Annotated in this window: 83 protein-coding genes, 6 tRNA genes and 1 other annotated feature; of the genes, 77 read left to right on the top strand and 12 right to left on the bottom strand. The window is 40.0% G+C overall.

Annotated elements, in window-relative coordinates:
* Nucleotides 1–81: 81 nt before the first annotated feature.
* The 8 genes from H7T98_RS07180 to H7T98_RS07145 all read left to right on the top strand — a co-directional run bounded on the left by H7T98_RS07180 (nt 82) and on the right by H7T98_RS07145 (nt 2,308).
* A tRNA-Val gene (locus H7T98_RS07180) sits at nt 82–154 on the top strand.
* A 2-nt stretch (nt 155–156) separates the two neighbouring features.
* Nucleotides 157–229: transfer RNA gene (locus H7T98_RS07175), tRNA-Asp, on the top strand.
* Nucleotides 230–248: 19 nt separating this feature from the next.
* A tRNA-Lys gene (locus H7T98_RS07170) sits at nt 249–321 on the top strand.
* A gap of 5 nt (nt 322–326) precedes the next feature.
* Nucleotides 327–408, top strand: a tRNA-Leu gene (locus H7T98_RS07165).
* Nucleotides 409–420: 12 nt separating this feature from the next.
* Nucleotides 421–493: transfer RNA gene (locus H7T98_RS07160), tRNA-Thr, on the top strand.
* 7 nt (nt 494–500) lie between these two features.
* Nucleotides 501–572, top strand: a tRNA-Glu gene (locus tag H7T98_RS07155).
* 89 nt (nt 573–661) lie between these two features.
* Nucleotides 662–1,594 (top strand): manganese-dependent inorganic pyrophosphatase, encoded by a 933-nt coding sequence (locus tag H7T98_RS07150; RefSeq protein ID WP_175057408.1) that lies wholly within the window; start codon nt 662–664, stop codon nt 1,592–1,594.
* Nucleotides 1,595–1,648: 54 nt separating this feature from the next.
* Entirely contained in the window at nt 1,649–2,308 is a 660-nt protein-coding gene (locus tag H7T98_RS07145) for a DUF1803 domain-containing protein (RefSeq protein ID WP_175057409.1), read from the top strand.
* A 29-nt stretch (nt 2,309–2,337) separates the two neighbouring features.
* Here H7T98_RS07145 and H7T98_RS07140 read toward each other — a convergent pair whose 3' ends face one another.
* Nucleotides 2,338–2,871 carry a DUF402 domain-containing protein gene (locus H7T98_RS07140; RefSeq protein WP_002886644.1) on the bottom strand — a complete coding sequence of 178 codons (534 nt, stop codon included), beginning with the start codon at nt 2,869–2,871 and terminating at the stop codon, nt 2,338–2,340.
* Nucleotides 2,872–2,941: 70 nt separating this feature from the next.
* Nucleotides 2,942–3,718 carry a recombination regulator RecX gene (recX, locus tag H7T98_RS07135; protein ID WP_084915013.1) on the bottom strand — a complete coding sequence of 259 codons (777 nt, stop codon included), beginning with the start codon at nt 3,716–3,718 and terminating at the stop codon, nt 2,942–2,944.
* Nucleotides 3,719–3,752: 34 nt separating this feature from the next.
* Here recX and rlmD point away from each other — a divergent pair, with 34 nt between their 5' ends.
* Together rlmD and asnA are read left to right on the top strand one after the other, a co-directional pair.
* Nucleotides 3,753–5,108: a 23S rRNA (uracil(1939)-C(5))-methyltransferase RlmD gene (gene rlmD / locus H7T98_RS07130; RefSeq protein WP_201061579.1), complete on the top strand. Its 1,356-nt coding sequence runs from the start codon at nt 3,753–3,755 to the stop codon at nt 5,106–5,108.
* A 109-nt stretch (nt 5,109–5,217) separates the two neighbouring features.
* Nucleotides 5,218–6,210, top strand: a complete 993-nt coding sequence (gene asnA / locus H7T98_RS07125; RefSeq protein ID WP_013990097.1) for an aspartate--ammonia ligase — start codon at nt 5,218–5,220, stop codon at nt 6,208–6,210.
* Between the two features lie 151 nt (nt 6,211–6,361).
* On the opposite strand, the gene H7T98_RS07120 is transcribed toward asnA, so the two are convergent.
* Nucleotides 6,362–7,720, bottom strand: coding sequence for an aspartate kinase (locus H7T98_RS07120; RefSeq protein WP_175061630.1), 1,359 nt, complete (start codon nt 7,718–7,720; stop codon nt 6,362–6,364).
* Between the two features lie 129 nt (nt 7,721–7,849).
* Here H7T98_RS07120 and H7T98_RS07115 point away from each other — a divergent pair, with 129 nt between their 5' ends.
* From H7T98_RS07115 to H7T98_RS07050, 14 genes are all read left to right on the top strand, one after another.
* Complete coding sequence (locus H7T98_RS07115; protein WP_201061577.1) at nt 7,850–8,488, top strand: HAD family hydrolase; 639 nt, start codon at nt 7,850–7,852, stop codon at nt 8,486–8,488.
* Between the two features lie 211 nt (nt 8,489–8,699).
* Complete coding sequence (locus tag H7T98_RS07110) at nt 8,700–9,491, top strand: enoyl-CoA hydratase (protein WP_037601410.1); 792 nt, start codon at nt 8,700–8,702, stop codon at nt 9,489–9,491.
* Nucleotides 9,492–9,595: 104 nt separating this feature from the next.
* Complete coding sequence (locus H7T98_RS07105; protein WP_002885562.1) at nt 9,596–10,030, top strand: MarR family winged helix-turn-helix transcriptional regulator; 435 nt, start codon at nt 9,596–9,598, stop codon at nt 10,028–10,030.
* Nucleotides 10,030–10,992, top strand: a complete 963-nt coding sequence (locus tag H7T98_RS07100; protein ID WP_064520576.1) for a beta-ketoacyl-ACP synthase III — start codon at nt 10,030–10,032, stop codon at nt 10,990–10,992. Before H7T98_RS07105 ends, H7T98_RS07100 begins: the two co-directional genes overlap by 1 nt.
* A 63-nt stretch (nt 10,993–11,055) precedes the next feature.
* Nucleotides 11,056–11,280: an acyl carrier protein gene (locus tag H7T98_RS07095; protein ID WP_002885495.1), complete on the top strand. Its 225-nt coding sequence runs from the start codon at nt 11,056–11,058 to the stop codon at nt 11,278–11,280.
* Between the two features lie 105 nt (nt 11,281–11,385).
* Nucleotides 11,386–12,351, top strand: coding sequence for an enoyl-[acyl-carrier-protein] reductase FabK (gene fabK, locus H7T98_RS07090; RefSeq protein ID WP_002890043.1), 966 nt, complete (start codon nt 11,386–11,388; stop codon nt 12,349–12,351).
* Nucleotides 12,352–12,373: 22 nt separating this feature from the next.
* Entirely contained in the window at nt 12,374–13,294 is a 921-nt protein-coding gene (gene fabD, locus H7T98_RS07085) for an ACP S-malonyltransferase (protein ID WP_002886655.1), read from the top strand.
* Between the two features lie 12 nt (nt 13,295–13,306).
* The gene (fabG, locus tag H7T98_RS07080) at nt 13,307–14,041 is read left to right on the top strand and encodes a 3-oxoacyl-[acyl-carrier-protein] reductase (RefSeq protein WP_201061575.1); all 735 of its coding nucleotides are present in this window, start codon (nt 13,307–13,309) and stop codon (nt 14,039–14,041) included.
* Nucleotides 14,042–14,101: 60 nt separating this feature from the next.
* Nucleotides 14,102–15,334 (top strand): beta-ketoacyl-ACP synthase II, encoded by a 1,233-nt coding sequence (gene fabF, locus H7T98_RS07075; protein WP_002885574.1) that lies wholly within the window; start codon nt 14,102–14,104, stop codon nt 15,332–15,334.
* Between the two features lie 3 nt (nt 15,335–15,337).
* Complete coding sequence (gene accB / locus H7T98_RS07070) at nt 15,338–15,832, top strand: acetyl-CoA carboxylase biotin carboxyl carrier protein (RefSeq protein WP_002885548.1); 495 nt, start codon at nt 15,338–15,340, stop codon at nt 15,830–15,832.
* A complete protein-coding gene (gene fabZ, locus H7T98_RS07065; protein ID WP_002885470.1) occupies nt 15,829–16,254 on the top strand; it encodes a 3-hydroxyacyl-ACP dehydratase FabZ in 426 nt (141 codons plus the stop codon). The genes accB and fabZ overlap by 4 nt, the downstream gene beginning before the upstream one ends.
* A 118-nt stretch (nt 16,255–16,372) precedes the next feature.
* The gene (locus H7T98_RS07060; RefSeq protein ID WP_201061573.1) at nt 16,373–17,743 is read left to right on the top strand and encodes an acetyl-CoA carboxylase biotin carboxylase subunit; all 1,371 of its coding nucleotides are present in this window, start codon (nt 16,373–16,375) and stop codon (nt 17,741–17,743) included.
* Nucleotides 17,744–17,748: 5 nt separating this feature from the next.
* Nucleotides 17,749–18,615, top strand: a complete 867-nt coding sequence (gene accD / locus H7T98_RS07055; RefSeq protein WP_014633562.1) for an acetyl-CoA carboxylase, carboxyltransferase subunit beta — start codon at nt 17,749–17,751, stop codon at nt 18,613–18,615.
* A complete protein-coding gene (locus tag H7T98_RS07050; RefSeq protein ID WP_002886662.1) occupies nt 18,612–19,382 on the top strand; it encodes an acetyl-CoA carboxylase carboxyl transferase subunit alpha in 771 nt (256 codons plus the stop codon). The genes accD and H7T98_RS07050 overlap by 4 nt, the downstream gene beginning before the upstream one ends.
* Nucleotides 19,383–19,411: 29 nt before the next feature.
* Here H7T98_RS07050 and H7T98_RS07045 read toward each other — a convergent pair whose 3' ends face one another.
* Entirely contained in the window at nt 19,412–19,894 is a 483-nt protein-coding gene (locus H7T98_RS07045) for an S-ribosylhomocysteine lyase (protein ID WP_002885585.1), read from the bottom strand.
* A 143-nt stretch (nt 19,895–20,037) separates the two neighbouring features.
* Here H7T98_RS07045 and H7T98_RS07040 point away from each other — a divergent pair, with 143 nt between their 5' ends.
* The 5 genes from H7T98_RS07040 (at nt 20,038) to gorA (ending at nt 27,016) form a co-directional block, all read left to right on the top strand.
* Nucleotides 20,038–21,645, top strand: coding sequence for a ribonuclease Y (locus tag H7T98_RS07040; RefSeq protein ID WP_045001922.1), 1,608 nt, complete (start codon nt 20,038–20,040; stop codon nt 21,643–21,645).
* Nucleotides 21,646–21,856: 211 nt separating this feature from the next.
* Entirely contained in the window at nt 21,857–22,603 is a 747-nt protein-coding gene (locus H7T98_RS07035; protein ID WP_107372576.1) for a DeoR/GlpR family DNA-binding transcription regulator, read from the top strand.
* Nucleotides 22,600–23,511, top strand: coding sequence for a 1-phosphofructokinase (gene pfkB / locus H7T98_RS07030; protein ID WP_002885581.1), 912 nt, complete (start codon nt 22,600–22,602; stop codon nt 23,509–23,511). The genes H7T98_RS07035 and pfkB overlap by 4 nt, the downstream gene beginning before the upstream one ends.
* Nucleotides 23,508–25,514 (top strand): fructose-specific PTS transporter subunit EIIC, encoded by a 2,007-nt coding sequence (locus H7T98_RS07025; RefSeq protein ID WP_201061571.1) that lies wholly within the window; start codon nt 23,508–23,510, stop codon nt 25,512–25,514. The genes pfkB and H7T98_RS07025 overlap by 4 nt, the downstream gene beginning before the upstream one ends.
* Nucleotides 25,515–25,663: 149 nt before the next feature.
* Nucleotides 25,664–27,016 carry a glutathione-disulfide reductase gene (gene gorA, locus H7T98_RS07020; protein ID WP_155124123.1) on the top strand — a complete coding sequence of 451 codons (1,353 nt, stop codon included), beginning with the start codon at nt 25,664–25,666 and terminating at the stop codon, nt 27,014–27,016.
* 265 nt (nt 27,017–27,281) lie between these two features.
* Here gorA and H7T98_RS07015 read toward each other — a convergent pair whose 3' ends face one another.
* Nucleotides 27,282–28,538, bottom strand: a complete 1,257-nt coding sequence (locus H7T98_RS07015) for a bifunctional folylpolyglutamate synthase/dihydrofolate synthase (RefSeq protein ID WP_175057412.1) — start codon at nt 28,536–28,538, stop codon at nt 27,282–27,284.
* Nucleotides 28,539–28,582: 44 nt separating this feature from the next.
* Complete coding sequence (locus H7T98_RS07010) at nt 28,583–29,044, bottom strand: DUF6556 family protein (protein WP_014633949.1); 462 nt, start codon at nt 29,042–29,044, stop codon at nt 28,583–28,585.
* A gap of 108 nt (nt 29,045–29,152) precedes the next feature.
* Here H7T98_RS07010 and H7T98_RS07005 point away from each other — a divergent pair, with 108 nt between their 5' ends.
* The 13 genes from H7T98_RS07005 (at nt 29,153) to H7T98_RS06945 (ending at nt 42,076) form a co-directional block, all read left to right on the top strand.
* Nucleotides 29,153–30,298 carry a cysteine desulfurase family protein gene (locus tag H7T98_RS07005; protein WP_155124121.1) on the top strand — a complete coding sequence of 382 codons (1,146 nt, stop codon included), beginning with the start codon at nt 29,153–29,155 and terminating at the stop codon, nt 30,296–30,298.
* A 54-nt stretch (nt 30,299–30,352) separates the two neighbouring features.
* Nucleotides 30,353–31,576, top strand: a complete 1,224-nt coding sequence (thiI, locus tag H7T98_RS07000) for a tRNA uracil 4-sulfurtransferase ThiI (RefSeq protein ID WP_155211752.1) — start codon at nt 30,353–30,355, stop codon at nt 31,574–31,576.
* A gap of 105 nt (nt 31,577–31,681) precedes the next feature.
* Nucleotides 31,682–33,193, top strand: coding sequence for an accessory Sec system glycosyltransferase GtfA (gene gtfA / locus H7T98_RS06995; RefSeq protein ID WP_002890077.1), 1,512 nt, complete (start codon nt 31,682–31,684; stop codon nt 33,191–33,193).
* Nucleotides 33,186–34,505 (top strand): accessory Sec system glycosylation chaperone GtfB, encoded by a 1,320-nt coding sequence (gene gtfB, locus H7T98_RS06990; RefSeq protein ID WP_175057413.1) that lies wholly within the window; start codon nt 33,186–33,188, stop codon nt 34,503–34,505. The genes gtfA and gtfB overlap by 8 nt, the downstream gene beginning before the upstream one ends.
* A 4-nt stretch (nt 34,506–34,509) precedes the next feature.
* A complete protein-coding gene (locus H7T98_RS06985) occupies nt 34,510–35,046 on the top strand; it encodes a GNAT family N-acetyltransferase (protein WP_175057414.1) in 537 nt (178 codons plus the stop codon).
* Between the two features lie 112 nt (nt 35,047–35,158).
* Nucleotides 35,159–35,233, top strand: a sequence feature (ribosomal protein L21 leader region).
* A 40-nt stretch (nt 35,234–35,273) separates the two neighbouring features.
* A complete protein-coding gene (rplU, locus tag H7T98_RS06980) occupies nt 35,274–35,588 on the top strand; it encodes a 50S ribosomal protein L21 (protein WP_002885597.1) in 315 nt (104 codons plus the stop codon).
* A 35-nt stretch (nt 35,589–35,623) separates the two neighbouring features.
* On the top strand, nt 35,624–35,914 hold the full coding sequence (gene rpmA / locus H7T98_RS06975) for a 50S ribosomal protein L27 (protein ID WP_002885483.1): 291 nt from the start codon (nt 35,624–35,626) through the stop codon (nt 35,912–35,914).
* Between the two features lie 57 nt (nt 35,915–35,971).
* On the top strand, nt 35,972–36,667 hold the full coding sequence (locus H7T98_RS06970) for a GNAT family N-acetyltransferase (protein WP_175057415.1): 696 nt from the start codon (nt 35,972–35,974) through the stop codon (nt 36,665–36,667).
* A gap of 199 nt (nt 36,668–36,866) precedes the next feature.
* The gene (locus H7T98_RS06965) at nt 36,867–37,241 is read left to right on the top strand and encodes a DUF1149 family protein (protein ID WP_002885550.1); all 375 of its coding nucleotides are present in this window, start codon (nt 36,867–36,869) and stop codon (nt 37,239–37,241) included.
* Nucleotide 37,242: 1 nt separating this feature from the next.
* Nucleotides 37,243–38,085, top strand: coding sequence for a DegV family protein (locus H7T98_RS06960; protein ID WP_014633954.1), 843 nt, complete (start codon nt 37,243–37,245; stop codon nt 38,083–38,085).
* A gap of 60 nt (nt 38,086–38,145) precedes the next feature.
* Nucleotides 38,146–38,913, top strand: a complete 768-nt coding sequence (gene dapB / locus H7T98_RS06955) for a 4-hydroxy-tetrahydrodipicolinate reductase (protein ID WP_048676350.1) — start codon at nt 38,146–38,148, stop codon at nt 38,911–38,913.
* Nucleotides 38,910–40,112 carry a CCA tRNA nucleotidyltransferase gene (locus H7T98_RS06950; protein ID WP_201061569.1) on the top strand — a complete coding sequence of 401 codons (1,203 nt, stop codon included), beginning with the start codon at nt 38,910–38,912 and terminating at the stop codon, nt 40,110–40,112. The genes dapB and H7T98_RS06950 overlap by 4 nt, the downstream gene beginning before the upstream one ends.
* Before the next feature lie 83 nt (nt 40,113–40,195).
* Nucleotides 40,196–42,076 carry an ABC-F family ATP-binding cassette domain-containing protein gene (locus H7T98_RS06945; protein ID WP_022496253.1) on the top strand — a complete coding sequence of 627 codons (1,881 nt, stop codon included), beginning with the start codon at nt 40,196–40,198 and terminating at the stop codon, nt 42,074–42,076.
* Nucleotides 42,077–42,154: 78 nt separating this feature from the next.
* On the opposite strand, the gene H7T98_RS06940 is transcribed toward H7T98_RS06945, so the two are convergent.
* The 3 genes from H7T98_RS06940 to H7T98_RS06930 all read right to left on the bottom strand — a co-directional run bounded on the left by H7T98_RS06940 (nt 42,155) and on the right by H7T98_RS06930 (nt 44,651).
* On the bottom strand, nt 42,155–42,658 hold the full coding sequence (locus tag H7T98_RS06940; protein WP_013990123.1) for an HdeD family acid-resistance protein: 504 nt from the start codon (nt 42,656–42,658) through the stop codon (nt 42,155–42,157).
* 68 nt (nt 42,659–42,726) lie between these two features.
* Nucleotides 42,727–43,488 carry an NUDIX domain-containing protein gene (locus H7T98_RS06935; RefSeq protein WP_064520584.1) on the bottom strand — a complete coding sequence of 254 codons (762 nt, stop codon included), beginning with the start codon at nt 43,486–43,488 and terminating at the stop codon, nt 42,727–42,729.
* A gap of 56 nt (nt 43,489–43,544) precedes the next feature.
* Nucleotides 43,545–44,651 (bottom strand): AAA family ATPase, encoded by a 1,107-nt coding sequence (locus H7T98_RS06930; protein ID WP_064520585.1) that lies wholly within the window; start codon nt 44,649–44,651, stop codon nt 43,545–43,547.
* 357 nt (nt 44,652–45,008) lie between these two features.
* Between H7T98_RS06930 and gdhA the strand changes: the two genes are divergently transcribed.
* The 20 genes from gdhA (at nt 45,009) to metG (ending at nt 66,949) form a co-directional block, all read left to right on the top strand.
* Nucleotides 45,009–46,361 (top strand): NADP-specific glutamate dehydrogenase, encoded by a 1,353-nt coding sequence (gdhA, locus tag H7T98_RS06925; protein ID WP_037597452.1) that lies wholly within the window; start codon nt 45,009–45,011, stop codon nt 46,359–46,361.
* 286 nt (nt 46,362–46,647) lie between these two features.
* Nucleotides 46,648–48,189: a YfhO family protein gene (locus H7T98_RS06920; RefSeq protein WP_229103960.1), complete on the top strand. Its 1,542-nt coding sequence runs from the start codon at nt 46,648–46,650 to the stop codon at nt 48,187–48,189.
* A gap of 156 nt (nt 48,190–48,345) precedes the next feature.
* The gene (locus tag H7T98_RS06915) at nt 48,346–48,756 is read left to right on the top strand and encodes a peptide deformylase (RefSeq protein ID WP_139724742.1); all 411 of its coding nucleotides are present in this window, start codon (nt 48,346–48,348) and stop codon (nt 48,754–48,756) included.
* A gap of 187 nt (nt 48,757–48,943) precedes the next feature.
* Nucleotides 48,944–49,387 carry a MarR family winged helix-turn-helix transcriptional regulator gene (locus tag H7T98_RS06910; RefSeq protein ID WP_070839705.1) on the top strand — a complete coding sequence of 148 codons (444 nt, stop codon included), beginning with the start codon at nt 48,944–48,946 and terminating at the stop codon, nt 49,385–49,387.
* A gap of 3 nt (nt 49,388–49,390) precedes the next feature.
* Nucleotides 49,391–51,205 (top strand): ABC transporter ATP-binding protein, encoded by a 1,815-nt coding sequence (locus H7T98_RS06905; RefSeq protein WP_201061567.1) that lies wholly within the window; start codon nt 49,391–49,393, stop codon nt 51,203–51,205.
* Nucleotides 51,195–52,973: an ABC transporter ATP-binding protein gene (locus H7T98_RS06900; RefSeq protein ID WP_110981069.1), complete on the top strand. Its 1,779-nt coding sequence runs from the start codon at nt 51,195–51,197 to the stop codon at nt 52,971–52,973. Before H7T98_RS06905 ends, H7T98_RS06900 begins: the two co-directional genes overlap by 11 nt.
* A gap of 107 nt (nt 52,974–53,080) precedes the next feature.
* Complete coding sequence (locus tag H7T98_RS06895; protein WP_110981068.1) at nt 53,081–53,704, top strand: GNAT family N-acetyltransferase; 624 nt, start codon at nt 53,081–53,083, stop codon at nt 53,702–53,704.
* A 148-nt stretch (nt 53,705–53,852) separates the two neighbouring features.
* The gene (locus H7T98_RS06890; RefSeq protein ID WP_110981067.1) at nt 53,853–54,476 is read left to right on the top strand and encodes a GTP pyrophosphokinase family protein; all 624 of its coding nucleotides are present in this window, start codon (nt 53,853–53,855) and stop codon (nt 54,474–54,476) included.
* 1 nt (nt 54,477) lies between these two features.
* A complete protein-coding gene (locus H7T98_RS06885; protein ID WP_110981066.1) occupies nt 54,478–55,155 on the top strand; it encodes a response regulator transcription factor in 678 nt (225 codons plus the stop codon).
* A 13-nt stretch (nt 55,156–55,168) separates the two neighbouring features.
* Nucleotides 55,169–56,392: a sensor histidine kinase gene (locus tag H7T98_RS06880; RefSeq protein ID WP_110981065.1), complete on the top strand. Its 1,224-nt coding sequence runs from the start codon at nt 55,169–55,171 to the stop codon at nt 56,390–56,392.
* A gap of 235 nt (nt 56,393–56,627) precedes the next feature.
* Nucleotides 56,628–57,365 (top strand): UMP kinase, encoded by a 738-nt coding sequence (pyrH, locus tag H7T98_RS06875; protein ID WP_002885551.1) that lies wholly within the window; start codon nt 56,628–56,630, stop codon nt 57,363–57,365.
* A 14-nt stretch (nt 57,366–57,379) separates the two neighbouring features.
* Nucleotides 57,380–57,937 carry a ribosome recycling factor gene (frr, locus tag H7T98_RS06870; protein ID WP_002885567.1) on the top strand — a complete coding sequence of 186 codons (558 nt, stop codon included), beginning with the start codon at nt 57,380–57,382 and terminating at the stop codon, nt 57,935–57,937.
* 89 nt (nt 57,938–58,026) lie between these two features.
* The gene (gene cvfB, locus H7T98_RS06865; RefSeq protein WP_021144622.1) at nt 58,027–58,884 is read left to right on the top strand and encodes an RNA-binding virulence regulatory protein CvfB; all 858 of its coding nucleotides are present in this window, start codon (nt 58,027–58,029) and stop codon (nt 58,882–58,884) included.
* A gap of 8 nt (nt 58,885–58,892) precedes the next feature.
* Nucleotides 58,893–59,108 (top strand): YozE family protein, encoded by a 216-nt coding sequence (locus H7T98_RS06860; RefSeq protein ID WP_002885591.1) that lies wholly within the window; start codon nt 58,893–58,895, stop codon nt 59,106–59,108.
* A 239-nt stretch (nt 59,109–59,347) separates the two neighbouring features.
* Nucleotides 59,348–60,616, top strand: a complete 1,269-nt coding sequence (locus H7T98_RS06855) for a LysM peptidoglycan-binding domain-containing protein (RefSeq protein WP_021144621.1) — start codon at nt 59,348–59,350, stop codon at nt 60,614–60,616.
* Between the two features lie 79 nt (nt 60,617–60,695).
* Nucleotides 60,696–61,760 carry a PhoH family protein gene (locus tag H7T98_RS06850; protein WP_021144620.1) on the top strand — a complete coding sequence of 355 codons (1,065 nt, stop codon included), beginning with the start codon at nt 60,696–60,698 and terminating at the stop codon, nt 61,758–61,760.
* 125 nt (nt 61,761–61,885) lie between these two features.
* On the top strand, nt 61,886–62,584 hold the full coding sequence (locus tag H7T98_RS06845) for a hypothetical protein (RefSeq protein WP_022496241.1): 699 nt from the start codon (nt 61,886–61,888) through the stop codon (nt 62,582–62,584).
* Nucleotides 62,585–62,736: 152 nt separating this feature from the next.
* A complete protein-coding gene (locus H7T98_RS06840; protein ID WP_195918136.1) occupies nt 62,737–63,828 on the top strand; it encodes a hypothetical protein in 1,092 nt (363 codons plus the stop codon).
* A 129-nt stretch (nt 63,829–63,957) separates the two neighbouring features.
* On the top strand, nt 63,958–64,836 hold the full coding sequence (locus tag H7T98_RS06835) for a hypothetical protein (protein ID WP_201061565.1): 879 nt from the start codon (nt 63,958–63,960) through the stop codon (nt 64,834–64,836).
* A gap of 109 nt (nt 64,837–64,945) precedes the next feature.
* Nucleotides 64,946–66,949 (top strand): methionine--tRNA ligase, encoded by a 2,004-nt coding sequence (gene metG / locus H7T98_RS06830; RefSeq protein WP_195918138.1) that lies wholly within the window; start codon nt 64,946–64,948, stop codon nt 66,947–66,949.
* A gap of 202 nt (nt 66,950–67,151) precedes the next feature.
* On the opposite strand, the gene H7T98_RS06825 is transcribed toward metG, so the two are convergent.
* The 3 genes from H7T98_RS06825 to H7T98_RS06815 all read right to left on the bottom strand — a co-directional run bounded on the left by H7T98_RS06825 (nt 67,152) and on the right by H7T98_RS06815 (nt 69,883).
* On the bottom strand, nt 67,152–67,997 hold the full coding sequence (locus H7T98_RS06825) for an aldo/keto reductase (RefSeq protein WP_201061562.1): 846 nt from the start codon (nt 67,995–67,997) through the stop codon (nt 67,152–67,154).
* 10 nt (nt 67,998–68,007) lie between these two features.
* Nucleotides 68,008–68,904, bottom strand: coding sequence for a LysR family transcriptional regulator (locus tag H7T98_RS06820; RefSeq protein WP_002885507.1), 897 nt, complete (start codon nt 68,902–68,904; stop codon nt 68,008–68,010).
* 238 nt (nt 68,905–69,142) lie between these two features.
* Complete coding sequence (locus H7T98_RS06815) at nt 69,143–69,883, bottom strand: CPBP family intramembrane glutamic endopeptidase (RefSeq protein WP_201061560.1); 741 nt, start codon at nt 69,881–69,883, stop codon at nt 69,143–69,145.
* A gap of 411 nt (nt 69,884–70,294) precedes the next feature.
* On the opposite strand from H7T98_RS06815, the gene H7T98_RS06810 reads away from it, so the two are divergent.
* The 15 genes from H7T98_RS06810 to H7T98_RS06740 all read left to right on the top strand — a co-directional run bounded on the left by H7T98_RS06810 (nt 70,295) and on the right by H7T98_RS06740 (nt 90,074).
* Entirely contained in the window at nt 70,295–72,232 is a 1,938-nt protein-coding gene (locus H7T98_RS06810) for a GbpC/Spa domain-containing protein (RefSeq protein ID WP_201061559.1), read from the top strand.
* A 1,301-nt stretch (nt 72,233–73,533) separates the two neighbouring features.
* Nucleotides 73,534–74,493 (top strand): competence protein CoiA, encoded by a 960-nt coding sequence (locus tag H7T98_RS06805; RefSeq protein WP_118188936.1) that lies wholly within the window; start codon nt 73,534–73,536, stop codon nt 74,491–74,493.
* 10 nt (nt 74,494–74,503) lie between these two features.
* Nucleotides 74,504–76,309: an oligoendopeptidase F gene (gene pepF / locus H7T98_RS06800; RefSeq protein WP_201061556.1), complete on the top strand. Its 1,806-nt coding sequence runs from the start codon at nt 74,504–74,506 to the stop codon at nt 76,307–76,309.
* Between the two features lie 211 nt (nt 76,310–76,520).
* The gene (locus H7T98_RS06795; RefSeq protein WP_201061554.1) at nt 76,521–77,741 is read left to right on the top strand and encodes an MFS transporter; all 1,221 of its coding nucleotides are present in this window, start codon (nt 76,521–76,523) and stop codon (nt 77,739–77,741) included.
* 71 nt (nt 77,742–77,812) lie between these two features.
* Nucleotides 77,813–78,520, top strand: a complete 708-nt coding sequence (locus tag H7T98_RS06790; protein WP_014633986.1) for an O-methyltransferase — start codon at nt 77,813–77,815, stop codon at nt 78,518–78,520.
* A gap of 61 nt (nt 78,521–78,581) precedes the next feature.
* Nucleotides 78,582–79,724 carry a peptidyl-prolyl cis-trans isomerase gene (locus H7T98_RS06785; RefSeq protein ID WP_014633987.1) on the top strand — a complete coding sequence of 381 codons (1,143 nt, stop codon included), beginning with the start codon at nt 78,582–78,584 and terminating at the stop codon, nt 79,722–79,724.
* Between the two features lie 68 nt (nt 79,725–79,792).
* Entirely contained in the window at nt 79,793–79,930 is a 138-nt protein-coding gene (locus H7T98_RS06780) for a hypothetical protein (protein ID WP_158084691.1), read from the top strand.
* A 132-nt stretch (nt 79,931–80,062) separates the two neighbouring features.
* On the top strand, nt 80,063–80,548 hold the full coding sequence (locus H7T98_RS06775) for an LURP-one-related/scramblase family protein (protein ID WP_064520603.1): 486 nt from the start codon (nt 80,063–80,065) through the stop codon (nt 80,546–80,548).
* A 24-nt stretch (nt 80,549–80,572) separates the two neighbouring features.
* On the top strand, nt 80,573–83,191 hold the full coding sequence (gene alaS / locus H7T98_RS06770; protein ID WP_201061552.1) for an alanine--tRNA ligase: 2,619 nt from the start codon (nt 80,573–80,575) through the stop codon (nt 83,189–83,191).
* A 177-nt stretch (nt 83,192–83,368) separates the two neighbouring features.
* Nucleotides 83,369–84,292 (top strand): helix-turn-helix domain-containing protein, encoded by a 924-nt coding sequence (locus H7T98_RS06765; protein ID WP_201061550.1) that lies wholly within the window; start codon nt 83,369–83,371, stop codon nt 84,290–84,292.
* 138 nt (nt 84,293–84,430) lie between these two features.
* Nucleotides 84,431–85,123 carry a DUF6287 domain-containing protein gene (locus H7T98_RS06760; RefSeq protein WP_048676274.1) on the top strand — a complete coding sequence of 231 codons (693 nt, stop codon included), beginning with the start codon at nt 84,431–84,433 and terminating at the stop codon, nt 85,121–85,123.
* Between the two features lie 64 nt (nt 85,124–85,187).
* Nucleotides 85,188–85,487 (top strand): hypothetical protein, encoded by a 300-nt coding sequence (locus H7T98_RS06755; protein ID WP_175057430.1) that lies wholly within the window; start codon nt 85,188–85,190, stop codon nt 85,485–85,487.
* A 276-nt stretch (nt 85,488–85,763) separates the two neighbouring features.
* Nucleotides 85,764–88,319 carry an SH3 domain-containing protein gene (locus H7T98_RS06750; RefSeq protein WP_201061548.1) on the top strand — a complete coding sequence of 852 codons (2,556 nt, stop codon included), beginning with the start codon at nt 85,764–85,766 and terminating at the stop codon, nt 88,317–88,319.
* Nucleotides 88,320–88,520: 201 nt separating this feature from the next.
* Nucleotides 88,521–89,273 (top strand): LytTR family transcriptional regulator DNA-binding domain-containing protein, encoded by a 753-nt coding sequence (locus H7T98_RS06745; RefSeq protein ID WP_201061547.1) that lies wholly within the window; start codon nt 88,521–88,523, stop codon nt 89,271–89,273.
* Nucleotides 89,274–89,408: 135 nt separating this feature from the next.
* The gene (locus tag H7T98_RS06740) at nt 89,409–90,074 is read left to right on the top strand and encodes a DUF6287 domain-containing protein (RefSeq protein WP_201061545.1); all 666 of its coding nucleotides are present in this window, start codon (nt 89,409–89,411) and stop codon (nt 90,072–90,074) included.
* Nucleotides 90,075–90,213 lie beyond the last annotated feature (139 nt).

Here is a 90,213-nt window from a genome sequence, read left to right as displayed (position 1 = left end):
CGAACACAGAAGTTAAGCCCTAGTACGCCTGATGTAGTTGGGGGTTGCCCCCTGTTAGATACGGTAGTCGCTTAGCGCAAAGGGAGTTTAGCTCAGCTGGGAGAGCATCTGCCTTACAAGCAGAGGGTCAGCGGTTCGATCCCGTTAACTCCCATAGGTCCCGTGGTGTAGCGGTTATCACGTCGCCCTGTCACGGCGAAGATCGCGGGTTCGATTCCCGTCGGGACCGTTCAAGTAGAAATATTTGAGACTCGTTAGCTCAGTTGGTAGAGCAATTGACTTTTAATCAATGGGTCACTGGTTCGAGCCCAGTACGGGTCATATATGCGGGTGTGGCGGAATTGGCAGACGCACCAGATTTAGGATCTGGCGCTTAACGGCGTGGGGGTTCAAGTCCCTTCACCCGCATTAGAAAAGTTAGCCGGCTTAGCTCAGTTGGTAGAGCATCTGATTTGTAATCAGAGGGTCGCGTGTTCAAGTCATGTAGCCGGCATAAAGATGGTCCGTTGGTCAAGGGGTTAAGACACCGCCTTTTCACGGCGGTAACACGGGTTCGAATCCCGTACGGACTATATTTCGAGTAACTTAGGTTACTCTTTTTATTTTGTTTCTTTTTTTTATATGTTATAATAACTTATAATACTATTTTTGAGGTGAATTTATGTCTAAAGTTTTTGTTTTTGGTCATCAAAACCCTGATTCTGATGCGATTGGGTCTTCTTATGGATACGCTTATTTGAAACGTCAACTTGGCGTTGATGCTGAAGCCGTTGCTTTAGGTACTCCTAACGAAGAAACTGCTTTCGTTCTTGATTATTTTGGTGTTGAGGCACCACGAGTTGTTGAATCAGCTTTGTCAGAGGGAGTTAAGCAAGTAATTCTTACAGACCATAATGAGTTTCAACAATCTATTTCAGATATTAAGGATGTTGAGGTCATTGAGGTAGTAGACCATCACCGTGTGGCTAACTTTGAAACCGCTAATCCATTAATGATGCGATTGGAGCCTGTTGGATCAGCTTCTTCAATTGTTTATCGTATGTTCAAAGAAAACAATGTTGAAGTTCCTAAGGAAGTGGCTGGTTTGCTTTTGTCAGGTTTGATTTCGGATACTCTTCTCCTTAAATCTCCAACTACACATGCTTCAGATCCTGCAGTTGCAGCTGAACTTGCAGAAATTGCTGGAGTTAATTTGGAAGAATATGGACTTGCTATGCTTAAAGCTGGTACTAATCTTTCTTCTAAATCTGCTGAAGAACTTATTGATATTGATGCCAAAACTTTTGAATTGAATGGCAATCAAGTTCGTGTTGCACAAGTTAATACAGTTGATATTTCCGATGTTCTTTCTCGTCAAGAGGAAATCGAAGAAGCTATTAATAACTCAATTAAAAGCAATGGATACTCTGACTTTGTCTTAATGATTACTGATATCCTTAATTCAAATTCAGAAATTCTTGCACTTGGTTCAAATACTGATAATGTTGAAAAAGCCTTTGATTTTGTTTTAGAAAATAATCATGCTTTCCTTGAAGGTGCCGTTTCTCGTAAGAAACAAGTAGTACCACAGTTGACTGAAAGCTTTAATGCATAAAATTAGGCCGTCAGGCCTTTTTTTAGTGGTCTGATTAATGGTATAATACTTCTTATGATAATACAATTTAACCCAAACAAACTATGTAAGCAAGCTTTTTTTATGGAAATAGTGAATTATCTATATCTTAATCAGCCTGTGACCCTGAGAGCAATAAAAAGGGAGTTTCCTTTTCAAAAGAATATAGATAAATTAATTGAGGAGTTTGTAAAAGCAGGCTATATTGAACGATTTGAGAAACGTTACCGTTTATTAATTAGTCTTGTGTCGGATTCTTCTAAAATTGACTTAGACCAGCATTTTTTTATTAATGATGATTCTTCTTGTTATTTAGAACTATTAAATCGTAGTTTTGTTACTGAGATATCTAATTCTACTAATGATGTTGTTATTATCGAACAAACGGGTATCACGAGAGACGAACTTACGATTTCAAATTATTTCTATAAATTAAGAGAAAATCTACCATTATCTGAAGAGCAGAATAGATTATATGACAAATTAGGGGATGTTAATCCTGAATACTTTTTGAAACATGTAACGACTTTTCTATTAAAATACATAAGGAAGGAGTATGTACTTCAAAAGAGGAGGAATATTTTTGTTGATGCTTTAGAATTATTAGGGTATCTTATTCAAGTAGAAGAAGGTCGTTATCTTTTGAATATGGACTTAGATTCCGAAGCATTAGTTTTTAGTGCAAAAAAAGACTAGTATTATTACTAGTCTTTTTTATGACAACTTTAACGATTCCTTAGTTCAAGATAACGTTTGTACCAGATGTTAACATAAGATTGTGAAAATGGCCCCTTACCATTGTTAATCCAATCTACCAAGATTTTAACATGTTCCTTTAAGATATAGTCAATATCAGGAGAGTAATGCATTTCTTTTTTATGTGTTTCATACTCATCTACATCTAGCAATTTTTTTTCACCATCAGCGAAGACCTTGACATCTAGGTCGTAGTCAATATATTTTAGTGCTTCTTGGTCCAAAATATATGGACTAGCTAAATTGCAGTAGTAGGAAATGCCGTTATCCCTAATCATGGCTATAATATTAAACCAGTATTTTTTGTGGAAATAAACAATAGCAGGTTCACGTGTTACCCATCGTCTTCCGTCTGCTTCAGTAACGAGGGTGTGGTCGTTAACGCCAATAACAGCATTCTCAGTTGTCTTTAGTACCATAGTATCGCGCCAAGTACGGTGCAAACTACCATCATGCTTATAACTTTGAATTGTGATAAAGTCGCCTTCTTTTGGTAATTTCATGGCGTCCTCTTTCTACAATAAGGGTTATCCCCTTTATTGTATCATAATTTTTTGAAAAGAGGGGGAATACCTATAAATATTCTCTTAGAGCGGATGCTATGGCATCAAAGTCATAACCTTTTCGGGCTAAAGATTGTGTCAAGCGTTGCTTAAGCTCATAACCGTCGTATTTTTTACTAAATTTTTGATATTGCTTATCAATTTCTTTATAAAGTAGAGCTTGCTCATTTTCTTCATCTGCTTCAAGTTCTAGATGATCGATTGCTAGTTTACTTTCTTGGAATGAAAAACCTTTATTGATAAGGCTTTGAGTTAATTTATCTTTTAGAGCTTTAGATGGTAGTTTTCCCTGATATTTTCGTAACAGTTTTGAGGCTACTTTAATGGCTATTTCTGAGAAATCAAATTGGCTTAAAACATCGTCAATGATTTGTTTGTTACAACCTTTTTGAAGCCATTTTTGCTTCAGCACATAGGCCCCTTTATCGCCTGAATTCAGATTTTGTTGAGCTAGACTTTCTAGGAGTTTGTAATCATCAATCCAATGATTCTTTTTTAGATTATCAATAATTTTGGGAATTATATGAGGGTTTATTTCATGTTTAAAAAGGTAATCTTTTACTTCTTTCTCAGTACGTTGTTTAAATGAAATAAAATAGAGAGCTAGGTTTTTACCATGCGAGAACTGAGCAAAGGATTTAATATCCTCTAGTTGATCTTTGTCCAGTATCATTTCTTTAGTCAACATGTATTTAACGATGGTATCTTCTGTAACGTAGAGACTCTCTTTTTTGTCTATCTCAAGGAGATAAAGTCTCTTTTTCTTCTCGATTTTTGTGATTTTCATAGTTATTATTATATCAAAATGTTAGAATGGTAGTATGAATTTACAAGTGAAACAGCGTATCCCGCTTAAGATAAAACGCATGGGAATCAATGGCGAAGGCATTGGTTTTTATAAGAAAACTCTAGTTTTTGTACCAGGGGCTTTGAAGGGTGAAGAGGTGTTCTGTCAGATTGTTTCTGTTAAGAGAAACTTTGTTCAGGCGAAATTATTAAAGATCAATAAACCTTCTAAGTTTCGTGTCGAACCTGCATGTAATATTTATGAAGACTGTGGTGGTTGCCAGTTAATGCATCTTCGTTATGATAAGCAATTAGAGTTTAAAACTGACTTGTTAGGACAAGCCTTGAAGAAGTTTAAACCGGCTAATTTTGAGTCATATGACATTCGTCCAACAATAGGGATGAAGCAACCACAACATTACCGAGCTAAACTACAATTTCAAACCCGTTCTTTTGGTGGCTCAGTTAAGGCTGGCTTATTTGCGGAAGGGAGTCATCGCCTCATTAATATTGATGATTGCCTAGTTCAGGATGAGCTAACTCAAGCCATTATGAATAAGGTGACAAATTTGTTAGATAAATACAAGTTACCAATTTATAATGAGCGCAAAATTGCTGGAATTCGTACTGTTATGATACGACGTGCTTTGGGTTCAAATCAGGTCCAGTTAATTTTTGTAACCTCTAAATCAGTTTCTTTCACAAAATTAGTTAAGGAATTGACGGAAAGTTTTCCAGAAATCGTAACAATCGCTGTCAATTATAACTATTCGAAATCTAGTGAAATTTATGGACAGGATACTGAGATTATTTGGGGACAAGACACGATTCAAGAAGAGGTACTGGACTATAACTTCGCTCTCTCTCCTCGTGCATTTTACCAGTTGAATCCTCAACAAACAGAGGTACTCTATGGTCAGGCTGTTGAAGCTTTGGATGTGGATAAGGCTGAACATCTTATTGATGCTTATTGTGGGGTTGGTACTATTGGACTTGCTTTTGCAAATAAGGTAAAGAGTATTCGAGGTATGGATATTATTCCTGAGGCTATTGAGGATGCTAGGAAGAATGCCAAATCACTTGGACTGGAAAATGCTCACTATGAGGTGGGTAAAGCAGAAGATATCATTCCACGTTGGTACAAGGAAGGGTATCGAGCAGATGCTCTTATTGTGGATCCCCCTAGAACTGGTTTAGATGATAAGCTACTTAAAACGATACTGGACTACACTCCTGAAAAAATGGTATATGTTTCATGTAATGTATCCACTTTGGCTAGAGACCTAGTTTCTTTGGCTAAAGTATATGATGTTAATTATATCCAGTCAGTAGATATGTTTCCTCATACGGCTCGAACAGAAGCAGTTGTGAAGCTAACTAAGAAAATGTGATAAAACCTAACATAAAAAACAAGAAATTTTCAAAATTGTTGGAAAATTTCTTTATTTTTCTGAAAAATAGGAGTATAATAGGCTTATCGATTTTTTAAAGGAGGAGCGTATGAAAAAGAGCTTCATTCATCAACAAGAGGAAATTTCTTTTGTGAAGAATACTTTTACACAGTATTTGATTGATAAACTTGACGTCGTTGAAGTGCAAGGGCCTATTTTGAGTAAGGTCGGGGATGGTATGCAGGATAATTTGAGCGGTATTGAGAATCCTGTAACTGTTAATGTGCTTCAGATTCCTGACGCAACATACGAAGTTGTTCACTCATTAGCAAAATGGAAACGCCATACTTTGGCTCGTTTTGGTTTCAATGAAGGTGAAGGGCTCGTGGTTAATATGAAGGCTCTTCGTCCAGATGAAGATTCATTGGATGCAACGCACTCTGTTTACGTTGACCAATGGGACTGGGAAAAAGTTATTCCTGACGGACATCGTAATATCGCTTATTTGAAAGAAACTGTTGAAACCATTTATAAGGTTATTCGTTTGACTGAGCTAGCAGTTGAAGCACGTTACGATATTGAAGCAATTTTACCTAAGAAAATTACCTTCATCCATTCAGAAGAGCTTGTTGAGAAGTACCCTGATTTGACACCAAAAGAGCGTGAAGATGCTATTACCAAGGAATATGGTGCTGTATTCTTGATTGGTATCGGTGGTGTTCTTCCTGATGGAAAACCACATGATGGCCGTGCACCTGACTATGATGACTGGACAACTGAGTCTGAGAATGGTTACCATGGTTTGAATGGAGATATCTTGGTTTGGAACGAACAATTAGGACATGCTTTTGAATTGTCATCAATGGGTATTCGTGTTGATGAAGATGCCCTTAAACGTCAGGTTGAAATTACTGGCGACCAAGATCGTTTGAAATTGGATTGGCACCAAGCCTTGTTACATGGCCTTTTCCCACTAACAATTGGTGGAGGTATTGGTCAATCACGTATGGCTATGTTCTTGCTTCGTAAGAAACATATTGGTGAGGTTCAAACTTCAGTTTGGCCAGATGCCGTTCGTGAAACTTACGAAAACATCTTGTAAAAAAAAGCACTAACGAAAGTTAGTGTTTTTTGGTTTGCAATAGCTATGCATAATTGATTAATGAATAGGCTATTGGAGTAGATATGATAAGAGCTGGCTTAGTTTTTCTCATAAAGAAAAACCTTTCCCCTGAAGGAGATAGGTTTTTAGATTAGTCGTCACTACGGAAAAAGGCATCATAAAGAGCTCTGACGGCTGCTTTTTCTTGCTCAGTTTCAATTACGAACATAACAGAAACCTCACTAGAACCTTGAGAAATCATTTCTAGGTTAATATGTTTTTCAGAGAGCGCTTTAGCTGCTGTCGCTGTAACACCGATGTGGTCTTTCATATTTTCACCAACAATCATGAGAATTGAAAGGCCATGTTCAATTTCAACTTCATCAACACCGAGTTCACGAGTCAAGTATGAAAGGATTTCTTGTTCTTTGATTGGGGTAAGTTCACGTTCTCGAATAATGATTGAAAGATCATCGATTCCAGAAGGCATGTGTTCCCAACGGATGTTTAAATCTTCCAAGATTTGAAGAACCTTACGTCCAAAACCGACCTCACGGTTCATAAGGTATTTGCTCATATTAATACTTACAAATTTGTCATCACTAGCAATACCAACGACAGGAACTGTTGCACCCTTGTGCTCAAGAATAATACGAGTACCAGGATGAGATGGGTTATTTGTGTTTTTAATAACGAGCGGAATCTTACCACGGTAGGCAGGGAGGAGGGCTTCATCATGAAGTACAGAGAAGCCAGCATAAGCCAATTCACGCATTTCTTTGTAAGTCAACTCTGGAATTGAATGTGGTTCATGGACAACCCCAGGATGGGCTGCGAAAATACCATCTACATCCGTAAAGTTTTCGTATAAATCAGCTTTCACACCCGCTGCAACGATAGATCCTGTGATATCAGAGCCACCACGTGAGAAAGTACAAATTTGATTATCAGGGGTAACACCAAAGAAACCAGGGATAACAAGAACCTCATCTGATTCACGAAGCTCTTCCAATTTGTCATAGGCTCCTGGAAGGATACGAGCATTTCCAGGTTCGCTTGAGACAAAAATGCCAGCTTGGCGAGGGTGAACGTAACGTGCTTCAATACCGTTATTACGGAAATACTCAGCAATCAGTTTTGCGTTATTGTCCTCACCAGCGGCTAGAAATGTATCGTAGAGGAATTCGTTATCCTCGATAGGGAGGGTTGCTAAATCATTGATAGATTTGGCTATTTTAGCCATTTCTGTTGATTTAAAACCTAGTTCATCAACCATAGCCTGGTAGCGGTTAATAATCCATTCTTGGTCAGCCTTGACATCAGCACCTTTTGTATAGTGTTTATAGTATTTAATCAAGGCATCCGTAACTTTGGTATCTTCATCGTTACGTTTACCTGGGGCAGAGACAACGACAAAGCGACGTTCAGGATCAGATTTTACAATGTTTAAGACTTTTTCTAATTGTGTGGCTGAAGCAAGTGAGCTCCCACCGAATTTGATGACTTTCATAGTTACTCCAAAAATTTTAAATTACTCTACAATTATAGCAAAATTCTGACAATTTGTCACATTGTTTTTAAAAGCAAGTAAGATTTAGTCTGATTATGGTACAATAAGGAAAGAAAAGGAGGATATCCCGTGGTAGAGGCAATTATTTTTGATATGGATGGTGTCCTTTTTGACACTGAAAAATATTATTATGATCGACGTGCAAATTTCTTAGCTCAAAAGGGAATTTCAATAGACCATTTACCCCCGTCTTTCTTTATAGGTGGAAATACCAAGCAAGTTTGGGAAAATATTCTCAGAGATGACTATGATAACTGGGATGTGCCAACTTTACAAGAAGAGTACAATGCCTATAAACAAGACAACCCCTTACCCTATAAAGAATTAATCTTTCCTGATGTTTTCAAGGTCTTGAATGAAGTGAATTCTCGAGGGTTGAAAATAGGTTTAGCTTCTAGCTCAGTAAAGGCAGATATCCTTAGAGCTTTGGAGGAAAATCATTTGAACGGTTTCTTTGATGTGGTTCTCTCAGGAGAGGAATTTAAAGAGAGTAAACCCAATCCAGAGATTTATCTGACAGCATTACAGCATTTGAACGTGGAAGCAAATCAGGCGCTGATTATCGAAGATAGCGAAAAGGGGATTGCTGCTGGAGTCGCTGCAGGTGTTGAGGTTTGGGCCATTAAAGATAATCGTTTTGGCATGGATCAAAGTGCAGCCAAAGGCTTGTTGGATAACCTTATAGATGTTTTAGATTTATTAAAATAGAAGAGACACCGAGTTGTAGAACTCGGTGTTTTGATGTATCAAATTAAAAAACTCTAAGTTTTTGTTGACCTTTAGATGGACTATGGTATACTAGAAATTAACGATGAATGATTTGATAATCAAATTATCTATTCATCAAATAAAATTGTGATAAAAATATAAAGAACATACGGTTTTCATATAGGAACTAGTTATCGGAGGAATGCAAAAAATGGCTTACGAAACAATTCTTTATAGTGTTGAAGATGGAGTAGCAACTTTAACGCTTAATCGTCCAGAAGTGCAAAATGGATTTAATATTCCAGTTTGTGATGAGATTATGGCTGCAATTGAGCAAGCTAAACAAGATGCGTCAGTAAAATTCTTGGTAATCAATGCTAATGGAAAAGTCTTTTCTGTTGGCGGTGACCTTGATCAAATGCAAAAAGCGGTTGCTGTAGATGATGTACAGTCTTTGGTTCGTATTGCTGAGCAGGTAAATGAAATTTCTTTTGCTCTTAAAAAATTGCCTAAGCCAGTCATCATGGTAGTTGATGGACCATGTGCAGGTGCTGCAGCTAACTTAGCTGTTGCAGCAGACTTTACGATTGCATCTGATAAAGCTAAATTCATCCAAGCTTTTGTAGGTGTTGGTTTGGCACCTGACGCTGGAGGTCTCTACCTTTTGACACGTTCAATCGGTATTAACCGTGCGACTCAAATTACCATGACAGGAGAGCCAGTATCAGCTGAAAAAGCCTTGGACTGGGGAATTGCCTACAAAGTTGTTGAGTCAGAAAAACTTGAAAAAACTGTGAGTCAATTGATTAAAAAATTGAACCGCTCTTCAGTGAATTCCTTTAAAGCCATTAAAGAAATGGTTTGGGAATCTGAATTTGCGGGATGGGAAAATTACGCTAAGTTGGAACTTGACTTGCAAAAATCTCTTGCTTTCACAGAAGACTTCAAAGAAGGGGTACGTGCTTATAGTGAGCGTCGTCGACCTAAATTCCAAGGGAAATAGCCACATTTTCTAAAAGAAAAACTAAAGTTTTTTAATCGGGCTTGCGAAATTAGTTTGAGTCTGATATAATTTGAAAGTCAAAGTTTTATTGAAAGGAGTCTGGTGTGAATTACGACAAAATTGATGGCTATCTTGTTGATATTTTTAATAACGTAGTTATTATCGAAGAAGCAAGTTTAAAGAATTCAAAGTTTAACGATGTTTCCCTCAAGGAAATGCATACCATTGATGTGATCGGTACACATCCAGATACGACACCAAGTGCAGTAGCTAAAGAACTCATGCTAACTCTTGGTACTGTAACAACATCTCTCAATAAACTTGAAAAGAAAGGTTATATTGTCCGTACGCGTTCATCAGTTGACCGTCGTGTGGTCCATCTTTCGCTCTCTAAAAAGGGTCGTTTGGTATATCGTCTTCACCGTCGTTTTCATAAATCAATGGTGATGAGGATTACAGAAGGCTTTAACGACGAGGAATTGAAGGTTATGAGCAAGGGATTGGAAAATCTCCACGCATTTCTTGAGGAGTTGAAATAATGGCATTTGCAAAAATTAGTCAGGTTGCCCATTATGCACCTGCTCAGGTCGTGACTAATGATGACCTATCAAAAATCATGGATACTAGCGATGAGTGGATTCGCTCACGTACCGGTATTCAGGAACGTCGCATCTCATTGAATGAGAATACGAGTGATTTAGCTACCAATGTTGCTTATCAGCTATTAGAAAAATCAGGATTAGCTCCTGAGGAACTAGACTTTGTTTTAGTTGCAACGATTTCTCCTGATAGTTCTATGCCGTCAGTAGCGGCTCGAGTTCAAGGAGCAATTGGTGCAGTCAACGCCTTTGCTTTTGATATTACTGCGGCATGTAGTGGGTTTATCTTTGCTTTAGCAACCGCAGAAAAATTGATAAAGTCAGGCGCATACAAAAAAGGTTTAGTCATTGGTTCTGAAGTTCTTTCAAAAACTTTAGACTGGTCTGACCGTACAACAGCTGTCCTCTTTGGAGATGGTGCTGGCGGAGTCCTCTTGGAAGAAACTGAAGAAGAACATTTCTTCGGAGAATCTTTAAATACCGATGGTAGCAAGGGTGGTCTTGAGTCAGGAGCTTCTGCAGTTATCTCGCCTTATTCAGATGAGTCTGATCAGCCTAATCCCTATATGCAAATGGATGGGAAAGCAATCTTTGATTTTGCCGTTAAGACGGTTTCAAAGAGTATTAAGGCCTTGGTTGAAGAAAAAGGTGAGCCTGATTACTTCCTTCTTCATCAAGCTAATATTCGTATTTTGGATATTATGGCTAAGAAAATCGATGTCAGTCGTGATAAATTCTTGGCAAACATGATGTCTTATGGTAATACCAGTGCGGCAAGTATCCCAATTCTGCTTTCTGAAAACGTGGCGAATGGGACCTTAAAATTAGACAGCGGTCAAACAATTCTCTTATCAGGTTTTGGTGGGGGTTTGACATGGGGCAGTCTTATTGTTAAAATCTAGTTATATAAATTATGCACCAGCATAGATTATAAGAAATATATTTATCTTAAAGGAGAAATTAAAATGGCAGTATTTGAAAAAGTACAAGAAATCATCGTTGAAGAACTTGGGAAAGATGCAGAAGAAGTAAAAGTAGAAACTACTTTTGACGAACTTGACGCTGACTCACTTGACGTGTTCCAAGTTATCTCAGAAATCGAAGATGAGTTCGATATCCAAATCGAAACTGAAGAAGGTCTTAACACTGTTGGTGACCTTGTTGCTTACGTAGAAGAAAAAACTAAATAAGCAGGGCATAGAGAATATTCTTATTTGGGATATTCTCCTTTGTTTATACAATTACTTTGATTATTAAACTATTTATTTGATTAGAAAATCGAAAAAAGGTGCAAAATGAAATCTCGTATTACAGAACTGTTAGGAATTAAATATCCAATCTTCCAAGGTGGTATGGCCTGGGTTGCTGATGGCGACTTGGCAGGAGCCGTTTCAAATGCTGGTGGACTCGGAATAATTGGTGGTGGTAATGCCCCTAAAGAAGTGGTAAAAGCTAATATTGATAGAGTAAAACAAATCACTGATAAACCATTCGGTGTTAATATCATGCTTTTGTCACCATTTGCAGATGACATCGTCGACCTCGTTATCGAAGAGGGCGTTAAGGTTGTTACAACAGGAGCCGGAAACCCAGGTAAATATATGGAACGTTTCCACGAAGCTGGAATTACAGTAATCCCAGTTATTCCATCGGTAGCACTTGCTAAACGTATGGAAAAACTTGGAGCAGATGCTGTTGTTGCAGAAGGTATGGAAGCTGGTGGTCACATCGGTAAATTGACAACTATGGCACTTGTTCGCCAAGTTGCTGATGCGGTATCTATCCCAGTTATTGGAGCTGGTGGTGTTGCTGATGGACGTGGTATGGCTGCTGTTCTTATGCTTGGAGCAGATGCTGTTCAGGTTGGTACGCGTTTCGCTGTTGCTAAAGAATCTAATGCACACCAAAATTTCAAAGATAAGATTTTGAAGGCTAAAGATATTGATACTGTTATTTCAGCCTCAGTTGTTGGACACCCTGTTCGTGCGATTAAGAATAAATTGGCTACTGAATATAACCAAGCTGAAAAAGATTTCTTGGCTGGTAAGAAGACTCAAGAGGAAATTGAAGAGCTTGGTGCAGGTGCCCTTCGTAACGCGGTTGTTGATGGAGATGTGGAATATGGTTCAGTTATGGCTGGACAAATTGCAGGTCTTGTTCGTAAAGAAGAAACATGTGCAGAAATCTTGGAAGACCTATACACAGGTGCTGCCAAGGTGATTAAAGAAGAAGCTGCTCGTTGGGCAGATGTAAACGTCTAAAAACGTAGAAAGGATTAGGATAGTGACAAAACGTGCGTTCTTATTTGCTGGTCAAGGGGCTCAGAAATTGGGCATGGCGAGCGATTTGTATGCGACTTATCCCGTTGTCAAAGAGACATTTGATACGGCAAGTCGTATTCTAGGTTATGATTTGCGTGAATTGATTGATTCTAACGAAGAAAAACTTAATCAGACACGCTATACTCAACCAGCTATTTTGACAACGTCAGTAGCCATTTATCGCCTTTTGGCAGAAAATGGTATCACTCCTGATATTGTTGCCGGTCTCTCTTTGGGTGAATATTCTGCCCTAGTTGCGGCTGGAGCACTCTCATTTGAGGATGCGGTAGCCTTGGTTGCTAAACGTGGAGAATTCATGGAAACAGCTGCTCCTGCTGGAAGTGGGAAAATGGTTGCTGTCATGAATACAGATCCAAGTTTGATTGAAGAAATCTGTCAAAAAGCATCTGAAAAGGGTGTAGTAACGCCTGCTAACTATAATACTCCAGCACAAATTGTTATTGGTGGTGAAGTTGAGGCTGTTGATTATGCTGTGGAATTGCTTAAAGAAGCTGGTGCTAAACGTCTGATTCCTCTTAATGTTTCAGGGCCGTTCCATACAGCTTTACTTGAATCAGCTAGTCAAAAATTGGCAGCAGAACTTGAGAAAGTGTCATTCAAGGACTTTACGCTTCCTTTAGTAGGTAATACTGAGGCTCAAATCATGAAGTCAGAAGACGTCAAAGCACTTTTGGCTCGTCAGGTGATGGAACCTGTACGTTTTTATGATTCGATTGCCACTATCCAAGAATTTGGTGTAGATGAAGTAATTGAGATTGGTCCAGGAAAAGTCTTGTCAGGCTTCTTGAAGAAAATTGATAAAACCTTACCAACTCATAATGTTGAAGATCAAGCTAGTCTTGATGCCCTTCTTAATGCTTAAAACGAGGTAAACATGGAACTTAAGAATAAAAATGTTTTTGTAACAGGTTCAACACGTGGAATTGGATTAGCTGTGGCACACAAATTTGCTAGTCTTGGTGCCAATGTTGTTTTAAATGGACGTTCTGAAATCTCTGAGGACTTGCTTGCACAGTTTGCAGATTATGGTGTAACTGTTGTAGGTATCTCAGGTGATATTTCTAACGGTGAAGATGCTAAACGTATGGTAGCTGAAGCTATTGAAAAGCTTGGTAGTGTTGATGTTCTAGTTAATAATGCTGGGATCACTAACGATAAGTTGATGTTGAAGATGAGTGAAGAAGATTTTGAACGTGTCTTGAAAATCAACTTGACTGGTGCTTTCAATATGACACAGGCTGTCTTAAAACCAATGTCTAAGGCTCGTCAAGGTGCCATCATCAATATGTCATCTGTTGTAGGTCTCATGGGGAATATTGGTCAAGCTAACTATGCGGCTTCAAAAGCTGGTTTGATTGGTTTTACAAAATCAGTGGCACGTGAAGTTGCGGCTCGTGGTGTCCGTGTCAACGCTATTGCTCCTGGTTTCATTGAATCAGATATGACTGACGCTATTCCAGAGAAAATGAAAGATGCTATGATTGCTCAAGTGCCAATGAAACGTATTGGTCAAGCAGAAGAAGTGGCTGAAGTTGCAGTATTCTTGGCTAGTCAAGAATATCTCACAGGTCAAACCATCGCTATTGATGGTGGTATGACCATGCAATAATTGAATGTCAATATAAAAAATCATTTACTAGAATATCCATCCGACAAAAGGAGAATATATATGTCTACAAATCGTGTTGTTGTTACAGGTTACGGCGTAACCTCACCAATCGGTAATACACCAGAAGAATTTTGGAACAGTCTTCATGACGGTAAAATTGGTATCAAACCAATTACGAAGTTCGATGCTTCTGAAATTCCAGTCTTTAACGCAGGTGAAATCCAAGATTTCCCGTTCGATAAGTACTTTGTGAAAAAAGATACTAACCGTATGGACACTTACTCACTTTATGCGATTTATGCTGCTATGGAAGCTCTTGAAAATTCAGGACTTAACATGGAAGAAGAAGATCGTGATCGTGTTGGTGTCATCGTGTCATCTGGTATCGGTGGTCTTCAAGAACTTGAAGATCAAATCATTCGTATGCACGAACGTGGGATGAAACGTATCAAACCAATGTTTATCCCTAAAGCACTTTCAAACATGGGTGCTGGTAATATTGCTCTTAAAATTGGTGCTCAAGGGGTATGTAAATCAGTGACGACTGCTTGTGCCTCTGCCAATGATGCAATCGGTGAAGCCTTCCGTGAAATTAAATTCGGTTTGCATGATGTTGTCTTGGCTGGTGGTGCTGAAGCTTCAATCACTAAGATTGGTATTGGTGGTTTCAATGCTCTTACAGCACTTTCAACAACAGAGGATCCAGAACGTTCATCAATTCCATTTGATAAAGACCGTAATGGTTTTGTTATGGGTGAAGGTGCAGGGGTTCTCGTTATCGAAAGCTTGGAACATGCCCAAAAACGTGGTGCTAACATCTTGGCTGAGATTGTTGGTTACGGATCAAACTGTGATGCCTACCACATGACAACACCAACTCCAGACGGTTCAGGTGCTGCTAAAGCAATTAAATTGGCTATCAATGAAGCTGGTATCAAACCTGAAGATGTTGATTATGTCAATGCTCACGGGACATCAACACCTGCTAATGAAAAGGGTGAAAGTGGTGCCATTGTTTCTGTACTTGGTAAAGATGTTCCAGTTTCATCTACTAAATCATTTACAGGTCACTTGCTAGGTGCTGCTGGTGCAGTTGAGGCTATTGCAACAATCGAAGCGATTCGTCATAGCTATGTACCGAAAACTGCTGGTACAAAAGAATTGTCTGACTACATCGAAGCTAATGTTGTTTATGGTGAAGGTCAAGAAGCTGATATTGAGTATGCAATTTCAAATACCTTCGGTTTTGGTGGACACAATGCTGTTCTTGCCTTTAAACGTTGGGAGGCTTAATTCATGAATATTTCTGAAATCAAAGATTTATTGGCTCAATTTGATGCTTCAACTTTACGTGAATTTTCATACAAAAATAATGGTGAAGAATTGAACTTGAGCAAAAATCAAACAAGTTCAGTAACAGCTGCCCCAGTAGCTCCTACAGTTGAAGTAGTTGCGCCAGCTCCTCAAGCTCCAGTTGCTCCAGTAGCAGCACCTGCCGCTGTTGAAACTCCAGCAACACCAGTTGAAGAAGCTTCTGCTCCTGCTCAAGCTGCTGAAGGTGAAGTGGTTGAAAGTCCACTTGTTGGTGTGGCTTACTTGTCTCCGTCACCTGAAAAACCAGCCTTTGTTTCTGTTGGTGATACTGTTAAGAAAGGTCAAACGCTTCTTATCGTTGAAGCAATGAAGGTGATGAATGAAGTGCCAGCACCTAAAGATGGTGTTATTACTGAAATCTTGGTAGCGAATGAAGAAGTTGTTGACTACGGAAAAGGATTGGTACGCATCAAATGACAATTGATATTAATGCTATTCGTGAAGCTTTACCACACCGTTATCCAATGCTTTTGGTTGACCGTGTGCTAGAAGTTTCAGAAGACGAAATCACAGCTATTAAAAATGTAACGATCAATGAACCTTTCTTTAATGGACATTTTCCTCAATACCCAGTTATGCCTGGTGTTCTTATCATGGAAGCTCTTGCGCAAACAGCTGGTGTTCTTGAATTGTCTAAACCTGAAAACAAGGGCAAATTAGTCTTTTATGCAGGTATGGATAAGGTTAAATTTAAAAAACAAGTGGTTCCTGGTGACCAACTTGTTATGACAGCTAAGTTTGTTAAACGTCGTGGAACAATTGCTGTTGTTGAAGCTAAGGCTGAAGTCGATGGTAAACTTGCTGCATCAGGTACTTTGACTTTTGCTATTGGAAGCTAATGTTTTGTGAAAATCCTTCTGGCGACAGTCGGAAAGGATTTTTCTTTAGACATTGGTCTATCACATAGAAAGGAAATCAACACAGACTATCAAAAAATGTCTGATGTTATCTTGTTTTATGTTTAAAAAATTATTGATTGCCAATCGTGGTGAAATTGCAGTGCGTATTATCCGTGCAGCGCGTGAATTGGGTATCCAAACGGTTGCTATTTATTCTGAAGCGGATAAGGATTCTCTACATACTATGCTCGCTGATGAAGCTATTTGTATCGGGCCTGCAAAATCAACTGATTCTTATTTGAATATGAATCGTGTCCTATCAGCTGCTATTGTGACTGAGGCTCAAGCTATTCATCCAGGGTTTGGTTTCTTGAGTGAAAACTCTAAATTTGCCACTCTCTGTGAAGAAATGAACATCAAGTTTATTGGTCCTTCAGGCGAAGTCATGGACAAGATGGGTGATAAAATCAATGCCCGTGCTGAAATGATTAAGGCTAATGTCCCTGTAATTCCTGGTTCAGATGGTGAAGTCTTTACAGCTGAGGAGGCTTTAGAGGTTGCCAACAGTCTTGGTTACCCAGTAATGCTTAAGGCTTCTGCTGGTGGTGGCGGTAAGGGGATTCGTAAGGTTAACACTGAAGAAGAGTTAGCTCCTGCCTTCGAATCTGCGTCACAAGAAGCTAAAGCAGCCTTTGGTAATGGGGCGATGTATATTGAAAAAGTTATTTACCCAGCTCGTCATATCGAGGTTCAAATTTTGGGAGATAGCTATGGTAATATTGTTCACCTAGGTGAGCGTGATTGCTCTCTTCAACGTAATAACCAAAAGGTTTTGGAAGAATCACCGTCAGTTGCTATTGGTAAGACACTTCGTCACGAAATTGGTTCAGCGGCTGTCCGTGCCGCTAAGGCTGTTAATTATGAAAATGCGGGTACTATCGAGTTCCTTCTTGATGAGAAAACAGGTCAGTTCTACTTTATGGAAATGAACACCCGTGTTCAAGTTGAGCACCCAGTTACAGAATTTGTAAGTGGTGTGGATATTGTTAAAGAACAAATCCGTATTGCCGCAGGTGAAAAACTCTCTGTGACCCAAGATGATATTGAAATCAAGGGACATGCTATTGAGTGTCGTATCAATGCAGAAAATCCTAAGTTCAACTTTGCACCTAGTCCAGGGAAAATTAGAAATCTCTACCTACCTAGTGGAGGTGTTGGTCTCCGTGTAGACAGTGCAGTCTATCCTGGCTATACTATTCCACCTTACTATGATTCAATGATTGCCAAAATCATTGTTCATGGAGAAAATCGATTTGAGGCACTCATGAAGATGCAACGTGCTCTTTACGAGCTCGAAATCGATGGTGTTGTGACTAATGCTGACTTCCAGTTGGATTTGATTTCAGATCGTAGCGTTATCGCTGGGGATTATGACACTTCCTTCTTGATGGAGACCTTCCTACCAGCTTATCAGAATCGTGAGGAATAGAGTTTATGGGATTATTTGATCGAAAAGAAAAGTATATCCGTATCAATCCTAACCGTTCTGTACGTAATGGGATTGATCACCAAGTGCCAGAAGTTCCAGATGAACTTTTTGCAAAATGTCCTGGTTGTAAACAAGCTATTTATCAAAAGGACTTGGGACAAGCTAAAATTTGTCCAAATTGTTCTTATACCTTCCGTATTTCCGCTAAAGAACGTCTCGATTTAACAGTTGATGAGGGATCTTTCCAAGAACTGTTTACAGGTATTAAAACTGAAAATCCATTGAATTTTCCAGGTTATATGGAGAAACTAGCAACGACTAAGGAAAAAACTGGTCTTGATGAAGCTGTCGTGACTGGTGTTGCAACTATCAAGGGGCAAAAAACAGCCTTGGCCATTATGGATTCTAACTTTATTATGGCTTCAATGGGAACTGTTGTTGGTGAGAAAATCACTAAACTCTTTGAACATGCGATTGAGGAAAAACTTCCAGTTGTTATTTTTACAGCATCTGGTGGGGCCCGTATGCAAGAAGGAATCATGAGTTTGATGCAAATGGCTAAGATTTCAGCTGCTGTAAAACGTCATTCGAATGCTGGCTTGTTGTATTTGACTGTATTGACAGATCCAACAACTGGTGGGGTTACAGCAAGTTTCGCCATGGAAGGTGATATCATCTTAGCTGAGCCACAAACCTTGATTGGTTTTGCAGGTCGTCGTGTCATTGAAAACACAGTTCGCGAAACTTTGCCAGATGATTTTCAAAAGGCTGAGTTCCTTCAAGAACATGGTTTTGTTGATGCCATTGTTAAACGTACAGAGTTGGCTGATACCATTGCCACACTCTTATCATTCCATGGAGGTGTTCAATGAGCGACGTAGCACGTATTTTAAAAGAAGCGCGTGACCAAGGCCGTTTAACTGCTTTGGACTTTGCCCAAGGAATCTTCGATGACTTTATTGAACTTCATGGCGACCGTAATTTCCGTGACGATGGTGCCATTATTGGTGGTATTGGTCGTTTAAATGGCCAAGCGGTTACTGTAGTGGGTATCCAAAAAGGTAGAAACCTACAAGATAACCTTAACCGTAACTTTGGGCAACCTCATCCAGAGGGCTATCGTAAGGCTCTTCGCCTCATGAAACAGGCTGAAAAGTTTGGTCGTCCAGTTGTTACCTTTATCAATACTGCAGGTGCTTATCCTGGTGTTGGGGCAGAGGAACGTGGACAAGGTGAGGCAATTGCGCGTAACCTTATGGAAATGAGTGATCTTAAGGTGCCAATTATTGCCATCATCATTGGTGAAGGTGGTTCGGGAGGAGCTCTTGCCTTGGCGGTAGCCGATAAGGTTTGGATGCTTGAAAATACCATCTACTCTATCTTGAGTCCGGAAGGGTTTGCGACTATTCTCTGGAAAGATGGCTCACGTTCAGAAGAGGCAGCAGAGTTGATGAAGATTACATCAGGTGAGTTGCTTAACATGGGAATCGTTGATAAGGTGATCCCAGAACGTGGTTACTTTACAAGTGAAATTATTGAAGCAATTAAGACAGCAATTGTAGATGAGTTGGCAGAATTAAGCCAATTATCAACAGAGGACTTGCTTGAAGCGCGTTATCAACGTTTTAGAAAATACTAAAAAAACATTGGGATATATCCCAATGTTTTTTAAACGGTATGGCGTTCGAAGGCTTGGTCTGAGATACCTTGTTCAAGGATAAGTTTAGCCCATTCCTTAGCTGAATGAAGACTGTGATCCTTGTAGTTACCACAAGATTCAATGGTAGTTCCTGGAACATCTTCCCATGTAATCTCGTTAGCAATAGCTTCAAGACTAGATTTGATAACTTTAGCAATTTCTGTAGGATCTTGTTTACCCCACATAATCATATGGAAGCCTGTACGGCAACCAAATGGTGAGCAATCAATAAGTCCATCGATACGTTGACGGATCAGTTTAGCGAGTAGGTGTTCGATAGTGTGAAGACCACCTGTGTCAATACTATTTTCATTAGGTTGAATCAAACGGATATCAAAGTTTGTAATGATATCTCCTTTAGGTCCAACTTCCTCAGAAATAAGACGGACATAAGGTGCTTTTACAATGGTGTGATCAAGTTCAAAACTTTCAACAGTAACGTCTTTTGGCATGGTAATACCTCCCTATTCTAATAGAGTTATGATACCATAAAATCAGTTTAAAGTTCTAGTATATATTTGAGAAATCGCTATAAATATGATACACTAGAAGACGGTTTTCTTTAGGGAAACCTTAGAAAAGTTGAGGTAAAGACATGATAAACATGATAATTTTAGTTGTCTTTGCACTCATTGGTTTAGTCGTTGGATATTTAGCAATTTCTATTAAACTTAGCAAAGCTAAGGAACAAGCAGAAACTACCTTGCTAAAGGCAGAACAAGACGCTGTGAACCTTCGTAGTCAGGCAGAGCATGATGCAGATCATCTGCGTGTGACTGCTGAACGTGAGAGTAAGGCTCAACGTAAAGAGTTCTTGTTAGAAGCAAAAGAGGAAGCTAGAAAATATCGAGAAGATATTGAAAAAGAATTCAAATCTGAACGTCAAGAGCTTAAACAGATGGAAAATCGTTTGACAGAACGTGCCACTAGCCTTGATCGTAAGGATGAAAATCTATCAAGTAAAGAACTTGCCCTCGAGAAGAAAGAGCAGAGTCTTGCTGACAAATCTAAACATCTTAATGAGCGTGAAGAGAATGTGACTCAGTTGGAGGCTGAGAAGCAGGCTGAACTTGAACGTGTTGGTCAAATGACCATTGCAGAAGCGCGTGAGGTAATCTTAACAGAAACTGAGAATAACTTGACTCATGAGATTGCAACACGTATCAAAGATGCAGAAGCACAGGTTAAAGATACTGTTGATAAGAAAGCCAAAAATTTGTTGGCGCAAGCTATGCAACGCTTGGCTGGAGATTATGTTACTGAACAAACAGTAACGACTGTCCACCTTCCAGATGACAATATGAAAGGTCGTATCATTGGGCGTGAGGGGCGTAACATCCGTACGCTTGAAAGTCTAACAGGTATTGACGTTATTATTGACGATACTCCAGAAGTAGTTGTCCTTTCTGGTTTCGATCCCGTTCGTCGTGAAATTGCACGTATGACTCTCGAAGCCTTGATTAAGGATGGACGCATCCATCCAGCTCGTATTGAAGAGTTGGTTGAGAAGAGCCGTCAGGAAATGGATAACCGTATCCGTGAATATGGTGAAGAGGCAGCCTACGAAATTGGCGCTATGAATCTTCACCCTGATTTGATCAAGATTATGGGACGCTTGCAGTTCCGTACGTCGTATGGTCAAAACGTACTTCGTCACTCAGTTGAAGTTGGTAAACTAGCAGGTATCATGGCTGGTGAATTGGGTGAGAATGTTGCCCTCGCTCGTCGTGCTGGTTTCCTTCACGATATGGGGAAAGCCATTGACAAAGAAGTCGAAGGTAGCCACGTAGAGATTGGTGCTGAGTTTGCACGTAAGTACAAAGAACATCCAGTTGTGGTTAACGCTATTGCCAGCCACCATGGCGATGTAGAACCTGAGAGCGTCATTGCAGTTATTGTAGCAGCAGCAGATGCTTTGAGTTCGGCTCGTCCAGGGGCTCGTAATGAATCTGTTGAGAATTATGTCAAACGCCTTCGTGATTTGGAAGAAATTGCATCAAGCTTTGACGGTGTTCAAACAAGCTTCGCCCTTCAAGCTGGTCGTGAAATTCGTATTATGGTTCATCCAAACAAAATCTCGGATGATGAAGTTACGATCTTGTCTCACAAGGTACGTGAACAAATTGAGAAGAATTTGGATTACCCAGGAAATATTAAGGTTACAGTCATTCGTGAATTCCGTGCGGTTGACTATGCCAAATAAGATAAGAGAGCCGAAAGGCTTTTTTATTTTGCCCTTCATACTGAAAGGAGTATTCTTTTTGAAAATGTAAGAACTTTCTTATCAAATTGCGTCATTTTGGTAGATAAGTATTTTACAATGAAATATTTTGATTTTTTTTGACTGTTTCTAGTTGACAGTTATTAAAAATTTAGTATAATAGATTTTGTAAACGATTACAGAAGGAGAGATTATGCTAAAGTCTGAACGTAAGCAGATTATCTTGTCTCAGTTGAAACAAGATGGTTTTGTCACTTTGGAAAACCTAACTGTTTTGTTAAGTGATACTTCCGAGTCGACGATTCGTCGCGACTTGGACGAGTTAGCGGCAGATGGCCAACTTAAACGTGTTCATGGCGGTGCTGAAAGCATTCATGGTCTAAAGGAAGAAATTGCCAATAGTCAAAAAGCTATTAGAAACGTTCAAGAAAAGGCTCAGTTAGCTGGTTATGCTGCCGATTTGATTAAGGAAGGTGATGTCGTCTTTCTTGAGGCTAGTACAACAAATGAACTTTTGATTCCACATTTGGCCAATCGTCAGGTAACGGTTGTGACTAATTCTATCCATCATGCGGTTAAGCTGGTAGATTTCGGTGTTAGCACTAGGATTGTTGGAGGAAAGGTTAAACATTCAACGGATGCGTCTATTGGAAGTACTGCTCAAGAGCAAATTAGACAACTGAATTTTGATTGTGCTTTCATTGGTGCTAATGGCGTTGATGCTAATTATTTCACCACACCAGACATGGAAGAGGCAGTTATTAAACGGACGGCTATAGCTAATGCGCAAAAAGCCTATGTTCTAGCGGATGCCTCTAAACTTGGTCAGATTACCTATGCTAAGGTAGCCGAGGTCGAGAAAGTAACCATAATTACAAATGCTTCGGAAGAAGAGCTCCTAAAAGAATTAAAAGAGAAAACGAGGGTTATTGAAGTATGATTTATACTGTAACGCTGAATCCATCAATCGACTTCATTGTTCGTATCGACAAAGTAGAGATTGGTGAAGTTAACCGCATGGAGAGTGATGATAAGTTCGCTGGCGGTAAGGGGATTAATGTTAGTCGTATTTTGCAACGTTTAGGTGTTGATAATACTGCAACGGGCTTCATCGGTGGTTTTACAGGACGTTTTGTGACAGATGGTTTGGATGCAGAAGGTATTAAAACCAAGTTTGTAGCTGTGGATCAAGACACACGTATTAATGTTAAAATCAAGGCTGACCAAGAAACTGAAATTAACGGTGCAGGACCTGTCATTAATGAGTATCAATTGGCTGAATTGGAAGCAGTTCTTTCAAGTGTAAGTGCTGATGATGTGGTTGTTTTTGCTGGATCAGCACCAAGCAATCTTGGAAACAAGGTCTATAACAAATTGATTCCACTAGTGCGTGAAACTGGTGCACAGGTTGTCTGTGACTTTGAAGGTCAAACCTTGCTTGATTCCTTGGCCTACCAACCACTCTTGGTAAAACCAAATAACCATGAGTTAGAAGCTATTTTCAATGTCAAACTTAATGGTTTGGCTGATGTTGAAAAATATGCGCGTGAAATCCTTGCTAAAGGGGCACAAAACGTTATCATCTCAATGGCAGGTGATGGAGCTCTACTTGTCACACCAGAGGCTGCTTACTTTGCCAAACCAATTAAGGGGACAGTTAAAAACTCTGTTGGTGCGGGTGACTCAATGGTTGCTGGTTTCACTGGTGAGTTTGTTAAATCAGGTGATCCAATTGAGGCTCTCAAGTGGGGAGTGGCGTGTGGAACATCTACAGCTTTCTCAGATGACTTAGCGACAATTGAATTTATTAAAGAAACATACAATAAAGTAGAGGTAGAAAAACTATGAAAATTCAGGACTTACTGAACAAAAAAGTCATGTTGCTTGACCTTCAAGCAACTACAAAAGAAGCTGCTATCGATGAAATGATTAACAGCCTGGTTGACAATGGTGTTGTGACTGACTTTGATGTTTTCAAAGCAGGTATTATGGCTCGTGAAGCACAAACATCAACTGGTTTGGGTGATGGAATCGCTATGCCACACAGTAAAAATGCTGCAGTAAAAGAAGCGACAGTACTTTTTGCTAAATCTAATAAAGGTGTAGATTACGAATCACTTGATGGTCAACCTACCGACCTCTTCTTTATGATTGCAGCTCCAGAGGGAGCAAACGACACTCACTTGGCAGCTCTTGCTGAATTGTCAAAATACCTCATGCAAGATGGTTTTGCAGATCGTTTGCGTAAGGTGACTTCTCCAGATGAAGTGATTGCTGCTTTTAATACTGGCGAAGAAGAAGCACAAGCTGAGGAAGCTAAGAAAGCACAAGCTGTTAAAGAAGCAGCTTCAAGCGATAAACCACTTATCGTAGCTGTAACAGCTTGTACAACTGGTATTGCTCACACTTACATGGCTGAAGAATCACTGATTAAAACAGGTGAAGAAATGGGAGTCAATGTTCGTGTTGAAACTAACGGTGCTTCAGGTGTCGGAACACCATTGACTGCTGAAGAAATCAGTAAGGCTGTAGGTGTTATCGTAGCGGCAGACAAGGCAGTTGAAACAGCACGTTTTGATGGTAAAAAATTGCTTTCTAAACCAGTCGCTGCAGGTATTCGCCAACCTCAAGAATTAATCCAAAATATCTTGGATGGTAAGGCTGAAGTCTTCCATGCCGAAAATGCTGGAGCTGCTCAAGAATCAAGTGAGAAATTGAGCCTCGGTGGTGCCTTCTATAAACACTTGATGAGTGGGGTATCACAAATGCTTCCATTCGTTATCGGTGGTGGTATCATGATTGCGCTTGCCTTCTTGCTTGACCAAATCATGGGTGTTCCTAAAGATCAATTGCCACATTTGGGTAGTTACAATGAACTTCCGGCTCTCTTTAAATCAATTGGTGATATTGCTTTCAGTTTCATGTTGCCTATTCTTGCAGGATATATTGCCTATTCAATTGCTGAGAAACCAGGTTTGATTGCCGGTTTTGCAGCTGGGGCTATTGCGAAAGCAGGTCTTGCTTATGGAAATATCGTAGTCTATGCAAAAGTTGCAGGTTTAGATGAGAATGCAGCAAAAGAAGCAGTTGATAAGATTTCTTCTCATCAAGTGTCATCAGGATTTCTTGGAGCATTGGTAGGTGGTTTCTTAGCTGGTGGAATTGTACTTTTGTTGAGAAAATACATTAAGGTTCCACGTGCACTCGAAGGTGCAAAATCAATCTTATTGATGCCTCTTCTTGGAGTGGGCCTCACAGGATTTGCCATGTTAGCAGTGAATATCCCAATGGCAGCAATCAATACTGGTCTTAATAACTTCTTGTCAAGCTTGTCAGGTAGCTCAGCAGTTCTCCTTGGTCTCCTTGTAGGTGGTATGATGGCAGTGGATATGGGTGGACCAGTCAATAAAGCAGCTTATGTTTTTGCTACAGGTACTCTTGCTGAAACTGTAACTTCAGGTGGTTCAGTTGTTATGGCAGCAGTTATGGCAGCTGGTATGGTTCCTCCTTTGGCAGTCTTTGTAGCAACCGTATTGTTCAAAGATAAATTCTCACAAGAAGAACGTGATTCTGGTTTGACAAACATTGTTATGGGACTTTCATTCATCACTGAAGGTGCGATCCCATTTGGTGCAGCTGACCCAGCACGCGCTATCCCTAGCTTTATCGTCGGTTCAGCTCTTACAGGTGCTCTCGTAGGTATGGCAGGAATCAAATTGATGGCACCACACGGAGGTATCTTCGTTATCGCCCTCACATCAAATGCCCTTCTCTACCTTCTCTTCATCTTGATTGGTGCTGTGGTATCAGGTATCCTTTTCGGATTCCTCCGCAAACCACTTGATAAATAAGATATGATTAAACAATCTCGTTGAGTTCGGGGTTGTTTTTTTGTGTCGTAGCAGATTTTTGTCAGGGTACCTATTTTATGATAAAGTATAGGCAGAAATGGCTCATCTAGTAGCTAATACGCTGTATAAAGAAACACAAGAGGTAAAATATGGTAAAAGAATACGATTATATTGTCATTGGTGGTGGTTCTGGTGGGATTGCCAGTGCTAATCGTGCTGCTATGCACGGCGTTAAGGTTATTCTCTTTGAAGGAAAAGAGGTCGGCGGTACCTGCGTCAATGTGGGCTGTGTACCTAAAAAGGTCATGTGGTATGGTGCTCAGGTTGCTGAAACCCTTCACCGTTATGCAGGCGAGTATGGTTTTGATGTGACAATTAATAAGTTTGATTTTGCAAGGCTTAAGGCGAATCGTCAGGCTTATATCGACCGTATCCATGGTTCTTATGAGCGTGGTTTTGATAGCAATGGCGTTGAACGTGTATACGAGTATGCAAGATTTGTTGACCCTCATACAGTTGAAGTAGCAGGGGAGCTTTATACAGCACCCCATATCCTTATTGCGACAGGTGGTCACGCCCTTTATCCAAACATTCCAGGTAGTGAATATGGGATTACCTCAGATGGTTTCTTTGAACTAGATGAGGTGCCAAAACGTACAGCTGTCATTGGTGCTGGCTACATCGCCGTTGAGGTTGCTGGTGTTCTCAATGCTCTTGGTAGTGACACGCATCTCTTTGTTCGTAAAGATCGTCCATTGCGTACCTTTGACAAGGATATTATTGATGTCTTAGTCGATGAGATGGCTAAATCAGGTCCGACCCTTCACACGCATGCTAATGCTACAGAAGTAGTGAAAAATGCTGACGATTCTTTGACCATTAGCTTTGACAATGGAGAAACGATCACTGTTGATTGCCTCATTTGGGCTATTGGTCGTGCTGCCAATACCTCTGGCTTTGGTCTTGAAAAGACGGGCGTTGAGTTGACTGAACGAGGTAACATTTATTCAGACGCCTTTGAAAATACATCAGTTCCTGGTATCTATGCCCTTGGTGATGTGACTGGTAAACTAGATTTGACGCCAGTTGCAATCAAGGCGGGACGTCAATTGTCAGAGCGACTCTTCAACAATAAAGCCGATGCTAAGCTTGATTACACTGATGTAGCCACTGTGGTCTTTAGCCACCCAGTCATTGGTTCTGTTGGTTTGACTGAGGAAAAAGCAATTGCTAAATATGGTGCGGAGAATATCAAGGTCTATAAATCTAGTTTCACTCCAATGTATACAGCTCTTGCAAACAATCGTCAGCCGTCAACTATGAAATTAGTAACACTTGGTGAGGATGAAAAAATCATCGGTCTTCATGGCATTGGCTACGGTGTTGACGAGATGATTCAAGGCTTCTCTGTGGCTATTAAGATGGGAGCAACTAAGGCTGATTTTGATAATACGGTTGCCATTCATCCAACCGGTTCAGAAGAATTTGTAACGATGAGATAAAAAGGTGAAGTCTGTCTACCTAAATGGATAGACTTTTCTTTGTGTCTGAATGGCCTCAATTGAAAGTGATCGCAAGGAAGTCCCTTGCGAATTTCCATAGCCTTTTTGGCTATGGAAACCATTCATCCAACCGGCTCAGAAGAATTTGTAACGATGAGATAAAAAGGTGAAGTCTGTCTAGCCAAATAGATAGACTTTTCTTTGTGTTCAAATAGCAGCCTACACTTTGTGTAAAACTATAGACTGTCTAAATAAAAAAAGGCCTTCAGGCCTTTCTTTCGTTAATTAAGTAGTTTCTTACTTCTGAGATAAAGTAAAGAGATCCAGTGACAACAAATAGGTCATCAGAATTTGATGATTCAGCTTGTGCTAGCCAGTCCCTATAGTCGGCTGTACGTTTGAAGTCTTTGGGATAGTCGTCCAAGGGCAGTGCCTCAAAAAAGTCAAAGCTGGTTACCGTTATATCATAATCTTTCAATTCCTCTAGTAAGTCTGCCAAAGGCTTTCGTCTAAGTCCTGCAAAGAGGATATGTACCCTACGATTAGCGAAGTTATCTTTTAGTACCTGCTTTAAGCTGGCAATTCCTTGAGGGTTATGGGCACCATCTAGATAAATGTTATTTCCTATCCACTCACTACGACCAGGCCAATGCGTCTCTTCGATTCCTTCTTGGATGCTCTTATCGGTAATCTTAGAAAATGTTTGAGCTAAGAGATGGGCAGCAGTGACAGCTAGCCCAGCATTGTTTTCTTGATGCTGCCCTAACATTGGAAGTTTAAGATTTGGACTTTCCCAATGGTCATAAGAAATTTGGATCGTTTGATTGTCCTTTGGAAGCAGCTGAATTTTCCTATCAATGATAGCTAAAGGTGCTTGTAGGTCATGTGATTTTTGGTTGAAGAAATGTTCAACTTCTGCAGAGACACGCCCAAGTAAGATAGGTGTGTTTTCTCGCATGACGCCTGCTTTATGATTGGCAATGTCCAAAAGGCTATTGCCCAAGGTCTCAGTGTGATCAAAGCCAATCGAAGTACAGATGGCAAGCTCTGGCGAAAGAACATTGGTAGAATCAAGTCGTCCCCCAATCCCAGCTTCAATGATAGCCATATCAACCTGTTTAAGGTCGAAGTAGAGGAACATGAGTAAGGTGACCAATTCAAATTCCGTTGGTCTGCCAAAATCAGTGTGCTCTTCTAAATCATTGAGAAGAACTTGAGCTTTCGCGACAAGGCTAATCAAGTCCTTATCAGGAATTTCTGTGCCGTTAATACTAATACGTTCGTTGAAGCGAGTGATATAAGGGGAGGTGAAAGTCCCGACCTGATAGCCCGACTTTGTTAGGATATTTTGTAGGTAGCTAGTTGTTGATCCCTTACCATTGGTCCCGACAATATGTACCGTTGGATAGTGAGACTGAGGCTCTCCAGCTTGTCTCAAGAGCCAACGCATACGTTCGAGTTGAGGGCGACGTCCATTGCCCTTGAAAGAATGGATAAAATTTAGAGTTTCTGTATAGTTCATAGGATTATAGAAAAAAGGCAGGGTTTCCTAGCCTTTTACATGTCTTAGTTAGAAGCGGCGTCACCAGTTGTTGCGCCACCAGTAGTCGCATTGCCAGATGTTGTGTCTGCAGTAGCTGCTGATGAAGAGGTAGTCGTATTGCCACCCGTTGTTGTATCTGCAGATGACGAATAGGTGTTAGTTCCTGCTTGGCTACTTGTTTCTGTTTCTGAATCAGTCGCATTGCCATAACTAGATGAGGTAGCACTTGATTCTTGAGTCTTATTATTGCCTTCTTTGATGACTACAGTTGATTGATTGGCTGATGAATCAGAAGTGTCCTTATTTTTAGAGGCTGTGAAATTCATGATGGTGATTGAAGCCACGATGATTGACAAAATTGTCCCGACGGCAGTGAGGACTTTTTGGAAGGCAGTGAAGCCTTTTGTAACGTGTTCAGTCACCTTTGGGGCAGATTTTTTTTCTTCTTTTGATGAATGATTACGGCGTGAGTAATTTTCAGACATGATGCTCTCCTTAAAAATATTTCGTACTTTCTATTATATGATTTTCTCGCAAAAATTGCTAAAAAAATTATGCTATAATAAATAGTAAATAAAAATCGAGGAAAAATCATGATTTATTTTGATAATTCGGCCACAACGGTGCCTTATCCAGAGGCACTTAGAACCTATCAAGAAGTGGCTACTAAAATTTTTGGGAACCCATCCAGCCTACACCAATTAGGAACATCTGCGACACGTATTTTGGAGGCTTCTCGTAAGCAAGTTGCGGAACTCATTGGAAAATCAGCCGATGAGATTTTCTTTACGTCTGGAGGAACCGAAGGTGATAACTGGGTCATCAAAGGTGTAGCTTTTGAAAAAGAGCCTTACGGCAAACATATCATTGTTTCTGATATTGAACACCCAGCGGTAAAAGAATCTGCCAAATGGCTTTCAGAGCATGGTTTCGAGGTGTCTTATGCACCAGTAAATGAGCAAGGATTTGTGGATGTTGAAGCTCTTGCTGAATTATTACGCCCTGACACAATCTTAGTTTCGGTTATGGCTGTTAATAATGAAATCGGATCAATCCAACCTATTCAAGCCATCTCAGATCTCTTGGCTAATGAGCCTACCATATCTTTCCATGTGGATGCTGTTCAGGCTATTGGAAAGATTCCAGTATCGTCCTATTTAACTGACCGTGTAGATTTTGCGACTTTTTCTGGTCACAAGTTTCATGCTGTTCGTGGTGTCGGTTTTGTCTACAAAAAGGCAGGGAAAAAGATTACGCCGCTCTTAACCGGTGGTGGTCAAGAAAAAGATTTTCGTTCAACGACTGAAAATGTTGCCGGCATTGCGAGTATGGCCAAGGCCTTGCGCTTGGTAACTGACAAAGAGGAATTTTCTCTTCCTAAAATTGCCAAGATGAAAAAGATTATCTTTGACGAATTGGCTAAGTACCAGGATATTACTATTTTCTCAGGTGAGGGTGAGGATTTTGCTCCCAATATTTTGACCTTTGGAATCAAGGGTGTTCGTGGTGAAGTTATTGTCCATGCTTTTGAAGAGCATCAAATCTATATTTCAACGACATCAGCATGTTCATCTAAGGCGGGGAAACCAGCGGGGACTCTCATTTCTATGGGTGTACCGACTAAGTTAGCCCAAACAGCTGTTCGTATCAGTCTTGATGATGACAATGATATGGGACAGGTGGAACAGTTCCTCACGATTTTCAAGCAGGTCTACGCCAAGACACAAAAAGTGAGATAGCAAGATTTAAGCGATTAAACAATAAAACTAAATTCACATTTAAAAGGAAAAGGAATGACACTAACATATTCAGAAATTATGGTTCGCTATGGTGAATTGTCTACCAAAGGCAAAAACCGTATGCGCTTTGTCAATAAACTTAGAAATAATATTAAAGATGTCCTATCCATCTATCCAGAAGTTAAAGTGACTTTTGATCGAGATCGTGGACATATCTACCTCAATGGTACAGACTACGAGCCAGTAGCAGAGTCTTTGAAGCAAATTTTTGGTATTCAAGCCTTTAGTCCTGTTTACAAGTTTGAAAAAGATGTCGATGTCTTGAAAAAAGCTGTTCAAGACATTATGACTGGACTCTATCGTGACGGTCTTACTTTTAAAGTAACTGCTAAACGTAGTGACCATGACTTTGTTCTCGACAGTCGTGAGCTCAATCTTACTTTAGGAAATGCAGTTTTTGATGTATTGCCTGACATCAAGGCTCAGATGAAGGGCCCAGATGTCAACCTTAAGGTAGAAATTCGTGCTGAGGCGGCTTATATTTCTCACGAGGAAATCAAAGGAGCAGGTGGACTACCTGTAGGGACTGCCGGTAAAGGAATGCTCATGCTTTCAGGTGGGATTGATTCGCCAGTGGCAGGTTATCTTGCACTTAAACGTGGTGTGGATATTGAAGCTGTCCACTTTGCAAGCCCTCCTTATACCAGTCCTGGTGCACTGAAAAAGGCTCAAGATTTGACCCGTAAGTTGACCAAGTTTGGTGGTAATATCCAGTTCATCGAAGTACCATTTACTGAAATCCAAGAGGAAATCAAAGAAAAAGCGCCTGAGGCTTATTTGATGACCTTGACGCGTCGTTTTATGATGCGTATTACTGACCGCATTCGAGAAGAACGTCGAGGTCTTGTGATTATCAATGGTGAGAGTCTTGGTCAGGTTGCCAGTCAGACTATGGAGTCTATGCAGGCGATTAATGCTGTTACATGTACGCCAGTGATTCGTCCAGTTGTCACTATGGACAAGTTGGAAATCATTGATTTGGCACAAAAAATTGATACCTTTGACATTTCCATCCAACCTTTTGAGGATTGCTGTACTATCTTTGCACCTGACCGTCCAAAGACTAATCCAAAAATCAAAAACGTTGAACAATATGAACGTCGTATGGATGTTGAAGCCTTGGTTGAACGTGCGGTTGCGGGAATCATGGTGACTGAAATCACACCTATTGAAGAAGCGCAAGACGAAGTGGATACACTTATTGAAGACTTGCTCTAGTCTAGGAGGATATAGTACTAACATAGCAGTATTTAGGTGCTACTAGAGTTAGGTATGTCCAAAAAGAAATGTCGATGTTGAGCTTTTACCCAGAAAGGAAAATACATGACTGTTTATAACATCAATTTAGGAATCGGTTGGGCATCAAGTGGTGTTGAGTACGCCCAGGCCTATCGTTCTACAATTTTCAAAAACACAGGTATTAAGGCCAAATTTGTCTTTATGGATATGTTCCTGCAGGACAATCTTTCTGATTTGACCCGTAACATGGGGTTTGAAGATGAAGACGTCATCTGGCTATACAGCTATTTTACAGACCTGAAAATTGCTCCAACGACCTATACTGTCAAGGATTTGGAAAAGGAAATCCCTTATGACATCACGCGTCGTGAGATTAATGGCAAGGTGGTTAAGCTCTTTTGTGCCAAGGAAGATATTTTTTATGCAGCCTACTTGCGTAAAGAGGGTGAAGATATCGTTCACCGTGTGGAAAAAGTATCGCGTGGTTGCTTAATTCGTAAAGACTTTTACTCTTACACTAAGATGTTCACGGAGTACTACACCCCTGTAGATAACAAGGCCCACCTCTATCAACGTCGTTTCTTCAATGAGGATGGTAGTGTTGCCTATGATGAAATTGTTGATGGTAAGGATAGTGTCTTCCGTTTCCCAGATAAGATTTTGTCTTCTAAGCATGAGTTTATTGCCTACTTTATGTCTCAACTTGGTCTAACTGACCAGGATATCGTTATCTTGGACCGTGCCACTGGCACAGGGCAGGCTGTTTTCCGTAATACCAAACCTGCTAAGCTTGGGGTTGTGGTCCATGCAGAGCACTTTAGTGAAAATGCTGTGACAGACAAGACTATTCTTTGGAATAACTTCTACGAGTATCAATTCAGTAATGCAGATAAGGTTGATTTCTTCATCACAGCGACAGAGCGTCAACGCAGCATTATGCTAGACCAGTTCAACAAATACACACCATTTACACCTAATATCGTAACGATTCCTGTGGGAAGTTTGGATAAACTGAGAGAGCCTGAGGGAGAGCGCAAACCATTCTCAATCATCACAGCTTCACGTTTGGCCAATGAAAAGCACGTAGACTGGTTGGCTAAGGCTGTTGTTAAGGCTAAAGAAAGTCTGCCACAAGTGAACTTTGATATCTTTGGTACAGGTGCTGAAGAAGCTAAGCTTAAGGCAATTATCGAGGAAAATCACGCTCAGGATTACATCCACCTCAAGGGTCACCAAGATTTAACAGAAGTCTACAAGGATTACGAACTTTACCTATCAGGTTCTAAGAGTGAAGGGTTCGGCTTGACACTTCTAGAAGCTGTTGGATCGGGCCTTGGTATGATTGGTTTTGATGTCCGTTATGGGAACCAAACTTTTATCAAGGATAATGAAAATGGTTACTTAATCCCTCGATTTGAAAAAGATGACGAGCTTGCTATTGTGGCTGCCTTGGCAGAGAAAATTGTAGCTTTCTTCAATCGTTCAGATTTAGATCATGTTCATCAAGTCTCTTATGATATCGCAAAAGGCTTTTTGACAGAGGAAATCGAGCAGAAGTGGCTTAACTTAGTAAAGGAGATGACTAATCATGATTAATTTATTTGAGAACTATAGTCAAGGTAGTTGGGATCTCCATTACTCGCTGATTGTTGCTGGCTATGTAAATACAACAGTTTGTCTTTCAGATGATGGCTTTCTGCCTAGTGATGTGACCTCACCTTACCTTTATTTCACTGGTTTTGACAAGGTTCAAGGTTCTGCACTTTACTTTAATCAGGTTCCTGTGCCTGACTACTGGGAAATTTTAGGAACAAATAGCAACGCGGAAATCTTCCGTTTTGATAAGAAACGTGGTCATATTCACTATGCGCATCCTGCTCATCAGCGTCTAGTTAAAGCTGTGGATTGGTATGATGAGTCAGGTCGCCTGCGTGTGACTGATCGCTACAATAATAAGGGGTACCGTTTCTCACAAACAACTTACAATGTTAAGCAAGAAGCGACCATTACTAGTTATTTCACTCCAGACAACAAGGAAGTTATCGTCATTAACCATTTGACCAAAGACGTTATCTTGAATTGGAAAGACAAGGTCTACATTTTCAAAAACAAATCGGAGTTTGTAGTCTTTTATCTTAAAGAAGCTGGTTATGATTTGCGACGTATCCTTTATAACTCCTTGTCAACACCTTTCTTGACAGCTATGAATCTTCCGAATTCTGGTCAAGATGTCCTCTTCTGGCAAGAGCCTATCACTGATTCAGTCCCTGGGAATATGCGCCTCCTTCTTGATAGCAATCACCGTCAAACTAAGATTGTAGTGCAAGAATACACAGCATATACGAATCTTCTAAAGTTGGTTAGTCCAGAGCAGGCTTCTCGCGTGGCCTTTCTCGGATTCATGTATCCATTTGCCCGCCAGAACAACTTCCAAAATCAAGCGCTTATCTTGACCAACTCAGATCAGATTGAACACTTGGAAAGCATTGTTAGTGAAGTGCCTACCATGCACTACCATATTGGGGCAATCACTGAAATGTCAAGTCGTTTGATGGATTTAGCTAAATATAGTAATGTTAGCCTTTATCCGAATATTACAACAGAACAGGTTAAGCGTCTCTATCAAGAGGCTGATTTCTATTTAGATATTAACCACCAAAATGAAATCCTGTCAGCGACACGTGCTGCCTTTGAAAATAACCTGCTTATCCTGGCTTTCACGAATACAAGCCATGGTCCAGATTATACTGCACCAAGCAATATTTTCTCACCAATGAATGCTGGGCAATTTAAGCAAACCCTTAAAGAAGCCTTGGGCAACCGTGACTTCCTTAGTCACTTGCTTGATCGTCAACGTGAGCACGCTCATGTAGCAACACCAGAAGATTATAAGAAGGTTATTGGTTAGGAAAATGACACTAGAGGTTCGTAACATTTATCCTCTGACATCAACATTCAAGATGGTCGCTTCGCTTTATGAAGCGGCTTTTCCTGTGGAGGAGAGACTCCCACTTTGGCAATTGTCTTGGAATAATTTGAAAAATGGACAATCTTTCTTGGCTTATTTTGATCAGGGAGTTTTTATTGGTTTTACCTATGCAATCTGTACTGATAACCTGGTCTACCTTCTCTTTCTTGCGGTTGAGGAAAGTAAACAGTCGCAGGGTTACGGTAGTCAAATTTTGGCACAAGTTAGGGAAGAAGCAGGAGAACGACCGTGTGTGCTTACGATTGAACCCATGGATGAGGAGCAAGTCTCTAATCGGGCTCAACGTCTAAAACGTTTAGCATTTTATGAACGAAATGGCTATCAGGCATTGAATCACTTCTATTTTGAAGGAAGTGAACGCTATCAAATTTTGACAACGGATAAGAGCCTTTCCTTAGTTGGTCTGGAGCGGGCTCTAGCTAAGACTTTCCTAGGAAGATATGGAATAAGAGTTGATTAGGGTAATCGTTACTTTGATAAATTTCAATGAGCAGAATAAGAATAATCAAAATAACTTTTTCTCTTGTCATTAGCATGAAAAAATGATAGAATTGTAACGTTGACTAAATGCACGTCCTGTGCAACCGCACGACTACTGTTTACAAGTGGGTTCGCCCCCGCAGTACTAGGCGAGTCTTCACAGAGGGAAACCTCAGACACATTAAAAATTTTAATAGGAGGTGCATCATGAGCACATACGCAATCATCAAAACTGGTGGAAAACAAGTTAAAGTTGAAGTAGGTCAAGCGATCTACGTTGAAAAAATCAACGCTGAAGCTGGATCAGAAGTAACTTTTAACGAAGTTGTTCTTGTCGGTGGTGATAAAACTGTAGTAGGTACTCCAGTTGTTGAGGGAGCTACTGTTGTCGGAACTATCGAAAAACAAGGTAAACAAAAGAAAGTTGTTACTTTCAAATACAAACCTAAAAAAGGTAGCCACCGTAAACAAGGTCACCGTCAACCTTATACAAAAGTTGTTATCAACGCTATCAACGCGTAAGTTAGCGACTAATCACTAAGAAAGGACACAATCTTATGTTGAAAACTCTTGAAAACTTGCAACTTTTCGCCCACAAAAAAGGTGGGGGTTCTACTTCCAATGGTCGTGATTCACAAGCTAAACGTCTTGGTGCTAAAGCAGCTGATGGACAAACTGTATCAGGTGGATCAATCCTTTACCGTCAACGCGGTACACACATCTACCCAGGTGTAAACGTAGGCCGTGGTGGTGACGATACACTCTTCGCTAAAGTTGAAGGTGTTGTACGTTTCGAACGTAAAGGTCGCGACAAAAAACAAGTATCTGTATACCCAGTTGCTAAATAATTAAGCTAAAGTCTGCACTTTTGTGTAGGCTTTTCTTTATGAAAAAAGGAGAATCCTATGCCTTTAAATCACTACCAACAAGAAGTAGGGCCAAGTCTAGCAGATGCTAGTCCGGGTAAAATGCCAGATGTTGCTCTATTAGAAGGTCGTTATTGTAGCGTTGAACATTTGACAGTGTCAGAGCATTATGAGGACATTTTAGACTTTTACTTTACTAATCAGATTCTTTCTGATTGGACCTATATGTATGCCGATCCATTTGAATCTGAAGAAGCTGTACGTCAGTGTTTGGAGGATTATGAGCAATCCGATAACCCTTATTTCTTTGCCATCAGGGATAAGGCTTCAGGTAAGGTTCTGGGAACCTTTTCACTTATGGCTATTACACCAAAAAATCGTAGTGTTGAGATGGGACGAGTGATTTTAGCACCTGCTTTACAAAAGACTCGAGCAGCCACAGAAGCTCAATACCTGCTTATGGAATATGTCTTTGAAGATCTTAACTATCGTCGTTATGAGTGGAAATGTGATAGTCTCAACCGCCCTTCTGCCAATGCAGCCATGCGTTTAGGGTTCACCTATGAGGGGCGTTTTCGTAACCATGCTATCTATAAGGGACGTAGCCGTGATACGGACTGGTTCTCGATTATTGACAGTGAGTGGCCAGTACTTAAGAAACGATTTGAGAATTGGTTGTCTCCTGAGAATTTTGATGAACAGGGACAGCAGAAATGTTCTTTGAGGGATTGTTAGCTGGCAATATAAGGGCTCTCTTCTGATGAAGGAGCCTTATTTTAGTAGTCCTAGTCCTAAATCAAAGCTCCTACTTTTCTAGTGATTATTGTTACTGTCAAAATCAGTCTAAATACTCATTTTTCTGTCAATAATATTCCCATAATAAAGCATATTTATGCTATAATAAAGAGTAATTGTATCAAGGAGAATATGACTAATGGATTTAATTCGCGAAAAAGTATTTGTTAACCGTTACCACTATGATGTTCGTAACCATGAGTGGGAAAAAGAGAATGGTGTTCCTAAAACAAATGTTGAAGTAACTTTCCAGTTGCACAATAAAGATGAAGAAGCTAACAATACGTCTGTTGTAGCTGTTTTGCAATTTATGATTGTCCGTGATGAGTTTGTTATCTCAGGGATTGTTTCTCAAATGGACCACATTCAAAACCGTATCGTCAATGAACCAAAAGACTTCTCACAAGAAGAAGCAGAAGCCTTGGCTGCACCGCTCTTGGATACGCTTCAACGTTTGACTTATGAAGTAACTGAAATTGCCTTGGATCGTCCAGGTATCAATTTGGAGTTCTAAGATGTCTCTTGCAGTTATTACGGACTCATCAGTTAATCTCCCTGCTGAAATTCAGGGCCATGCTGATGTTTATGTTTTAGATATTCCGGTCATCATTGAGGGGCAGCCTTTTGTTGAAGGAAAAAACTTGGATGTCAATCAGTTTTATGAGCAAATGGCAAACTCTGAGGAATTGCTCAAGACGTCGCAACCTAATCTAGCTGACTTGGATAACTTGCTTATGGAGTTTGAGGAGAAAGGTTATACCCATGTCGTTGGGCTTTTCCTTTCTTCAGGAATCTCTGGTTTTTGGGCCAATAGTCAGTTTTTGATTGAGGACCATGCCAAGTTGAAGATTGCTTTTCCTGATACAAAAATCACAGCAGCTCCTATGGGAACCATGGTGAGAAACGTTTTGCATTGGTCAGCTCAAGGGATGTCTTTTGAGAACATTTTGAAGAAGCTTGAGGAGCAAGTTGACCAAACGACGGCTTATATTCTTGTGGATGATCTTAATCATCTGGTTAAGGGTGGCCGTTTGTCGAATGGTTCGGCGATTTTAGGAAATCTTTTGTCTATCAAACCTATTTTGAATTTTAATGACGAAGGAAAAATCGTTGTTTTTGAAAAGGTGCGTACAGAGAAGAAAGCTGTGAAACGTTTGGTTGCCCTAGCTGAGGAAAATCGTGAAATGGAACTTAGTATCCTTCACACCAATGCTCCTGAAAAAGCTGAAGATTTTAAAAAGCAGCTAGAAGCACAGGGAATTAGCGTTTCAACAGTGGTATCCTTATGTGCTGTAATTGCGACACACTTGGGTGAAGGAGCACTAGTACTAGGTATAACACCTAAATTTACCAAATAAGTACTATCCATCTGGAATGGGGTTTGTCTATGATTAAAATCAATAGAGAGGAAAAATGACATGTCTATTAAAGTTATTGTTGCTGGATTTAAAGGAAGAATGGGTTCAACTGCGGTTGAAATGGTCAAGGGAGATGACGAATTGACTTTGGCTGCCTTGCTTGACCCATTTGCGACAGAAAAAGAAGTGGACGGTGTTCCTGTCTTCACAGATAAAGCGGATTTGGTTGGCTTTGACGCAGATGTCTGGGTGGATTTCACTATGCCAGCTGTTGCCTATGAAAATACTCGTTTTGCTTTGGAGAATGGTTTTGCACCAGTTGTGGGTACCACAGGATTTACTGAAGCACAAATTCAGGAATTGACAGACCTTTCTAAAGACAAGTCTATTGGTGGTTTGATTGCCCCTAACTTTGCTATTGGTGCTATCCTTCTTATGAAGTTTGCGGCAGAAGCTAGCAAATATTTCCCAGATCTTGAAATCATTGAGCTTCACCATGACAAGAAAAAAGATGCGCCTTCAGGTACAGCAGTGAAAACAGCTGAACTTATTCGTGAGGTTCGCGAGTCTAAACGTCAGGGAGCTGAGGATGAAGTGGAAACCCTCGCTGGAGCACGTGGTGCTGAGTTTGATGGTTTCCGCATTCACAGTGTGCGTTTGCCAGGGCTTGTAGCTCACCAAGAGGTTATCTTTGGTGCCCAAGGAGAGGGCTTGACCTTGCGTCATGATTCTTATGACCGTATTTCCTTTATGGGTGGAGTTAACCTAGGTATTAAAGAAGTGGTTAAACGTGATCAGCTTGTTTATGGTTTGGAACATTTACTATGAGATTAAGTTATTTGCCTTCTGAATTTCAGAAGGCTTTACCAATATTAGAGAAGATTAAGGCTGCGGGTTTTGAGGCTTACTTTGTTGGTGGTTCGGTACGAGATGCCCTTCTTAACCGTCCCATTCATGATGTAGACATTGCTTCATCTTCATATCCTGAGGAGACCAAGCAGATCTTCGAGCGTACGGTGGATATCGGTATTGAGCATGGGACCGTTTTGGTCTTGGAAAATGGCGGTGAGTATGAGGTGACGACCTTCCGAACAGAGGACGTCTATGTAGATTACCGTCGTCCGTCTAGCGTGTCCTTTGTGCGTTCATTGGAAGAGGACCTCAAGCGTCGTGATTTTACAGTCAATGCTTTTGCTCTTAATGAAAATGCTGAGGTTATCGACAAGTTCGATGGGCTTGCTGATTTGGACAACCGTGTTTTGAGGGCTGTTGGTAAGGCTGAGGAACGCTTTAACGAAGATGCTCTTCGTATCATGCGAGGGCTACGTTTTGCAGCGAGTTTAGACTTTGATATCGAAGAAAAAACTTTTCAGGCTATGACCAGCCATGCCCCACTTCTGGAAAAGATTTCGATTGAGCGAAGTTTCATCGAGTTCGATAAGTTGCTTTTGGCCCCACATTGGAAAAAGGGAATCAAGGCACTTCTAGCGACTAAGGCTTATCAGTACCTTCCGGATTTTCAAGAAACTGCTGAAGAATGGCAGTCTTTTGTGGCAGACTATGTGGAGGACTTTAGATTTACAAGTTCTGAACAGGCTTGGGCGGCAACTCTTTTGGCTCTCAAGCATGGTAATCCACGCTCTTTCCTTAAAAAATGGAAGACGTCTGTTAATTTCCAAAAGACAGTTCAGTCCTTGATTGAGATTTTCAATTTCCGTTTGGAGAGAGCCGTGACTAAACAAGATGTTTATCAGTATGGTAAGGAGCTCTTAGAGGCGGCTGAGACTTTGAGACAGGCTCAGGGCTTGGATGTCGATTATGTGCGTATTGCCGATTTGGATGGTCAGTTGCTCATCCATGATAAGCACGAAATCGTTGTGAATGGTGGCACGCTGATGAAGGAGCTAGGATTCAAACCTGGTCCGGACCTTGGTCGTGCACTTAAAGCCATTGAAAATGCCATCGTTGATGGGAAACTAGCTAATGACAAGGAAGCTATTATGGCCTTTGTTCAAGCTATGAAATAAGTTTACGGACGTTATAAAAATGACACACCGCTACAGAGCATGCGTAGGATCCGTAGCGGTGTTATTTGTAAGAAGGAAGTAAGATGTCAGATTTTATTGTTGAAAAATTAACCAAGTCCGTTGGAGACAAGACGGTTTTTAAAGAGATTTCATTTATTATCCATGATTTGGATCGTATTGGGATTATTGGTGTCAATGGGACAGGTAAGACAACCTTGCTAGATGTTGTCTCTGAGCGTATTGGTTTTGATGGTGATGTGTCACCTTTCACTAAGGCTAATGGCTATAAGATTGCTTATTTGACTCAGGAGCCAGAATTTGATGACAGCAAGACAGTGCTTGATACAGTCTTGTCATCAGACCTTCGTGAGATGGCTTTGATTCGTGAATATGAAACCCTTATGGCAGATTATTCTGAGGAGAATCAGGCTCGCTTGGAGAAGGTTATGGCTGAGATGGATAGTCTAGATGCTTGGTCCATTGAGAGCGAGGTTAAGACAGTCTTGTCTAAGTTGGGATTGTCAGATCTCTCGCAAAAGGTCGGGGACCTCTCAGGTGGTCTTCGTCGTCGTGTGCAGTTGGCTCAGGTTCTCTTGAATGATGCAGATCTCCTGCTCTTGGATGAGCCAACCAACCATTTGGATATTGATACTATTGCTTGGTTGACGAATTTTCTCAAGTCTTCTAAAAAGACGGTACTCTTTATTACCCACGACCGTTATTTCTTGGACAATGTAGCCACACGTATCTTTGAGTTAGACCAGGCTAATTTGATTGAATATCAAGGGAATTATCAAGACTATGTGCGTCTAAAGGCCGAACAAGATGAACGAGATGCAGCAGCCCTTCACAAGAAAAAGCAACTCTATAAGCAGGAGTTGGCATGGATGCGAACGCAACCGCAGGCACGTGCAACCAAACAACAAGCTCGTATCAATCGCTTTAAGGATCTTAAGGGTGAGGTTCACCAAACGGTCAATAATGAGGATCTTGAAATTAACTTTGAGACCAGCCGTATTGGTAAGAAGGTAGTGAACTTCGAGCATGTCGATTTCGCTTATGAAGATGGCAAGCAAATTCTCAGTGATTTCAATCTTATCATGCAAAATCGTGATCGTATCGGTATTGTTGGGGATAATGGTGTCGGAAAATCGACCTTGCTCAATCTGATTAATGGTGACCTTGTGCCTACAGCTGGTGTCCTAGATATTGGTGAGACGGTACGTATTGGTTATTTCTCACAGCAAATTAAAGATATGGATGAGAGCAAGCGTGTCATTAACTACTTGCAAGAAGTTGCAGATGAAGTTAAGACAACGGTTGGGACAACCAGTATCACAGAGCTCTTGGAGCAATTCCTTTTCCCTCGTTCTACCCATGGGACACAGATTGCCAAGCTCTCTGGTGGGGAAAAGAAACGTCTTTATCTACTTAAGATTCTGATTGAAAAGCCCAACGTTCTGCTCTTGGATGAGCCGACAAATGATTTGGACATTGCAACTTTGACGGTTTTGGAAAACTTCCTTAATGGTTTTGGCGGCCCTGTCGTTACCGTAAGTCACGACCGCTATTTCTTGGACAAGGTAGCTAACAAGATTCTAGCCTTTGAAGAGGGTGGTGTTCGAGAGTTTTTTGGTAACTACACAGACTACCTTGATGAAAAAGCCTTCTTACAAGAGCAATCAGCCCTCCTCGAGAAGGAAAAAGAGCAAGCTAGCGTTAAAGTTGAGAAAGTTAAAGAAGATAAAAAACGCATGAGCTACTTTGAAAAACAAGAGTGGGCGACCATCGAGGATGAGATTGCTGACCTTGAAGCCAAAATCGAAGAGATTGAAGCAGCCATGCTTGAAAATGCTAGCGATTATGGACAGTTAGCTACCCTTCAACGTGATTTGGATGCTGCTAACGAAACCCTACTTGAAAAGTATGAACGCTATGAGTATTTGAGTGAGCTAGAGGGATAAGCTCTTTAGTAATCAAAGTATGACAAAAGCCCTGCATTTGCAAGGCTTTTTGATGTTTATGTAGTGTCTGGTTTCTTCTTACCACAAGCGGAATGAAAAGGAAAGGACTGAAACACCCGTAAAGATAATTAAGGAAGCTACCAAGCGCCCAATAAGAAAGGCTGAGAAAAACGGAGCACTAAAGAGCAAGAGCCCAAATACCAGACAAATTAAGGCGATTGACAGGGCAGGTTGTCCTGAGAAGCCGAATTGACGTTGGCGATGAGCTTGAAAGCCTTGTGTAAAGGCTGAGACAAGAAGCCACCAAGCGATAATGGTTACAGCTACACCTGAGAGCACCCATGCTGATGTTGATAGCAAAATAATCCCAAAAACAATGGAAATGATACTCTGAAGCAGTTGGAAGAAGGAGCGGTTTTCGTTATCTCGTTTAAAATAAACCATGAGACTTGAAACACCAGATATGAGCATCACTAGGGCAAACAGCCAACCAACGATGGCAAGAAGGTTTGTAGGATTAGCGAAGAAAAAGACACCCAAGAGTGTAATGAGAATGCCACTAATCAATGTAAAACTTTTCATAGGATACCTCTTATTAATTTTTCTTAATACTACTATGTAAGCATCAAATTGTCAAACAAAGACCTTCTTTAGAGTGGTTTAATATGATAAGTATAGGTGGCAGCTTTTCTGGTTCTAGTAGCTACCTGACGGCCTGTCTTTTGGAAGAGATGTTTAAAACGCCTCAAGAAGTTTGTAGAATCCATCTTAAGGTAGTCTTCATTAAAGGTCCCAAAAAGTTGACGATAGGTGGTTAGAGTATTTTCCTCAGGCATAATAGAAAGGATAGTTGGATAGTATTCGAGTCGTCCCTTGATACGTTCCATAGCTGTTAAGAGAATTTCCCAATGGTCGAAGGCAAGATCATCGTGTGACAGCGCCTTATCACCATCAGTAAGTTGCAGTTTACCATCTACCATGGCAATGTCTAACCAATGCGTAGACGCCGCATCGTCGGCCGCCTTTTCTACTTGAATATCATTAAAAGTCATGAAGCAGAGATAAGCCACTGTGATAGTCCACATCCGAGGATCCCGATAAGGTGTTCCCACTGTAATGAGTTGCTCAATGTGATCAGGGTTGAGCTTAACGGATGTTTCCTCCTGAACTTCGCGACAGACAGCTAAATTGAGATCCTCTTGCTCCTGAACGAAGCCACCACTGAGAGCATATTTTCCCATGAAGGGATGATTTTTTCGCTTGATAAGTAAGGTTTGGACTCTTCCTTCATAATAGCGGAAGATGACCGAGTCAACGGTCACTGAGGGCTTCACGTACTTATCCATTTCTTCTCGCCGATAGATGTCCAAAAATTCCTTTTCACCACCAGAGTTTTCGAAGGTTTTAGTCATAGGTTTCCTCCTTTATTTATTGTAAGTTCAAATGATGATGGCTTTACATCAGTCTTCTAAATCTCGATGTGTAGACGTTCCTTGATTGCCTTCTTAGCGTGATGGTAGTTATCCGCAAAGAAGCTGTCGCTATTACTATTTTCCCCTAAAATAACGATTTTATCCTTAAATGGTGATAGGAGGTCTAAGAGGTGCTGGGTAAACCAGTCACGTGTTTGGTTATCAGCCATAGTCATGTCACGGAAACCATCATCCACATAGTTTGATTTTGGCAGAATCACAAAAATCAAATCCCACTTTTCACGGGCCTGGGTTACCTGATAGAGCCTATCCAGCATGTCAAATTCTTCTTTAGAAATATTTTCTTTCAAATAGTAATCGATATAAACCTTGGTGACTGTTGAGTTGGTATCGGCAAAGATAAGTCCTGAGTGCTGCCCTTTATCAATGATATCAGAGGTCTGGGCATATTGATCTGTCAGGAGGTGAATATAATCGTTAGTATCTAACTCGTCATCTCGTACATTATACTTTTCTTGATACTCCCTAGCATATTCCAGAGAGCAGGGAGCGTTGTAAGTTCGGGCCAAATCTTTAACAAGAGTAGTTTTTCCACCACTAGCAGAGCCCACGACAAGGACCTTATGAGTAAAGTGACGACGGAAAGGCTTGGTGATAAAACTCCAATTTTCCATAGGATTGTCGCGAATCTCGGTAGCAGAGATGTTGATAATAGAGCGTTCGATGAGTTCTACCTGAGCTTGAGGATAATAGCGATTGAGCTCGGTCACGTACTCTGGCTCTCCAACATAAAAGGTAATCTTTTCAGGATTATCCGTATTTTTAGAGATAAGCTCTTTGACACGATTAACCCAAGGTACCCATCCCTCGGGATAGGCTGGTATCCCAGCCTCATCCAGTTTATCCACAACGACTAATTCATCATCATAGAAAACTTCTCGAACATAACGGAAACGGCGGTTGAGCGATAGGCCTGCGCGTGTCCCTCGATCTTCTTGTGTGTTGCTGCCACTTACGATGACGAGCACATTGTCATTAGCGCGTTTTGCCTTGGTAATAAGGTCAACGTGCCCAACATGCATTGGAGCGAAAGTTCCAAAAACAATGCCGATGTGCTTTCCTGATAATTGCTTTCTTTTCATAAAAAATGATCCTTTTCAAGATTTAGTAAAATTACTAAATTCATAATAACATAGTTGGGGATCTTTGTAAATGTAAAAATAGTAATTTTACTAAATTGTTTTTAGGTTATTTTAGATTTAAAGTTCAAAAAAAGTTTAAAAAATTTTGGAGAAAAACTAGAAAAATAGAATCCGTTTACATTGTTGAATTGATAACTTTTTAGGAGTAGCTTAAAAAAGATAGATCACTTGCTATGTCATAAAAGCTAACATAAAAATCAAAAAAATAGCAGAAAATACTTGACAAGAAGATTCTGAAAATTTATACTATTCATGTAATTAAATTACTAAGGTAATTATTTGAAAGGAAACATTGATATGACAACAGGTAAAGAGTACGTTGCTAGCGTTTTTGAAAAAGTGAAAGCTCAAAATGGCCATGAGGCTGAGTTCCTTCAAGCAGTTGAAGAAGTTTTCGATTCACTTGTTCCTGTCTTCGACAAATATCCTAAATATATTGAAGAAAACCTTTTGGAACGTTTGGTTGAACCAGAACGTATCGTTTCATTCCGTGTGCCATGGGTTGACGATAAAGGACAAGTACAAGTAAACCGTGGTTTTCGTGTACAATTCTCATCAGCTATTGGTCCTTACAAAGGTGGTCTTCGTTTCCACCCATCAGTAAACCAATCAATCATTAAATTCCTTGGTTTCGAACAAATCTTTAAAAACTCATTGACTGGTCAACCAATCGGTGGTGGTAAAGGTGGATCAAACTTCGATCCTAAAGGTAAATCAGATAACGAAATCATGCGTTTCTGCCAAAGCTTCATGACTGAATTGAGCAAACACATTGGTGCAGATACAGACGTACCTGCAGGTGATATCGGTGTTGGTGGACGTGAAATTGGTTATCTCTATGGCCAATACAAACGTCTTCGTAATGAGTACACAGGTGTTCTTACTGGTAAAGGTTTGAACTGGGGTGGATCACTTGCTCGTACAGAAGCAACTGGTTACGGTGCTGTTTACTTTGCAGAACAAATGCTTAATGCACGTGGTGAAAACTTTAACGGTAAAACAGCAGTTGTTTCAGGTGCTGGTAACGTTGCCATCTACGCTATTGAAAAATTGCAAAGCCTAGGTGCTAAAGCGGTAACATGTTCTGACTCATCTGGTTTTGTTTATGATCCAGACGGAATCGACGTTGACTTGTTGAAAGAAATCAAAGAAGTTAAACGTGAACGTATCGTTAAATATGCAGAAGCTCGTCCAAATGCAACCTTCACACCTGCTGGTGGTGAAAAGACAGTTTGGTCTATCAAAGCTGACTTGGCATTCCCATGTGCAACTCAAAATGAATTGGATGAAACAGATGCAGAAACACTTGTAGCAAATGGTGTATTGGCTGTTTCAGAAGGTGCTAACATGCCTTCAACTTTGGGAGCTATTGATGTCTTCCTTAAAGCTGGTGTATCATTTGGTCCTGCCAAAGCTGCTAACGCTGGTGGTGTTGCTGTATCAGCTCTTGAAATGGCACAAAACAGCGGACGTACACAATGGACATTCGAAGAAGTTGATGCTAAACTTTACGATATCATGAAAGGTATCTACGAAAATGCCGCAGCAGCTGCTAAAGAATTTGGTCATGAAGGTAACCTTGTTGTGGGTGCCAACATCGCTGGATTCCTTAAAGTTGCAGACGCTATGTCAGCTCAAGGTATTGTTTAATTAACAGCCTTGACCTGATTAATAAGCCTCTCGATAAAATAAGAAAAGAAGCCTGCGGGTTTCTTTTTTTGTTTAGACAGACTTAGGAGGAAGAGGAGTTCCGTGCTTTTTTTGGTATAATGACCTTGTAAGAAATCTCTTTCTAGAGCAGATTTTTATGAATTAGAATATGAGAGGAATAATTTTGAGTGTTGGAAAGGGTCCCTGTGGGGTAAAAAAGAAGAAGTATACTAATCAGACAATCATTCTAATAAGTTTCTTAATCAGTATGGTGTCAATACTGCCTATGTTCTTTTTTAGGGACAAGCTTTATGGTGATGATATTGTCTTTCACATTAACCGACTCTTATCTTTGGATACTGTCTGGAAGAGTCCTATTAATTTTACGACTAACGGAGGGACCGGACAATTAATCAATACCTTTTATCCCTGGTTAACTTATTATCCTATTTTCATAATCTATAAGCTGACTCAGTCGGTCTTTGTAGCCTGGATGAGTTTTCAGTTTCTTGTTCGCTTTGTAACTTGTTTGCTTAGTTTTTACGGATTACGTTTATTGAAATATTCTGATAAACAGGTGATGATATTTTCTACCTTTTATCTCTTTTCGGGGTATTTCTTGCACAATTCTTATTACCGGGCGGCCGTTGGCGAAACGCTAGCGATGATTTTTCTACCTCTAGTTTTCGTTGGCGTTCGTTTGATAACTTTTGGAGATTACAAGAAATGGTGGATTTTGACTCTTGGGATGCTTGGTTTAGTTTATTCCCATGTCTTATCGGTCCTTTTGGCTTCTGTTGGGATTTTCTTTGCGGTGGTAACTAGTTTTTGGATTTGGGATAATAAAAAAGAACGTGTCCTAGGATTTCTTAAGGCCACCCTTGTCACTCTTAGTATGTCTCTAGCTTTCTTTGTTCCTATGATAGAGCAATTCAAGTATGTCACTCTACGAACGACTTTTAAACCGCTCCTATCAAAGACAGCTTTAAGTCTGGCAGACAACTGGGAGTTGATTCTAAAAAGTGATTTAAGGACTCCATCAGTAAATCTTCTCTATCTCCTGGGCTTATTGCTAAGCCTGATTTTTGCTAAGCGTTTTGTGAAGGATAAGGAAGCTAGAATTTACCTTTTTATTTCTTTTGTTTTGGCCTTTTTGACTTTGAATAGTTTTCCTTGGCAGTTCTTACAGGCAAGTCCAGTGTCCAACCTTCAATTTCCTTGGAGATTATGGAGTTTTGCTCTGCTTTTCTTCAGTTTAGCTTTGGCGAATATTTTAGAAAATATTTCTATAAAGGCATCGACAATACTTGTCTTGTTAGGTCTTTGTCTAAATATGTTTCAGATTGTTACTGTTCAAGATAAGATGACTAAAGCAAAGAATATATTGCCAAGCGATACCAAAGTCACGAGAGAAATGCTGGCCAAGGGAACTTATAAAAATATAAATGGGGATTATACCAATAAAGAAGAGCCTTTTGGCTTTGTCTTTGACAAACACCTTTTCTTGGATAATCAGGAAATCAAGCCATTCATCAGCCGTTCTCCCAACGAGCTAGTACTTACGGTGACCAACGAGTCTAAAGAATCTAAGGTCTTGTCGTTGCCAGTTTTCTACTACAAAGGACAAGAAGCAAGGATTGATGGGAAGCGAGTAACCACTTACTTAGCTAAGGAAAAGAATCCAACTAATCTAGTCTTACCACCAGGTAAACATGGTGTTGTTTTGACCTATAGCTATACTACAGTTGCTAAAGTGGCAATGAGTGTTTCAACTATTAGTCTTTTGGTTTTTATTGGTTATTTGTATAGAGTGAAGAAAGATGACTAAAAAGGAGCCTGCGGGTTTCTTTTTTTGTCTGTTTTACTAGAGGGTGGGCCTTTTGATATAATAGGTCAAGGTGATTTATTTGGAATGAAGACCTTTGGTTCCGATAAAAGAAGGATATATCATTTCATAGTTTAGATAAGAGAAGGGAGTAAATAGATGATAAAACCTATCGTAAAGGATATCTTTTTCCTTGGACAAAAATCGACAGAAGCGACTAAAGAAGACCTCTATTTGGCTAAAGATTTGCGTGATACATTGGAGTTTCATAAGGATGCCTGTGTGGGTATGGCTGCCAATATGATTGGAGTTAAAAAGCGTGTCATTATCGTAAATATCGGTTTTGTTAATCTAGTCATGTTTAATCCTGTTTTAGTCAGCAAATCCTCACCTTTTCAAACAGAGGAGTCTTGTTTATCTTTAGAAGGAAGTCGTCCAACCAGACGTTATGAGTCGATTGAGGTAGCTTATTTAGATGAACAATGGATGCCTAAACAGTTAAGTTTTTCTGGCATGCCAGCTCAAATTATTCAACATGAATTGGACCATTTGGAGGGTATTATTATTTAGATAGCCTAGCTCAAGCGTTGTTAGGTTTTAGAGTCCAAAGCCTTAATAATCACAGTTACGTGAGTGAGAGTGGAAAAAAATATTCTTTTTCACTCTTTTTTAGTTCTCATAGGAACTTTTTTCTTGACAATAGTTCTCATAGAAACTAAAATAGTTTTCATGAGAATTATTTAAGGAGGAGCTTGCAATGCATGGAAAAGATCCTTTTAGTGACTTCAGAGAATTCATCAATACCATGGAATCTCGCGTGCAAGAGTTAGGTAAAGCGTATGGCGTTGAGCATTTAGCTGGCCCGCAAGGATTTGCTGTCAAGTATTTGTCTGACAACCAAGATAAGGAAATTTTTATCAAAGATATCGAGAAAAGACTATCTATTTCCAAGTCAGTGGCTAGTAATTTGGTTAAACGTATGGAGAAAAATGGTTTTGTTGAATTGGTGACATCTGACAAGGACAAACGCTACAAGTATGTTCATCTGACAGATTTGGGTAAAAAGAAGGCCCAAGATGTCGGACATTTCCGAGAGGCTATCCATGAACAGTTGTTAGATGGTATTTCGAAAGAAGATGCTGAAACAGCTTTTCGAGTCTTTCACCAAATTCGCAAGAATTTAGAGAAAAATAAGGAGTAACTTATGTTTAAAATTTTTAAACGTTTGACGGCAAAAGAGTTAAGTATGATTGTCTTAGCTGTGATATTTGTTTGTTTGAACGTCTATCTAAACTTGAAAATTCCAGACTATATGTCTGACATTACAACCCTCTTATCAACCAAGGGGACTAAGGCGTCGGATATTTTTGCTTGGAATACGGATGCCCCAGGGATGCGAATGCTTTTAATGTCCTTTGCGGGTTTTATGGCCTCTGTAGTGGTTGGTTTTCTAGCTGCCAGAACAGCAGCTAGTTTTACCACTCGTCTTCGTGATGATATCTTCCATCAGGTTCTAGATTTTTCGGATGCCGAGATTAAGAAATTCTCTATTCCTAGTCTTTTAACCCGTACGACAAACGATATTACACAATTACAGATGGTACTGACCATGGGGTTACAGGTTATTACACAGGGACCTATTATGGCAATCTGGGCTATTACAAAGATTGCTGATAAAAATGGGAATTGGCTTCTTGCCTTGCTTGTCGCTGTGGCCGTAATTGCCATTCTCATGCTCTTCCTCTTGATTATGGTCATGCCTAAGCAACGCTTGATTCAAACGTTGACAGATAAACTCAATAGTGTGACGCGTGAATCTCTTACTGGAATTCGTGTGGTGCGTGCCTATAACGCTGAGAGTTATCAAGAGGATAAATTTGAAAAGGCCAATACTGATTTGACCCAAAACAATCTTTTCATCGGTCGTTCTTTTGCCTTACTGACGCCGGTGATGACTGCTGTATCAAGTGGTTTGACGCTAGCTATTTATTGGATTGGTGCGCATCTGATTGAAGATGTTAAGATTCCAACAGATCCAACTAAGATTGCTGCTGCCATGGAAAATAAAATCCATCTCTTCTCAGATATGGTGGTTTACTCATCTTATGCTATGCAGGTTGTTATGGGATTCATGATGATGATTGTTGTCTTCTTCCTTCTTCCACGAGCAGTTGTAGCAGCTGGACGTATCAATGAAGTTCTAGATACCCAATCTTCAGTCTCTTACCTTGAAAATAGTTCTGAAAAACCTAAAGACGTGGGCACTGTCGAATTCGATGATGTTTCCTTCCGTTATTCTGAAACTTCAGAGCCTGTTTTGGAGCATGTTAGCTTCAAAGCTAAAAAGGGTGACACGGTTGCCTTTATTGGTTCGACTGGATCTGGTAAATCAACGCTTGTCAACCTTATCCCACGATTTTATGATGCCACGCAAGGAACTATCAAGGTTGACGGTGTGGATGTACGACATTATGACCACGAAACCTTGCACAATATAGTCGGTTATATTCCACAAAAGGCTGTGCTTTTCTCAGGTAATATCACGTCAAATATGACAATGGGAACGAGCAATAATAGTCCCCTAGATGACGCTAAGATTTGGGAAGCTCTCGAATTGGCTCAAGGAAAAGACTTTGTTGAAAATAAAGAAGGCCAACTTAAGGCAGAAGTGGCTCAAGTGGGGTCTAACTTCTCAGGTGGCCAGAAGCAACGTTTGGCTATTGCGCGTGCACTTGCCCGTAAGCCTGAAATCTTGATTTTTGACGATTCCTTCTCAGCTTTGGACTATAAGACCGATCGTAAACTGCGTCAAGAATTGTCTGAAAAAACACAAGATATGACCAAGTTGATTGTTGCTCAACGTATCTCTACTATTATGGATGCTGATCAAATCTTGGTACTTGATCAAGGTAAAGTAGTCGGGCAAGGAACCCACAAGGAACTCTTGGCTAACAATGAGGTTTACCAAGAAATTGCTTATTCACAATTGTCTAAGGAGGAGTTAGAAAATGGAAAATAAGCCAAAAACATCGTCCTATAAACGCTTAAAACCCTATATTAAAGGTTTCCCAATTCCCTTTGTCCTTGCGATTGTTGGAGCAATTATTTCAGCAGTCATTACAGTTATTGGACCAGATAAGCTTAAAGAAATTACCAATACTATTACTGAAGGTATTACACCTACCAAAATGGGGACGATTCCAGGTATTGATTTGGATAAGGTGACAAGTATTGCTATGACCTTGGCTATTCTCTATGCTATTTCAGCGATTGTGGGTTACTTACAAAGCTTTACGGTTGCGACGGTTACACAACGCTTTTCACAACGTTTTCGTACAGCTATCCAAAAGAAAATCAATAGTGTTCCCCTTAATTATTTTGACAGTCATTCTCAAGGGGACACCCTCTCTCGTGTGACTAATGACGTTGACCTTTTGGGACAATCTCTTAGTCAAGGTCTGGGTACCCTAATTACTTCAAGTGTTCTCTTGGTCGCAGCCATTATTATGATGTTTTACTCAAATGTCACTATGGCTTTCACTGCGATTGGTTCTGTCTTGATAGGATTTGTTCTAGTAGCCTTCATCATGGGTTTCTCACAACCCCTTTTCAAACGTCAACAAGAAAATTTGGCTAACATTAATGGATATATTGAAGAAATCTACACAGGTCAAGCAGTTGTAACGAGTTACAATGCATCTGAAGAAAGTAGTCAAGCTTTTAAGGGGCTTAATGATAAACTCTATAAATCGATGTGGCAATCACAGTTTATCTCAGGTATTATGATGCCACTTATGATTTTCATTGGGAACTTTGGTTATGTCATGGTCTGTCTTGTAGGTGCTATCAAAGTTATTGATGGTAGCTTGACTATTGGTGATGTGGTAGCCTTCATGACCTATGTTCGTATCTTCTCACAACCTCTTTCTCAAATTGCCCAAGGAATTACACAACTCCAATCAGCTACTGCAGCCATTGGTCGTATCTTTGAATTTTTGGAAGAAAAAGATATGGACGACGAGTCAGCTAAGACAGCTGAGTTGACAGATACTAAAGGTCAAGTAGTCTTTGACCATGTTTCCTTTGGTTATACTCCTGAAAAGACTATTATTCATGACTTTTCAGCTCTTGCTAAACCAGGTCAAAAGATTGCGATCGTTGGTCCAACGGGTGCTGGTAAGACGACTATTGTTAACCTGCTTATGAAGTTCTATAACATCGACCAAGGTCGTATCACCATTGACGGTGTGGATACTAACGACATGAAGCGTGAAACCGTTCATGACCAATTTTCTATGGTGCTTCAGGACACTTGGCTCTTTGAAGGTACTATTCGTGATAATTTGATTTACAACCAAGAGAATATTTCTGACGAGCAAGTTATTGCTGCAGCCAAGGCCGTCGGTGTTCACCACTTCATTACCACACTTCCAAAGGGTTATGATACTTATTTGGATGATTCTGTGACCTTATCAGTTGGACAGAAGCAGCTCTTGACCATTGCACGTGCGCTTCTTAAGGATGCCCCTCTTCTTATCTTGGATGAAGCGACATCATCGGTTGATACCCGAACAGAAGAATTGATTCAAAAAGCCATGGACAAGCTTATGGAAGGGCGAACTTCCTTTGTTATTGCCCACCGCTTATCAACCATTCGAAATGCTGACCTTATCCTTGTGATGAAAGATGGTAACATTATTGAACAGGGCAATCATGATGAGCTCATGGCAGCAGATGGTTTCTATGCTGATCTTTATAATAGTCAATTTACAGAAGAAGTTGCCTAAACTTTTCTTATAAAATTATAAGATTTTACAAAAATCCATAGAACGTATGACTGTCAGTCATGCGTTTTGTGTTATACTGAAAAAAACAGACAGATTAGGAGATTATGATGCAATATCGCAAAGCAAGACTAGACGAAGTTCAGGAAGTTGCACAAGTATGTGCCGATGCCTTTGAAGATTACCCCTATCTTTCAATGATTGCCAGTAATTTAAAGAAGCCTGAACAGTATAAGGAATTTGTCTTAGCCTTGCAGGAAATATTGGTGCGTTTGGCGATTAAACGGGACTCATGTTTGGTGGCTGAAAAGGACGGTCGCATTGTTGCGGCAGCTATTTTACAGCATCAGACGATTTCTATGCTTAATTATCTTCAAAATGGGGCGACCAAGCTTTTCCGTTTTATAAGCATCACCAAGTTGTTCAAGTATTTTAACTTTGTTGAAGAGTCCGAAAGACATCTGGAAGATTCTGCAGAATACGACTGGTACTTGATGATGTTGGCGGTGACTCCAGATTATCAAAGAAAAGGGATAGGGAGTCGTTTCTTGCTTGAAGGGGTTGAACCTTTTGTACGTAGTACAGGCGGTCGCAGTCTTGGTTTGATTACCAATCGTGATTACAATGTACCTTTCTACGAGAAAAATGGCTACAAGCAATGTGGTTATAAGGTCTTGACCTATGAAACACACAAACTAGGCAACTGGCCTTTTGTTAAATCACTTGATGCATAGCCTTGCGTTAATTAAACTTAGATAAGCAAAATAAATCTGGCTTCGGCTGGATTTTTTTCTTAGCTTTAGAGTCCTTCTTGTCTGGCTCATTCCTTATTTTTAAGCCTAACTATGCTATAATTAGGAAACGCTATTAGAGGAGGTTTATATGTCAACTCCAAGTATTTATGGGGAATATGCTCAGTATCTCCCCAAGATTTTACAAGAAATAACAGACCCGATTATTGCGGCTAATATAACTAGCAAAAAAGAAACAGGCTTTAAACTCTATGAACATTTTATTTCACGAATCAAAGAAAGCGATTCTATGCGTGAAAAGTGTCGTAGGAAAAATTTGCCTGAAACCAGCCAATCTGCTCTCAAGGAAATTCGTGACAGTATTGGGATTCGAATTATTTGTGGTTTTGTCGATGATATTTACAAAACTATTGATGTTATCAAGGATATCCCTGGCGTTTCTATTTATAACGAGAAAGATTACATTTTAAATGCTAAGCCCAATGGCTATCGTTCTTACCACCTCATTTTGGAAATCGAAACCGAGTTTCCAGATGTGCTAGGAAATGAGAGAGGGACCTATTTTGTTGAGGTTCAGCTTCGGACCATCGCTCAGGATTCGTGGGCCAGTTTGGAGCATCAGATGAAGTACAAGCATGACATCAAGAATCCAGAAATGATTACCCGTGAGCTTAAGCGTTGTGCGGATGAATTAGCTTCATGTGATTTGACCATGCAGACCATCCGTAACTTAATTCAAGAAGGAGGGGACTAGAATGGCTTTGAAAATTCTACTAGCTGAGGATGAAGAGGCTCTTTCTCGAGTTTATAAGGCAGCCCTAGAGCATCAAGGTTATGAGGTAGATCAAGCATTTAATGGGCAAGAGGCTGTTGATTTAGCTGCACAGAATGCCTATCAAGTAATGATTATGGATATTATGATGCCTATCAAAACAGGTATTGAGGCCCTGGAAGAGATTCGCTCCTCTGGGAACAGGACGCATGTCATTATGTTGACAGCTATGGCTGAAATTGATGATCGCGTGACCGGGCTTGATGCTGGGGCAGACGATTACTTGACCAAGCCTATTTCCCTTAAGGAGCTTTTGGCACGTCTGCGCTCATTAGAGCGTCGTGTGAGTGAGAGCTTCACTGCCAAAATTTTGACACTTGGTTCTGTACGTTTGGATCAGGAGGAACAGGAGTTGGTAGCTGGTAACGCCATTAGACTTTCGAGCAGAGAGACCAAGTTAATGGCTCACTTCATGCTCAATCCTGCCAAGAAATTAACGACTGAGCACCTTTTTAAGACCATCTGGGATGATGAGGAAGATGTGGACGAATCGATTGTCTGGGTCTATATTTCCTATTTGCGTCAGAAATTGCAAGCCATCCAGGCTGATATCAGCATTCTTGGTGAAAAGGGTGGTGACTTTTGCCTTTTTGCCAATTAGAGAGGAGTAGTTCATGTTTAGACGTTTACGACTTCAATTTATTACGATTGCTTCCTTGGCTATTCTCTTTATCTTGGTTTTTACAGTGGGAATCATCAATACTGTGAGGTCCTTTCAAACAGAACAGGAAATTAGTAAGGTTCTCAACACGCTTACAGAAAATAATGGTAGTTTCGGAAAAACTAAAAAAATTGAGACCAATCAAGGGCATGAAATTCCATCGGATAGTTTTCGTTTTTTCAGTGTGACCTTATCTGGTGATAAAGTGGTCAGTCAGGATACCAGCCATACTTCTTTAATAGATGATGAAGAAGCTGTTAGCTATGCACTTGCAGCTAGCCGTATGACGAATACTCTTGGAACAATTAGAGATAAAAATATCAATCTGAGTTATCAGGTTAGCAAAGTCAGCAAAGATAAGATTCTGGTGGTCTTCCTGGACACGACCTCTTATTACAATTCTTCCCAAGCCCTGCTCAGTCTTTCTATCCTCTTATCACTGTTTGGGTTTATCTTTTTTGTCGTCATTGTCAGTGCCTTATCAGGAATCGTCATTCGTCCCTTCATTCGAAACTACGAAAAGCAACGACGTTTTATCACCAATGCTGGTCATGAATTGAAAACCCCATTAGCTATTATTTCTGCTAATACGGAGTTACAGGAACTCATGACAGGGGAGAATGAATGGACCAAGTCAACTAATGACCAGGTGGCACGTTTGACCAATCTAATCAATTCTCTTGTGGCTCTATCTCGTCTGGAAGAGCAGCCGGACATTGTTCTTCAAGATGTGGATTTTTCCTATATTACAGAGGATGCAGCCGAGGACTTTAAGGGACCTGTCGTCCGAGATGGCAAATCCTTCGTTATGGATATCGCCCCAGATATCCATGTAAAGGCTGAGGAGAAGTCTCTCTTTGAACTTGTAACTCTCCTTGTGGATAATGCTAACAAGTATTGTGATCCAGAAGGGACAGTTACGGTAAGACTTCGTCAGATTGGAAGAACGCGAAAACGGGCTCGTTTAGAAGTGTCAAACACCTATAAAGAAGGTAAGGCTGTTGACTATAGCAAGTTTTTTGAGCGTTTTTATCGTATTGAAGAATCCCATAATAACAAAGAACACAAAGGTTTTGGCATTGGCCTTTCCATGGCTCAAAGTATGGTCAAATTATTTAAGGGGCGTATCTTTGCCTCTTATAAAAATGACACCATCACCTTTACAGTTATCTTGTAAGGATATTTTTTAAATATTTGACTAGGTGAAAACCCTAATTTATGATAAAATAGTAAGGATGAAGATTTAGTGTTTCCTTTGCAAAAAAGAGAACATTTTCCTATCCTAATCATAAAAAGGAGTTGCTTGAATAAGCCCCTTAACCACCTTAAAAGGATGGTAATTGACGACTTAGGAAAGATGAATCTCAGCTAAGAATTAAATCATAAAACAAAATAGTTAATAGGGAGAAATCATGGCAGAACCAAAATACAAACGTGTCCTCATTAAGCTTTCAGGTGAAGCTCTAGCTGGTGAACGAGGTGTTGGGATTGATCTTCCAACTGTCCAAGCTATGGCTAAAGAAATTGCTGAGGTAGCGGATTCAGGTATTCAAATTGCTCTAGTTATCGGTGGTGGTAACCTTTGGCGTGGGGAACCTGCAGCTGAAGCAGGAATGGATCGTGTTCAAGCAGACTATACTGGTATGCTTGGAACAACTATGAATGCCCTTGTTATGGCAGATAGTTTGAAACAACTCGGTGTTGATACACGTGTTCAGACAGCGATTGATATGAAATCTGTGGCAGAGCCTTATATTCGTGGTCGTGCCCTTCGTCACCTTGAAAAAGGTCGTATTGTTATCTTTGCAGCAGGTATTGGTTCACCGTACTTCTCAACAGATACAACAGCGGCTCTTCGTGCAGCTGAGATTGAAGCTGATGCTATTCTTATGGCTAAAAACGGTGTTGATGGTGTCTACAATGACGACCCTCGTAAAAACGCTGATGCCGTTAAGTTTGACGAGTTGACACACGTGGAAGTTATTAAACGTGGTTTGAAAATCATGGATGCCACAGCTTCTACCCTTTCAATGGATAATGACATTGACCTTGTTGTCTTCAATATGAACGAACCAGGAAACATCAAACGTGTTATCTTTGGTGAACAAATTGGAACAACTGTATCTAACAAAGCAGAATCACACAAATAAGAAAGAGAGAATTTATGACAAACGCAATTATTGAAAAAGCAAAAGAACGTTTCGCCCACTCACATGAGTCATTGGCCCGTGAATTTGGATCTATCCGTGCAGGTCGTGCCAATGCATCACTTCTTGACCGTATCACTGTAGAATACTATGGTGCCCCAACACCACTTAACCAATTGGCTTCAATCACTGTTCCTGAAGCACGTGTCCTTTTGATTTCACCATTTGATAAAGGCTCAATCGCTGATATTGAACGTGCAATCAACGAATCTGATCTTGGTATTAACCCAGCTAACGATGGTTCTGTTGTGCGCTTGGTTATCCCAGCACTTACAGAAGAAACGCGTAAAGAGTTGGCTAAAGAAGTGAAAAAAGTCGGTGAAAATGCTAAAATCGCTATCCGTAACATCCGCCGTGATGCTATGGATGAAGCTAAGAAGCAAGAAAAAGACAAAGAAATCACAGAAGATCAATTGAAAGCTTTGGAAAAGGATATTCAAAAAGCAACTGATGATGCTGTTAAGAAGATTGACAGCATGACAGCAGAAAAGGAAAAAGAACTCCTTACTGTTTAATCAATAGAAAAATAAGGAGAGTGGGACAGAAGCAAAAGAGCATGGACTATGTTAGCTTCCTTGTCCGACTCTCTTTTTGAGGAAAAAAGATGAATACATTACTTGGAACAATTATTACTGCCCTAGTAACTGATGAAAATGACAAATTTTATTTTGTTCAAAAGGACGGTGTGACCTTTGCCTTGTCTAAAGAAGAAGGGGAACACGCCATTGGTGACATGGTGACAGGTTTCGCCTATACAGATAGCAAGCAAAAATCACGTCTGACTCAAAAGGAAATCAAAGCAACTCGTGATTCTTACGATTGGGGAGAGGTCACTGAAGTTCGTAAGGATTTGGGTGTCTTTGTAGATGTGGGAATTCCAGATAAGGAGATTGTTGTCTCTCTTGATGTTTTGCCGGAACTCAAAGAGCTTTGGCCTAAGAAAGGCGACAAGCTCTATATCAAACTTGATGTTGATAAAAAAGACCGTATTTGGGGGCTTCCTGCTGAACCTGAGGTCTTTCAACGTATGGCCGGTCCCGCTTACGATAATATGCAAAACCAAAAATGGCCAGCCATTGCCTACCGTCTCAAACTCTCAGGAACCTTTGTTTATCTACCAGAGAATAACATGCTTGGTTTCATCCATCCATCAGAACGTTATGCAGAGCCACGCTTAGGTCAGGTCCTTGAAGCGCGTGTGATTGGGTTCAGAGAAGTTGACCGTACCCTCAATCTTTCACTTAAACCACGTTCTTTTGAAATGCTTGAAAATGATGCTCAGATGATTTTGACTTATTTAGAGAGCAATGGTGGCTTCATGACGCTTAATGACAAGTCATCACCAGCAGATATCAAGGCAACCTTCGGTATTTCTAAGGGACAATTTAAGAAAGCTTTAGGTGGTCTGATGAAGGCTAAAAAAATCAAACAAGACCAGTTTGGAACAGAATTAATCGGTTAGGAGAAGGCATGAGAAAATCCTTTTATACTTGGCTGATGGCCCAGCGTAATCCAAAGTCCAATGAACCAGTAGCAATCTTGGCTGACTTGGCTTTTGAAGATTCAACCTTCCCGAAGCATACTGATGACTTCGAAGAAGTCAGTCGTTACTTGGAAGATCAAGCTAGCTTTTCCTTTAATCTGGGGCAGTTTGACCAGATTTGGGAAGATTATCTGGCTCATTAATAGCGACTAAGTCTACGATAAGCATAATGACTTTTAGCATTTTCTTTAAAAAGTAATTACCATTTGAATTGGTATGAATTGTTACAATTTTTTACAAATATCTCAGCTGTTTTTCAATAAATTAGGCTTGTTACAACTAGTTAGTAATTGCTTTAAAGTGCAGTAAATCACCCCTTTTTTGACAAAAAGTGTGGTATTATTGTAGGTGTTAAAATTGTTAAAAAAGGAATGAATTATACATGTTATCAAAATCTAAAACAACAAAGGCACTTCTTTACTCGACCGCAGCACTTTCACTTTTTGCTGCAAGTCACGTACATGCCGATGAAACTTCAAACTGGGCAGCACGTTCAGTAGATCAAATCAAAGCAGATATCGCTGTAAGTGATAACCAACAAACTTATACAGTTCAATACGGTGATACTTTGGGAAGTATCGCTGAAGCAATGGGTATCGATGTGAATGTTTTGGCTAACATCAATCAAATCACAAACATTGATTTGATTTACCCTGGAACAGTCTTGACAGCAACTTACAATGCTGATAATCAAGCTGTCTCTGTTAAAGTTGAAGCTCCAGCTTCAGAAACATCAACTACACCTGTAGTTGCAGAAGCTAATTTGACAACTAACGAAGTGACTGTCAATGGTCAATCTGTAGTTGCAGCGGACTTGACAGCTCCAGTTGAAACAGTAAGCACAACAGCTACTCAAGCACCTGCTACAGAAGAATCAACTCAAGCTGTTTCAGAAGTAACAGAAGCTATCGCATCAGCATCAGAAGCACCAGCATACGCAGAAACTGAACAACCAGTTGCTGATGCTATTGATCATGTCACTGCGTCAGCAGAAGCTACACCTGAAGCAGAAACTACTCCAGCTGCTGAAACACCAGCACAGCCTGAAGTAAAAGAAGAAGCTCCAGCGGCAGAGCAACCAGCAGCAACATCAGAAGCGTCTTCAGAAGCACCAGCGACTTCTGAAGCGCCAGCAGAGCAACCAGCAGCAACATCAGAAGCTGTTTCAGAGGCACCAGCTGCTTCAGAAGCGCCAGCAGAACAACCAGCGGTAGAACCAGCAGCAACATCAGAAGTGGCATCAGAAGCACCAGTAGCTTCAGAGGCACCAGCAGCACAACCTGCATCAACGAATACACTTCCAACGGATCCACACCTTCAACCACAAGCTGAAGCTTTCCGTCAAGATGTAGCGGCACAATTTGGTCTTACTGATATCGGTGGTTACCGTGAAGGTGATCCACAAGACCATGGTAAAGGACTTGCCGTTGACGTTATGGTACCAGTTGGTTCAGAGGTTGGTAATCAAGTCGCTCAATATGCTGTAGACAATATCTCAAATGCAGGTATCTCATATGTCATCTACAGACAACAATTCTACGCACCAGTAGATAATATCTACGGACCAGCTAACACATGGAACCAAATGCCAGACCGTGGTAGCGTTACTGAAAACCACTATGACCACGTTCACGTGTCATTTAATGAATAAGTCAGAATAATAAAAAGTCACGCCTGGCGTGATTTTTTTGATATAATGGAGAAAAATACGAAAGAAAGAGGAACTCTATTTGCAAGAGTATTCTGTTGAAATTACCCTAAATCACCCAGATGATGTCTTGTCACTTTTTGGGACCAATGAGCGCCATCTAAAACTTATCGAGGAAAACCTAAATGTTATTATTCATGCTCGAACAGAGCGTGTGCAAATCCTTGGTGATGACGAGGAAAGTGTTGAATTGGCCCGTTTGACCATTCAAGCCCTCCTTGTTTTGGTGGAGCGTGGAATGCTAGTCAACACTTCAGATGTTGTCGCAGCCTTAACCATGGCTCAAGATGGTTCGATTGATAAGTTTGTTGCTTTATATGAAGAAGAGATTATCAAGGACAACAGTGGTAAGCCTATCCGAGTGAAGACTTTAGGACAAAAGGTCTATGTTGATAGTATCAAAAATCATGATGTGGTCTTTGGGATTGGTCCAGCTGGTACAGGGAAGACCTTTTTAGCGGTTACCCTTGCGGTTACAGCCCTTAAACGTGGTCAAGTTAAACGTATAGTTCTGACACGTCCAGCAGTTGAGGCAGGAGAGAGTCTTGGTTTCTTGCCTGGTGATCTCAAGGAAAAGGTGGATCCTTACCTTCGTCCTGTTTATGATGCCCTTTATCAAATTCTTGGTAAGGAGCAAACGACCCGCCTTATGGAACGTGAAATTATTGAGATTGCCCCCCTCGCTTATATGCGTGGTCGTACCCTAGAGGATGCCTTTGTTATCCTTGATGAGGCACAAAATACAACCATCATGCAAATGAAGATGTTCTTGACTCGTCTTGGTTTTAATTCTAAGATGATTGTCAATGGGGACATGAGTCAGATTGACTTGCCACGTCGTGTTAAATCAGGCCTTGTCGATGCCATGGAGAAATTGAAAGGAATCAAGGCTATTGATTTTGTTCACTTCTCTGCTAGCGATGTCGTACGTCACCCAGTTGTAGCTGATATCATTAATGCCTATGAAAAAGATGCACCTAAGCTTGACTTTGAGGGAAAATCAGAGGAAGCAAACAAGGTTGAAGAAGAAGTAGCGTCAGGATTGACTGAATACCCAGTTATTGGTGCTGAGGATCTTAAAAAATAAATAGCTAAAAAGAGGTTTGAGAATATGTGTTCTCAACCTCTTTTCCTTTGTAGTCATGTTATCAGCTTTTCCCCTATTTTTGGTAAAATAGTATTGAAGAATGGGGCAATAAGGAGGGAAAAAGTATGACTAGGGCAAAAAAATGGAAGATTGCTATCATTGTATTACTTGGACTTGTTGCGACAGTCTTGATAGCCATAGGAGAGGGAAGATTTTGGAAGTATCAAGAGAACTATATTCCAGACGGCACTTATCAGATGATAAAATACGAGGATAAATCGGCATATTCCAATGAATTGATAAATTGGACTGAGCGAGGAGAGAATAATGATAGCTTATATGAGGATTTTATAGTTGTTGAGAATATGAAATCTCAATTTTATTATGTTTTTGTGGGGGATGGGGAACCTTTTGTCTCACCATTTGAGCATGATGAAAAGCTCCCACAGACTTTTGACCCACGTACAGGGACTTTGAAACAGGATCTAACAGTCTCTGAATATGAAGCTCTAGTGATTTCTCATATAGATAAGATTTCTAAAAAGGGAGAGGAGTATTCAAGAGTAAAAGAAGTATCTGTTCAAAGGTGTGTAGACGATTATAAAAAAATGTTGAAGCAAAAAAGAACTTATGAAAAGCGCCCTAATGGTCTCGTTCTGACTGTTTATGCTAATGATGGACATATTGAGTCGCGTAGAACTTTTAAACGATTGAGCTCAGAGGAAGCCAAAGGGGTCAAAAGTGGTTATGATAGGGATTATGAGCATGCCTTGAAGTATTATAATTATTCAAGGCATGATGGGGATTATCTCATCTGGCGTTGAACCACTTACCGAGCAAGCAGCTCTTTTCTATCGAGAATCATAGCCTAATGATTTATTAAAAAACCTTACAGTCTTTATGATAATTGTCAAATACTATTTCACCATTTATTTTGGTACAATAGAACGGTAGACCAATAAAAAAGGAGATTATTATGAACCAGCAAGAGTGGATTGAGTACTTTGAATTAGTCAACGGTCGCAAACCAACTCCCGCAGAGTTAGCTCAAGCTCAAGCAGCAGGCGAGTTTATCCTTGAACGACCTAACCCTAACGTCTTTGGCTCAAATGGACAAGCGACGGAGCAAAGACCAATTAAGCCAGCTGAACCTGTGATAACGATGACACAGCAGCCACAGTTTGCCCAAACAACAGCAACCTTCCAACAAGTCGTACCTACTAAAAAAGGTATGTCTAAGAAAACTAAGATTATTTTGGCATCAGTCTTTGGTTCCTTGGCAGCGATTTTACTTATCGTTGGAGGCTACTCACTATGGCGTTACCAATCAGGTAAGATTGCAGATGGAACATATGAGGTAGTTTCTTTCTCTCGTTATGATGAAGACAAAGATAAAATGGTTGACGGCATAGATGAATACAAGAACGAGGATTTGGAGTTTCAGTCTTTTGTAGTTGTAAAGAATAATCAATCTAGAACCTACAATTTAGTAGAGAGTGACAATAAATCATATGTTAGTTTGATGGACTATGAGATAGATGTTCCTCAGGTATTTGATCCGTGGAATAAAACACAAAGTCAAGTTTTAAATGCGGATCAAGTCGAAGATGTCACAAAAGACTTCATGAAAAAGATGAGAAAAGACTATTCCTTCTATACCAAAGAGGCAGCTGACAAAGTCGTTAAAAAAACAACAAGAGAATATAAAGATACCTTGAAGGAAAAACGTACTTATGTCAAGCATGGTGATGAATACACTCTGACTACTTATGATAAAAAAGGGAAGCTTCAGTCACGTATTACTTATAAACGTATGAGTAAGGGAGACGCTGAGGAGCGCTGGGATGACTATAAGGATGCCATCAAAGATTATAAGAAAGATTTGAAGACTTATAGTGATCAGTATGATGACTTCAAGGATTACTATGATTATGGTTATGGCTACGATTACGGCTATGGCTATGGTAATGACTATGGTGATACCTATGGCGGATATAATGATGGTAAGAATAGTGGATCAAAATCAGATTCAAGCGATAGTAGTAAAAAATCTAGTGATAAAATTTAATCAGCCAATGATGTAAATGAGTAAAGTGGTACAAGAAGGAGAGCCAAAACTCCATCTTGGTACCGCTTTATTTTTATGAAAATAGTCAAATAGCTTTGGAGTATTTTTTCTGGTAGAATGGAAGTATCAATGAAAAAGGGGATTTTTATGAACGAAAAAGAGTGGTTAGATTATTTCGAAACAATCAATAATCGTAAGCCGACAGAGGAAGAAATCCAACAAGCAAAAGCTAATGGGGAATTTATTTCTCAAGAGGCTAAGGACGAGGGTGTTAATCCACAGCAAGCTCAGTTGAGTGACCAAGTGACACAAGCCGTTTCACAAGTTGCTCCTGCTAAGACAGGCTTGTCTAAGAAAGCTAAAATTATTATTGCTTCTGTAGTGGGGGCGATTGTCCTAGTGGCACTTTCATTTGGTGGCTATGCATTTATGCACCTGCAAAGCGGTAAAATACCTGAAGGAACCTATCTACTTGAAACTTATCGCTTTTACCATAAAGATAAGAAGAAAATGGTTGATGGTATGGAATCTTTCAAGGAAAGTGGCCTAGAGGCTCATGATTTTGTTAAAGTCAAAGGTAACAATGTTAAATTTTATTTTTATACCTTAGCTGGCGGGAACAATCTGGTTGACTTTACAGACTATGATACTGACGAAGCATACCGTCCAGATGCTTGGTCTAGAACGCTTAAACCAAACATGTCACTATCTGAATATTCGAAAGTCATTGACCAGGCAGTAGATAATCAATACAAAATAAGTGAATATCGAACTCAGGCTGATAACGATGAAAGTAAAAAGATTTACGTTAAATCCTACAAAGAATCTCTTGAAGAAACCGTTCGATACAAGGTTAAGGGTAATAAATTGATTGTCACTACTTATAATAAGAAAGGCAAACTTACAGAAGAAAGAAGTTTCAAACGCCTATCAGAGGATGACGTGAAGAAATTAGATTATGACTATGAACGTGATGTTAGAGCTGATAAAAAGCGCTTCCAAAACTAGTGATGTTTAAAACCAGCCTAGCTGGTTTTTTTAGTGTCTAAAACGTGCTATAATAAGATGTTATATCATCAGTGTTAGCCCATTTGTTAACACATGAAAGGAAATTAAAATGACAAAAACATTCTACATCACAACACCTATCTACTACCCATCTGGTAAATTGCATATTGGTTCTGCCTATACGACCATTGCTTGTGACGTCTTAGCACGTTACAAACGTATGATGAACTATGATGTCTTCTACCTTACTGGGCTTGATGAACATGGCCAAAAGATTCAACAAAAGGCTGAAGAAGCAGGAATCACACCACAAGAGTATGTGGACGGTATGGCTGTTGGTGTTAAGGACCTCTGGCAACTTTTGGATATCTCATACGATAAATTCATCCGTACGACTGATGATTACCATGAAAAAGTTGTTGCTCAAGTTTTTGAGCGTCTCTTGGAACAAGGAGATATCTATCTTGGTGAATACTCAGGTTGGTACTCAGTTTCTGATGAAGAATTTTTCACTGAAAGTCAGTTGGCAGAAGTTTACCGTGATGAGCAAGGTAATGTCATTGGTGGGGTAGCTCCATCAGGACATGAAGTAGAGTTGGTTTCTGAAGAATCATATTTCTTTAAACTCAGCAACTACGCAGACCGTTTGACTGCCTTCTTTAAAGAACATCCAGAATTTATCCAACCTGATGGTCGTATGAATGAAATGCTTAAAAACTTCATCGAGCCAGGCTTGGAAGACTTGGCCGTGTCACGTACAACCTTTACTTGGGGAGTAAAAGTACCATCAGATCCAAAACATGTGGTTTATGTGTGGATTGATGCCCTTATCAACTATATCACTGCACTAGGTTATGGTCAGGATGAGCATGGTAACTTTGATTTATTCTGGCAAAATGATGAAAACCACGAAATCATCCACATGATTGGTAAGGATATCCTTCGTTTCCACTCAATCTACTGGCCAATCATCCTTATGGCTCTTGATTTGCCATTGCCTACACGTCTTGTTGCCCACGGTTGGTTCGTCATGAAAGACGGTAAGATGTCTAAGTCTAAAGGAAACGTAATCTATCCAGAAATGTTGGTAGAGCGTTTTGGTCTTGATCCACTCCGTTACTACCTCATGCGTAGTCTTCCAGTCGGTTCAGATGGTACCTTCACACCAGAGGACTATGTGGCTCGTATCAACTACGAATTGGCTAACGACCTTGGAAACCTCCTCAACCGTACAGTTGCCATGATTAACAAGTATTTCGGTGGTCAAGTGCCTGCCTATGTTGAGAACGTTACAGACTTTGATGCTGATTTGGCTAAGGTTGTGGCTGAGAATATCGAAGAATTCCACAAACAAATGAATGCTGTAGATTTCCCACGTGCCTTGGACGCTGTTTGGAATATCATTTCACGTACCAATAAGTATATCGATGAAACAGCTCCTTGGGTCCTTGCCAAAGAAGATGGTGACAAGGAACAATTGGCAGCGGTTATGGCTCACTTGGCGGCTAGCCTTCGTGTGGTAGCCCACCTCATCCAACCATTCATGATGACAACTTCAAATGCCATTATGGAACAACTTGGATTGCCAGTAGTATTTGACCTTGAAAATCTTGAACTTTCTGGCTTCCCAGAAAATGTGACAGTCGTTTCAAAAGGAACTCCAATCTTCCCACGTCTGGACATGGACGAAGAGATTGTCTACATCCAATCTCAAATGAACTCAGGCAAACCTCAAGAGAAGGAATGGAACCCAGAAGAGGTCGAACTTAAGTCTGAAAAAGACCAAATTAAATTTGACGACTTTGACAAGGTTGAAATCCGTGTCGCTGAAGTTAAAGAAGTAGAAAAAGTCGAAGGTTCAGACAAATTGCTTCGCTTCCGTCTTGATGCTGGTGACGGTGAAGATCGTCAAATCCTCTCAGGTATCGCTAAATTCTATCCAAACGAACAAGAATTGGTCGGTAAGAAACTTCAAGTCGTGGCTAATCTCAAACCACGTAAGATGATGAAGAAATATGTCAGCCAAGGTATGATTCTTTCCGCAGAACATGACGGCAAACTCACAGTCTTGACAGTAGATCCATCGGTTCCAAACGGAAGTGTGATTGGGTAAAATATCATAAAAAATAGTTTTTCAATTTTTTGAATTGGGAAACTGTTTTTTACTAATCTTCAGTTGTGAGTAAAGCGCTTGAAACAGATCTTTGTTGAGTGCTCGAAAGTTTTGCTTCCTTAAAATCGGAATGATCTACTCTTAAGGAAAGTCTTAAGAGGACCTAGTGTATAAGAAAACGAGTTCAGTCGAACTCGTTTTTTTATACACTATATTTCAATAAATGTTTAATGCGTTCCACACTTTCATCAGGTCCATAAGCATTTGGGTATCGGTCTAGTTTACTGATAGCGTCAAGGTCTACTTGGTCTAGGTGGAAGTCAAAGCTATTAAAGTTTTCCTTCATCCGTTCGATATGGGTACTCTTAGGAATGGTCAAGATGCCTTGTTGGGTTTGCCATCTGAGGATGACCTGGGCAACTGTCTTGCCATGTTTTTCAGCAATAGCAGTTAGAGTTGGGTCCTGAAAAATACTATCCTCTCCTCTATGAAAAGGAGCCCAGGCTTGCGTTAGGGTGCCAAATTCCTTATCAGCTTTCTGGATCAGTTTGTGTTGTTTATAGGGATGCAACTCGATTTGATTGACTGCTGGAATGACAGGTGTCTGCAAGGCAAAATCCGCCAAACGCCCTGTTGAGAAGTTAGAAACACCAATGGCTCTAATAAGTTCTTCATGCTTAAGCTCAATCATAGCACGCCAGGCACCATGTAAGTCGCCAAAAGGTTGATGAATCAAATATAAATCAAGATAGTCAGTATCTAGTTTGCGAAGTGTTTCTTTTAGGGCTAATTTGGTATCTTCGTAGCCTAGCTGGCTAATCCAGGCCTTACTAGTCAGGAAAATATCCTCGCGAGGGATACCAGGTGCCTTAATGGCACGTCCCACGGCTTCCTCATTTCGATAAAGGCTAGCAGTATCAATCAATCGATAGCCTACAGAAAGAGCATCTTCAACGGCTTTTTGACATTCTTTTTGATCGAAAATTTGCCAGACACCAAAACCAAGGACAGGTATTTTGATGCCATTATTAAGTGTTTGAAATTCCATTTTCTTCTCCTTAGTGGTGGGGTAGTAAGCTATCCTGAATTTCCTCGATAAATGCTTGAATAATTGCGGATTGTTTCTGTTTATTATTGGTCACAAAGCCCAAGGTGTGCTTTGGACTGTTCTTCAGTGGAAGTAAAACAATTTGGTCCTTAATGAAACTATTAACAATACCGAGACCAGAAGCGTAACTATCTGAGGCACAGAGCAAATTCATGACACTACCTCGGTCATTACTGTAAATCACTTGTTGGTCAGGCAGAACCTCGAGAGGATCTTCGTCAAAATGGATTCCAGAGCTTTCTTGACGAAAGCGGACCTGTGGGTATCCCTCTAAATCTTTGAGGTTGAGGGATTTTTTGTGAGCTAGAGGATGTTGGCGACCTAAGAAAATCTTAGTTTCAAACTCTCCAAGTGGGGTGAAAGTCAGATCCATGTGTTGAAAACTGCGTTCTAGGATATGGTCGTTGTCTTCATCTAGATAAATAATCCCCAGGTCACTTTCGAAGCTTTCAACGCTTTTGAGAATCTTCCTAGTCGTTGTTTCAATCAGTTGAAATTCTTGATAGTCACTACGAAAACGTTGGGCAATGTGAGCCATGGGAAGTGATAAGAAATCGTAGTGGTGACTGGCAACAGTGAATGATTTCTTGAATGATTTACGGTAGCGTCCCTCTAGGAGATCTAACTCTCCAAGAATACGTTTGGCGTATTTGAGAAAATCATGACCGTCATCAGTTAGTTTGGCTCCTGTATTGGAACGCTCAAAGAGTTGGACTCCAAGTTCTTCCTCTAAATCACGGATGGATGCTGAGAGATTAGGCTGAGTCAAAAAGAGTTTTTTGGCAGCCTTACTAAAAGACCCTGTTTCAGCGATAGTCTGAACATAGCGACATTGTTGAAAATTCATAAGCATTCCCTTTGAAAAATATGATTGTAGGTCATATTATAACAAAATGAGAAGTCTAAAATCAGCAAAATTCTGATAGGAATAGATGAAGACCTGATATGAAATTTCTATGATTAAGTCGTTTTAGAAATAATAATGGAAAGTGAGCTGAGCTCTAAGAAAATAGTTCTGATAAAAGAAAAACTGCATCCACAGGCTAGACACTAAAAATCTAACTTGTAGGATGCAGTTTTAAATATTAGTCATTAAGATATCTAATGGCTTTCAGTTTTTTAGGACGAATGAGGAAGAGCCCTATAGCAATCAGTGGTAACCAAACAATGAAATTCCAGACACTTGTAGCTGGAGCAGCCTGTGTTGATTGTGAGAGAAGTACACTAGCAAAATCAATCAAACAGTGCAGGACAATAGTCCACCACAGGCTACCAGTACGTAAGTAAATAGCCGCATAGAATATACCTATAGCTGTCGCATAATAAACCTGAAACAGAGTAGCATTCAAGGGTTGATGAGTGAGATTTACAAGATGAGCCAACCCAAAGGATAAGGCAGATAGGAGAACGACACCTAAAACCTGTTTTGAAGATTTAACACCATCTTGGAAGGCGATTTTAAGGAAGAGTCCGCGAGAAACATATTCCTCGAAAAAACCAGCCCCTAAGGCAATAGTCAAGGCAGTTCCTATCATGTGAGGTGCCTTAATGATACCAAAAGCACCCGCAGAAAGATAGAAGAAATCTGCTAAAAGAACCAACCAACATACACTTAAGGTTTCAGACCAACTGATCTTTTTAGTTGATTTTATTTTTAATCCTAGTCGCTTATGGACTAGGAAATAGTAGCCACACCCTAGGCCTAGTGTCTTTATGAGAAAGGCTATCTCCTCTGGCAGTGGCTTAAGAAGCAAACGAAGTACAAGGTTCGCTAAAATAATACTAATCCCAAGAAGGATCAGCAATCTCATTTCTTTTTTTGTCATTGAAAAGTCCCCCAACTTTCTTAACATTTTTTTCAAGCATACGACGAAAAACGCTTAAAGTCAAGGTCTTGAAGGTATTTTTTATGTGTTTTTAGTTATGAAGAGGCCAGTTATTGATGACCTGCTTCTAATAGGAAGCCTATTCTATCGTTGAAACAGTTTATTATGAGAAATAAATGAACAGTTATAAGAAAGTATTAAGTAAAAAACTCTGTAAAATCCTTACTAATTACTCTTTATTGTAAAGAAATGATTAAAATATAACAAAAGTGTGTCAAATTTTAAAAACATGTAGCAAATATATAATATTTTTTTCAGAAAACTATTGCCAAATTTTGAAAATCACGGTAGTATATTAAACGGTGAAGAAAATAGGTTAATAAAATGTTAACCAAGAAGGAGAAAGTGTAAATGAAAGTCAATCCATTTAAAACAACATTGTATTCAAGCGTATTGCTTGCAGGGCTCGCGGCTACAAGCGTAGCAGCTGCGGATGAAGCTAAAGATGTAACAACAACTACTGATACTGATGCAACCGTATCAAATACGGCTGCAGAATCAAGTGCTAACCTTGTTAAAACAACAGGTGATGCAGCAGTTGTTACTACAGTACCTGGAACAGAAGAAAAAACTACTACTGAAACAGATACTACTGTAAAAACAACAACTAAAGCTATTGCTGAAGTTTCAAATCCTGACTTCGATAATGCTGTTGAAGCTGCAACAACGACTGCAGCAGCATCAAAAGATTCTGCTGATGTTAAAGCTGTCCAAAATCAAGCAGCTAAAGATGCTCAAGAAGCTTCAAATACAGTTGTTTCTGAAAATAAATTGACTCGTGAAGAAGCTGATGCAGCTCTTACATCTGCTAAAGCAAATGTTGTTGCAACAGGGGGATTCACAGCTACAGAAGAAGCAGGTGTTAAACACACTAGCGTTGAAGCTGCTAACAATGACAATAAAGTTCAAACAACAGCTTTGACAACTGCGGTTTCAGAATATAAACAAAAACTTGCAGATTACAAGACACAATTGGATAAATACTACCAAGACGTTCTTGCTTATGCTGCTTGGGAAAAAGCTTATAAAGAATACACTGGTGGAACAACTGCTCGTCTTTTGACAAAAGGATTGGCTGAAAATGCTACTGGCTTGATCTATAAAACAGAATCTGATGCTACTATGACTGTTGAAAACTCAGCAGGTTCTGTTGACTACTTGGATAAAACAATCCAATCAGGTCACTCAGTAGATGAAATCCTTGAACAATTCAACACATCTCGTTACATTCCAAGTGACTTCAGCGCAGCTAACGGTACACAGTACACTATCAATGCTGACGGTGAATACACTGAAGATGTATGGTTGAAGATGGCTACAGGTCAAACATTGACTGTAACATACAACAACCTAAACGGAACATCATTCAATGGTACTCCAGTTAAGAAAATCGTTGCAACTTACACTTTGGTAGAAACACCAAGTGCAGATGGTTCAGCCATTGTTAAGTTGTACCACGATCCAACTAAGACACTTTTCATTGGTTCACAAACTGACGACACTAACAAAAAACTTCACGTTAAGATGAACTTGAACTTCTTTGATTCTGAGTCATCAGTGACACCACTTGATTTGTCTAAGAACGGATCAGTTTTGAGTATCTCATCACTTAACCACTGGAACACTGAACTTGGAAACCACATTGAAAAAGTTGGTTTGAATGGTAATGAATACGTTCAAATTCCTGGTTCATCTATCATTTTGCATGAAGATGGTTATGCTTATGCAACAAACGATAACGAATTTGTGGCTAACGGTTCACGCTTTAACAGTGACCCAACAGTGGATCCAACAACTGGTGAAGTTACAGATGAAGGTTGGGATGCGATTAACCCAGACGGAACACCTCGTACGAAGAATGCCTACTATGGTGCTGCTGCAACAATCTTCAAGGGTGAACCAATGGACTTCATCGTAAGCGGAAATAACCTTAACGTTCCAACTGCTTACTGGTTCGCAACTAACTCAACAGTAGTTGTTCCTGAATTGCCAGAAGAACCAAACAAACCAGTTCTTCCAAACACTGTTTCAGCAAAAGTTACTTACCACAAAAACTTTGTATCTGTTGAAGAAACAACTGAGAAACCAAAACCTCAAGTACCAACAACTCCAACAGAACCTACACCAGGTAAACCTGTAACACCAACATCAGTACCTGTAAAAGAAGAAGCTCCAGCTCTTCCATCTACTGGTGAAAAATCAACAGCAGCTTCTGCAGCAGCAGGTGCAGCTATGGTGACATCAGCTTTGGCCTTGTTCGGTATTTCAACTTACAAACGTAAACACTAAGATAATACATAAAAAAGCTAGGAAAATTTCCTAGTTTTTTTAGTTTGGAAAAATCAAGTTAACCAGAAACAATAAAGATGAAATTTTCTGACATTTCCTAAAATTACTTGATTTAGACTGAAAAAAGAAAAAATGATATACATTTTCTAATTTTTTCAAAATCGCAAGAAAAGCCTATATTATAAGCTTTTCTCTATAGTTAACTATGTGTAAAATGAGGGTGTAAATATTATTTTCAAAAAATATGAAATAAATTAATTGACAAAAAATTATAATACAGTATAATAGATTGTGTTAGGAAGAGTTTGTTTTTTTGGCAGGGTGACTCCCTAGTCAAAAAGGACTAGCTTAGAATCTGGAATTCTAAGTTATCAAATTCCAATGTTTCATTGTGATGATTTAAAAAAGAGAAGATTTAAACAGCAAAAAATTAGATTAATCGATTTAAAACATCAGCATCATCGTAGCGGGAGCTAGCGGTATTTTTAATCCGTGTAGAGCAAACGACAGATTCAAAAACAGCAGAATTGGTAGAGACTAATCGTCAAAAGCGAAGAGGGAAAGAAAATAAAGCAGTAACTGCTAATATACCTATCAGAAGGTGGACTAAACCTAATGACTGATAGGTGGTATGTTTTGAGAGTGGCGTTTTTAGCCAATACTCTTCTAGGAAATAGTATCTTGTAAGCAGTATGACGTGCTGCGTAAAGAAGCTAGAGGGAAAGTTCTTCAGATTGACTGACTATCAATCACAAGATACTCTTAACTAGAAACCATTTTGGACCAACACGGTTTTGCGTTTGTTGGTATTGAACTGCACCTAGGGAAATGGTGGTTCAATGTTAGTAAATAAAGACTTTAACTTGTAAAAGTCTAAAAATTGTTTTATCTCATTATCAACTCAAGGATTAAGTTTTTAGTGGGATTGCGGAACAAAAGGGTGATAAGCATATTGGGATGATGCTTCAGTGACGGAATTTGACCAGATGTTTGTGAGAGCATCTGTCTATGCTACAATAGCTATTTTTAATGGCTATGTGGGATAGAAACTGTTTTCAAGATCCTGATTCCTAGGAAAATTGGGGGATTTTCCTTGAAGAATTGAGATTTTTGAAAAGAGATCAAATGGACTGAGCGGCACTTGTATCCCAAGGTAAGCAATACACCTATAAACCTAAGTTTCCATACAGCAGGGAGCAAGTTTCAGTTTGAATGGGGGACGCATCTAGAGTAATCTAGATGTTTTTTTATTTTGTGAATTCTTTTACGAATAAGTAAGAGAGTGCACGAAGGAGAGAGTTATGTTAATTGCAAGAAATCAGAAAGGAAATCTCGTTTCAGCTCTAGAAACTAGTTTGAATCGTAAGGATTCTTATTGCTGTCCGGGCTGCCAAGGAGTTGTCCTTCTGAGACAGGGTCAGGTGATGTGTCCACATTTTGCTCATAAGTCTTTGCAAGATTGTCAGTTCTTCTCGGAGAATGAATCTGCCCAACATCTATCGCTTAAGTCAGCTTTATATAAATCCTTGGTTAATCATGGTGAAAGAGTATGGATTGAAAAGGTTTTGCCTGAGATGGGGCAAATTGCAGATTTATTTGTTGGCGATTCCCTAGCTCTGGAAGTCCAGTGTTCTCGTTTATCCCAGCAACGTTTGAGAGAGAGGACACATGCTTATCATCAAGCGGGTTACGAGGTGCGCTGGCTTTTAGGCGAAGACCTTTGGTTGGGTCAGCGTTTAACTGGTTTACAGCGGGACTTTCTCTATTTTACAGCTAAGGTAGGATTTCACCTATGGGAGCTTGATTGGAAGCGTGAGGAAATTAGACTTAAGTATCTTATCTATGAGGATATTTTTGGGAAAGTCTATTATTTAACTAAGGCTTGGCCGTTAACCGAAAATCTCATGACAGTTTTACGTTTTCCTTATCAAGCAGAGCAGGTTGAGACTTATCAAGTAACTCAGCGAAAGAAGGTCTCACAGGTAATTCAACGAGAATTAATGGGGAAAAATCCAAGGTGGATGAGAAGGCAGGAGGAGGCTTATCTTAAGGGAATGAATTTGTTGAGTTTGTCTGATCAGGATTTTTTTCCACAAGTGAGATTTCCCGAATCTAAGCAAGGATTTGTCCAAATCGGACAGTCACTTGAAGGTTTTGAAAAGCTTTTTAAGCAATATTATCGAAAAAGTCATTTTTCTTATCGACAAACTCTCTACCCTCCCACCTTTTATGCTAAAATAGAAAAGAATAGACACAATTAAGGAGAATATTATGTCAGACAATCGTACTCATTTAGAAGAAAAATACACATGGGATTTGACGACCATTTTTGCGACAGATGCAGATTGGGAGACCGAATATGAAAGCACTGTTCAGGATTTGAAGAAGGCTAGTGCTTATGTAGGTCATCTCTTGGATTCTGCTAAGAACTTGCTTGGGGCAACAGAACTTTATATGAGCCTTATGCGTCGCTTGGAGAAAATCTATGTCTATGCGTCAATGAAAAATGACCAAGACACAACAGTAGGTCTGTATCAAGAGTACCAAGCAAAGGCCTCAAACCTTTATTCACAGTTGAGTGAAGCCTTTGCTTACTTTGAGCCTGAATTTATGGCCTTGGATGCTGAAAAGTTAACAGCCTTCAAAGCAGAGGAACCAGAGCTTGGACTTTATGACCACTATTTCGAACGTCTCTTGGCAAACAAGGACCACGTTCTTTCTCAAGAAGCGGAAGAACTCTTGGCAGCAGCCGGTGATATTTTCAACGGTCCAACGGATACCTTTAATGTCTTGGATAATGCTGATATCCTCTTCCCATGGGTATCAGATGGCCAAGGGGATGTGGTTGAGTTGACACATGGTAACTTTATCACCCTCATGGAATCTAAGGACCGTGACATTCGTAAGGGTGCTTATGAAGCGATGTACGGTACTTACGAGCAGTTCCAACATACCTATGCACAAACACTTCAAGGCGTTGTTAAGGTTCACAATTACCAAGCCAAAGTTCGTCACTATAATTCAGCACGTCATGCAGCACTTGCGGCTAACTTTATTCCAGAGAGTGTTTATGACTCACTCTTGGAATCAGTGAACAAGCATTTGCCACTTTTGCACCGTTACCTTAATTTGCGTAAGAAGGTCTTGGGACTTGACGAGCTTAAGATGTATGACGTCTATACACCACTTTCTGAGACTGAAACTGCTCTTACTTATGAAGAATCTCTCAAGAAAGCAGAAGAGGTCTTGGCAATCTTTGGTGAAGAGTATAGTAAAGGGGTTCATGCAGCCTTTACGGAACGTTGGATTGACGTTCACCCTAACAAAGGAAAACGTTCAGGTGCCTACTCAGGTGGTGCCTATGATACCAATGCTTTCATGCTTTTGAACTGGCAAGACACTTTGGACAACCTCTTTACCTTGGTTCACGAGACTGGCCACAGCTTGCACTCAACGTTCACACGTCAGACTCAACCGTATGTTTACGGAGATTACCCAATCTTCTTGGCAGAAATTGCATCTACAACCAATGAAAATATCTTGACAGAAACGCTTCTTAAAGAGGTTAAAGATGACAAGACACGCTTTGCTATTCTTAACCACTATTTGGATGGTTTCAAGGGAACTGTCTTCCGTCAAACACAATTTGCTGAGTTTGAACATGCTATCCATGAGGCAGATGCATCTGGTCAAATCTTGACAGCCGACTTCATGAATAAGCTTTACGCAGATCTCAATGAGAAATACTATAACCTTAAAGCTGAAGATAACTACGAAATTCAGTTTGAGTGGGAACGTATTCCGCATTTCTACATGAATTACTATGTCTACCAATACGCTACAGGGTTTGCAGCAGCAAGCTACTTGGCTGAAAAAATTGTTCACGGTACTGAAGAAGATAAAGAAGCTTACCTTACTTACCTCAAGGCAGGAAGCTCAGATTATCCTTTGGAAGTCATCAAGAAAGCTGGGGTTGATATGACCAATACCGACTACTTGGATGCAGCTTTTAAAGTCTTTGAAGACCGTCTCGTTGAATTGGAAGCCTTGGTTGAAAAAGGTGTTCACCTTTCTTAAAAAGAAGTCACTATAAGAGAGAATCATTCTGAATCAGGATGATTCTTTTTATGTTTAAAAACGAACATTTACTAGAATATAAGTTCTAATTGATATGGAAATATATGGATGAGCATATTTATAGCCCCTAGTTTATATTCATGATTGACTAAAAACCTAACGTTTTACAGTTGATAAGTGAACAATGTTCAGAAATAGAAAATAGGTTTTTGTGAAAACAACCAATCGTTATCTTGTAGCAACGTGTGGTGTCTTACTCCATCTCATGTTGGGGTCTACCTATGCTTGGAGTATCTATCGTAATCCTATTATGGCCCAGACTGGCTGGGATCAGTCCTCAGTTTCATTTGCCTTCTCACTAGCTATCTTTTGTCTTGGTCTTTCTGCAGCCTTCATGGGACGACTGGTTGAAAAATTTGGTCCTAGGGTGACTGGAAGTATGTCGGCTGTTCTCTATGCTGGGGGAAATATTCTGACAGGAGTTGCCATTGCTCATGGAGAGCTGTGGATGCTTTATCTTGGTTATGGTATTCTTGGTGGTCTAGGACTGGGTGTGGGTTATATTACACCTGTTTCAACTATTATTAAGTGGTTTCCTGATAAGCGTGGCCTTGCGACTGGCCTTGCCATTATGGGCTTTGGCTTTGCCTCGCTGCTAACTAGTCCCATTGCTCAATATCTGATTCAGGCACGTGGTGTTGAGCAGACCTTTTATATCTTGGGGGTTGTTTATTTTGTTGTTATGCTTTTTGTCTCACAATTCATTAAACGTCCAAGTGTAGAGGAAGTACAACTGTTGGCCGACAAGAGACCAAACCGTCAAGCTGCTGATTTAAGTAAAGGGGTTACGGCTAATGAGGCCCTGAAATCGTCAACTTTCTACTGGTTATGGCTTATTCTGTTTATCAATATTTCATGTGGCTTAGCCCTTGTCTCTGCTATTTCTCCAATGGCTCAAGATATGGTTGGGATGTCAGCGGAATCAGCGGCGGTTGTTGTAGGTGTTATGGGAATCTTTAATGGTTTTGGTCGCCTTCTGTGGGCAGGCTTGTCGGATTATATTGGGCGTCCGAAGACCTTTATTCTCCTCTTTGTGGTTAATATTGTTATGGCCGTCCTCCTAATTGTCCTGCAAGTGCCACTTGTCTTTGTGGTTGCGATGGCTGTTCTGATGACTTGTTACGGGGCAGGCTTCTCCTTGATTCCTCCCTACCTCAGTGATATCTTTGGGGCAAAGGAGTTGGCTACCCTTCATGGTTATATTCTGACTGCCTGGGCTATGGCAGCCTTAGTGGGGCCGATGCTCTTATCGGTAACTTATGAATTGACAAAATCTTACCAGATGACACTTCTTGTTTTCATCGCTCTTTACATGGTAGCTTTGGTCATTTCCTATCTCGTGAAAAAGAAGGTCATCAGTCAAGTGGCTTAATAATTACGATTTGGTTTATAGATAAGAAATATCTCTAGTACTCGCTAGGGATTTTTTATATAATAAAACACATGGTTAAATCATATAGTAAAAACGCAAATCACAACATGCGACGTCCTGTAGTCAACAAGGATATCGTGGACTACATGCGAACGCATCTTCAGGAAAATAAAGGGCATTTGGCTGAACTGGAGGCCTTTGCTCGTAAGGAAAATATTCCAATTATCCAGCACGAAGTTGTTGCTTATTTCCGATTTTTGTTGCAGACCTTGCAGCCTAAGAAAATCCTTGAGGTAGGAACAGCTATTGGTTTTTCAGCCCTTCTTATGGCTGAGTATGCACCTGATGCTCAGATTACGACGGTTGATCGTAATGAAGAAATGATTGGCTTTGCCAAGGAAAATCTAGCCAAGTATGACAGTCGCAAACAAATTACCTTGGTTGAAGGAGATGCAGCAGAAGTTTTGCAAGATTTGGACACTGATTATGATTTTGTCTTTATGGACTCAGCCAAGTCTAAATATATCGTCTTTCTGCCTGAAATTCTAAAACGTCTCAAGGTAGGTGGTGTCATCGTCTTTGATGATATCTTCCAAGGGGGGGATATTGCCAAAGACATCATGGAGGTTCGTCGTGGTCAGCGTACGATTTACCGTGGCTTGCATCGTCTTTTTGATGCGACCTTAGATAACCCTGGATTGACTGCTAGTTTGGTCCCTATGAGTGACGGACTTCTTATGCTTCGGAAAAATTCTGAAAATATTATCTTGCCAGATTAAGCATTATTTAAGTAAGTGTGGTATAATAACAAAGATATTGACAATTTAAGGAGTAGATAGAATGGCTAAAGAAAATGAAAACCTTGAGTCAACAGAAGAAACTGTTGAAGAGGTTGTAGCAGACAAAGACGCAGAACAAGAGCATCTTGATCGCCAAAAAGAAGAAGAGGAAAGCATCGCCCTCGCCAGTGAAAAAGCGAAAGAAAAAGCTAAACGTGCTAAAACTAAAAAGACACGTGATGCTGGTAAACCAAGCTCAGGTGGTCGCTTCCTTGGGGGTCTTGCCCTTGTAGCTGTTTCAGCTCTCGTTGGTGCAGGTGCTATGTATGTTTCTCTAGGTAACAAAACAACTGAAGAAACAACTTTGGTATCTATGAAAGGTGATACTGTTACTGTTGGTGATGTTTTTGATTCACTTAAAGGTAGCAGCCAAACACAACAAAGTGTTTTGAGTGCAACTTTGCAAAAGGCTCTTGAAAAAGAATATGGTAGCAAGGTCAGCAAAGAAGACGTTGACAAAGCTTATAAGCAAGCTTCAGAACAATACGGAGATCAATTCTCACAAGTACTTGCAGCCTATGGTCAAACAGAAGAGTCATACCGTAATCAAATCCGTACACAAAAATTGGTTGAGTATGCTGTTAACCAAGCCGCACAAAAAGATTTGACGGAAGCAAATTACAAGGCTGCCTATGATAACTACACACCAAATACAGAGGTGCAAGTGGTTTCAACTACTGATAAAGCAGTTGCAGATAAAGTAGACTCTGAAGCTAAGGCAGAAGGAGCAGATTTCTCACAAGTAGCTAAAGATAACAGCTTGGAAGTGACTTCTAAGACAGTTAACTCTGCTTCTCAAGACTTCCCAGCAGATGTTTTGACAGCAGCTTTCAAACAAGATGCTAATGCCGTTTCTGACGTAGTGACTGTTTCAAACAGCTCAACTGGTGCTGCAACTTACTACATCGTCAAAACTGTTTCAAAATCTGAGAAAAATGCAGATTGGAAAAACTATAAGGATGATTTGACTAAGGTCATCATCAATGGTAAGAAATCTGATACTAACTTCACTAACTCAGTGATTGCTAAGGTCCTTAAGAAATATAATGTTAAAGTTGTAGATAAGGCCTTTAGCGCAATTCTTGACCAGTATGTGACTGGTTCTGGAGCTTCATCAAGTTCATCATCAAGCTCTAGCAAATAAATCACAAGATAGAGTTGATAATGCTATTATCAGCTTGACCTAAGACCTAAAACACGTTAAAATGGAGAGTGGCTGAAGGTTCTAATATCATGACATTTTTAGCCTTCCCTTTGAGATTGGTAATCATCGCTTCTGATACAGAAAAATGGCGGTCGTTGCGAGCCATGGACGAATCTGGTTACTTGCTACTCAAAGTTCACAATTAAAGACAAATAAGAATGACAAGTTCATTGAATGAAGGTGGTACCGCGGTTCACGTCGCCCTTCGTTTAGTGGTCTTGTCTTTTATTCTTTGGGTATTTTCTGAATGAAATGTATGACAATATTGGAGGTAGCGTATGAAAACCTATTTTGTCAAACAGAAGTTTCGATTGGGTGGCGAACGCTTTGATATCAAGGATGATCAAGGTAGAGTTGCCTATCAGGTTGAAGGATCCTTTTTCAAGATTCCAAAGACCTTTACAATTTTTGGTGAGGATGGTCGTGAGATTAGTCATATCACCAAGGAGCCGCTTAGTCTCTTGCCTAAGTTTACAGTAGACTTGCAGGATGGTTCGAGTTTTTACATTCGAAAAAAATTAACCCTTCTTCGTGATAAGTATGATGTCGATAATCTTGGCTTGCGAATAGAGGGTAATATTTGGGACTTGGATTTTCAACTACTTAATAGTCAAAATCAGGTAGTTGCTAGGATTCAAAAGGAGCTCTTCCATCTGACATCGACCTATACTGTTACTGTTTATGAAAATACTTACGCCGATTTGGCCATTTCCCTGTGTGTTGCTATTGACTATGTGGAAATGCTCGAGAATAGCTCAAAATAAGAAACATTTATTTAAGGAGAAACAATGAAACAACTTACTTCAGCACAAATTCGTCAAATGTGGCTTGATTTCTGGAAATCAAAAGGTCACGCTGTTGAACCATCAGCTAACTTGGTTCCAGTTAACGATCCAACCCTTCTTTGGATTAACTCAGGGGTTGCCACTTTGAAAAAATACTTTGATGGCTCTGTGATTCCTGAAAATCCACGTATCACCAACTCACAAAAGGCTATCCGTACCAATGATATCGAAAACGTTGGTAAGACAGCTCGTCACCACACAATGTTTGAAATGCTTGGTAACTTCTCAGTTGGGGACTACTTCCGTGATGAAGCTATCGAATGGGGTTATGAGCTTTTGACAAGCCCAGAGTGGTTTGATTTTCCAAAAGACAAACTTTACATGACTTACTATCCAGATGATAAAGATTCATACAACCGTTGGATTGCTTGCGGTGTTGAACCAAGTCATTTGATTCCAATTGAAGATAACTTCTGGGAAATCGGTGCTGGACCTTCAGGACCAGATACTGAAATCTTCTTTGACCGTGGCGAAGACTTTGACCCTGACAATATTGGTATCCGTTTGCTTGAAGAAGATATTGAAAACGACCGTTACATTGAAATTTGGAACATCGTTTTGTCACAATTCAACGCAGATCCAGCTGTTCCACGTTCAGAATATAAAGAACTTCCTAATAAAAACATTGATACGGGCGCAGGTCTTGAACGTCTTGTAGCCGTAATGCAAGGGGCTAAAACAAACTTTGAAACAGACCTCTTCATGCCTATCATTCGTGAAATCGAAAAAATGTCTGGTAAAACTTATGATCCAGATGGTGACACAATGAGCTTCAAGGTCATCGCTGACCACATCCGTTCATTGGCATTTGCCATTGGTGATGGTGCCCTTCCAGGTAATGAAGGTCGTGGTTATGTCCTTCGTCGTCTTCTCCGTCGTGCCGTAATGCACGGCCGTCGTCTCGGCATTTCTGATGCTTTCTTGTACAAACTTGTTCCAACTGTTGGTCAAATTATGGAAAGCTATTACCCAGAAGTTCTTGAGAAGAAAGACTTTATCGAGAAGATTGTTAAACGTGAAGAAGAAACCTTTGCACGTACCATCGATGCAGGTTCAAGCATGCTTGACGAGCTTCTTACTAACCTTAAGAAATCTGGTAAAGATACGCTTGAAGGTAAAGACATCTTTAAACTTTACGATACTTATGGATTCCCAGTGGAATTGACAGAAGAGTTGGCTGAAGATGAAGGCTTCAAGATTGATCATGAAGGTTTCAAAGCTGCCATGAAAGAACAACAAGACCGTGCGCGTGCTAGCGTCGTCAAAGGTGGTTCTATGGGTATGCAAAATGAAACCCTCGCTAACATCACTGAACCATCTGAGTTCTTGTATGAAGCGGAAACTGCTGAAAGCCGTTTGAGCGTCCTCGTTGCTGATGATGCTCGTCATGATAGTGTTAACTCTGGTCAAGCCCTCCTTGTCTTTGAACAAACACCATTCTACGCTGAAATGGGTGGACAAGTAGCAGACCACGGTACAATCTCAGATGCAGCTGGTACAGTCGTTGCGCGTGTGGTTGACGTTCAACGTGCACCAAATGGACAAGCCCTTCACACTGTTGAAGTTGAAGGTGAACTTGTTGTAGGAGCTAACTACAAACTTGAAATTGACCACACACGTCGTCACCGTGTCATGAAGAACCACACAGCGACTCACCTCTTGCACGCTGCCCTTCATAACATCGTCGGTGATCATGCTGTTCAAGCCGGTTCTCTTAACGAACAAGAATTCTTGCGTTTCGACTTCACTCACTTTGAGGCTGTAACTCCAGAAGAATTGCGTGCTATCGAAGAACAAGTCAACGAAGAAATCTGGAAAGCTACTCCAGTAACAACTATTGAAACAGACATTGACACTGCTAAATCAATGGGAGCTATGGCCCTCTTTGGTGAAAAATATGGTAAGAATGTTCGTGTCGTTTCAATCGGTGATTACTCTGTTGAGCTTTGTGGTGGTACGCACGTTGCCAACACTGCTGAAATCGGTATGTTCAAGATTGTCAAAGAAGAGGGTATCGGTTCAGGAACACGCCGTATCTTGGCAGTGACATCACGTGAAGCTTACCTTGCTTACCGTGAAGAAGAAGATGCCCTCAAAGCAATCGCAGCAACACTTAAAGCACCACAATTGAAAGAAGTGCCTAACAAGGTTGCTAGCCTTCAAGAGCAATTGCATGCCCTTCAAAAAGAAAATGCAGCGCTTAAAGAAAAGGCAGCTGCAGCTGCAGCTGGTGACGTCTTCAAAGATGTTAAAGAAGCTAACGGTGTTCGTTACATTGCTAGCCAAGTAGAAGTTTCTGATGCAGGTGCCCTTCGTACCTTTGCGGACCAATGGAAACAAGCAGACTACTCTGATGTCCTTGTCCTTGCAGCTCACATTGGCGAAAAAGTTAATGTCCTCGTAGCAAGCAAGTCTAAAGATGTTCACGCAGGTAATGTTATCAAGGTTCTCGCACCAATCGTATCAGGTCGTGGTGGTGGTAAACCAGATATGGCCATGGCCGGTGGTAGCGATGCCAATGGTATCCAAGATCTTCTTTCAGCAGTAGCAGAACAGCTCTAAGATGTGATACAATAAAAGTAACTTGAAAAGGTAGGATGAAAATCCTATCTTTTTTCTTTGTAAGTGGTATTGAAAGTAATGATTATTTTCGTTTCATAATTGAAATAGTGAATACTGAGTGGTATACTATTACAAATCATAAAAATTATAATAGTTTCAAGTAAAAGGGAGCTAGCGATGTTTGGACAAGACTTTGGTCATCGGTTAAGAGAGTTGAGATTAGCAAAAGGACTCACTAAAGAAAAATTTTGTGAAGGGGATGAGGTTTTATCAGTACGACAATTGACACGTATAGAAACAGGGAAGTCTCAACCTAAACTAGAAACCTTAGAGCACTTGGCAAGACGTCTGAATATATCTTTATCGGAATTGCTTGGAGAGAGAGCTATAGGCTCAAAGTTGCCGGTAGAATACCTCAATCTCAAATATCAATTGATGCATGCGACTAGTCTAGATAAGCCAAATAACCTAATGAAACTAGACGAAAAGCTGGGTAAAATTATTGATATCTATTATGATGATTTGCCAGTTGATGAACAGAGGGTAGTTGATATCTTACAGTCAAAACTTTACTCATATACTTCAAAGACACACCAAAAATTTGGCATGAGCATATTGGAGAAGAGTTTACCATCATTATGTGAGAAAAGGGTATACGGTATCAATGACCTACTACTTATAGAACTATATCAAATCTCGTTAGGAGATGGTGATAGCATGCGGTCAGATGGGTTTAGTGAAGGGACTTTTTATACCATTTGTAGAAATCTAATAAATAGTTATGATAATATTCCCACGGAGTATTTATTTTTACTTAGGGATGCCTTATTAATGGTTCCAATAGTTGAATATGAACGAAAAAAGTTTCATTTATCGGAAGTAGCATTCAATCAACTGCATCACATTATGGAGGAAACTCAAGATTATCAGAAAAAACCAATTTTGAGAATGCTAGAGGGACAATATCTATATGTTGTAAAGAATGATATTTTTGAGGCTAAAAAGGCCTATCAAGAAGGGATAATCTTGGCTAGATTATTAGGAGATACCTCTTTAGCAGATATCATATCAGAGAAAATGAGAGATGCCATGAAAGAATAGAGCAGGACATACGTGTCCTGTTCTTTTTTTCTAATATGCAGTATATTATATCCATAAGAAGAACTAAAGAATATAACTTATTTCATCGAGATTTTTGAAAATGACACAGTCTAAAATAGAGTATTAAGGAGAATTATTATGAAACCTGCTACAAAACGTTTCACAACTTTAACTGCACTTGCTTTGACTTCCGTTCTATTACTTGGTGCATGTGGTAATAACAAGAAGGAAGCTACATTAACATCGAGCTCTAGTAAGGTTAGTCAGAAAGTGAAATCGACAAAACCATCTTCAAAAGAAAAAACTAAGAAGTCTGAGCAAAAGACAAAATCTTCTAGTTCAGAAGAGGTCTCAAAAGCAACCTCTGGAGAAACGGCTTCACAACCATCAGCCGGAAATGTTTCTGGATCTACTCAACAAGAAGTTGCTCCAACAAATCCTAGTGAAGAAACAGCTGAAGTAAATCAAGGAACTACGACAGAACAACCAGCTGCTTCGGCGGAACAAACACCAGCTACCACAGTAGTTGATGCTACGGCAATGGCTAATGGTGATTTCTCTAGTGTTGCTGGTACTTATCAAAATGACTTAGGGGACACAATTACAGTATCCCCATCCGGTAGTGTAACCCGTGTTGGTGCTGAAAGTGGTTATAGTGATACAAGTAGTCAGCTATTTAATGGTTTTGCTCAAGATGGCGGTTATGTAGCAGGTTTTGCTCATAATGATGGACCAACCAGTGACCCAATTTTCTTTGATAGTAACGGACAGATTCGTTTCGGTTCTGATGCGATATATGGTCGGATGCATGTTTACAATAAATTAGATTAATGGTATTGTCTCTCAGTACTTAAGAAAAGGAAATCACAAGTAGTAGAAGGAGCACACTTTAAAAATGTCTCAAAAAGAACAAGGAGAAGTAAGAAGTACTAGTGGTACCTTAAAGGGTATCTATCACTATTTGAATTCTCCCAGTCCTCATTTGTTTCCGTTTGTCTTTATTAGTAACGTAACAGATAGCTTTCAGATGTTTCGCGTGTGTAAGAATGGTGAGCCAATTGCCTTTCCTGTACTTCTACCAAATCAGTATAAAATTGTTTACATTAAGGACTTTCAAAATGTTAGCTCCTGTGATGAGATTACAGTGACTGAACATTTAGAAGAATACATTTATGATGAATCAGACTTAGACTAGATTGATACCTATAGTCAAATCAACTCAGAATGAATTAATTAATCTATTCAGATTTGCTTAATGTGTCAAGGAATTAGATGTAGCAAAAGCCCTCAGGTAGTTCTTGGGGTTTTTCTTAATTATAGTTATTTGAAAGAATTAGATATCAATTTTCTACAAAATAAAGTTTAGTAACAATATTGAAATAATTGTAAAAAATATTTCAAAGGGGTATAATAGAAATGTGAAAACGGTTCCAAGTTTTATCAAACAGCCTAGAAAGTGAGAGTGATCAAAATGAGAAAGGCATATGTTGTTAAGGAACGTCAACGTTACTCAATTCGTAAATATTCTTTTGGAGCTGCATCAGTCTTGATTGGTGCGAGCTTGATGCTTGGTGGACATGCTTTGGCTCAGGAACAAGCCAACAGCACAAGTACCAGCAAGGACTATGAAGTTTTTGTAAATAATTCTGAACCACTTCAAATCGACCAGGCAACTTCAGAAGCTGTTACCGATGTCCTCAATCAACCAGCTTCAAGATCTGAAGCGCCAAGACCTAAGCTTGCTAGCAGTGAGGTTGCCTCTTCTGAAGCTAATAGTGTAGTGGCTAGCGAGGCTGCTTCTTTGGAAGTACCGGCAGAGGTTGCTCATTCTGCATCTGCTGTTGCTACTGTTTCTAGATCAGAAGTGGCTAGCCCACGTTCTGAAGTGTCATCAGTAGCTAGCTCTGAAGTAGCAAGTGAGACTAACCGTTCAGCAACTTCAGAAGTAGCAGAAGCTAGAGTTACTGACCGTGAAGCTGTGGATACTCCTCAACCTGGTGTGGATGGTCCAGTGACTGCTGATGGTTCTCTTGATATTCCATCAAACGGTACCTATTATTTCCGTCGCACAACTGAAATTCGTACAGCGCCTATCATGGATATCAAACCTACCTTTGTCTTTAGTGCGGGCGACCATGTTATCTATGATAAGGTCTTGAAGAGAGACAATCATCAATGGATTTCTTACATTGGCTACGACTATGAACGCTACTACGCTGATATCGCAGCATTGAAGGCTGAAGACACTAGTAGCAACTCTGAAGCGACTAGAGATGAAACCATCCCTGAACGTGGTACTTATTACTTCACTAAACCTGCAGATGTGAAGAATCAACCTAGCTTGACTGCCAAGACTGAGTTCAATTTTGATCCGGGCATGTCAGTCAACTATGATAGATCTTTGCTTGCTGACAACCACCGTTGGATTTCTTATGTGTCATACAATGGTACTCGTCGTTACGTCGACCTAGGTGCTGCTGCAGAGGCTGTAGCTAAACCAAGAGGCGATATCGCTATTGAAAGTCATGACAATGGTGACTTTAGTGTAGTTATCAGTAATGTTTCAGATCAAAACGGTGTCCTCGGGGTATCTGTTCCAATCTGGTCTGAAAAGAATGGACAAGATGATATCATCTGGTACAATGCGACTCGTCTTAACAACGGTAACTACAAGGTTAACGTCAGTCTAACTGACCACAAGAATGAACGTGGTCTCTACAATGTTCATCTTTACTATGTTGAAACTAATGGTAAATTAGTTGGTGTGGGTGGCACAACTTACACAGTTCCTGCTAAGGTTGAAGAAGCTCATACAACTACTAGCTATAGCCTTCCTGATGCAGGAACTTACACCTTCAAAGAACGCTCTAGCATTAAGGCAGAACCTCGTGTGGCAAGTCCAGAGTTAGCCTACTACGATGCTGGTATGTCAGTTAACTACGACAAGATTGTCAGTGGTGATGGTTATCAATGGCTTTCTTACCTCAGCTACAATGGCAACCGCCGTTATGTAGTTGTGGCAAAACTTACTCAACAAGAAAGCAAACCAAGTGGCACTATCAATATTGAAAACCTATCTAACCTCGGTTTCGATGTTCATATCACCAATGTTTCTGGTGGTGACAAGGCTATCCAAGGCGTGAGTGTTCCAGTTTGGACATCCAAAGATGGTCAAGATGATCTTGTATGGCACCAAGCTAGCAGACAAAGTGATGGTAGCTATAAGGTTCGTATCAACGTTAGTGACCATAAGGCTGAAGCAGGTGAATACATTGTCCATCTCTATTATGTTCAAGACGGTAAGATGGTAGGAATCGGAGGTACTAGCACAACTGTTCCAGTTCAAAATGCAACCCGCCACAACCTTCCAGCTTCAGGTTCATATACCTTTACCGCTCGTACTGGCATCAAGACTCAACCTTTGGTAGCCAACCCAGATGTTAGCTATTACGATTCAGGCATGTCAGTCAACTATGATAAGGTTGTCAATAATGATGGCTATACATGGCTTTCTTACCTCAGCTATTCAGGACATCGTTTCTATGTGGCTATCACACCAACGAGTGTGACTAAACCTGTAGAACAACCTGTTCAATCAAGCACACCATCATCTGGTACCTATACTTTCAAAGAACGCTCTAGCATTAAAGCAGAACCAAGTGTAGATAGTCCAGAGTTGGCCTACTATGATGCTGGTATGTCTGTTAACTATGACAGATTGGTGACTGCAGATGGTCATACATGGCTCTCTTATGTTAGCCATGGAGGTAACCGACGTTATGTTGCTATTGATGGTAAGGCAACAGCAGTTGCTCAACCAGCAAGTCCAAGCCTAGCTGCAACTGGTACTTATACCTTTACCAAACCTAGTTCTATCAAAGCTCAACCAAGTGTAGCAAGTCCAGAGTTAGCCTACTATGATAAAGGCATGTCCGTTCGCTATGACAAGGTTCTAACAGCTGATGGACACACCTGGTTGTCTTATGTAACCTATAGCGGTGCAAGACGCTATGTAGATATTTCTTAAGAGTTTTAACATCACTCTCTTTTGAGGGTGGTGTTTTTTAGTTTCAAGAGTTGAATCAATATATTGTTTAATATGTTTTAGAAACATTTGCTGTAAATTAGCGAAAGTTGTAAAATCAAGGTGAAAGTATAGGATTCGTTCTATGAGTAACTAGCATCTTAAGTTATAGAATAAGGATGTTGTAATTAGAGGTGTTCAATTATGTTAGATATTTTTGTTTTAGAAGAAGATTATTTTCAACAAGCTCGTCTTAAGGATGCTATCCACAAGTCTAAACAAATATATATTTTAAGAATTGGGAAGGTCGATTTATACGATAAACCCAATCAATTATTAGAGTGTATTACGGAAAGGGGTTCGCACTTACTGTTTTTTCTAGATATTGCAACTGATAGTGATATCGAAGGGGGAATATTGGTTGCTCAACAGATACGTGAGCGAGATCCTTATGCTAGTATTGTTTTCATCACAGCACATCCCGAACTCCTACCATCAACCTTTCAGTATCGCTTAGCTGCACTTGATTTTATTGACAAGAATTTGCCTGATATTGAATATGAAGATAGGATTATTTCTGATATTGGATTAGCACTTTCTAAAAATGGTCTGAGCCGAATAGAGTGTGCTTTTACTATAGATACAAAGAATGCAACTATACAAGTTCCTTTTCATAAGATTCTCTATTTTGAAACATCTCCAACAGTTCATAAGGTGATTCTTCATACAACAGAAGAGCAAATTGAGTTCTATGGTCAATTGTCAAAAATTGTGAAACAAGATTGCAGACTGTATAAATGCCATAAATCATTTGTTGTAAATCCCGAAAACATTGTGAGATTGGACAAAGAGTTAGGTATTATTTATTTTGAAAACGGAGAGTCATGCTTGGTTTCAAAAGCTAAACAAAAAGAGATTGTTGCTAAGATGCTTGTTCCAAAACCCATGGCAGTTTGATGTATATAGTATTTTTATTTTAAAATGTTATTTTCTGATTACGACGAAAAAACGACTGTTTATGACTTCAATGAAAAATTTAGCTGTTTTTGTATTATAATAACCTAGTAAATTATCAGAAAAGGAATCTCACTCATGAAAAATACAAGTAAACTCATTGGTATCGTGTCAGCTCTTATTGTAGTTATCCTCGCTGTCTTCTTAGTGACTAAGTTTAATAGTCATGAGTCAGCGCGTGTTAGCACAAGTGGTAGCCCAGCCAAGACGGTCAAGAAATCATCTTCAAGCTCAAGTAAAGCTGTTAAGAAGGATAAGAAATCAACTCAATCATCATCTTCGGCAGTTTCAAATGAAGAAAATGACAATCAGGCTTCAGCAGTATCACCTAAAGCTTCTTCTCAAGAACAAGCTCAAGCAGGCGCTACGCAAGGTAGTAAAGTGGCTGAAGCAACAGCTGGAACAGATAATGTTACATCTGAGAAGAACACAAATAACGGTCAATCATCGCTTGACTTTGGTGCCCTTGACAATGGTGATATTAGCTCTCTTGTGGGAACTTGGACTAACGCGAATGGTGAATCAGTTACAATTAATGCTGATGGTACAATTATTAAAAACTCAACAGGTTATACTGCTCAATTGAAGCCTCAAAGAGTTTCAGACAATATTTTTTATGCAGGAGTATTCTCAGATACAAGCTCAGCTGCATTGAGAGCGATTTCTGGAGGTAGTAACGGCTCTGATTACCTTGTTATTGGTCAAGACCAAACTGCTGAAGGTTCCCCTTATTATCGTAACTAGTACGAAAAAAGATTGCTATTTATGAACTGCACCCCAAAAGTTAGACAGATAAAATCTAACTTTGTACTGACCCCAAAAAGTTAGACAAATAATTTAAGCAAAGGATTTAGTTCTGTATTGCACAGGACTAAGTCCTTTT

The sequence above is a fragment of the Streptococcus sp. 23.2 genome (assembly GCF_016648665.1).
Lineage (GTDB): Bacteria > Bacillota > Bacilli > Lactobacillales > Streptococcaceae > Streptococcus > Streptococcus salivarius_E.
This window is presented reverse-complemented; position numbering and strand designations above follow the sequence as displayed.

Bases quoted from the DNA above. Each gene is read 5' to 3' on its own strand.
- accB (WP_002885548.1), top strand. From the start codon at position 15,338: ATGAATATTTCTGAAATCAAAGATTTATTGGCTCAATTTGATGCTTCA.
- H7T98_RS06785 (WP_014633987.1), top strand. From the start codon at position 78,582: ATGGCTAAAGAAAATGAAAACCTTGAGTCAACAGAAGAAACTGTTGAA.
- H7T98_RS06985 (WP_175057414.1), top strand. From the start codon at position 34,510: ATGACACTAGAGGTTCGTAACATTTATCCTCTGACATCAACATTCAAG.
- H7T98_RS07110 (WP_037601410.1), top strand. From the start codon at position 8,700: ATGGCTTACGAAACAATTCTTTATAGTGTTGAAGATGGAGTAGCAACT.
- H7T98_RS06755 (WP_175057430.1), top strand. From the start codon at position 85,188: ATGTCTCAAAAAGAACAAGGAGAAGTAAGAAGTACTAGTGGTACCTTA.
- H7T98_RS07095 (WP_002885495.1), top strand. From the start codon at position 11,056: ATGGCAGTATTTGAAAAAGTACAAGAAATCATCGTTGAAGAACTTGGG.
- H7T98_RS06845 (WP_022496241.1), top strand. From the start codon at position 61,886: ATGACTAGGGCAAAAAAATGGAAGATTGCTATCATTGTATTACTTGGA.
- alaS (WP_201061552.1), top strand. From the start codon at position 80,573: ATGAAACAACTTACTTCAGCACAAATTCGTCAAATGTGGCTTGATTTC.
- H7T98_RS06960 (WP_014633954.1), top strand. From the start codon at position 37,243: ATGTCTCTTGCAGTTATTACGGACTCATCAGTTAATCTCCCTGCTGAA.
- fabZ (WP_002885470.1), top strand. From the start codon at position 15,829: ATGACAATTGATATTAATGCTATTCGTGAAGCTTTACCACACCGTTAT.
- H7T98_RS06840 (WP_195918136.1), top strand. From the start codon at position 62,737: ATGAACCAGCAAGAGTGGATTGAGTACTTTGAATTAGTCAACGGTCGC.
- H7T98_RS06740 (WP_201061545.1), top strand. From the start codon at position 89,409: ATGAAAAATACAAGTAAACTCATTGGTATCGTGTCAGCTCTTATTGTA.
- frr (WP_002885567.1), top strand. From the start codon at position 57,380: ATGACAAACGCAATTATTGAAAAAGCAAAAGAACGTTTCGCCCACTCA.
- fabF (WP_002885574.1), top strand. From the start codon at position 14,102: ATGTCTACAAATCGTGTTGTTGTTACAGGTTACGGCGTAACCTCACCA.
- fabG (WP_201061575.1), top strand. From the start codon at position 13,307: ATGGAACTTAAGAATAAAAATGTTTTTGTAACAGGTTCAACACGTGGA.
- H7T98_RS06950 (WP_201061569.1), top strand. From the start codon at position 38,910: ATGAGATTAAGTTATTTGCCTTCTGAATTTCAGAAGGCTTTACCAATA.
- rlmD (WP_201061579.1), top strand. From the start codon at position 3,753: ATGAATTTACAAGTGAAACAGCGTATCCCGCTTAAGATAAAACGCATG.
- H7T98_RS06945 (WP_022496253.1), top strand. From the start codon at position 40,196: ATGTCAGATTTTATTGTTGAAAAATTAACCAAGTCCGTTGGAGACAAG.
- H7T98_RS06930 (WP_064520585.1), bottom strand. From the start codon at position 44,651: ATGAAAAGAAAGCAATTATCAGGAAAGCACATCGGCATTGTTTTTGGA.
- H7T98_RS06745 (WP_201061547.1), top strand. From the start codon at position 88,521: ATGTTAGATATTTTTGTTTTAGAAGAAGATTATTTTCAACAAGCTCGT.
- H7T98_RS07015 (WP_175057412.1), bottom strand. From the start codon at position 28,538: ATGAACTATACAGAAACTCTAAATTTTATCCATTCTTTCAAGGGCAAT.
- pyrH (WP_002885551.1), top strand. From the start codon at position 56,628: ATGGCAGAACCAAAATACAAACGTGTCCTCATTAAGCTTTCAGGTGAA.
- H7T98_RS06965 (WP_002885550.1), top strand. From the start codon at position 36,867: ATGGATTTAATTCGCGAAAAAGTATTTGTTAACCGTTACCACTATGAT.
- H7T98_RS06835 (WP_201061565.1), top strand. From the start codon at position 63,958: ATGAAAAAGGGGATTTTTATGAACGAAAAAGAGTGGTTAGATTATTTC.
- pfkB (WP_002885581.1), top strand. From the start codon at position 22,600: ATGATTTATACTGTAACGCTGAATCCATCAATCGACTTCATTGTTCGT.
- H7T98_RS06790 (WP_014633986.1), top strand. From the start codon at position 77,813: ATGGTTAAATCATATAGTAAAAACGCAAATCACAACATGCGACGTCCT.
- gtfA (WP_002890077.1), top strand. From the start codon at position 31,682: ATGACTGTTTATAACATCAATTTAGGAATCGGTTGGGCATCAAGTGGT.
- H7T98_RS06860 (WP_002885591.1), top strand. From the start codon at position 58,893: ATGAGAAAATCCTTTTATACTTGGCTGATGGCCCAGCGTAATCCAAAG.
- H7T98_RS06900 (WP_110981069.1), top strand. From the start codon at position 51,195: ATGGAAAATAAGCCAAAAACATCGTCCTATAAACGCTTAAAACCCTAT.
- H7T98_RS06750 (WP_201061548.1), top strand. From the start codon at position 85,764: ATGAGAAAGGCATATGTTGTTAAGGAACGTCAACGTTACTCAATTCGT.
- gorA (WP_155124123.1), top strand. From the start codon at position 25,664: ATGGTAAAAGAATACGATTATATTGTCATTGGTGGTGGTTCTGGTGGG.
- H7T98_RS07010 (WP_014633949.1), bottom strand. From the start codon at position 29,044: ATGTCTGAAAATTACTCACGCCGTAATCATTCATCAAAAGAAGAAAAA.
- recX (WP_084915013.1), bottom strand. From the start codon at position 3,718: ATGAAAATCACAAAAATCGAGAAGAAAAAGAGACTTTATCTCCTTGAG.
- H7T98_RS06820 (WP_002885507.1), bottom strand. From the start codon at position 68,904: ATGAATTTTCAACAATGTCGCTATGTTCAGACTATCGCTGAAACAGGG.
- gtfB (WP_175057413.1), top strand. From the start codon at position 33,186: ATGATTAATTTATTTGAGAACTATAGTCAAGGTAGTTGGGATCTCCAT.
- H7T98_RS06810 (WP_201061559.1), top strand. From the start codon at position 70,295: ATGAAAGTCAATCCATTTAAAACAACATTGTATTCAAGCGTATTGCTT.
- H7T98_RS06935 (WP_064520584.1), bottom strand. From the start codon at position 43,488: ATGACTAAAACCTTCGAAAACTCTGGTGGTGAAAAGGAATTTTTGGAC.
- H7T98_RS06970 (WP_175057415.1), top strand. From the start codon at position 35,972: ATGCCTTTAAATCACTACCAACAAGAAGTAGGGCCAAGTCTAGCAGAT.
- pepF (WP_201061556.1), top strand. From the start codon at position 74,504: ATGTCAGACAATCGTACTCATTTAGAAGAAAAATACACATGGGATTTG.
- H7T98_RS06760 (WP_048676274.1), top strand. From the start codon at position 84,431: ATGAAACCTGCTACAAAACGTTTCACAACTTTAACTGCACTTGCTTTG.
- H7T98_RS06910 (WP_070839705.1), top strand. From the start codon at position 48,944: ATGCATGGAAAAGATCCTTTTAGTGACTTCAGAGAATTCATCAATACC.
- H7T98_RS07050 (WP_002886662.1), top strand. From the start codon at position 18,612: ATGAGCGACGTAGCACGTATTTTAAAAGAAGCGCGTGACCAAGGCCGT.
- H7T98_RS07145 (WP_175057409.1), top strand. From the start codon at position 1,649: ATGATAATACAATTTAACCCAAACAAACTATGTAAGCAAGCTTTTTTT.
- H7T98_RS07005 (WP_155124121.1), top strand. From the start codon at position 29,153: ATGATTTATTTTGATAATTCGGCCACAACGGTGCCTTATCCAGAGGCA.
- H7T98_RS06825 (WP_201061562.1), bottom strand. From the start codon at position 67,997: ATGGAATTTCAAACACTTAATAATGGCATCAAAATACCTGTCCTTGGT.
- rplU (WP_002885597.1), top strand. From the start codon at position 35,274: ATGAGCACATACGCAATCATCAAAACTGGTGGAAAACAAGTTAAAGTT.
- H7T98_RS06775 (WP_064520603.1), top strand. From the start codon at position 80,063: ATGAAAACCTATTTTGTCAAACAGAAGTTTCGATTGGGTGGCGAACGC.
- H7T98_RS06895 (WP_110981068.1), top strand. From the start codon at position 53,081: ATGCAATATCGCAAAGCAAGACTAGACGAAGTTCAGGAAGTTGCACAA.
- H7T98_RS06815 (WP_201061560.1), bottom strand. From the start codon at position 69,883: ATGACAAAAAAAGAAATGAGATTGCTGATCCTTCTTGGGATTAGTATT.
- H7T98_RS07100 (WP_064520576.1), top strand. From the start codon at position 10,030: ATGGCATTTGCAAAAATTAGTCAGGTTGCCCATTATGCACCTGCTCAG.
- H7T98_RS06855 (WP_021144621.1), top strand. From the start codon at position 59,348: ATGTTATCAAAATCTAAAACAACAAAGGCACTTCTTTACTCGACCGCA.
- fabK (WP_002890043.1), top strand. From the start codon at position 11,386: ATGAAATCTCGTATTACAGAACTGTTAGGAATTAAATATCCAATCTTC.
- H7T98_RS07150 (WP_175057408.1), top strand. From the start codon at position 662: ATGTCTAAAGTTTTTGTTTTTGGTCATCAAAACCCTGATTCTGATGCG.
- H7T98_RS07140 (WP_002886644.1), bottom strand. From the start codon at position 2,871: ATGAAATTACCAAAAGAAGGCGACTTTATCACAATTCAAAGTTATAAG.
- H7T98_RS07035 (WP_107372576.1), top strand. From the start codon at position 21,857: ATGCTAAAGTCTGAACGTAAGCAGATTATCTTGTCTCAGTTGAAACAA.
- H7T98_RS07060 (WP_201061573.1), top strand. From the start codon at position 16,373: ATGTTTAAAAAATTATTGATTGCCAATCGTGGTGAAATTGCAGTGCGT.
- H7T98_RS06805 (WP_118188936.1), top strand. From the start codon at position 73,534: ATGTTAATTGCAAGAAATCAGAAAGGAAATCTCGTTTCAGCTCTAGAA.
- H7T98_RS07045 (WP_002885585.1), bottom strand. From the start codon at position 19,894: ATGCCAAAAGACGTTACTGTTGAAAGTTTTGAACTTGATCACACCATT.
- thiI (WP_155211752.1), top strand. From the start codon at position 30,353: ATGACACTAACATATTCAGAAATTATGGTTCGCTATGGTGAATTGTCT.
- cvfB (WP_021144622.1), top strand. From the start codon at position 58,027: ATGAATACATTACTTGGAACAATTATTACTGCCCTAGTAACTGATGAA.
- gdhA (WP_037597452.1), top strand. From the start codon at position 45,009: ATGACAACAGGTAAAGAGTACGTTGCTAGCGTTTTTGAAAAAGTGAAA.
- H7T98_RS06905 (WP_201061567.1), top strand. From the start codon at position 49,391: ATGTTTAAAATTTTTAAACGTTTGACGGCAAAAGAGTTAAGTATGATT.
- H7T98_RS06890 (WP_110981067.1), top strand. From the start codon at position 53,853: ATGTCAACTCCAAGTATTTATGGGGAATATGCTCAGTATCTCCCCAAG.
- metG (WP_195918138.1), top strand. From the start codon at position 64,946: ATGACAAAAACATTCTACATCACAACACCTATCTACTACCCATCTGGT.
- accD (WP_014633562.1), top strand. From the start codon at position 17,749: ATGGGATTATTTGATCGAAAAGAAAAGTATATCCGTATCAATCCTAAC.
- H7T98_RS06885 (WP_110981066.1), top strand. From the start codon at position 54,478: ATGGCTTTGAAAATTCTACTAGCTGAGGATGAAGAGGCTCTTTCTCGA.
- rpmA (WP_002885483.1), top strand. From the start codon at position 35,624: ATGTTGAAAACTCTTGAAAACTTGCAACTTTTCGCCCACAAAAAAGGT.
- H7T98_RS06940 (WP_013990123.1), bottom strand. From the start codon at position 42,658: ATGAAAAGTTTTACATTGATTAGTGGCATTCTCATTACACTCTTGGGT.
- H7T98_RS06765 (WP_201061550.1), top strand. From the start codon at position 83,369: ATGTTTGGACAAGACTTTGGTCATCGGTTAAGAGAGTTGAGATTAGCA.
- H7T98_RS07120 (WP_175061630.1), bottom strand. From the start codon at position 7,720: ATGAAAGTCATCAAATTCGGTGGGAGCTCACTTGCTTCAGCCACACAA.
- H7T98_RS07025 (WP_201061571.1), top strand. From the start codon at position 23,508: ATGAAAATTCAGGACTTACTGAACAAAAAAGTCATGTTGCTTGACCTT.
- H7T98_RS06880 (WP_110981065.1), top strand. From the start codon at position 55,169: ATGTTTAGACGTTTACGACTTCAATTTATTACGATTGCTTCCTTGGCT.
- asnA (WP_013990097.1), top strand. From the start codon at position 5,218: ATGAAAAAGAGCTTCATTCATCAACAAGAGGAAATTTCTTTTGTGAAG.
- H7T98_RS07040 (WP_045001922.1), top strand. From the start codon at position 20,038: ATGATAAACATGATAATTTTAGTTGTCTTTGCACTCATTGGTTTAGTC.
- H7T98_RS06920 (WP_229103960.1), top strand. From the start codon at position 46,648: ATGTTCTTTTTTAGGGACAAGCTTTATGGTGATGATATTGTCTTTCAC.
- dapB (WP_048676350.1), top strand. From the start codon at position 38,146: ATGTCTATTAAAGTTATTGTTGCTGGATTTAAAGGAAGAATGGGTTCA.
- H7T98_RS06915 (WP_139724742.1), top strand. From the start codon at position 48,346: ATGATAAAACCTATCGTAAAGGATATCTTTTTCCTTGGACAAAAATCG.